Source organism: Amycolatopsis sp. NBC_00348 (assembly GCF_036114655.1).
GTDB lineage: Bacteria > Actinomycetota > Actinomycetes > Mycobacteriales > Pseudonocardiaceae > Amycolatopsis.
Genome location: NZ_CP107994.1, coordinates 5,621,439 through 5,736,781, shown reverse-complemented (window position 1 = coordinate 5,736,781; position 115,343 = coordinate 5,621,439). Strand labels below are relative to the sequence as shown.

Here is a 115,343-nt window from a genome sequence, read left to right as displayed (position 1 = left end):
GCTTCAGCGCTTGCCGCGTGCTGATCGACGTCATGCTGCCCAAGGCCTCCGCGGCGGTCGCGCGCAGCGCCGGCGTTCCGCGCTCGGCCCACTGCTTGAGCACTCTCGACACCACGTGCTCGAGCTCCGGGAGCTGTCCCGGCACGCGGAGCGCCGCGACCGCCGCCCGCCGCTCCTCCGCGTTGCCGGAACCGGCCCAGCGCAGGATCATCCGGTTGAAGACGTAGGTGAAGTCGTACTGGCTCAACGCCCCGACCGCGACGCCGACCCGGGCACGGACCTCGTGCTCGTCGTCCCCGCCTAGGTCGAACAGCCAGTCGAGGACGATGTCGAGGGCGTCGGTGTACTGCAGCCGCAACCAGTCCAGGACGCGAACGGGGAACCGGTCGTCCCGGAACCGGAGCTTCCGGACCTGGACCTGTCCGTGGTTCGTGTCCTGTGTGCTGTCGGCGAATTCCGCCCTCGCCGACTCGACGCGCTCGGAGAGCTGCGTGGCGAAGACTCGCCGGGCGCGATCCTCACGGCGTGGAGCTTCGAGCCGCCGGAACCGGTCCGCGAGCATCCTCGCGGCCGTGGCCACCGTCTGGACGGATTCGTCGTTGAAAACGGCCAGCGCGATCACGAACGCGCGCTGGTCGCTGTCCTGCAGCGCGTCGAACCACCGGGAGAAGTCGGCCGAACTGGCCTGGGAATACCGGTCGCGGACGTAGGCGAGGTCGAGGCGGTTGTTCGCGACGTCGATCAGCAGCCGACCCAACCGGGCCAGTTCCCGCGGCGGGAGCTCCTCCCCGAGCTGCTCGACGATCTCCCGGACGTCGGGCCTGGTCAACAGCTCGCGGTCGGCCGTCGTGGAGCCGGCCAGTTCCCACGCGAGGTAGCGTTCCAGCAGGGGTTTCGGCCGGATCCGGCCGAAGCCTGTCACCACGAAGTCGCCGATTTCGCTTTCGAGCAACCGGACGGACTCGTCGACGATGACCACCAGCATGCATCCCTGATCACGCATCGCCTGCTCGAGCTGCTCGGCGTGGAACGCCCGGAACTCCGCGGCCTGCCTGGGATCCAGCGACTCCAGGAGGTAGCCGCACGCGGGCTCGAGATCCTTGGCGGTCAGGTCTTTCAGCCTGCGGTCCGGATCGAGCTTGCGGACACCGGCCCGGCACGTCTCGTTCAGCAGCCGCAACGCGGTCGTCGTCCGACCGGTGCCCTTCTTGGCCTGGATGATGAGCACCTGCCGCTGTTCGAGGCGGTACCGCAATTCGGCGTAGCCTTCCGGCTCTACATAGGACTGCTCGATGCGTTCGAGCACCGGCCCGGGCACCTCCCCGCTGCGGAGCCGCAGGTCGACATCGAGGTAGCCGGTTGCTCCGTGGCGGTCGCCGACCTGACCTACCGAGGTTTCGCCCAGGAAGAAGTTCGCGGTGCCGAACGAACCGGCCAGACCGCCGGTGCCCCAGCCGAGCAGGGACCGCACAGCCGTGTCGACCTGGTCGCTGAACCGGCCCCACGATTCCGCGCTCTCGGGGTCGGCCGCCTTGCCCTGCGCGGCCCGAAGATCATCCTCGTCTTGTTCTTCCTTGCCGTCACCATCCTTTTCGGACTTCTCTTCGGACTTCTTGTCCCTTTCCGTGGAGCCATCTTTCGAAGGCTCTGCGGGCGTGGGCGTGGTGTCGGTGTCCCCGTCCGGTTCCGGTTCCTGATCCTCAGGCGGTTCATTCGCCATGACCGGTGCTTCCGTAGTAACGGTCCCCGGCCTGGCCGACGGTCGTCGTCCCGTGGAAGTCGTACTTGTTGCCGTGGTGGACGGAGGTGGGCGTGGGCGGCACGGGGGAGGTCGACGGCGCGCGCGGCGTGGGCTCCGGTCCGGGCAGCCTCGGGTAGCCGGGCACTCGCACGTACAAAGCCGCCCCGGTCGCGGTTTTCACCACGGTGTACAGCGACGGGTTGCTGCCGCCGCGGCCGTCGCGGATCACCTTGGTGTGGACCCGCTCCGTGGCGACGATCGCGCAGTCCGCGTTCGGCAGGCGGTCGAGGACGTCGGTCACGGCCGCGGACTGCGCGGCCTCGATCGCGGTGGTGACGTCGAGGGTGGTCAGGTGGCAGGCCGGCGGGATCTGCCCGTGGTGGACGGCGATCCGGATCGTGCCCGCACGGCGGCCACGCGCGGCCCGCTCGATCGCTCCGGCCAACGTCGTCACGACTTCGGCGGCCGGCAGTACGGCATCCGTGATCACCGCGACCACCCGCGAAGCGCCCGGGGAAAGCTGCTCCGGGGGCAGGGTCACGCGGCACTCGGCCAGCGCCTGCTCCAGCACCTCGCCGAGAACCGCCGGCGATCCGCCCGCCAGCACGACGATCGACGAGTCGACCGGCGTGGGGCCGGATTCGCTGCCGAGCTTGGCCGCCAAGACGGCGGCCAAAGCCGCCGGCGAAGTCACTCTGGCATCCACGTGCGCCGTGGTTGCGCGCAACCCCGGGATCGTCGTGTCGTCGAACCTGACCGGCAGGATGTAGTCGGCCTCGCTCCGGAATGCCCGATCCTGTGCCGAGCGTCGTTCGTGCCGAGTCCACATCCGGCGCGAGAAGGCCTCGGAGGCGAACAAGACGCAGTACCGCGATCGGTTGTTGTAGACGTCGTCGAGCAGCGTGTAGAGATCGGCGCCCAGCAGGTTGGCGGTCTCCTCGGAGTCGAGGAACAAGCGCAGACCCGATGCGGTGAGGTACTTGGCCACCTCCTCGACGTAGTCGCGCTCTTCGGCCGCGAACGACAGGCAGAAGTCGTACTCGTACGCGGAGCCGTCTGTCATGGCCTCTCCTGTTCCGGTGTGGCCGGTCATCGGTGCGTCACCTCGACGATCACGGTCCGGTTGCGTGCGGCGGCCGCCGGGATCAGCGACCCGTCGGGGTTGTGGTCGGGTACGTAGCCGTCGAAGTAGCTGCCGACGCCGACGGTGGCGACCTGCTCACGCCGGGCACCTCGCTCGACGAGGAGCCCGGCCACCGCGTTCGCCCGGGCGTCGGCCAGCGCGATCTGGCCCTCCCGGTCGCCGGTGCGGGCGGTCGTCCCGGTCAGCCGCACGCCGCGGCTGCTCCGGGCGGCGAGCCAGCGGGCGACCGGCGCGATCACCTCACCCGCCGCCGCGGCGTCGCGGAACTCCGCGCGGTCCGGCTGGAACCCGACCTTGCCGTCGTCGGGCAGGACGAGCTTGGCGGACTGGTCCAGGTCGAGGTTGTCGGGCAGCGGGACGGGGACCGCGCCGACCGGCGGCACTCCGGTCGGCGCCACTCCGTTGTGGGGCTCGGGCAACACGGCGACGCAGTCGGCCTTCCCGGCCTTGGCGATCGCCTTGTACAGCTCGGTCAGCTGGTTGTGCCGGGCCGTGTCGAGAGGCGCCTGCGGTGCCGCCGTGTCGCCGATCCCGGCGAGCAGAACGGTCTTGTGCCGCAGGTCCGGCACCGCGTCGCCGAGCGCGCCCGCGACCTCGCCGGGGTCGGCGTCGAGCAGACCCGGCTGGCGGAAGTCCAGCGGCGCCACGGTCTGCAGACCGGAGTCGACGAGCACGACCGTGCCCGCGCCGTCCCCGGTCGCGCGGGCGGCGACCGCGAGCGCGCCGAGCACGTCCGCTTCGGCGACCTTGGCCCGCACCGCCGACACCGCGGTGGCGAACGTGCGGACGAACCCGGCCCGGTCGTTGTCCAGGTTCGCTGTGTTGTTGGCGTCGGAAAAGAACGTGGCGGTCACGGTGGCCTCGGGACGTCCGTCGACGCTGACCACCGAGACCTTGGGACCCTCGGTGTGGTCCGGGACGGTGGCGACCGCGGCTTGGACGATCCGACCGACCTGTTCCGGCAGGACCGGCTGAGGGCTGCCTGCTCGGCCGCCGGCCGCGACGGCGAGCGGCCCCACGGCCTGGCACTGCCCGGTCTGCGCGGCCACGGGTGCCACGGCGTCCGAACCGGAGCCGCACGCGACGAGAGCAGACAGCACCACCGCCACGGAGAGCAGGATGCGGGGGAGACGAGATCTGAACACGGTTCCTCACAGCTTTCGGATGTCGGGCCGGGTGACGCCGGGTCCGAGGGCCGCCAGACCGTGGCGGTCCCCGGACCCGAACGACTCGGTAGCGGAGCTGGGATGCATCACGGCACCGGCCCGCAGGGCGTGGCCGAGCCCCAGCGCGTGTCCCAGCTGGTGGCGCAGGTGTGCGACGGTCGCGTAAGGGGTCAGCACGCAGAGACCGCGGTCGAGGTACGCGTCGCCGTGCGCCGCGCTGAGCGCGCAGCAATCTTCGCCGGCGGCCGCGGGACGGACGACGATGCTGCCCGAGGTCACGTCCACGGCCCGCGCCACAGGTGGGTGCGGGGCGGCCGGCTGCAGATCGATCCGGGTCAGCAGGCTCAGCTCGGCCACGACCTCGTCGAGATCGGCCGGCGGCGTCCACCCCGCCGACTCGGCCGGCCTGACCGTGACCGGGCGGCCCGAACGCCAGCGGACCGGGTGCCGGCCATGGCACCGGGTGAAGGTGAAGTCGACGCCGTGGGCCATGGGCGGCGGTCCGGCGGGCCACAGAGTCGGCGGGAGTGGCGCGGGGGGTGCCGGCTTGCCGGCTGTGCGCAGGGTGACGTCCGGATACCGGCCCAGTGGCCCGGTCGACGTCCGGCGGGATCGCATGCGTTCGCTCCGTTCAGTTCCAGGTCCAGTGCCGCCGGCAGGCCGGGCAGACGAATCCCGACATGCACTCCTGGCAGAGCCGGCCCGGGTCGTAGGAGCCCGAGCAGGCTTCGCACACGTCGAGCTCTTGACGGCAGTGCGGGCAGCGAGGTTTCGGCGCTTCCGCGGCTTCCCGGCCGATGAACCGCTGGTACCACCGGCTCATCCGGCCCGCCGGATTTCCGCGTCACCGTCGTCGTCCGGCTCCGCGGCCGGGCCGGACGACGGCAACGGCACCGGGCCGGTCTCCGTCACGCCGGTCTTCGCCGGATCCTGCATGTGCACGGCCATCAGGTGCCTCGCGTAGTTCGCGAGCTCGGCACCGAGTGCCTGGCGCTCCCGGATCGCGGCCGTCATCCGCTCGTCCTCCCGGTCGAACTCCCCGACGCACTGGTCGACGACCGAGTCCGCGCGGACCTTCAGCGCGGCAAGCCGGGCGACTTCAGTGCTTTGCTGCGCCGATCGGCGGGCGAAGCGACGGTGGGCGAAGTACACGGGGTTGTACAGGCGTTCGGCTTCGAAGGCGGTGCACAACCCGCTCACGAGGTAAAGGGCGAAGAAGAACCAAGCGGCGTAGTGACCACGCTCGACCTTGGCCGCGTCCGGTCCCGCTCCGGCGCCGAACCCGAGCGCGGACTCGGTCAGCTCGGCGCTGTGCCAGCGGACCACCAGAAGCACGATGCCCAGGGCCAGCCAGGCGATCGTGAGCACCACGATCGCCGGGACGACCCCGGCTCGGCCGTGGCGCAACCCGGCGAGCGCGATCCCTGCGGTGGCGGCGGCCATCAGCGCCAGCGCGGTCGCGCCCAGTGCCATCAGCCAGGAGAAGACCTCGGCCTCGTTGAGCAGCAGGTCGAGCGCGGCCTTGAACGCGGCGGTGTCGGTCATAGCGCCGACGAGGATGAGGAGCGCGGCCGCGACGAGACCGAGTGAACCGCGACCGGCGAGCAGTTCCGGGGCCGCCCAGCCGGTCGGCTTCTTTCCGTTGCCGAAGATCCGGTTCATCGTTCGTCCTCCTCGTCGTCGTCGCGAACGGCCGTCGGCCGTTCCTGGCCGGCGTCCTGCGGGGGGCGGCCGGCGAGCTCGACGCGGCACCGTTCGTACGCTTCGCTCAGGCGGTTCAGCTCTTCGCTCGCGTGGCCGGCCTGCAGTTCCAGCTCGCGCCGGTACTGCGTCGCCTGGCCGAGGTGCAGCGCCAGCACGGTCTGGTGGTCGAGGTATTCGGTGCGCACGGATTCGATCCAGGCGGCCACCCAGGACTCGATGACCAGATCGAGCGCTGCGCCGGTGCCTTCGTCGACCGCGTCGCCCAGCTGTTCCACCAGCTGGCGCACGCGCTGACGGCACGTGCCCCGGTCCGGGGCGGGCGGCATGTCGAACGGCACCGCGCGCCAGCGGTCGATCTCGGTCAGCTGCAGGAAGGGACCGGGCTTGCTGTCGGGGCCGGAGCGGTCGGGCATGACGTCCTGCCAGGTGGGCTGGGCCGGTTCGGATCTGGCGCGGCGGCGGCGAAACATGGTGAATCCTTCGCGGTGGTGGTGTTCGGGAACGTGAGGGGAATCAGCGCGGTGCCACGGGCTCGGGCGGTGCGGGCGCGATGGGGGCATCGGGCTCGTGGATCCAGCCCGGCAACCGGGGCCGGGCCAGTTCGAGCAGCGGGATGAGCGCGCCGCCGTCGGGGTGCCGCCGCACGAGGTGGCGTTCGTAGGTGCGGCACCGCCGCTGGGCGTGTTCGTGGTGCAGCTGGATCCGGGCCAGGGTCAGCCGCTTGCGGGCGACGATCGCGCCTTGCAGCCGGGCCAGCTCGACGTGCAGGGCGCGGGTTTGCTCCGCCGCGCGTTGTTCTGCCTGCACGAGCGGGTTCAGGCGCCGGTCGTGCTCCCGCTGCCGCCGGGTCCGGACCAGCTGGTCGTCCACTCCGGACTCGACGGCGTTGCGCCGGATCAGCTCGGCCTCCGCAGGCACCGCCGGCATCGCGGCCAGCTTGGTGCGGGCGTCGGCCGCCTCTTCCTCGGCACCGGCGATCTCGCCCTCGAGCTCTTCCCGGCGGCGGACGAGCGGCTGGATGTCTTCTTCCTGCCGGAGCAGCTCGCGTGCGGCGAACACGTTGAGGTGGTGCTGACGCACCCCGTGGTACGGCGTCGCGGCGAACTCGCTGTCCGCCGGCAGAGCGGGGAATCCCGACTTGCCGTCTTGGCGCCCGGCCCGGCGGTCGGCCAGCCGGGCCACGAGGCTGTACCGGAGCGCTCTCTTACGCAGCTTTTCGGACTCTCGTTCCGGGTTCTTCGGCATGACGCCTCCTGGCGGAAGGTGGCGCGGCGTGCGCCGGACATCTGGGGGGTGGTGACGTCGAGCCTGTCCCGACTCAGTGGAACGGCGGTGGATCGGGAATGGACCGCGCGAAGCGTCCACCGTGGATCGGGTTCGAGCGGGGTCAGCCCGCTCGGAACCAGCGGCGGACCAGGCTCCCCGTGATGGCGAGCAGGACGAAGAAGATCACCGCCCGGACGAGATCGCCGTGATCGTCCGCGGTGCCGTTGTAGGCTGCGGCTCCGTAAGCGAAGAAGACGATGTCGATGAGCGCGATCGCCAGCACCCACCGGCCGGCGTACGAGCGGGCTCGCGAGATCTGGTGGTAGATGTTCCGGTGATCGCTTCGGTCGAGGTAGTCCCCGTTGTGGATCGTCTGCTCACCCTGGGAGATGTAGTTCGTGCCACCCTCGGTGTGGTTGAACTGCCGGCCACGTGGATCGCGTCCGTGATCAGGTGGCGAGGTCATCGCCGACCACCTCCTGCTCCGTGGTTGTTGACCGTCTGCGTGCCCTGACTGATGTAGCTGGTCCCGCCGGACACCGATGTGTACTGGTTTTGCGGGCCGCTCGGCACCTGCAGGCCGGGACCTTCGGCTGCGGTCTCCTCTCCGGCGTCCGTGAGCTCGTCGATCAGTCCACGGAGGTCGGTGGCGAAGGTCTGGTCACGGAGCCGCCGGAAAGTCGACCGAGACAACGATCCGATGTCGGCGGGCAGCTCCACGAAGGACGGGAGCTGCACATCGTCGAGGAGCACCGGAACCACCGGGATGCCGCGCTCGAAGGCGGTACGCAGTTCGGACCTGACCCAGTCCTGTGGATCGGCCAGCCTTGGCCGGCCGTCGGCATCTTGAGCACCGAGCCAGTGAGGTCCGATGATCGCGAGCACGAGATCGGCTGCGGAAACCGCGTCTCGGATGGATTCCGGGTACAGTTCGCCCGGCAGAAGCGAGTCGCGGTCGCGGAAAACACGGTGCCGGCCGGTCTTCTTCGCGAATCCGATCGCGACCTCCCGTGCCACGTGCACGCTGTCCTCGGTGCGGTAGCTGATGAATATGCGGCGCATCGATCATTTCTCCCTTCTGCGCGCCCTGCCAGGCACAATTCGGCGCACAGTGGGGGCGCCTACAGGATTCGACGGCATTCGACAATCGAGTTCGAAGTGGAACTCGACGTTACTCCGGTGAATTCGACGCTCTAAGGATCGACGTCGAGCTCGTCCTCGTTACGGTGTTTTTGAAACGTTACTTCTGGTGAGAGATGACCGTCGTCAAGCGGTGTCCCGGCTTTTCGTACGACGGTGATCGATCATGCTCGTGCTTCCGTCCTCGAGCGGTGATCGGGTACGCGGACACCGCCTTCACCCGTTTGCGACGATGATGCGTGGCGCCGATGGACCGGGCATGGATCGGATGTGTACCGCTCGGCAGGGCATTGTGATTGACTCGGGAAGTGATCGACGACGGGCCGAAGCCCCCACCTCGTACCTGGTCGCGGCTGCGTTCCGCCAGTGTGTTCTCGTCGCCGTGGTTCGACGTCCGGCGGGACGCGGCCGTCCGCCCGGATGGTTCCGCCGGCCGGTACGACCACGTCGTGTCCAGCGGCTCCGTGACCACAGTGGCGCTGGCGGAAGACGGTCGTGTCGCCGTGACGCGGCAATGGATCTACACCCACGAGCAAACCCAGTGGCGGCTGCCCGCGGGCCGGATCGACACCGCCGACTCCGATCCCCGGGGCGCAGCAGCAAGGGAGCTGCGTGAAGAGACCGGGATCTCCGCGCTGCACTGGCGTCATCTCGGCACCGTCAACTGCGCGGATTCCTTCACCAACCATCGCGACCACGCGTTCCTGGCGACGAGGCTCGACCACGGCACCGCGCGCTTGGAACCCGGCGAAGCCGACCTGCGCGTACACCTGATCCCCTTCGAAGAGGCGTTGTCGCTGGTCATCGACGGTCGAATGCCCCACGCCGGCAGCTCGTTCGCCTTGCTCATGGTTCGCGCACTGGGCGTGCGCTGAGCCCGTTCACCGTTTCCGGAAACGCAGGAGACGTGCAACGTATTGTCGATTGACCGGTTTCGGATGAATCCTCGGAACAAGCGCAATCGCGCTTGGGAAAACAAATTCCGAGGAGTCGTCATGTCTGGTTCGCTGTCATTCCGCACCCTTGTCGAGTTCGCTGCTGCGGCCGTCACGCTGGTCGCCCTCGCCGTCCCGGGTTTCGGCGTCGTCACGTCGCTCGCAGACGGGGGGTCCACGTCGGGCCCGGTCGTGACGTCGCCGCCCTTGGCCGCTCCCAACGGGCACTCGTGGATCGACTGACCGGCCCGGACGGCAATCCGGTTCTTCCGGTGGGTTTCCGACAAGGGGCCGGATTGCCGTTCGGTGCGTTGCTTTCGCTCTGCGACGGTGCTGTACTGCCTGCAGGTGAACCTCGCGAAACGGGGAGGCGAGCGTGGTCGAGTCGTTCGGGGAAGCTTTGCGGAAACTGCGACAAGGCCGCGGTCTGTCACTCGATAAACTCGCTCGGAAGATCAGTTACAGCAAGAGCTACCTGAGCAAGATCGAAAATGGCATGAGTGCGCCGACGGCAGATATCGCGAAGCGCTGCGACAGTGCGCTCGAAACCGGCGGCGCACTCGTCACGATGATCGTCTCTGCGAAACCCGAAGTGCCGAAACCCCGGCCCGAAGCCGCAAACGGCGACGAGGGGGGTGACGACGAAGTGTGGGTGATGGTGATGGATACCGAAGGGACATCCGGCTTTCACCGTCTCCCGCGGCGGCAGGTCCTCGCCGGGCTCGGGATCGCGGTGGGGTATGCGCTGACGGGTGGCGCCTGGTCGGCGGCCGACCCCACGACGATCGCCGGCCTGCACAGCGCGTTCGACCAGTACCGCAAACTCGGCACGACGAGCCGTCCGGGCATCGTGCTGCCCCAGGTCGTCGCTCACGTGCACACGGTTCGCTCCCTCGCCGGGGGGGCGGTGGCGCCCGAAGTGCGCGACGAGTTGCTCGTCCACGCTTCGCGCGCCGCGGAATACGCGGGCTGGATGAGCCAGGAGGCCGGTGACGATCGGGCCGCGGCGTGGTGGACGGCGAAAGCAGTCGACTTCGCGGCCTCCGGCGGCGATCTCCACCTCGGTGTCTACGCACTTGTGCGACAGGCCGAACTGGCTTTGTACCAACAGGATTCCCTCGCCACGGTCGAGCTGGCCGTGCGCGCGCAGACCGATCCGTCAGTCGGGTCACGGATCCTCGGACTCGCGGCCCGTTGCGAAGCGCAGGGTCACGCGCTGGCCGGCGCCCCCGACGACTACTTGCGCGCACTGGAACGCGCGCGCGTGCTCCTGTCCGAAGGCACGCCGCTCCCGGCATCGCGACCGGTGTTCGGTTCCGCCAGCGTCGTCGACGAAGTCGCTTTGGCCGAAGGCTGGTCGCTCTACGACCTCGGCCGTCCCGCCGACGCCGCGGAAGTGCTCGATCGGGAGTTGCCCAGGATCGCCGCGGAGGCGCGGAGGGCTCGCGCCCGGTTCGGGGCGCGCCACGCACTGGCGCACGCGGGCAACGGCGAGATCGAGCACGCCTGCTCGCTCACTCGCGGGGTGCTCGAGGACGCGGCGCACGTCGACTCCGCCACCGTGCGGATCGACCTCCGCCAGCTTTCGCGAACACTGGCGCGGTGGCACAACCACCCGGCGGTTCGCGAACTGCTGCCCGAACTGGGCCGCGCGTTGCGGGTTGTCCGGGTTCCGCCCGCCTAGGCAATGCCGGAGCAAGTCTGTCTGCTCGAAGACCGAGAGTTTTGACTTGCCGGACACCGCCTAGCCCTCCATCCTGCACCTGCACCGATGCCGGGCGAGCTCGGCTCGCACGTCTTCCGCTTCCGTCCACCCCAGTCCGTCGAAGGCCTCGAGCGCGGCGTGCCAGTGCACGGCGGCGGAGACGTGTTCGCCGGTCTGGTGCAGTACTTGCGCGGCGCCGCGGTGTGCGTGGGCCTGTTTGCCCCGGTCGCCGGTTCCGCGGGCGAGGTCGAGCGCCGCGAGGTAGGTCGTCAGCGCCTGGCGGCGGTCCCCGCGCTCCAGCTGCGTCGCGGCCCGGTCCATGTACAGCTGGGCGCGCAAGCCGGGCTCGGCGACCGTATCGGCGACGGCGCGGGCAAGTTCGTGGTGTTGCACGGCGTCTTCGAGCCGCCGCTCGAGGCGGTGCACCACCCCGATGTTGTTGAGCGCGTAGGCCTCGCAGCTGCGGTCACCCACCTCCTTGGCGAGCGCTCGGGCTTCTTCGTGGTTCGCGAGCGCTTGGGCGTGGCGGCCCAGCCGACGCCGCACCACACCCAGGTTGTCCAACGTGTGGGCGAGGCCCTGGGTGTGGCTGAGCCGGCGCAGCAGGTCCGTGGCCGCGACCAGCCGCGCTTCGGCGAACTCGAGATCGCCCTGCAGCTCGTGGAGCTGTCCTACGTTGCTGAGGGCATAGGCCTGGCCTCGGAGGTCTTCGACGCGCTCGTACTTCGTCAGCGCCGACTCGTAGTGGGTGATCGCCGACGCGTTGTCGCCCCGATCCGAATCCACAGACGCGATGGCGCACAGCGCGCCGGCCTGGCCGAGGTCATCACCCAGCTCGGTCCACAGACGCAGCGCCTCAGTGGCCAGTTCGAGCGATTGCGAGGCCCTGCCCGCGGTCCGGTGCGCTCCGGCCAGCCGCAGCAGGACGTAGGCAAGTCCTGCCCGTCCCGCCTCGTCGGTTTCGAGCGCCTTCCGCGCGAGCTCGAGCGTCTCGGACCAATCCTCGATGAGACCACCTGCGTAGTAGTAGCGCCACAAGAGCACGGCCAGTTGCCAGGTGTGCTCGGGGAAGTCTTGCCGCGCCGCATACCTGATCACTGCGAGCAGGTTCAGCCGTTCCCCGGACAGCCAGGTCAGCGCCGCCTGGTTGTCGCCGAACTCCACCGCGGACGGGCACTCTCGCCGGACGGCCGGCTGACGGTCCTGGTCGAAGGGGTAGGCGGCACGTATCGCGTTCGACGTGGTGACGAGGTAGAAGTCGAGGAGCGGACCGAGTCGTTCCGTGTCCGAGTCCGCGTGCGTGTGAAGCCCACGTGCGTACTCCTTGAGCGGATCGAGGATCCGGTACCGCCCGTGCGCGGGTTCTTCCAGCAGGCTCGCCCGCAGCAGTCCCTCCAGCAGTTCCCGCGCCCGCGCAGGAGTCGTCCCCACCAGGGCGGCCGCGGCGGGCACGCTCAGATCGTGTCCAGGCAACCGCCCGAACAGCCGGAACAGTAGTTGTTCGAGCTCGTCCAGCTGCCCGTAGGAGACCGCGCAGGCGCCGGCGGCGCGCCCGGTCAGCCCGGGCGCGTCCCGCCACGGTCCCGACTCGTCGAGCAGCGCCGTCAGTTCGCTGAGGGACCAGGACCCGTGCAGCCGAAGCTGCGCGGCCAGCATCTTGATGGGGAGCGGGACATAGCCGCACCGCACCACGAGGCTGTCGACGAGCGCCGACTCACCTCGGACCCGATCGGCGCCGACGAGGCCGTGAAACAGCTCGATGGCCGCTTCGGGCTGCAGCGGTCCCAGCTGGATCTCGTCCGCGATGTCGAGACCTCCGGTTCGCCGGCTGGTGACCAGTGCGGCACAGCCGGGCTCGATCGGAAGGAGCTGCTGTGTCTGCTCTTCGCCCGCCGCGTTGTCCAGCACGACAAGGGTGCGTGTGCCCGCCAGCGCAGCCTGGTAACTGGCGATGCGCTGACTGACCGTCGGCGGGTGCTGTTCCGGCGGGACCCCGAGCGCCGTCAGCAGGCCGGCCAGCGCGTCCTCGGTGGTCACCGGGGCCACCTCCGGGGTGAAGCCGTCGAGCTGCACCAGCACCTGCCCGTCGGGGAAGCGCTCGCGCAGGAGGTAGGCCGCTTGGACGGCGAGCGCGGTCTTGCCGATGCCCGGCATCCCGCTGATCCACAAGGTCGCCGATCGGTGCGCGGCGGCTGCGACGAGCAGCCGCGACTCGATCTTCGCCAGTTCGCGGCCTCGGCCCCCGAAGCGGGGCGGCCGGCTGGGCAGCAAGACGCGTCGCCCGCTCAGCTGAGCGAATTTCGCCAACCGCCGCAGCTCGACCGGGACGTCCATACCGTAGTCGTTGAGCGCCGCCCTGGTGTCGTGGTAGACGTTCACCGCCTGTACGCGGTCGCCGTTGGCCACCAACGCCCGCATCAGCAGCCCCGCGAGCCGGTGCCGCGTCGGCTCGGCACTCACCAACGACTGCAGCCGATCGCGGACCCACCGGTGGTTTCCTTCGCCGAGCTCGAGCTCGGCCAGGTCGCCCAGGACGTCGATGTACGCCTCTTCCGGTGAGAACAGACTGGTCGAGCCGACGCGGTCGTGGTCGAGGTCCTCCAGGTACCGGCCGCGCCACAGTTCGGCGGCCTCGCGCAGCAGCGTGAGCCGCCGGGCACGGTCGGCGCAGTCGTGTGCCCGGTCACGCAACGCGAGAAACCGCTCGAGGTCGATCCGCTCGGGCACGATCCGCAGCACGTAGCCCGTCGCGACGCGGTCGATCACCGGCCGGTCGGCCTGCTCACCCCGCTCGAGGATCTTGCGCAAGCGAGCGATGTAGCCGGGGACCAGGTTGGTCTTCGGCTTCTCCACCCCGTTCCAGACGATGTCGGTGAGCCGTTCGGCCGATATCGCGCGGTTCGCGTGCAGCACGAGGACGGCAAGGATGTACCGCTGCTGTAAGTCACCGAGTTCGACCGGTTGACCGCTCGTTCGCAGTTCGAACGGCCCCAACAGGCGTACTTCCATGCCGTCTCCTTCGACGCGGTGTCATGACACTCTCAGTGAAACCGATCGCTCGGGGGATGAGAACACGTTCGGTTTGTGGTCCATTTTTCGTCCACTTTCCGTCCTTTCGTGACCTGAAGCGGAACTCGAGGTCCACCCGCGGTCCACGCTTGGTCCAAGCCGAGATGTGAGACTGTCGGGGAGCGTCCGCAGGGACCCCCTCGAAGTGGGGCCTGCGGAGCGGCGGGCGAGTCCCGCGGTCGCGGTGAATCACCGGCCTTCCCCAGACGAGGAGAATCCGATGTCCGATCGAATCCTGCCCTTCTACGTGGTCTGTGACGAGTCCTATTCGATGGCCGATCACCTGGACCTGCTGAACGACAGCCTCGATGATGTGTACCGGGTCGTACGCACGGATCCGGCCCTGGCCGGCCGGACTCGGCTGGGGGTGATCGGCTTCTCCAGGGAAGCCCGTGTTGTCGCGCCGCTCTCCCGCAGGGCGGAAAGAATCGGCAAGCCGGAGCTGAGAGGTGGCGCGGAGACCAATTTCGGCGCCGTGTTCACCACGCTCCGCGAAACGATCGAACACGACGTCGAGCGGCTCCGGGCAGAATCCTGTTCGATCTACAGACCCGCCGTGTTCTTCCTGTCCGACGGACAGCCGACCGATCACGCGGACTGGCCCGCGGCCCACGCGAGACTCGTGGACCGGAGCTGGCCGGCCCGGCCGCGGATGATCGCCTTCGGCATCGGGGACGCCGACCGGGCGACGATGAGCCAGATCGGTACCTACCGCGCATACCTGAGCCGGACCGGCGTGACGCCACGCCGCGTGATCCGCGAGTTCGCGAAAACGCTGGCCAGCTCGCTGTTCCTGTCCGGCGCGGCCGGAGACGACCTGCACGTGCCGGCCCAAGTGTCCGGTTTCACCGCGCTGGAGCGATCTTCGGTCTGAGTCCGGAGCCGAACGATTCCACTCGGTCGCCGACGGCGACGGCGAGGGCGGCTGCCGGCGGCGGCACTGATCAACGCGGGTCGCGGCGCAGCTACCGCGATGACGCGTGCGGATGTGCCGCGCCGGCGGCGAGAGCTGCGGTAGGACGCCGGCAGAAGACGGTCGAGAAGCGACTTGGACCACAGCCGCAGGGATTGCCGTCGATCCGACCGCGAGCGAGCCCGAGGACTGTGATCTCGGTCGGACTTCTGTCGGCCGTCTGCCAGGCAGTTGCCGAGGACGATGCGCATGTGGTCTGCCCGGCGTGGTGACGATCCGAGCTGTCGTCACACCCCAGCGAAGATGATGGCTGACCGAGCGGATCTCGACGGAGAAGGAGCCCGGGGAATGACAGGTTCACGAAATCCGCGCTGACCCCAGTGATCGCAACAGCAGCGACATCCCGGCTGCCCAGTCAGCTGAAAGGTCGACGTGGTGGATCTGCTCGTCGAGCGTCCGGCCCGGGCCGACGGCCAGCTCAGGCAGGGCGCACGGCCCGAGGAGCACGGGGATCAACCACTGCCGTCCCTGTGGCATCAACCGTAGCTGCTCGACTGCGGTGATGAGCTCCTCATTCATGTACGAGACATCTTTGCCGGCATAAGCGGCGGAAAAGCACCCGATGAAATAGTCGCCGGCCCGGATCGCCTTCTTGATCTCGGACCGCCACACCTGACCGGCGAGCAGGTGCGTGCGGTCCATCCAGACGTCGAACCCGTGCTCGCCCAGCTCCGTCACCAGACGGTCGACCGTCGAGCTGTCCTCCCGCACGTAGGAAACGAAGATCCTCTTCCGGCTCGGCAATGGAGCTCCTTCCTCGTCTCGGGCGCCCGGATCGGGCGCCGGAACCTGAGCCGGCGCCCGCCGGGTGCCCGCTCGGCTCGTGGTGTTCAAGTAGTCCTGCGCATCCCGTTCTTGGAGGCGGAGCTGGACTCGGAGCCGGACGTCGGCGACGTCGAAGACGGCGACGCTGTCACCCCCGACGACTTCGTGTCCGGGAAGGTGGGCACATGCCTCGACGCAGTCGATCAGGATTCCCGTCTCCAGGCCCTCTGGCGTGTCGCCCAGTCCCGAAGCCCGGGCCGCCGCATCCTGCAGGAAGAATTCGTTCCAGAGCGCTGTGGCCAAGCCTGCTTTGACAGCGAACAGGTGGTCGTGGTGACGTAGGGCATCGGCTGTGAGGGTGGCCAGCCGTTCCCAGGTGCGTTCGCTGTTACCCCGGCGCCCGGCCAGCGCGGCCACCAGTTCGCGAGCCGGCGCGCAGGCATCTGCACCGCTTTCGGCCGCGATCAGCAGATCCAGCGATGGGACGCATTCCCGTCGGCCGTCGCTGAAGATCTCCGCGTGTTCGTCGAGGTTCGGTGGTTCTCCGGCCGTGTGAGCCAGGGTGGTCAGCTCCTTCGTCCGCCACGATCGGTGGGGCCGGTTCCGGTCGGTACCGACCCACCGCGCCACTGCTCGCGCGATCGGGTCGTGTGCGGCCTGCTCGCGCAGGTGCGTGTAGATGGCATCACCGGCGTCGGGATCGAGCTCGTAGCAGTTGAGCGTGTGCTGGACCAGTTCGCCGGCGAACAGGGGCGGCCGCACTCGTCCCGATGCCCATGCCTGCTCGATGCCCAGTGCGGCCTCCAGCCCGCGCTCCAGGTGGTCTCCCAGCATCTCGGGCCGGTCGGGAAGGGGCGCCGGGCGGACGGCACCGGCCAGCAAGGTGTCGGCGACTGTGGTGGGGACCGGCGAAACGATGGGTTCTTCGCACCATCGCGGGCTGGTGTGGCGGCGCTGGGCGCCCGGGGTCCGGAAGCGCACCGGCAACACCGGCTCGACCGCACCGTCCACTATGTCGATCACCACCGCGACATTGACCCCACCGCGGCGTTGTTGCTCGAGCCCGGTCGCACCCAGGGGTGCGGTAACCAGAGCACGGTTGCCGTCCGTCGACATCGACAGCTCCCGGACTGCCAGCGGAAGGCCGTTCGACGAGGCGATGTCCGACCGTTGCTCCATTGACCCGGTCGAAACGTCATAGTCGTGGATGACCAGCCGGCCGGTCATCGGCTCGACAGTGGTCACCGTCATCGCGTTCGCCCCGTTTCCCGGGTTCCACCCGGCGCCCACCGACCTGAAGGGGAGCGGGACCACGATCCCGTCGGCCAAGCCCACCAGGTAGTTGGCGCCTCCGATCCAGTCGCACAGGTGCAGCCACAGGCCGTCACTGCTGTAGGTCAATTCGACGTGGCTCAGGGGCCACGCCGGAGACAGGTCGACGACCCGGCGTCGTTGCCCCAGCGCGAGGTCGTACTCCCAGAGCACGTACTTCGCCGCGTCCGGCAGCGCGGAAAAGCGGCCGAGGCGCTCGTCGAGCACGCAGACCTTCCGGCCGTCCGGCCGCCACGCGACCGGTCCGGCCGAGCAACCGGGGATCTGCAGCCGGGACTCCGGCTGACCGAACTCCTGGATGTAGAGCTGACGGTGGAAGTGTGGTTCAGCCGGGTAGGGGGACCCGCCGAGGAAACTCAGATGGGGCGCGTGCGTGCGGACGAAGTCCGTGCCTGTCGGGAAACCCAGCGCTTCCGCTTGCGGCGATCGGCAGAATGCCCAGGCGCCGCCAGGCAGGTGGGGTGCGCCCATCCGGTCCGAGTAGCACGGATCGGTGACTGGCCGGCCGCCTTCGTCGACCACCACCGATGCCGCGGCGTGGCCTCGTTCCTCGGCGACGGCGAAGAACACCCGCAGGTCGCTGTGGGAGTCGTCGGAGTGGTCGACGACGATCGTCTCGCCGGTGACGACCGTGCTCATCTTCGTTCCTCCGGGATCTCGTGTTCGCCGAACAGTTCTTGTAGCGACGCGTTCCGCCAGAGGACCGTCCGGACGTCGACGTCCGGTGCGGCTGCGGCCAGGTCGGCCAGCGCTTCGAGGTAGAGCGACGGATCGACGCCCGCGTCCTGGCACGCAGTTGTGATCGTTCTCAGGCGGTGGGTGACTTCCCGGACCGAGGCGCCCACGTCGGCGTCAGGGGCGACTTTCCGTACGTTTCGCAAGGTCCGCACGTACAGGTCGAGCACGGCCCCGTCGCGGCGTCCAGGCGCGCGGTTCCGCATCTGTGAATTGACGTACGTGGTGTGAAGCAGGTCGACGGCTTTCTGGAAGAAGAACAGCGCGCTCGCAATGTCATCGTGTTCCAGAGCGAGCATTCCGCCGGCCGCGATCGACTCCGGTGAACCGTAGTGTGCTCCCACGTCGTCCGCGAACCGTTGCTCGCCTTCAGCCAGCCAGGTCGAGGACGGCTCGATTTCGAAGGTGGCGCGTGGAGCTCGGGAAACCCGGCCGGCGGCCGCACTGATCTGCGACAGGTGTTCTTCGGCCGCCGGTGCCAGGCCGAGGAATACGGGCTCGGGCTGTCGCTCGTACATGTCGTGCCAGAACGTCGAAAATCGGGCGATTCGAGTGACGGTCGCCTGATGTTGGTCACTCGCGTCGACGCACCACTTGGCGAGCCAAGCCCACAGCGAGCGGTGCCCCGGATAGGGCTGAGCGCCGCTGATGTCCAACAGGCCGTCGATGCCCAACCGGATGCCGCGAGGTTCGCGGCACACCAGGATCCCGTCCACGATCTCGTCGAGCACGTGCGACTCGTGGTAGTCGATCCGGGGCCGGCCGCTCAGCCAAGACATCGGTCACCGCGGGGGGAGACACGCATCGGAACCGCCTGTCCAGTCGTGGTCGAGTCGGAACCTCCCCTAGATCGCCCGGGTGGCACGTCATTGTTACGGCATTCGCCCGATCGGATGTCCTGACTGCTTCCGGGGTGAAGGTGCCGATCCATCACTGCGCTGCCCGCTCGCCTGGATCGACGGCTGGAGGCTCTGCCCCTCAGGACTCCGAGACGCGGACAAGCGCAGGTTTACCGGGTCCTCCGGCGGTGCGGTCTGCGCTTGCTTGGCGGTGTCTGCCCACGAACGTAAAGTCAAGGTCGACCAGAGCTCGCGGGCAATCCGCCACAATGGCCGATCACTGGAACTGACCAGGTCAGGTTGTAGCGAACACAGGCGTCAGGCACCGCTGATCCGTCCCGGTCACGGGCCGACGTGGAGATAGGGTGCCCACATGCTCGGTGTGCCGGGGTGGCGGTTCCGCAAGGCACATACGGCTGCGTGGAGCGCCTTCGCTGATCCTGCGGCGTCCAGCTCACCGTCTCGGGCGAGCGCGTCGTAGACGTCGCGGGCGACCCGGACGGTGGCCGTGTCCGCGACCGACCACAGTGTGCCTATCACGTGCCGATAGCCGGCGAACTGCATACCTGCGGCGAGGTTGATCGCCTCTTCGGGCAGCCTGCTGCCCCCGACGGCGGTCTCGCACGCACCGAGGAAGGCGAACTCGGCGTTGGCGGCGCTGGGAGCCCGGGTGAGGTCGGCCACGGTGAGCCGGTCGTCGAGGAGGACCAGTCCACCCTGGTAGGGCGCGTCGAGGTCCTGAGCGCCGTGGCAGCCGAAATGCACCCACGCGTGCCCGGCGAGCTGCGCCAGCACGGTCGCCCGGGTCGCGTACTCCGGTGGGATGGTGGTGTGCCGGGGAAACAGCCGTTCCAGCCGTGCCCTGGTCCGGTCCACCCCAGGTACCGTGCGTGCGCCTGGCGTGCGCGGTGTGGCGACCACCAGCAGGCTCCGGCGATCCGGCGCCGGATCAGTGGCTCCGATGGCACGGCACAGGGCCTGCACGGTCGGTGTGTAGGAGGAGACGACCAGGTCGAGCACCGAATCGGTCTCGTTGCCTGCTGCGTGTAGCGGCAGGAACGTCAGCAGCCCGCTCGGGCACCACCAGATCCGGTCGGGCCGGTCGAGCGCCGTGAGCACGGGTTCGGCGATCGTGTCCCACATCCAGCGCAGGGTCTCCGACATCGCGACCTGCAGGTCGGCGCGCCCGTCTCGGTCGCCCACCTCGCCCAGGGACCGCAGCAGGGACGCGTGCTTCTCGCCCCGGCGGGCCGTCTCACCGAGCGTCAGTTCGGGGAGTGGGACAACTTGGGGTTCATCGAGGCCGGGATGCAGCACGAGGGCGTCGCAGCGCCACGCGCTGACGTTGATCAGCACGACGGGACCGGCCTGCGCGGCGGTGCGCAGTTCCGCGAAAGTCGCCGCGGTGAGGAACGACTCGAACCCGGGAATCGTGCGGACGCGTCCCACCAGGTCATCCCACTCACTCGCCCGCGTGACACGCGCATCACTGGGAAACGGCTCAGTTCCGGCCTGGTCGTCCCGATCGAGGGCCGTGCCGACGTCTTCGAGCCTGCGAGCCAGTTCGGGAGCCACATCGGACAGCAACGACAAGTCGGTGCGGGTCTCCAGGAGCTGACTCCAGAGCACGCCGCGGCCGAGCTCGAACAGCTCGACCGCCGTGGCCGGTTCGCCCGCCGCGATGGCGGCGGCGACCGCCCTGCCGGTCAGGGTCTGCCAGTCGCCGAGCACGCGTTCCCGGGTGTTCTGGTCCACACCCCGCCACGCGCCGCGTGGTAGCAGTTCCACGGCGGCGGCGAGCCCGGGCAGTCCGGTCGCGGGGTCGCCGGAGACCGCGATCTCGTAGCGGCCCCAGCGATTGGCGGCCTCCAGGCGCAGGTGTGGAGGTGCGGCGGAGAGGGCGTGAGCATCGCGTGCTGTCGCGGCAGCGAGCCGGGCGTCCGCCGGATCGCCGGTCAGCTCGTAGCGGTCGAACCGGGCGATCGACAGGTTGACCAGCCGCTGCGCCTGATCGCCGGCCGCCGCACTGTCCTGAATGGATTCGCGGAGCAGGTCGATCGCCGTGTCCAGGTCACGCGGATCGCTGCTGAGCTGGTGCCTCAGGTGGTAGGCGGCGCCGAGGTTGCCGACAGCCGCGGCTCTGTCGGTGTGGCCGGGCGGGTACAGGTCGAGCGCCTGGTGCGTGCTGGCGATGGCCTGGAGCAGGTCGGCCGGGTCGGCGGTGCGCTGGTAACGGGTCTTCGACACCGAGGCGAGCCCCAGCAGCACCGCCTCGCGGTCCATGGGCTGGTCGCTCGCCGCGGCTGCCGAGATCTCGACGAGGGCCTCGTCCAGGTCGAGCGTGTCCTGGGTCACGCCGTAGCGCAGCAGCCGGTACCCGGCGAGGTGCGCGAGGTTCGTCGCGTACTCGGGGTGCCCCGTGGGCATTGCCCGGACCGCTTTCGCCGTCAGGTCGATCGCCTCGGTCACGTCCTCGAGTTGACCGTACTGGTCGAAGCGGTACGACAGCGCCATCGCCAGGGCCTGCTGGCTGCGCGCGAACTCGGGCGATCCGGCGGGAGAACCGGCGACCGCCGAGCGGAAGACGGCGACCACATCGTTGAGCAGGGCCAGGTCACCGTCCCTCATCCACTGAGAGAGCAGCGCGTTGCCGAGCGTGATCTGGGTGGAGGGCAGTACGACGAACAGGTCGTGCGGGAGCTGGACGGCGTGGCGGAGGGTGGTCACCGACTCGTCCAGATCCTGGTCCAGTTGCGTGACGAGGTAGCGGCTGAACAGGATTCCGCCCAGCATCGCGAGTGCGGCTGTGTGTCCCGGTCCACCGGGGTGGGTGGCAGCGAACGCGGTGCGCGCCGCGTGCACGGCGTCGTCGTGCTCCGCGCGGGACCGCCGCAACTGTGCCCGCTCCCGCATGGTGCTCGCCAGCACCACCAGTCTCTGGGAGTGGTGCGGCCTCCCCTGCGGGGTCACGGCCGACTCGGCGAACCTCGCGATGGCCTCGTCGAGATCGTTCTGGTGACTGCGGAAGCGGTACCGGTCGAGCAGGCCCATGCCGAGCATGTATTGGAACTCGGGCCGGTCGGGGTGTCCTTCTGCAACAGTGCCGAGCGCCCGCCGGAGGAGCTCGATGACACGTTCGACGGACTCTGGCATGATCCGAGCCGCGGTGTGGGCTGCGTTGACCAGCTCACCTCGGTCGGAGGCGGACCAGGAGCGCGGGAACAGCGGGTCGAGGTCGGGTGCCAGTACCGCGAGCTTGTTCTCCGGCACCAGGGAGGGGTCGTGGCCGGCCACCGCGGCGAGGATTGCCAGCCAGTACTGGTACCGCAGGTTGTCCCCCTCCGCGTCGAGCATCATCCCGCAACGCAGGTGCCAGTCGGCGACAGCACGCAGCACTCGCGGCGACGCAAGGTTGTCGGGCGACTCCAGCCGGGCGGCAGCGAGCAGTTCAGCCACCATGTCTTCGGCGTCGAACAAGCGGCGATCGCCCGTCGCCTGGTCCCACGCGGCGAGCACCCCCACCAACCGGGCGTGCAGGTCTCCCGCGCGGCTCACCGTTCTGTCAGCAGGTTGAGGGAGGTTTTCACCAGCGCCCGCGCCGACGCGGGGATCGAGACGGCGTCCCCGCTCGTACCGACCGACAGAACCGGTGCGGCCAGCTCCAGTCCACGGGTGAGCTGGTCCACGACGTTGGCCGACCCGGCGCGCAGAGCCTCGGCCAGCAGCGCGAGCTCGTGTTCGATCGACGCCCACTGCGCCGGGTCGAGCTCCCACTCCAGCAGATCGGTCAGCACGTCGGCAGCGTCCTCGTACACCTGGTCGGATCTGGCCGTGACGACCCGAGCCGCACCGCGCACATACGCCGGCCGGTCGGCCACGAGTTGGGCGGTCGCTGCGAAGTCCCTGGCGAGCAACGCCGTGACGGGCTCGACGTCGCCATCGGCCAGCGACGTCGCGAGCACAGTCAGCAGGCGGGCGCGGTCAGTGTCGCGGCCGGCCCACGCGTCCAGGAGTGCCAGGGGTGCCCGGGTGTCACCCGCGCCGGTGAGCAGCGGCACGACCGTGAGTTTGCCCCGCCCGAACGGGAGCTGGTCGCGGACACGGCTCGCCTCGGTCGCCAGGCTCGCCACCGAGCCGGGTTCACCCGCCAGCACGAGGGTGTCGGGGAGTTGCGCGAGGCAGATCCCCGTCGCGTCGTCCAGGCCCGAGCCCGCGTCGACCACGACGTGATCGTAGGCCGACCGCCAGGAGGTGGCGCAGTCTTCCAGATGCCAGCCAAGGCCGTGGTCGGCGTACAACTCGTCGAGATCGGCTGTGCGGCCCAACCGAACCACGTCGGGCGCACCTGCACCCGGCTCCGGGTAGCTCGCCGGCTCGCGCCCGCCCGCGGCCGCGTACTCCGGCAGGATTCCTCCGGGCCCGGACACGGCCTCGACCAACAGGGTCCGGTAGCCCCAGCGGTGCAGTTGTGCGGCGGCCCGAGCCGCGAAGACACGCAAGCCGAGCGCGGAGGAGTGGAACGCGGTGATCATTCACAGCTCCAGACGGGGGAGCGTCGGACGTTGTGGTACGAGGTCCTTGGGCCGGAACACCAGCCAGTTCGCCTGCCACGCGGGCACGTGGTCGAGCAGTTCAGCCAGCTCCTGGGCGACTTTCTGCACCTGCCGGTGCAGTTCCAAGAACTCCGGGGAGTCCTGGTAGGTCAATCGGCCGACGGTGACATGGTGCAGGTTGACCGCCTGCCGCAGCAGTGCCTGCTTGGGGAAGTGCCTGCCGTCGGCGAACACGACGGGGTAGATGAGCCCGCGGTCGTCGTGCCGGCTCGCCCGACCGGCGACTTGCTCCCTGGCCGACATGGTGGTCAGCTCCGCCAGGCACCACGGCGACTGGAAGTACGGTGGCGACCACACGGCGACAAGCAGCCGGCTGTGCCGCAGCGCCCGTTCCAGCCGCGCGGGCCAGTACGTCCCCGTCTCCTGCTCGACGTCGAGGAAGATGCGCGGTGGGGTGGCGAGTTCGTCGGCCAGGCAGTCGCGCAGCAGCGGGTGGAAATGATTGCGCACCCATTCGCCCGCCGATCCCGCTCCCGATCTGCGGTAACTGAGAAAAATGTCGTACTCGTAGTCCGGCACTGCCCGCCGCCCCTCCACGTGCGCTGCTCGACGCACGATAACCCATCCGGAGGGATGCCCGCTGGGCTGTCCGGGATTTGTCCGGAATCTGTCGCGACGCTGATGTCTCGGTCCATTGCCGCACGTCTTATTCCGATGCGGTGACGCTGCGATGGGCGGAGCGTTGCAACTGATGTCGAACGCAGCGAGCAGGCCGGTCATGCCGTGGCGGACATAATCGTGGGTCATCCGTCGGCGTGGTCGGCATCAGCGGCAGGATCTGCGCGATCCCGCCGATCGCCTGCGTCTGGGCTTCTTGTCCGCCGCCAAGGCCAACGTGTTCTCCGCCAAAGCCTTGTACAAACCGACGACGTCACGGACTTTGTCCACGAACTGAGGATCAGCCGACAATTCCAGGCCCGTGGTCGAGACCATCAACCCTGTTGTCCGATCGTGCCGCCTTCGGTGCACCGCAGCGCATCCGTGCCTACGCCTGCGCTGTTTCCGGCGCTGGCTCCAGGCCGGCATGACCTGCTGCTTCTCGTCGGACCACACCACCGCGACCTAGCTACCTGATCCGCCCCACGGTGAGGCAACCGGACGACATCCCGCCGACGGCCTGACCGGCTTCAATCTTCAGGTGTGCCGGCGAAGTGGTCCTGCACGACCAGGTGTCGGAACTGGGTTGCGGTACCGGAGAGCCGGAAGATCCCGGCACCGTAGGCCCAATCGGCGAACTTGTCCGGGCGCCGCGGCAGTTCGCCGCGGCGAGCCATCCCGCGCACCGCCAGGAAGTGCTGAAGGCAGAGCGGAAAAGTGCTCATGCCCACCATGAAGAACGAAAGCACCACAGAGGAACCTGTCACCAGGGCCTCGACCGGGGTCAGCACGCCAAGGATCAATGGCACAATGGCCACGACCGCCATTGTGACGAGTGAAGACGCCAGCACGTAGGTGGCCACTCCGAGCCTGCCTTGCCGCAACGGATCACTGGGCCTGCTCGTAATGTTGTGTGGGACGGTTAAGATGCCGAAGACCTGCAGCGTGACCCCGGGTACAATCCCGAGGGGTGAGAATATCGCTACGCCAGCCATCATGGATCCAATAAGTCCAACTGCAATATTGGCATGATGGGCGGCCATGATCTCTCTGCCGAGAGGCAGTAATCCGCACAGTGCGCCCAGTAGTGCTCCCGCTGTCACGCTACCGAAGAACACTCTTCTAAGTCCGCGGAAAAGGCGCGTTCGACCTTTTGGTGTACGAATGTACCGCAGGTTGACTTGCGGCGTCTCCCGGCCGGGAAATTTGGTCGGCGTATAGATCAAGAAGCAGGTCATCAAAACGAAAAGTCCCGCACCCGCAGCCAACGACAAGCTCGGGCGAGTGTCCGGCACCAGCCAAGAACCGATCAGCTGTGGGATGACGGCAGCACAGGCGGCCAAGAGTGCTGCCTGGCAACGGATGCGTAAGCCCGGCCGTCGTGGTGAGCCGGTGGTTCGCCACAGATCGCTCAGGTAGAAGTCCGTCGCCGATTCCCCCAGCTTCACCATGCGGCCCAGGTGTGCGGCGAGCGTCCGCAGCCAGCGGTCGACCTCCGGGGCGTCGTACCGAGTACCGTCCGGGCACACATGGTCCCTGGTGATCGCCGGAACCAATCTGCTGAACAGCTTGTTCTCCAGGGCCGCCCCATCGAGCCCGCACATCTTGGCCGGAAGGGTGGCGGGATTGCGGTAGACCGTGACGGCGAGGTAGAGCCGAAGCGGGGACGTGAGGCAGCGCGCGAGGTCGCCGTTCGGATCCTCGCGCAGCGCGGCCGCGACCGGCCGCCAGCGGGCCTGGATACCGTCTTCCGCGTCGGGGTCGGGAAAGCGGTGGGTAAGCCACGCGACGACTTCACCGGCTTCGAGCGGCTGCACCGTGACGGCTCTGACGTGCTGCAGTGCGTAGTCGGGATCGGTCTCGTCGCCTTCGATGATTTTGTTGTGCCGGGCCGTGCGGCACGTCAGGACCCCGCGCCACTTCACCCGCCCCAGCGTGACGTTGAGGGCGGACAGGACGCGTCGAGCCTTCAGCGGAGGGCCGTCATCAGGGTCGATTTCGTCCAGGCCGTCGAGCACCGGGATGATCCAGTCACCCTTGACCAACGCCTGAGCCGTGGCCGGCTTCACCCCGTAGACGTTTGTCAAGTGCTCCGCGATCCACGTGTCCAGCCGGGCCCGGATGTCGACCGGTGAGGTATCGGCATCGGGCACTGCGAACGCCGACAAGCTCAGCCGCAGCGGTACCGCCTGATCACGGCCGGTGGCGAGGGAGTCGGCCGCCAAGTCCAGCACCAGCTGGATGGCGAGGACCGTCTTGCCCGCGCCGGGTGCGCCCAGGATCAGGAGCCGCTCCGGGTCCAGGTCCTGGTAGTAGCGGCCGATCGTCGACAGTGACCCGGCGGTGGCGGTGGTGTTGTCCGGGCGCCATCGCACCAGCGACGGCAGGAAGCGCACGTCGGCCGGCTGCGGGTCGCCGGTGTCGCCGAGCAGCCGCTGCAACGTCCTGCTTTCGGTGGTGACGATCTCCTCCAGCAACGCGCGGGCTCGCAGCGCGAGCACCGAGCGGTCATCTGCCCGAGGGCGTGCCCGGAAGCCGTGCGCCTGCAACGCGAGGCCTGCGCCGACCGCGACGAGACCCGGCACCCGGACGTCGGGGGACGTGGCGAGCAGCAGTCCGGCAACGAACGTGACCAGCCCCGCGATCGCGGGCAGCCACGCCCGCCGCGGCCACGTCGGCACCGGAACGGTGACCGTGGCCCCGTGTTCTGGTGATGGGGGAACGCGAGCGCCCAGTGGCGGCGCCGGATGGACCGGCCGGCCGGTCAGCATCCGCAGAAGGTCGTCGACGCCGTCGCGGGTCAGCTCCGCAACGGCGACGCGCGAGGCGGAGTGGGGCTGCAAGAGGGCGGGGATCTCGCCGATGGGGTGGCCGGGCAGGAGTACCGGCAGCACGCTGACCAGGCCGTCGTCACCGTCGGCGTGGACGCGCTCCTTGATGAGCTTCCATTCGGTGCGGATCCCGCGGTAGACCTCTGCGGAGAGGTCGCCGTCGCTGAGGGCGCGGTAGGCGGGCGAGGCGATGACCAGGACGTAGTCGCTGCGCTGGACTTTTTTGGCCATCCAGTCGACCCAGTCTTGGCGGACGTGCGTGTCGTACTCGTCGATCCACGCGTCGACGCCGTTTTCCCGCAGCAACTCGCAGAGCCGCCGGACTTCACGGCAGTGGGCGGAGCTTTCCCGGGCGTAGGAGATGAACACCTTTGGCACCCGCGTGTTCTCCCCGATCATCCCAGACGTCTCTCGGACACGACTGCCCTGATCCCGGGCCCGACATTACTGGCCGTGACCGGACGGCACCAACTCACCAGGCCACCCGGACCTGTTTGTCCACGTTCTGGCAACTTTCGCGGTCGCGCGCCGGTCCTCAGCTCGTGGCGCCGATCAGGGAGCCCATCTTCGTGGCCTGCACTGCCGGGCACGAAGAGCGGCACAGGATCGTCGAGCTGCGCGTTCAATCAGTCGTTCGGTCGCGAAGCCTGATCGGGCACCCTCGACCTCGTAGACGGAGCAACGCAGGGTGCTTCGTCATCCCTCGACGTGCGGTCCCCGGGGTAGGGCGGGACCTTTACCTGGTCAGGTGGGGGTTACCCTGGTCAGCGATGACCGAGACACAGGCACCCAGGGCGTACCAGATCCGCACCTTCGGCTGCCAGATGAACGTCCACGACTCCGAGCGCCTCGCCGGGCAGCTCGAAGAGGCCGGCTACGTGCCCGTCGACACTGGGGCCAAGCCCGACCTCATCGTGTTCAACACCTGTGCCGTCCGGGAGAACGCGGACAACAAGCTCTACGGCACCCTCGGGCACCTGCGGCCCGACAAGACCGCCAACCCGGACCTGCAGATCGCCGTCGGCGGGTGCCTGGCGCAGAAGGACCGCGGGGAGATCGTCAAGCGGGCTCCCTGGGTGGACGTCGTGTTCGGGACGCACAACATCGGGTCGCTGCCGGTGCTGCTGGAGCGGGCGCGGCACAACGCCGAGGCCCAGGTCGAGATCCTCGAATCCCTCGAGACCTTCCCGTCGACGCTGCCCGCGCGCCGCGAATCGTCCTACGCGAGCTGGGTGTCCGTTTCGGTCGGCTGCAACAACACCTGCACCTTCTGCATCGTGCCCGCCCTGCGCGGCAAGGAACGCGACCGGCGGCCCGGCGAGATCCTCGCCGAGGTCGAGGCGCTCGTCGCCGAGGGCGTGCTCGAAGTCACGCTGCTCGGCCAGAACGTGAACTCCTACGGCGTCGAGTTCGGCGACCGGCTGGCGTTCGGGAAGCTGCTGCGCGCGACCGGCGCCATCGACGGCCTGGAGCGCGTCCGGTTCACCTCGCCGCACCCGGCCGCGTTCACCTCCGACGTCATCGACGCGATGGCCGAGACGCCGAACGTCTGCCACCAGCTGCACATGCCGCTGCAGTCCGGGTCCGACCGGGTGCTGCGCGAGATGAAGCGGTCCTACCGCTCCGCGCGCTACCTGAAGATCCTCGACGAGGTCCGCGCGGCGATGCCCGACGCGGCCATCACCACCGACATCATCGTCGGCTTCCCCGGCGAGACCGAGGAGGACTTCCAGGCGACCCTGGACGTCGTCGCGCAGGCCCGCTTCTCCAGCGCGTTCACCTTCCAGTACTCGAAGCGCCCCGGCACGCCGGCCGCGACGATGGCGGGCCAGCTGCCCAAGGAGGTCGTCCAGGAACGCTACGAGCGCCTGGTCGAGCTGCAGAACCGGATCTCCTGGGACGAGAACAAGAAGATCGTCGGCCGCCGCGTCGAGCTGCTCGTCGCCGACGGCGAAGGCCGCAAGGACGCCGAGACGCACCGGATGAGCGGCCGCGGCCGTGACGGCCGGCTGGTGCACTTCGCGCCGACCGGTTTGAACGTCGACCGCGGGGTGCGGCCCGGCGACATCGTCGAGACGGTCGTCACCTACGGCGCGCCGCACCACATGGTCGCCGACGGGGACCTGGTCTCGCACCGGCGGACGCGTGCGGGCGACAACGCCGAGGCGGGGCTGCGGCCCAAGACCAACGGCGTCACGCTGGGCCTGCCGGGCTTCGGTGCCCCGGCGGTCCGGCCCGAACCGGTGAGCGGGTGTGCGTTGTGACCGAATCCCAGAAGTCCGGCGAGCTGGACGAGCTGGCCGCCGAGATCGACGAGGTCGGGCAGCAGGCGTCCCGCACGGTCGAGCTCGGCCGGCGCGGGTTCACCATCGCGGTGTTCACGTTCGTGCTGCTCGGCTGCCTGCTGCTGCCCTGGGTCGGCGACCACGCCGGCTGGCAGGTGCTGGCCGGCGAGGGCGGCGGCATCCCGCAGCTGTTCGCCGCGACGTCGACCGCCGTCGGCGTCGTCGCGTCCGCGCTCGCGCTGGTGACGCGCCGGTGGTGGCTGGCCTGGGTCTGCGCCGCCGGCGGCTGGTTCGCCTCGGTCGACGGCCTCCTGGCCATCTGGTCCCAGCAGTCGTCCCACGCCCCCGGCGCCGCCGGTGGCGGACCCGGCGCCGGCCTGATCATCGCCTGGATCGCGATGATCTGCCTCGCCGTCCAGTGGATGCGCACGGCCTTCTCCCGCTCGTAGACACCCGAAAGCCGTGAAAGGCCTCCTTACCGGCCATAAGAGCCGGTAAGGAGGCCTTCACGGCACTTCCGGGGACGACTCAGCGGTCGGCGATGGCCGCCTCCGCGGCCTGCAGCCACTCGCGCCACTGCGCGGCCTGGTCGTCGGCCTTCTTGGCGCGACGCTCGTCGCCCGCCGCGCGCGCCTTCTCGGCCTGGCTCTCGAACTGCTCGACGCGCTCGCGGAACTGCGCGGCCCGGGCCTGCGCCTCCGGGTCCGTCCGGCGCCAGCGGGAGTCCTCGGCCGACTTCACCGAGTCCTGGACCGCCTTCAGCCGGCCGTCCAGCTCGCGGATGCGCTCGCGCGGGACCTTGCCGATCTCGTCCCACTGCTCCTGGATCTTGCGCAGCGCGTTCTTCGCCGCTTCGAGGTTCGAGCCGGCGTCGATCTTCTCGGCCTCGACCAGCAGCTCCTCCTTGCGGGACGCGTTCGTCGAGAACTCGGCGTCGCGCTCGGAGAACACCGTGGACCGGCGGGCGAAGAACTTGTCCTGCGCCGCGCGGAAGCGCTGCCACAGGGCCTCGTCGCTGTCCTTCGGGGCCCGGCCGGCGGCCTTCCACTCGGTCATCAGGTCCTTGTAGCGGCCCGCGGTGTCGCCCCAGTCGTCGGACTCGCTGATGGCCTCGGCCTCGGCGATGAGCTCTTCCTTGCGCGTCTTGGCCGACGCGCGCTGCTTGTCCAGCTCGGCGAAGTGGGAGCCACGACGCCGGTTGAAGCCCTCGCGGGCCTTGGAGAACCGCTTCCACAGCTCGTCGTCGGTCTTGCGGTCGACGCCCTTGACCGTCTTCCACTCGTCCAGGATCGTGCGCAGCCGGTCGCCGGCCGCCTTCCACTGGGTGGAGTCGGCGGCGATCTTCTCGGCTTCCTCCGCCAGCTCCTGCTTGCGGGTGACGGCCGCGGCGCGGGCTTCCTCACGCTCCTGCTTGGCGCTGGCCAGGGCCTTCTCCGCGTGCCCGATGACGTACTCCAGGCGCGCCCCCAGTGCGGCCAGGTCACCGACCAGGGCGGACTCGGCCAGCCCGTCGCGCAGCTGCGTGGCGCTCGACAGCGCGTGCTTCGGGTCGCCGGCGCCCGACACCAGGCGCGTCTCCAGCAGCTCGACCTCGGTCCGCACGTCGTCGAAGCGGCGGGCGAAGTGCACCAGGCCCTCGTCGGGGCTGCCCGCCTGCCAGACGCCGACGGCGCGTTCGCCCTCGGCGGTGGTGACGTAGACCGTGCCCTCTTCGTCGACCCGGCCCCAGGTGGACGGGGTGGGCTCGGCGGGCGGCACGGGCGGTGCGGCGTGCCCGGTGTGCAGCGCGTGCGGCACCGGGTGCGGGGCCGGGGTACCGGTGGAAGTGTTCTCCTGGGCCATCGCAGGCTCCTTATCGCCTGTACGCCCGCTGGCGCGGGCGCCCCGCCGGTGCGGCGGGGCCGGGTAATGCGGTCGTCACGGGCCGTGCTCGGATGCTACGGCCCCCACGCGGCATTCAAGCAGCTCAGCGCGCACCGTGGTACCGGATGAGCTACTCGAAGCTCGTGATCCTACTTCCGGTGGACGCTCCGTGTCGGGACGCCGGTATCGTCAGCCGCCGTGACCAGCCCCGCCGCCCCGCCCCCGATCCGCCCGGTCGCGGTGGTCGGGCCGACGGCCACCGGCAAGACGGCGCTGGCCGTGGAGCTGGCGCTGAAGCTCGGCGGGGAGGTCGTCAACGCCGACGCCCTGCAGCTCTACCGCGGCATGGACATCGGCACCGCGAAAGCCACTGAGCAGGAACGTCGTGGTGTTCCGCACCACCTGCTCGACGTGCTGGACGTGACCGAGACGGCGTCCGTCGCGGCCTACCAGCGCGACGCCCGCGCCGCGGTCGAACGGCTCCTGGCCGCGGGCCGGGTGCCGGTGCTGACCGGCGGGTCCGGGCTCTACGTCCAGGCGGTGCTCGACGACCTGCGCTTCCCGGGCACCGACCCGGCCGTGCGCGCGCGGCTCGACGCGGAGGCGGCCGAACTGGGCACGCCGACCCTCTACACCCGGTTGGGTGAACGCGATCCGGTCGCCGCGGCCGCGATCCTGCCGACCAACACCCGCCGGATCGTGCGCGCGCTGGAAGTCATCGAGATCACCGGGGAGCCGTTCTCCGCGAACCTGCCGAAGCCGGGGCCGGCCCGCTACGGCACGGTCGTGATCGGTGTCGACCGCGCGCCCGAGGAGCTCGACGAGCGCGTGAACGAGCGCGTTCGCCTGATGTTCGAGGCCGGCCTCGTCGACGAGGTCCGCGAGTTGCTGGCGCGCGGCCTGCGCGACGGGAAGACGGCGTCGCGCGCGCTCGGCTACCAGCAGGTGATCACCGAGCTGGACGGCGAGGGCGACTTCGCGGCCGCCGCCGCGGCGACGGCGCAGGCCACCCGGCGCTTCGTCCGGAAGCAACGTTCCTGGTTCCGGCGCGACCAGCGGATCCACTGGTTCGACGGCGCCGAAGCCGGGCTGGCCGCACGCGTCCTGGATACCCTGGCCCGGTAACCTTGCCCCATGGGCGGAATCGAGTTCCTCAAGGGGCACGGCACGCAGAACGACTTCGTGCTGCTCCCCGACGCGGCGGGCCGCCTCGAGCTGACCGAGGCCCGGATCGCCGCGCTGTGCGACCGCCACCGCGGCCTCGGGGCCGACGGCGTGCTCCGCATCGTCCGGGCCGACGCGCTCGAAATCGCCTCCGAGGGCGAGTGGTTCATGGACTACCGCAACGCGGACGGCTCGATCGCGGAGATGTGCGGCAACGGCGTGCGCGTCTTCGCCCGCTACCTCGTGGATGCCGGGCTCGTGACCGAGGGCGAGTTCGTCGTCGGCACCCGCGCGGGCGACCGCCCGGTGGTCGTGCACCCGGACCGCACGGTGACCGTCGGGATGGGCCCGGCGACGATCACCGGCACGTCGGTCACCGTGGTCGCGGGCCGGCCGTTCTCCGGCGTGGCCGTCGACGTCGGCAACCCGCACCTGGTCACGGTGCTCGACGACACCGACGTCCGGGACCTGGACCTGCGCGACCAGCCCGACTTCGACCACGACGTCTTCCCGAACGGCGTGAACCTCGAGTTCGTCAACCGCCTCGGCGAGGGCGCGCTGCGGATGCGCGTGCACGAGCGCGGGGTGGGGGAGACGCGCGCCTGCGGCACGGGCACGGTCGCCGCGGTGGCCGCGGCCTTCCACCTGGCGGGCACCGACACCGGAGCATCCACAGTGGACATCCCGGGCGGCCGGGTGGACGTGACGGTGTCCCGCGGCGCGTCGACGCTGTCGGGCCCGGCGGAGATCGTGGCCCGCGGCGAGATCGACGACGCCTGGTGGGCCGCCGCCGGTTCCTGACGGCGGCGATCTGCCGCGCCGGGAGGCGGAAACAGGCATCCGTAACAAACGCCCGGACGTGAACGACCTCGGGTCCGCAATCAGGACTTCGTCGTATTCGTGTGAGGGTAGGTGCCCGGGCAACGCTGTGGACCGCGGCATCCGGCCCAGGCGGCATCAACAAGCGCCGGCGGGGTATCCCGGTGGTGGCTCGCAACGCGCCTTCTCGCGAGTTGAGCCAAGAGGCGGATACGCGAACCAGTGGGCCGCCGCCGGTTCCTGACGGCGGCCCCCGGCGTCAGCCGACGGTCACTTCCAGCGCCAGCTCACCGTCGCGCGTCTTGACGTCGGCGATCGCGCCCGCCAGCCGGATGTCCGGCTCGATGCGCGCGAACCGCTCCAGCACCTCCGCCGGCCCGGTCACCGTCAGCGTTTCCACCGCGGTGCGCATCGAGACCTTCGCGTCCGTCTTCGCCCGGCGCACCGCCGCGATCACCTCGCCCGCCAGCGTCAGCAAGGCGGGGTCACCGTCGACAGCCGCAGCGACCGGCCACGGCGCCCGGTGCACCGAGCCCGGCTGCCACCACGACCAGACCTCTTCGGCCGCGAACGGCAGGAACGGCGCCAGCAGCCGCAGCACCGCCGACAACGTTGTGACCAGCGCCGCCTGGGCCGACGCAGCTCCCGCGGTGCCGCTGTCGCCGTACGCGCGGCCCTTCACCAGCTCGACGTAGTCGTCGCAGAACGTCCAGAAGAACGTCTCGGTCACCTGCAGCGCCCGCGCGTAGTCCAGCGCCTCCAACGCCGCCGTCGCCTGCTCGACGACGACAGCCAGCGAAGCCAGCAGGGCCCGGTCCAGCGGTTCGGTGACCGCCGCGGACGGGGACGGCACGCCGAGGCCGAGCACGAACCGGCTGGCGTTGAGCAGCTTCGTCGCCAGGCGCCGGCCGACCTTCATCTGGCCTTCGTCCACCGCCGTGTCGACGCCGGGGCGCGCGCTCGCCGCCCAGTAGCGCACCGCGTCCGAGCCGAACCGCTCCAGCAGGTCCACCGGTGTCGTGACGTTGCCCTTGGACTTCGACATCTTCTTGCGGTCCGGGTCGAGCACCCAGCCGGCGATCGACGCCGCCCGCCACGGCAGCACGCCGTGCTCCAGCTCCGCGCGCACCGCCGTCGAGAACAGCCAGGTGCGGATGATCTCGTGCGCCTGCGGCCGCAGGTCCATCGGGAAGACCCGCTCGAACAGGTCGTCGTCGAGGCTCCAGCGGCCGACGATCTGCGGGGTCAGCGACGACGTCGCCCACGTGTCCATCACGTCGGCCTCGGCGACGAAACCACCCGGCACGCCCCGCTGGTCCTCGGTGAAGCCGGGCGGGACGTCGCTGCTCGGGTCCACCGGCAACGCGCTCTCGTCGGGCAGGAGAGGCGCGTCGTAGTCGGGCTCACCACTCGCGTCGAGCCGGTACCACAACGGGATCGGCACGCCGAAGAACCGCTGGCGGCTGACCAGCCAGTCGCCGGCGAGGTTCGTCACCCACGACGAGTAGCGCACCTTCATGTGCTTCGGCACCCAGGTCAGTTCCTCGCCCCGGGCCAGCATCTTCTCGCGGAACGCCGGGTCGTTGCCGCCGTTGCGGAGGTACCACTGCCGGCTGGCGACGATCTCCAGCGGCTTGTCGCCCTTCTCGTAGAACTTCACCGAGTGCGTGATCGGCCGCGGTTCGCCGCGCAGGGCCCCGGCTTCGCGCAGCAGGCGGACCAGGATCTCGCGTCCCGTGTGGACGGTCTTGCCCACCAGCGGCGCATAGGCCTCCGCGGGCACGCCGTGCGGCGCGTCGGGCAGGAACCGGCCGTCACGGCCGAGCACCACGCGCGTCGCGAGGCGCAGTTCGCGCCACCACGTGACGTCCGTGGTGTCGCCGAAGGTGCACACCATCGCGATGCCGCGGCCCTTCTCCGGGTCGGCCAGGTGGTGCGCCACCACGGGCACCTCGACGCCGAACACCGGCGTCCGCACGGTGGTCCCGAAGAGCGGCTTGAAGCGTTCGTCGTCCGGGTGCGCCACCAGCGCGACGCACGCGGGCAGCAGCTCGGGCCGGGTCGTCGCGATGACGACGTCGGACCCGTCGGGCGCGGTGAACGCGAGGTCGTGGAACGCGCCGGGGCGTTCGCGGTCCTCCAGCTCGGCTTGGGCGACGGCGGTGCGGAACGTGACGTCCCACAGCGTCGGCGCTTCGGCCTGGTAGGCCTCGCCGCGGGCGAGGTTGCGCAGGAACGCGCGCTGCGAGATCAGCCGCGAGTCGTGCCCGATCGTCTGGTAGGTCATCGTCCAGTCGACGGACAGCCCGAGCTGCCGCCACAGCCCTTCGAAGACCTTTTCGTCGGTCACCGTCAGGGATTCGCACAGCTCGACGAAGTTCCGCCGCGAGATCGAGACGGTGTCTTTGCCGGGCTTCTTCGGCGCCTCGAAGTCCGGGTCGTAGGGCAGCGACGGGTCGCAGCGGACGCCGAAGTGGTTCTGCACCCGGCGTTCGGTCGGCAGGCCGTTGTCGTCCCAGCCCATCGGGTAGAAGACCTCGAACCCGCGCATCCGCTTGAACCGCGCGAGGACGTCGGTGTGGGTGTAGGAGAAGACGTGCCCGATGTGCAGCGACCCGCTGACCGTCGGCGGCGGGGTGTCGATCGAGTAGATCTCGTCACGGGTTTTGGTGCGGTCGAACCGGTAGGCGCCCGTGGACTCCCATACGGGTACCCACTTGGCCTCCAGACCGTCGACACCGACCTTGTCCGGAACCTGTGGGCGCTCGAGGGGAGTGTTCATGAAGCAACTCTAGGCGGGGCCGGAACCCGTTTTCGCCGTGGTCGGCAGATCGCGCATGTGCCGCAGCGGTGAGAAGACCACCCACAGCACCGCGGCCACTTCGCCGGCCACGCCCACCCACGTCGCGCCGCGCAGCCCGAGTCCCTCGCCGAGCGCGCCGCCCAGCAGCCCGCCCAGCGGGATCACGCCCCAGACGACGAACCGCACGCTCGCGTTCATCCGGCCGAGCAGCCGGTCCGGGCAGATCGCCTGCCGGTAGGACACCTGCGCGACGTTGTAGACGATGATCCCGAACCCACCGATCGCCGCGCCGAGCCCGGCGAGCCCGAGCCGCCAGTCCGGCCCGGCGAGGGGGAACACGAGGTTGGCCGGCATGGTGAACAGCGGGACCAGCCAGATCGCCCGCGCCTGGCCGATCCGCCGGGTCACCGCGCCCGAGCAGACCGCGCCGAGGATCCCGCCGGCGCCGCCGACCGCCAGGAGCACGCCGACCGCGGCCGGCGCCAGCCCGACGGTCCGCGTCAGGAACAGCACCTGCACGGCGCTGAACGCGCCGTGGAAGAAGTTCGCCGTCGCCGTGGTCGCGACCATCGCCCGCAACGGCTTGTCGGAGAACACGAACCGCAGCCCTTCGGCGATCTGCGGGAGCAGCCGGGTGTGGCCGCGGGGTTCCGGCTCGGGTTCGCTCGCGCGGATGCGCAGCAGGCACAGCGCCGACGTCAGGTAGCCGAAGCCGGTGATCAGCACGGTGTTCGCGGCGCTGACCAGCTGGACCAGCACGCCCGCGCCGCTCGGCCCGGCGATCTGCGCGACCGACTGGACGGCCTGCAGCTTGGCGTTGCCCTCCAGGAGGTGCTCCCGGCCGACGAGCGCAGGCAGGTACGACTGGTAGGCGATGTCGAAGAACAGCGTCGCGACGCCCACGAGCAGCACGACGACCAGCAGCTGCGCGAGCGTCAGCACCCCGGCCCACCAGGCGAGCGGCACGCTGAGCAGCAGGGCGAACCGCGTGAAGTCGGCCGTGAGCATGACCCGGCGGCGCCGCAGCTGGTCGACCCACACGCCGGCGGGCAGCCCGATCAGCAGGAACGCGAGTGTCTCGGCCGCGGTGAGCAGGCCCATCTCGAACGGCGTCGCGGCCAGCGTCACGGCCGCGAGCAGCGGGATGGCCGTGTTGCCGACGAACGTGCCGAACTGGCTGGCCGTGTCGCCGGCCCACAGCCGCCGGAAATCGGCGTGGAAGAAGAGTGACCCCCTGGACATGGGCCCGAGTGTGCCGTGAGTGATTGGAAAGTGTCAATCACTGCCGTTCTAGGCTGTGCGGGTGCAGCCTTCGAAACGACGTACCGCGACCGAAGCCGAGGCCGCCGCGCTGGCGTCCGGAATACGGCTGCGCATCATCCGGTTGACCTTCTCGGACGCCCTGACGAACAAGGAGCTCGCCGAACGGCTCGGCCGCGACCCGGCGACCACCCTGCACCACGTGCGCAAGCTCGTGGAAACCGGCTTCCTGGCGGCGCAGCCGCCACGGCGCGGCACCCGGGGCGCCAGGGAAATTCCCTACCTCTCCACCGGACTTTCGTGGACACTCGACTCATGCGGTGATCGGGGCGTTGAAGAGGCGGTGCTCGAGGCCTACCTGGCCGAGATCGCCGAAACCGGGTTCGAGGGCGTGCACCAGTCACGCCTGGTCGTCCAGGTGGCCCCCGACGAGCGCGAAGAGCTGGACAACCGGCTGAACGCCCTCCTCGAGGAGTTTCGCGCACGACCGCGCCGTCCCGGCGCGGAACGCACCGCGATCTACCTCGCCACCTATCCGAGCAGCTGAAGAGTTCGGTTCCCGCGTCGAAACGTGGGACCATGGAGGCACGATGACAGATCTGACACACACCGAAGACCACGAAGACCCGTACGACGCCGAGCTGTCCACGGGCGAGATGGAGCTCGAGGACCGGGCGTCACTGCGCCGGGTCGCGGGACTGTCCACCGAGCTCGACGACGTCACCGAAGTCGAGTACCGGCAACTGCGGCTCGAGCGGGTCGTGCTGGTCGGCGTGTGGACCGAGGGCACCGCCCTGCAGTCCGAGGCGTCGCTGGCCGAGCTGGCGCGCCTGGCCGAGACCGCGGGTTCGGAAGTCCTCGAAGGTCTCATCCAGCGGCGGACCAAGCCGGACCCGGCCACCTACATCGGCTCGGGCAAGGTGCGGGAAGTGCGCGACATCGTCGGGTCCACCGGCGCCGACACCGTGATCTGCGACGGCGAGCTCTCGCCGGGCCAGCTGCGGCAGCTCGAGGAGAAGGTCAAGGTCAAGGTCATCGACCGGACCGCGCTGATCCTCGACATCTTCGCCCAGCACGCCCGGTCCAAGGAGGGCAAGGCCCAGGTCGAGCTGGCCCAGCTGCAGTACCTGATCCCGCGGCTTCGCGGGTGGGGTGCGTCGCTGTCCCGGCAGGCCGGTGGCCGGGCCGGTGGCGCGAACGGCGGCGTGGGCCTGCGTGGTCCCGGTGAGACCAAGCTCGAGACCGACCGGCGGCGGATCAACAAGCGCGTGGCGAAGCTGCGCCGGGAGATCGCCGCCATGGACACCATCCGCGAGACCAAGCGCGGCCGCCGGGTGGCCAACGAGGTGCCCAGCGTGGCGATCGTCGGCTACACGAACGCCGGCAAGTCGAGCCTGCTCAACGCGCTGACCGGCGCCGGGGTGCTGGTGGAGGACTCGCTGTTCGCCACCCTCGACCCGACCACGCGGCGCACGCAGACCGCGGACGGGCGCACCTACACGCTGACCGACACCGTCGGGTTCGTGCGGCACCTGCCGCACCAGCTGGTGGACGCGTTCCGCTCGACGCTGGAAGAGGCCGCGGACGCGGACCTGCTGGTGCACGTGGTGGACGGGTCCGACCCGGCGCCCGAGGAGCAGGTCAGCGCCGTGCGCGAGGTGCTCGGCGAGATCACGCGCAAGCGCAAGGAGCCGCTCCCGCCGGAGCTGCTGGTGATCAACAAGACCGACGCGTCCGACGAGGTCACCCTCGCCCGGCTGCGGCACGCCCTGTCCGGCTCGGTGCAGGTCTCGGCGCGGACCGGGGCGGGCATCGAAGCGCTCGTCGACGTGATCGCCGAACGCCTGCCGCGGCCGGAGGTCACCGTCGAGGTGCTGGTGCCCTACGCGCACGGCGAGCTGGTCTCGCGGGCGCACTCGGACGGCGAAGTGCTGGAAGAGGAGCACGTCGAGGAGGGCACGCGCCTGCTGGTGCGGGTCCGCCCGGATTTCGCCGCGGCTTTGCGGGAGTACGAGACCAACTCGACCAGGGCCTGAGACGTCTACATTCCAGTGTGCGGTCGTGGTGATCGCACACTGGAATGTTTTCGGAGGTGGCTGGGTTGCGCGTGGCGGTCGCGGTTGCGGCGGGGTTCTTGGCTCTACTGAGCGGACCGGTGCCCGCGTCGGCGGCGGAGACGCCTCAGCCGCTGTGCACGGTGAAGGACTCGCGCCTCGGTGAGCTGTCCGGGCTCGTGTCCGACGGCGACCACCTCTACGCGATCAACGACGGCGGCACCAAGGTCCAGGTGTTCGTGCTCGGCCGGGACTGCAAGGTGCAGAAGGTCCTCACCGACAAGACGGACCCGTTCGACGTCGAGGACCTGGCCCGCACGCCCGACGGGCGGCTCTGGCTGTCCGACACCGGCGACAACCTGAAGGGCCGGCTGACCGTCGCGCTGCTCGAGCTGAGCCCGCAGGGCAAGCTCACGCTGCACCGGCTCACCTACCCCGACGGCCAGCACGACACCGAAGCGCTGATCATGGACAAGGCGGGGACGCCGTACCTGATCACCAAGGACGTCCTCGGCGACGCGAAGGTCTACCGGCCGTCCGGCCCGCTGGCGAGCCCCGGGCCCACGAACCTGGAGAAGGTCGGCTCGGTGAAGATCGAGACCACCGACACGCAGGGCGGCCCGGTCGGGTCCATCGGCTCGGTGCTGGTCACCGGCGGCGCGTCCACGGCCGACGGCACCGTCGTCGCGCTGCGCACCTACACCGACGCCTACCTCTACGCCGCACCCGACGGCGATGTCCTCGCCGCGCTGCAGCGCACCCCGGTCCGGATCCCGTTGCCGGGGGAGAAGCAGGGCGAGGCGATCGCGTTCGATCCCGACGGCACGCTGCTCTCGGGCAGCGAAGGGGTCGGCCAGCCCCTCCGCGCGGTGCGGGGCGCGGCCGCTCTGGCCGCGCAGTCCGGCGCACCGGCGGAGGGCAAAGCCTCGACCGGCACCGGCGCGACGCCCGGTTCGGCGGGGGACGGGGCCGGGCTCCCCATCCTGCCCGCCGCGGGGATCACGCTCGCGGTGGTCGGGATCGGCTGGTTCGGGTTCGGCAAGCTGCGCCGCCGAAGCCGCCGCTAGTTCTTACGGGCCGAGCCTCACGGGCTTGGCTCTCGCGGGCTTGGCTCCCCACGGCCAAGACCACTCGATCCGGTGAAACTCAACCCCAGCCTCGGCGGTGCGAAACCCTGGCCGACAGACCAGGGCGACCGAGGTGGGGTCCGGGGGCTCGCCCTCGGGCGGGGTCTGGGGGTTGCACCCCCGGAAGACACGGGCGGAAACGCTTGGCGAGCGCTCTCCGCGAGCAGACTCCGCCCGCGTTTCACGCCCCTCGTCACAACCGCCTGAGCACCGCGACGACCTTGCCGAGCACCGTGGCGTCGTCGCCGGGGATCGGCTCGTACGCCTCGTTGTGCGGCATGAGCCAGATGTGGCCGCCCTTGCGCTTGAACGTCTTGACCGTGGCCTCGCCGTCGATCATCGCGGCGACGATCTCGCCGTTGTCCGCGTCCGGCTGCTGCCGGACCACGACCCAGTCGCCGTCGGTGATGGCCGCGTCGATCATCGAGTCGCCGGTGACCTTGAGCAGGAACAGCTCACCCTCGCCGACGATCTCCCGCGGCAGCGGGAAGACGTCTTCGATGGACTGCTCGGCCAGCACCGGGCCACCGGCGGCGATCCGGCCGACCAGCGGCACGTACGCCGCCTTCGGCATGACCGGCTGCTGGTCCATCTCGATGCCCATGGGGTTGTCGTCGGTCGCGGAGAGCACGCCGACCGCGCGCGGCCGGTTCGCGTCCCGGCGCAGGTACCCCTTGCGCTGCAACGCCCGCAGCTGGTGCGAGACCGACGACGTCGACGTCAGGCCCACCGCTTCGCCGATCTCGCGGACGCTCGGCGGGTAGCCGAACCGGCTCACCCACGAGCGGATCACGTCGAGGACCTGCTGCTGGCGGACGGTGAGGGCGTCGTCCACGTCGTACACCTCGGGCATGGAGGCCACCTTTCCGGTGCCCCCGGGGGACCCACTGGTCCTGCCCGCCTTGTTCTCCTTCGCCACTGCGTCGCCTCCCAGACGTTCGCTGCACGTATGCGCGCCGGCCGCCGTCCGCTGGGTGCGGGCAGCCTCGCCGGCGGCATCTGCCCGGCAGATGCCCTGGTCACCGACGTTAGCCCCCGGGCACGACGATTTCAAACATCTGTTCGATCGACACGCCGTGTCCGCTCGATTTTGTCGGTGGTAGGTGGTAGACCTTCGCACTGACGTTCGATAGAACGTCTGTTCGACCTTGATCCACGAATCGCAGCCGGTTCCGGGATCAGGCGGACACCAGGGTTCAGAGGAGGTTCGGATGTCCATTCTGGCCGAACGCGGTCCGGCTCGCCCGGCGACCCCGGCTCCGGCGCAACCCCGTCCTGTGCGCGTGCTGCGCGGACGGCGCGGTGAGGTGCAGCGCCCGCCGACACGCGCGCGGGTCGTGGCGGGCCGTCGTCCCGCCGGCGCGCCCTGCGCGGCGCCGCGGCGGGTGCCGGTGCGGTGGCCGTGGCTCGTCGCGCTCGCCGGCGCGAGCTGCCTCGTGGTCACCGGATTGGGTCTTCTGGGCGGCGGTGGCGCGAGTGCCCCGGTGCCCGAGTCCACCGCCACGGTGTCGGTCGAGCAGGGCGACACGCTGTCCGCGCTGGCGGCCCGATTCGCGCCGGACAGCGACACTGGCGCGGTTGTCGCCCGGATCGAAGAGCTCAATCGCCTGGACCAGCCCGTTCTGGTGCCCGGGCTGGCGCTCACGGTCCCGGTCGCCGACCCGGCGGCTGTGCCCGCTCCCTGATTCGGCGCCGGGTTGCCGTGGCCGTCAACCACTCTCACCCGGGCGGGTTCCCGCCCGGTCGCGCCGCTTGCGCACGCACCTCCCGAGTCCTACTCTCTGCCGCTATATGTAGTAGTTACACCGCTGTAGTTGGTCCACAGGTTGGGGTAGACTGGACAGCAGTTGTCCACAGTTGACCGGCTCTTACCCACCGGATGTCCACAAGTCGATCACCAGGGTGCAGGGGTGCCCGGAGGTCGCAGCACGGCCGCGCGTGGCGGCCTGGACGTCGACCGGGGCGGCCGGCGCGGAGGGGAAGGTGATCGGCGGATGAGGTGCCCGTTCTGCCGGCATGCGGACTCTCGGGTCGTCGACTCCCGAGAGGTGGATGAAGGCCAGGCGATCCGCAGGCGGCGCTCGTGCGCGTCCTGCGGGAGGCGGTTCACGACGTCGGAGACGATGGTGCTCGCCGTCGTGAAGCGTTCCGGGGTCACCGAGCAGTTCAACCGGGACAAGGTGGTCAGCGGGGTCCGGCGCGCCTGCCAGGGCAGGCCGGTCGACGACGACGCGCTGCAGCAGCTCGCGCAGCGCGTGGAGGAGTCGATCCGCTCCGCCGGGCTGGCCGAGATCCCGAGTCACGAGGTCGGCCTGGCCATCCTGGGCCCGCTGCGTGAGCTCGACGGGGTCGCCTACCTCCGGTTCGCCAGCGTCTACCGCTCGTTCTCCTCGGTCGAGGACTTCGAGAAGGAGATCGCCGACCTGCGTGAGGCCATCGCGGATGCTGCTGCGCCGAAGGAGAGCGATCAGCGCGACGACGGCGATTGACCGTCCCGCTGCGGGAGTGAGGGTTCGACCATGACCGAGACCGTGGGGACCGGGGCCGGGGCGGCCACCGGCAAGAAGAGCAAGGCCGCCGGGCTGAGCGTGAAGCGCGTCTTCACCACCGAGGGCGAGCACCCGTACGACCAGGTCACCTGGGAACAACGGGACGTCGTCATGACCAACTGGCGCGACGGCTCGGTCAACTTCGAGCAGCGCGGCGTGGAGTTCCCCGAGTCCTGGTCGGTCAACGCCACGAACATCGTCACCAGCAAGTACTTCCGCGGCGCCGTCGGCAGCCCGCAGCGCGAGCGCAGCCTCAAGCAGCTCATCGACCGCGTCGTGCGCAGCTACGTCAAGGGTGCGCGCGACCACGGTTACTTCGCCACGCCGCGCGACCTCGAGATCTTCGAGCACGAGCTCACCTGGATGCTGCTGCACCAGGTCTTCAGCTTCAACTCCCCGGTCTGGTTCAACGTCGGCACGGCCTCGAAGCAGCAGGTCTCGGCGTGTTTCATCCTCGCCGTCGACGACACCATGGAGTCGATCCTCAACTGGTACCGCGAAGAGGGCCTGATCTTCAAGGGCGGCTCCGGCGCCGGGCTGAACCTCTCGCGCATCCGCTCCTCCAAGGAACTGCTCACCTCCGGCGGCACCGCCTCGGGTCCGGTCTCGTTCATGCGCGGCGCCGACGCCTCCGCGGGCACCATCAAGTCCGGCGGCGCCACCCGGCGCGCGGCGAAGATGGTCGTGCTCGACGTCGACCACCCGGACATCGAAGAGTTCATCCAGACCAAGGCGCGCGAAGAGGAGAAGATCAAGGTCCTGCGCGACGCCGGGTTCGACATGGACCTCTCCGGCGCGGACATCTCCTCGGTGCAGTACCAGAACGCGAACAACTCGGTCCGCGTGTCCGACGAGTTCATGCAGGCGGTCGAGAACAACACGGACTTCGCGCTGCGCGCCCGGCTCACCGGCGAGGAGATCGCCCGCACGGACGCGAAGAAGCTGTTCCGGACCGTGGCGCAGGCCGCGTGGGAGTGCGCCGACCCCGGCATCCAGTACGACGGCACGATCAACGACTGGCACACCTGCCCGGAGTCCGGCCGCATCACCGCGTCCAACCCGTGCAGCGAGTACATGCACCTCGACAACTCCAGCTGCAACCTGGCCTCGCTGAACCTGCTCAAGTTCGTCACGCCCGAGGGCACGTTCGACGCGCCGCTGTTCGCCCGCGCGGTGGAGTTCGTGATCACCGCGATGGACGTCTCGATCTGCTTCGCGGACTTCCCGACCGAGCCGATCGCCGACACCACGCGGAAGTTCCGCCAGCTCGGCATCGGCTACGCCAACCTCGGCGCGCTGCTGATGGCGCTGGGCCACGCGTACGACTCCGACGGCGGCCGCGCGCTCGCCGCCGCGATCACGTCGCTGATGACCGGCGTCTCCTACCGGCGCTCGGCGGAGCTGGCCCAGGCCGTCGGCGCGTACGAGGGGTACGCCCGCAACGCCGAGGCGCACCAGCGCGTCATGCGCAAGCACGCCGCGGCGAACGAGCTCGTCCGCACCTACCACGCGAACGACGGCGCGGTCCGCGCGCTGGCGACCGAGGAGTGGAAGCGCGGCATCGACATCGGCACCAAGCACGGCTGGCGCAACGCGCAGGCCTCGGTGCTCGCGCCCACCGGCACCATCGGCTTCATGATGGACTGCGACACCACCGGGATCGAGCCGGACTTCTCGCTGGTGAAGTTCAAGAAGCTCGTCGGCGGCGGCTCGATGCAGATCGTCAACCAGACCGTGCCGCGCGCGCTGGGGGCGCTCGGCTACCAGGCCGAGCAGGTCGAGGCGATCGTCGAGTTCGTGGCGCAGAACGGCCACGTCGTCGACGCGCCGGGGCTGCGGCCGGAGCACTACGAGGTGTTCGACTGCGCGGTCGGCGAGCGCTCGATCGCGCCGATCGGGCACGTCCGGATGATGGCCGCGGTGCAGCCGTTCCTGTCCGGCGCGATCTCGAAGACCGTCAACATGCCGGAGACGGCGACGGTCGAAGAGGTCGAGGAGATCTACTTCCAGGGCTGGAAGCTCGGCCTCAAGGCGCTGGCCATCTACCGCGACAACTGCAAGGTCGGCCAGCCGCTGTCGACGGCGAAGAAGGACAAGGTCGCGGCGGAGCCGGAGAAGGTCGTCGAGTACCGGCCGGTGCGCAAGCGCCTGCCGAAGAAGCGCCCGAGCCAGACGGTGTCGTTCACCGTCGGCGGCGCGGAGGGCTACCTGACGGCGGGTTCGTACCCGGACGACGGCCTCGGCGAGATCTTCGTCAAGCTCGGCAAGCAGGGTTCGACGCTGGCCGGCGTGATGGACGCGTTCTCGATGTCGATCTCGGTGGGCCTGCAGTACGGCATCCCACTGGAGTTCTACGTCTCGAAGTTCTGCAACCTGCGCTTCGAGCCGGCCGGCATGACCGACGACCCGGACATCCGGATCGCCACCAGCGTGCTGGACTACCTGTTCCGGAGGCTGGCGCTGGACTACCTGCCGGCCGACAAGCGGTCGCAGCTGGGCATCCTGTCCGCGGACGAGCGTTCGGCCGAGGTCGAAGCCGGCTACGGCGGCAACGTGGACCTCGGCGCCCTGCAGTCCACAGTGGACTCCTCGCCGGAGCCGCACACCGAGGAAAGCGCGCACCCGCACCGCGAAGCCCAGACCACGACGGAGCTGATGGAGCTCCGCCTCGGCAAGGCCGCGGACGCCCCGCTGTGCATGACGTGCGGAACGAAGATGCGCCCGGCAGGCTCGTGCTACGCCTGCGAAGGCTGCGGCGCGACCTCCGGTTGCAGCTGATCTGCCGTTTTCCCGTTGCGTGGCCCGGGACACTGGAGTCGTGATCGACGACTACGTGTTCGCGGGCCACGCCGCGGTCGCCGCCGGAGCGGACCGGCTGTCGGTGAGCGACTGCCTCGTCGACCTCGTCCCGGCCGAGCCGGGCGGGGACGACTGGTTCGGCGCCTTCGCGGCCGCGGCGGCCCGCGGTGAATCGGTGCTCACCGTCGGCGTCCCCGTGGAGCACGTCGAGCCCCTGCTGGCCGACCTGGCCGCGGCGGGCTGGGTGCGGGGGAGCGGCGGCCTGCCGGACCGCCTGTGCCACCGGCTCCCGGTGCCGAGCGGGCAGATCCTCGGCTTCGAGCCGATCGGGTTCGACGACGGAACCTGGCATTCCTGGGCCTGCCTGGGCGGCCTGGTCGACGACGTCCACGCGGCGACCGGCATCCGCCCGGCCGGCAACGGCCTGATCGAGGCGGAGACGGACGCCCGAGAAGCCGCCCGCTGGCTGACGGCGTCGGGGCTCGGGGACCCGAAGGTGTTCTTCTGGACCCCGGCCGTGGTGCTCGGAGTACGGGGCTAGGGCACGATCTCGGCGATGCCGAGCATGTTGCCCTCGCTGTCGCGGAACCACGCGGCCCGCTCGCCGCGGCCCTTGCTCGGGTAGTTGCCGTCGATGTCCATGATCCCGCCGACACAGCCGTCGTACTCCTCGAACACGACCCCCCGGCCGCGCAGGTCGGCGACCGCCGCGTCGACGTCGTCGACGTAGAAACCCAGCTGCGTGAACGAGCCGTCGGACCGCCCGGCCGAGGTGTAGAGGCAGAAGACGCCGGACTCGCTCTCGTACCGCAGGCCACCGGGCCGCTCCTCGGCCGGTTCGAGCCCGAGCTTCTCGGCGTACCACCGCCGCGCGCGGGCCAAGTCTTGCGTCGGGATGCGGGCTTCGAACCGCGGGGTGCTCGGCATCCTGCCGATGATAGGCCGAGCGTGACATCCACACCGGATCTCCACCGAAGCCGCCCACGGTGTCCACGAGTGTCCGGCATCATCGGCGCGATGACCTACGCACACTGGCTCCGGGACTTCGAAACCGAGGCCGAACGCCGGCGGCTGCGGGACGATCCGCCCTGGGGCCGGGGTGCGCAACTGCACCCCGACGTCGCGCGGAGCATTCAGCGGTTCCAGGTCGGCGAAGCCGGCGACGGGGCCAACCTCATCGCGAAAGCCGGGGGCGACGACTACGCGGCCGCGGTCAGGCTCTTCGTCGCCGAGGAGCAGAACCACGCGCGGATGCTCGAGGAACTGCTGCAGGCCGCTGGGGTGCCGACCATCGCCAGCCACTGGTCCGACGCCGTTTTTGTGCGACTGCGGCGGGCGCTCGGGCTGCGGCTGGAACTGATGGTGCTGCTCATCGCCGAGGTCGTCGCGCTGCGGTACTACCGCGCCCTGCGGGACGGCACCGCCGACCCGCTCGTCACGCGGGTCGCGAGCCTGATCCTCGCCGACGAGGAGCGGCACGTGCCCTTCCACTGCCACCGGCTCCGGATCGGCTTCGCGACGCTCGGCCGGCCGGCCCGCGCCCTGGTCTTCGGCGCCTGGCGGCTGCTCCTGCTGGGCGTGACGATCACCGTCGCCGCCGATCACGGGCGTGCGCTGCGCCGGCTCGGCGTCGGGCGGCTCGTCTTCGTCGCCGACGTGCTCGTCGCTTTCGAAGCCGCTCTCGCGCGGATTCGCGGTGAAGAACCGAAGCCGCGTCACGTCCCGAAGCGAGCCAGGCCGCGTGGGCTCTTTTAGAACGCCCGGGCCGCGAGGGCCTGCAGTGACGCCGTGATCCGCGCCGGCGGCACGCCCTGGCCGGTCTGGTGCAGGAACAGCTCCGGCGCCAGCGGCGCGAGGAGGACGTCGGCCAGGACGCCGGGGTCCGGCGCGCCCGCGGCGACCGCCAGGACGCGGACGTGCGTGTGCCAGAAGCCGTACGCGCCCGTCTTGAAGCGCGAATGGCCCACCTCCGTGCCCAGCACCAGGTGCGCGTGGCGGGTCAGCAGGTCCACCATCGCCGCGTAGAACGCCGCCAGCCGCTCGGCCGGGGGTGCGCCCGGGCCCAGCGGGGGAGCCCCGCGCAGCAGTGACTCCTGCAGCCGGCGTTCGTGCTCGTCCAGCAGGGCCACCGCGATCGCCGCGCGGTCCGGGTAACGGCGGTAGAGCGTGCCCCGGCCGACGCCGGCCGTGCGGGCGATGTCCTCCATCGTGACGTTCGCCGGGCCGTGGGCGGCGAACAGCTCCTCCGCGGCCGCCAGGACCTTCGCGCGGTTGCGGGCGGCGTCGGCGCGTTCGGGCATGGCACCAGCCTAGGGAATATCCGGACGAGGCGTCCAGTTAGCTTCAAGTGGACACCGCGTCCACTTGAGGAGGAACCGTGACCCACCTGCTGCACCTCGACTCCAGCGCCCGCCGCACGTCGTTCTCGCGTGAGCTGACCGCGCGCTACGCCGCGACCTGGGCCGGCACGCGCACCTACCGCGACCTGGCCGCCGACCCGGTGCCGGTGATCGGCGAGGCCTGGACCGAGATCTGCGACGCGCTCCTGACGGCGGGGATCACCGACCCCGCGCACTACGCCGACGTCGTCGAGACGCCGGACCAGAAGAGCGCCTGGGCGGTCGTCGAGCCGCTGCTGGCCGAGCTGCTCGAAGCCGACGTCGTCCTCATCGGCGCGCCGATGTACAACTTCTCGATCCCGGCCGCGCTCAAGACGTGGATCGACCAGGTGACGTTCCCGCGGATGTCGTTGCGGGGCAGGGCGTTCGTCGTCGCCGGGGCGCGCGGCGGGACGTACGCGCCGGGCACGCCGCGCGCGCCGTTCGACCACCACGAGGCCTACCTGCGGGACTTCATCGCCGGGCACTACGACGTCGACGACGTCCGCTTCGTGCACGCCGAACTGACCAACGCCCTGGTCGACCCGCACCTCGCCGCGCGCGAAGCCGACCGGGTGGCGTCCCGCGACCGGGCCCTCGAGAGCATCTGATGGGCTGGGTGACGCTGGTCTGCGCCGGGCTCGTCGAAATCGCCTGGTCGCAGAGCATCAAGCCGACGGAGAACTTCACGAAGCCGTGGCCGACGCTGCTGTGCTTCGTGCTCTGCGCGGCCGCGGTCTACCTGCTTTCGCGCGCGATGGACACCGTCCCGGTGGGCACCGCCTACGCGGTGTTCACCGGGATCGGCGCCGTCGGCGCGATCGTGCTCGGCGTCGTCGTGACCAAGGACCCGCTGAGCCTCGGCCGGGTGGCCGCGCTGGCCCTGATCGTCGGCGGCGTCGTGCTCGCCCGCGTTACTAATCCGACCTAAAGTAGGCCGGCTCCTGAGCGGCAGGCAACCGTTGCCTCGAAAGCCATCCGGCCGTGACTGTGGTCGGATTAGTAACCAACGGCTCAGTACTTCGTGAGCTGCTCCCACAGGAACTCGAAGACCAGCGCCCACTTGAACGCCAGCTGCTCGTTGTCCGCCGCGGCGCCGTGGCCGCCTTCGATGTTCTCGTGGTAGCGGACGTCGTGCCCCTGCTCACGCATCCGCGCCACCATCTTGCGGGCGTGGGCGGGGTGCACGCGGTCGTCGCGCGTGGACGTCACGAACAGCGACGGCGGATAGGACACTCCACTGTGGACGTTCTGGTACGGCGAGTACTTCGAGATGAACTCCCACTCCGCCGCCTCGTCCGGGTCGCCGTACTCGGCCATCCACGACGCGCCGGCCAGCAGCAGGTGGTAGCGGCGCATGTCCAGCAGCGGCACCTGGCTGACGATCGCGCCGAACCGCTCCGGGTAGCGCGTCAGCATGACGCCCATCAGCAGGCCGCCGTTGCTGCCGCCCTGGATGCCGAGCCGCTCCGGCGTCGTGATGCCGCGCTCGGCGAGGTCCGCGGCGACGGCGGCGAAGTCCTCGTACACCCGGTGCCGCTCGGCTTTGATCGCCTGCGTGTGCCAGCCCGGCCCGTACTCGCCGCCGCCGCGGATGTTCGCGACGACGTACGTGCCGCCGCGCGCGAGCCAGCCGCGGCCGATCATCCCGCTGTAGGACGGCGTCAGCGAGACCTCGAAGCCGCCGTAGCCGGTCAGCAGCGTCGGGCCGCCTTCGGCACCGGAGGGCCGGACGACGAAGTAGGGGATCTTCGTGCCGTCTTCGGACGTCGCGAAGTACTGCGCGACGCTCATCTCCGAAGCGTCGAAGAACGCCGGAGCCTGCTTCAGCACCTCGACTTCTTCGCCGACATGGCCGTAGCTCAGCGTCGACGGCTGGAGGAAACCGCTGGAGTTGATCAGGTACTCGTCGCTGACGTCGGGATCGGTGTCGAAGATGTCCGCGCTGCCGAACTCCGGGCCACCCGAAAGGGGCTCCTCCGCCCAGCCGTCCGGGCCCGGCGTGAGCGTGCGCAGCTCGGACCGGACGTCGCGCAGCAGGCCGAGCAGCAGGTGGTTGCGCGTCCAGGCCCAGTAGTCGAGCGAGGTGTGCGCGTCCGGCGTGAAGAGCGTCGTGAAGGTCCGCTCGCCGCCCATGAAGGCGTCGAACAGGATCGCGATCAGGGAGCCTGCCGGGTGCTCGGTGCCGCCGACGGTCCACGCCGTCCGCGGCCGGACCAGCAGCCATTCGCGGTGCAGGGACGCGCTCGCGTCGTCCGGGACGTCGATCTTGACCAGGCCGTCGGGCGTCCGCAGGAACAGCTCCGAGCGGTAGAAGTCGATGGCACGGCTGACGAAGTCGCGCTCGAAGCCCTCGGTCGGGTCGTGGGACGCGCCGATCGAGACGTCGTCGGCCTTGCCCTCGTAGACCGTCGTCGCGGCCTCGATCGGCGTGCCGCGCCGCCACTCCTTGCTCAGCCGCGGGTAGCCGGAGCTGGTCAGCGAGTCCGGGCCGAAGTCGGTGCCGACGTAGACGCGGTCCTCGTCGATCCAGCCGATGCGCGTCTTGGCCTCCGGCAGCGTGAAGCCGCCGTCGACGAACTCGTGCGCGTCGAGGTCGAACTCGCGCACGACCGTGGCGTCGGCGCCGCCGCGCGACAGCTCGACCAGGCCGCGGCGGTAACCCGGCCGCAGCACGGTCGCACCCTGCCAGACCCAGTTCTCGCCCTCGGCCTCGGCCAGCGCGTCGACGTCGAGCAGCAGCTCCCACTCCGGTTCGGCCCGCCGGTAGGACTCCAGCGTCGTCCGCCGCCACAGGCCGCGGGGGTGGCTCGCGTCCTGCCAGAAGTTGTAGAGGAGCTCACCGCGGCGGCGCACGTACGGGATCCGGTCGTCGGCGTCGAGCACCTCGCGCAGCTCGTCACGCAGCTCGGCGAACCGGGCGGCCTCGGTCAGCTCGGCCAGTGTTTCGCCGTTGCGGGCGCGCACCCAGTCCAGCGCTTCCTCGCCGGTCACGTCTTCCAGCCACAGGTGGGGATCCTCGACACTCATGCCGACAGTCTCGCCCGATCACGGGCCCGCTGGCCACCGGACGGCGTTTTCGATTCGTGATCCCGGCCTCTTCGGCGGTCGATATGCTGGGCGCACCGAGCAGGGGGAGAACGTGAACGAGGCCGAAAGGGCCGGTCCGCCCGGGCCGCCACCGCCGTCACCGGCACCGGCGGCGCGGCCTCCGGAACCGGCGTGGGCGCCGGAACCCAACCCCTGGGCGTCACCCGGCTGGGCGACCGCACCCCCCGTCCCGATCGCGCCGCCGCGCAGCCGGCTGTGGGGCGCCGTCGGCGGGGTCCTGGTGATCGTCCTCGCTTTCTCGCTGGTCGCCGCCACTTTCCCGCACCGCGTCGACGGCCACGCGCTCGTCGCCGAGGGTGTCGACACCGGCCGCGCGTACGGCGGCACGTCCGACGGCAAGCCGCCGAAGTCCGTGCCGGAGCTGTCCACCAACCCGCTGCTCGCCGCCGGCATCACACCCGGGCCGGCGCAATGCGCGCTGCCCGCCCTCGGCCGGGCCGCCGAGCAGCTCAAGGCGTACTACGACGCGCTGGCCGGCTGCCTCGAACAGTCGTGGCGCCCGGCACTGGCGAAGGCCAACGAGCCGACGCTGACCGCGAAGGTGTCGGTGGTGCTGCCCGAGCACAGCGCGTGCGGCGCGGCGCCGTCGGAGAACGAAGCCGTCGCGTACTACTGCGGCGGCGACACCACGATCTACGCCCCGACCGACTGGATGCTGTCGGACGCCGGGCTCAACAAGGCCCGCCACATCGCGACGATCGCCCACGAGTACGGCCACCACGTGCAGCGCGAGAGCGGCATCCTGTCCGCCGCGGCCGACAAGATGACCTCGCCGGACGAGGACAGCCCGGCCGACAAGGAGGTCGTCCGCCGGATCGAGCTGCAGGCGAACTGCTTCGGCTCGCTGTTCCTCGCCGCGGTCGCCGGCACGGGCTCGATCAGCCGGTCGCTGGCCAACGCCGCCGTCGCCGACTACGGCCGGGCCGACGACAGCGACACCCACGGCTCGCGCGCGCACCAGCTGTCTTGGGCGAAGGCCGGGTACGACGGCAAGACCACGAAGTCGTGCGACACGTGGGGCGCGCCGGTCACCGAGGTCAGCTGACGCGCCAGGCGGGGTCGCGGCCCAGCAGCGCCAGGAACCGGTCCAGGTCGCTGGTGTCCGCCGGGACGTTGACGCTGTGCGCGAACGAGCCGTTCTTCTCGCGGCCTTCGTCGGGGATGCGCTCGGCCATCCGCAACGCGGCCGACACGGCGTCGGCGTCCGGCTCGTAGGGGAGGCCGAGCGCGCGGGCGAGGTCCCAGCCGTGCGCGACGGTGTCGACCAGGTGCATCAGCGCGGCGATCGGTCCCGGGAACGTGCCGAAGGTGTTGACGGCGAGCTCGCGGGTCAGCACGGCGTCGTCGGCGACGGCGTCGAGGTAGTCGTCGACGGACGCCCGGTACGCGGCGTACGGGTCGTCGCCGAGGTCGCCGGCGTCCCAGTCCGGCGCCGAGCCGTCGCGGGCCGCCGTCGCGAAGGCGTGGTTCTCGCCGACCTGGTGGCGGAGCAGGTCGGCCAGCGTCCAGCCCGCGCACGGGGTCGGCCGGGCCAGGTCGGCGGGCGTGGCCGCGGCGACGATCTTGTCGAGGACGAGCAGGGTGCGGCGGTCGAGTTCGCGGAAGTCCATGGGCCCGACGCTAGGAGCGGAAGCGGACCACGGACAGTGCCAAAACCAGACCAACCTTCGTGGGCCGATCTAGGATCGGCCCGGTGGACGTCCACATCGACCTGACCGGGACCCGCGGCCACCGCGACGCGATCTACCGGCAGCTGCGCGCGGCGATCCTCGACGGCCGGATCCGGCCCGGCGAAGCCCTGCCGCCGACGCGGGAGCTGGCCCAGCGGCTCGCCGTCTCGCGCACGACGGTCAGCGCGGCCTACGACCGGCTCACCGCCGAAGGGTTCCTGGCCGGGCGGGTCGGCGCGGGCACGTTCGTCACGGCGTCCCCGGCGGCGCGCCCCGAGCCGTCCCACGTCTCCGGCGTGCGGCCGCTGCCGGAGTGGGACGCCGTGCCGTCGCCGCCCGCGCCGTTCGCCCCGGCGCCGGAGTTCGACTTCCGCCCGGGCGTCCCGGACCTGACGCGGTTCCCGTTCGACACCTGGCGCCGGCTCGTCACGCAGCGGCTGCGCGCCGGCCAAGCGGACCTGATGACCTACGGCGACCCGCAGGGCCACGCCGGGCTGCGCGCCGAGATCGCCCGGCACGCCGGGGTGTCGCGGGACGTGCGGGCGAGCGCCGAGCAGGTCGTCGTCACCGCGGGCGCGCAGCAGACGACGGATCTGGTCGCGCGGGTGCTGCTGCGGCCCGGCGACCTGGCGGCCGTCGAGGACCCCGGGTACCCGCCGCCGCGGCTGGTGCTCGAGTCGCGCGGCGTGCGCGTCGCGCCGGTGCCCGTGGACGAGTCCGGGATCGTCGTCGACGCCATCCCGGCCGGGACGCGGCTGGTCTACGTGACGCCGTCGCACCAGTACCCGCTGGGCCTGTCGATGTCACTGGACCGCCGGCTCGAGCTGCTCGACTGGGCCGAGCGCCACGACGCCGTGCTCGTCGAGGACGACTACGACACCGAGTTCCGCTACACCGGCCGGCCGCTGGAACCGTTGCACAGCTTGGATTCCCGTGGCCGGGTGGTGTACGTCGGCTCGTTCTCGAAGGTGCTTTCGCCGGCGCTGCGGCTCGGGTTCCTGATCGCGCCGCCGGCGCTGGTGCCCGCGCTCGTGAAGGCCCGGTACCTCACCGACTGGCACGCGCCGAACGTCGAGCAGGCCGCGCTGGCGGCGTTCATGGCCGAAGGCGGCTTCGCCCGGCACGTCCGCCGGATGCGCAAGGTCTACCGCGACCGGCACGAGCTGCTGTCGAGGCTGCTGGTCCGGGACTTCGCCGACGTCCTCACGCCGCTGCCGTCGACCGCGGGCCTGCACCTGAGCGCGGCCTCCGTCTTCGACACGCGCTCTTGGGTCCGGCGCGCCCGGCACCACGGCGTCCGGCTGTATTCGCTGGGCGACTTCGGTGTGGGCGAGCGGCGGCACGGGCTCGTGTTCGGTTACGGTGCGGTCGCGGCCGAGCGGATCGAGCCGGGACTGGCCCGGCTGCGCTCACTCGCCGATGGAGGAACGGCATGACCGACGACGTGATGGTGGCGATCGACGCCGGTCTGCGGCAGCACATGGGCGGCGACCGCGCGGGCGCGTACGCGACCTTCACGCAGTTGTGGGCGTCGGTCGGCCCGGACGGCGACCCGCTGCACCGCGTCGCGCTCGCCCACCACATGGCCGACGTCTGCGACGACCCGGCCGAGGAGCTCGAGTGGGACCTGCGCGCGCTGGCCGCGGCGGACTCGCTGACCGACTCGCGGGCGCAGGAGTACCACTCGTCGCTGGCCGTGCGCGGGTTCTACCCGTCGCTGCACCTCAACCTGGGTGAGGACTACCGCAAGCTGGGTGATCTGACGGCCGCCCGCGAGCAGCTGGACCTGGCGCGAACCCGCCTGGACGCCCTCTGCGACGACGACTACGCCGCCGGAATCCGCCTCGCACTGGACGGCCTGGCCGAACGTCTCGGCTGAATCGGTTCGAATACCACGGGTACGCCCCGTTTGCCGGACTTTCGCGCAGTGCTGCCGGGCCCTAACCTGTTGTGACCCAGTTCACCGACGGGAAGGATCGCCATGCGGATTGCGGATCTGCTGCGCAAGAAGGGGACGGCCGTGGCCACGGTCACTCCGGAAACCACGGTGACCACGCTGCTGGCCGGACTGGCGGACAAGAACGTCGGTGCGATGGTGGTCGTAGCACCGGACGGGTCGATCGCCGGCATCGTCTCCGAACGCGACGTCGTCCGCCGCCTCAACGACCACGGCCCCACCCTCCTGGACGGCCCGGTAGCCGACATCATGACGACGTTGGTCGCCAGCTGCGGCCCGGACGACTCGGTGGACCAGCTGTCGATCCTGATGACCGAGCGCCGCATCCGCCACGTCCCGGTCCTGGACAACGGCCGCCTGGCCGGAATCATCTCCATCGGCGACGTGGTGAAGAACCGGATGGAAGAGCTGGAGAAGAGCCAGGAACAGCTGGAGGCCTACATCTCCCAGGGCTGACGTGGACGGTGTGGCTCGTCCGGGATCGGACCAGCCACACCGTTTCATGATCAGATGGATCCCCTGAGAGTTCTCTCGGCGCTGTCGATCAAGTCCTTGTACGTGAGCACTTCGACGCGGCCGGTGTGCGCGTTCAACGTCCGGAGTGCATCGTTGATTTCGTTTTCGGAGACTTCGGGCTGCACGTTCGGGTGCCCGATGAGGACCGTCGCGCCGGCGCGACGGGTTTCGATGCCGAACTTGTCCCGGATATAGTTCCGGTCTTCGTCCAGCGCGACCAAGTAGTTGATCGCCTGGCCGACTGCGTCGTGCACCTCCGCGGTCGGCACCCATGCGTTGCGGTGGCGTTTGACGAGAGAACGCACCCTCATCGAACACTTCAACTCGACGACGTGGAGTGACCCGTCCGCCCTGATCAAAGGGATGTCGAGTTCCTTGCCCGCCGTCAGGCGGCGCTCGGCCGCAGCACCGAGGTAGCGGCCACCGAAGATCCAGATATTGTCCTTGAGCACGCGCTGCAGGTCGGCCTCGGACGCGGCGGAGTCTTCAGCCGTCTTCCTCAACTCGACGAGACCGGCGGCCTGTCGCTTCATCTCGGCGGCCCGAAGAAGCATCTGGGCGTGATCCTCGTCCGCGAGTACGGCAAGGGCATCTGTGGACGTGACGATCGTCCGAGCGGCCTCGGCCGGGTCTTCGATGTCCATCCGGTTGCGAAAAACGCGTTCGAGCCAGAGCGCTGTCTCGGCTCGACCTCGGACGATCCGGTAGCGACCAGGCCGGTCGTCGGGTGCCTCGGCGAACTGGCCATCGGCGGTCAGGGAGGCTAGTTCGCCTAGGAGGTCAGTGGCGCTGATGTCCGGTTGCTTGTCGAGGATCTCGTGCCCTCGCTCTGCTAGGTACTGAGACGACGTCCCGAGGATGCTCCTGATGTAGTGCAGGTTGATTCGTTGCGTTCGCCGTCTTGGAACAGGCGGAACCGTTCTTCGAACTCCGGCTTGAGAGCGCGGCCTTCGCAGTAGTCCACAGAGTCCTGCAGCAGCCGGACGACGTGCCACTCGTTGTCCTCCGAGGCCCGAAGACGCGCAACTTCCAGGTGATGGACCAGTTTCTGCCCACCTCGGCGATGGCCGCCTTTGCCGTTCCGCAGATAGCGCAGTGTCGCCGCGATGGCGGCTTTGACGTCTTCGCTCTCAGCTCGCTTTTCCGTCTGCTCGAGCTGTAGCTCGAGTGCCCAATCGGCCCGGACGTCCATGTGCTGCTACTCCCGCCAGCCCGACAGTTCCACGCCCTTCGCCACGTCCACCCGGTACGACAGCGTCACCACCTGCGTCGCCCCCGGCTCCACCGTCAGCTTCCACGTGAACTCGCCCAGCTCCGACCTCTCCACCGGCTCCGGCGACGTCTTGATGTCCCGGACCGTGATCGTGTCGTCCCGCGACACCGGGGCCTGGTCCAGCACCGTCACCTCCGCCGGGCGCGGACCGTGGTTGGCCACCGAAATCCGGTACTCCGCCTCGCGGCGCTTCTGGCCCGACAGCGTCGCCTTCGACGCCGTGCGGCGGGACAGCTCGCGCTCCACCCGGATCCGGTCGTCGACGCCCAGGGCCAGCTCCAGCTCCTCGCCCGGCGCCCAGGGTTCCAGCTGGGTCGTGCCGACGAACTCCGCGTCGTGGAACACCGATGCCCGGCCCGGGCGCAGCGCGTGCTCCGACGTGTTGACGACGACCGCCCGCAGGTACGCCTCCTGCGCCAGCACCGGCGCCGTGACGTAGCCCAGCGACGCCGTGAGGTCCAGCTGGGCCAGCGTCGTGCGGTGACCCTGTGCGCCCGAAGGGACCTCGACCGGGCGTGACGGGCGGTAGGTGACCGCGGTCGTGCCCTGCTCGACCGCCGCGAACTTCGGCGCCATCGCCGGTGCCGGGGCCGACGCCGCGAAGCGGGCCATCCGCGCGCCCTCCGGGACGCCGCCGCCCGAGCCGCCGTACGCCGCCGCGGGGGTCGGGGGCGGGGGGACGCGGCGGTCGAGGTACCACGGCTGCAGTTCCGGCACGACCACCGAGACCGCCGGCCGCGCGGTCGACAGCGCCAGCTCGCACTCCGGCCAGTCCTCGCCCGTGTACTGGCTGACCAAGCCGTACGACGTCACGGTGACCTCGGCGCCGCGGACGCGGATGTCGTAGCCCGGTTCCCAGCTGGCGCCGGGGACCACATAGGACAGTTCCAGGTCCGCCGAGCCCGCCGGGTCCGAGATCTCCAGCTCCACGACCACCGACGTACTGTCCTGTTCGGACTGGACGCTGTGCTCGCCGATCCGGCGGTCGAGCGCGGCGAGGTCGTCGCGCAGCTTCGTGACCCGGTCGGACAGCTGCCGCCGTGACTTCAACGCCGCGGCGAGCCGCTCGCTCAGCGCGTCGGTCACTTCGCCGACGCGGGACGGCTCGGCCGTGCCGGCGGCCAACGCCTTCGCGAAGCTTCCGCCGCTGCGCTTCGCGAGCGACGTCAGCAGATCCACCTTCATCGCTTCGGCCGCTTCGTCGTCGATGACGCCGTCGAGCGTGGCCTGGTCCGCGCGCCGCTGCTCGGTCAGGGCCCGCAGCGCGGCGTCGGCCGGCGAAGCGTGCCGCTCGGTGCGGACGTCGACGCCGGTGATCAGCGCCGGCCCGGTGCCGGTGACGCGGACCGAGCCCGGGTCGAGTGACAGCGGCAGCCCGGCGAACGTCAGGCGCGAGCCGCCGTCGAGGGGCGCCTTGCCCCGGCGGGTGATCCGGGCCTGCTGCGGGTAGACGGTCACGGCGGCGATCGGTGCTTCGACGGTCGGCATGCCTCCGACGTTAGTCTCTTGACGCCGGATCGGGCCGGACGGAAGTGTGGTGAACCGTCCGCTTCGCCCGGCTTGGGGGGTTAAGTGAAAGCCGCAATCCTGGTCGCCGCCGTGCTCGCGCTGCCGTTGACCGCGGTCGCCGCCGAGGCCGCCGAACCGCCCGCCCCGGTGTTCACCGGCGGCCAGGCGCAGCCGGTGTTCGACCCGGCCGACGTGATCCGCGAGGACGTCTGGGTCACCGCGCCGGTCGACAGCGACCACGACGGCGCCGACGACCTCGTGCACGCCCAGGTGGTGCGCCCGCGCGCGACGCTGCAGGGTTTGAAGGTCCCGGTCGTCTACCAGGCCAGCCCGTACTACGCGGGCGGCAACGACGTCGCGAACCACGACGTCGACGTCGAGCTGTCCGCGCCCGGTTACGCCCGCGAAGCCGAGGGCCCGCGCGTCGCCGCGTACGGCGTCGGCCCGGCCGCCCCGATCACCTGGCGCTACCAGGACTACTTCACCGCGCGCGGCTTCGCCGTGGTGTACGGCGAATCGCTCGGCAGCGGCCTCTCGACCGGCTGCCCGACGACCGGCGACGTCAACGAGACGATCGGCGCCCGCTCGGTCGTCGACTGGCTCAACGGCCGCACGCCTGCCAAGGACGCCGCCGGCGTCGCGGCGAAGGCCGACTGGAGCACCGGCAAGACCGGCATGATGGGCGTGTCCTACAACGGGACGCTGCCCAACGCCGTCGCGAGCACCGGCGTCGAAGGACTCGAGACGATCGTGCCGATCGCCGCGATCTCCAGCTGGTACCAGTACTACCGCAACGACGGCGCGGTCGTCGCCGCCGGCGGTTACCAGGGCGAGGACGCCGACGTGCTCGCCGAGTACGTCTACACCCGCGCCGACCGGCAGGTCTGCCGTTCCGTCATCGACGGGCTGACCCGCGACCAGGACCGGGTGACCGGCGACTACACGCCGTTCTGGGACGTCCGCAACTACCGCAACGACGTCGCCAAGGTGCACGCGTCGGTGCTCGCGGTGCACGGCCTCAACGACTGGAACGTCAAGACCGACCAGGTCGCCGAGTGGTACGAAGCGCTGAAGGCGCACGGCGTCGAGCACAAGATCTGGCTGCACCAGTCCGGCCACGCCGACCCGTACTCGCTGCGCCGCGACGTCTGGCTCGCGACGCTCAACAAGTGGATGTCGCACTACCTCTACGGCGTCGACAACGGCATCCAGAACGAGCCGAAGGCGACGATCCAGCGCGAAGACCTGTCGTGGGCCGACGAAGCCGACTGGCCGGCGCCCGGGACGTCCGACGTGCGCGTCTACCCGTGGCCCGGCGGCCGGTCGAAGGGCACCATCGACACCCGCACCCCGGTGCCGGGCAAGGCGACCGTCGAAACCCTCGCCGACGACGCGAGCAAGACGATCGAGCAGCTGGCGGCCGCGACGTCGTCCGGAAACCGCCTGCTGTACGCGACTTCCGCGGCGAAGCAGCCGGTGCGCCTTTCCGGCACGGCGCGGGCCGACCTCGCGCTGTCGTTCGACCGGCCCGCGGCGAACGTCTCGGCGATCCTGCTGGACCGCGCCCCCGACGGCACGTCCCACGTGATCAGCCGCGGCTGGACCGACCCGCAGAACCGCACCGACCCGGCCGTCACCGAGCCGATCACGCCGGGGCAGGGCTACCGCGTCGGCGTCGAGCTGATGCCGAAGGACTACATCCTGGCCACCGGGCACCGGCTCGAGTTCCTGCTGGCCTCCAGCGACCACGACTACACGCTGCGGCCCAAGCCGGGCGCGGGCCTGGCGCTGGACCTGACGAAGACGACGGTGACACTCCCGGTCACGGGCGGCAAGCCGGCACTGCGAGCCGCGTTCGGCTGAAGCCGGGGGGATCAGTCCGCGATGCCCGCGCGGTAGGCGAACGCCACGGCCTGGGCGCGGTCGCGCAGCCCGGCCTTGGTGAACAGGTGGTTCACGTGGGTCTTCACGGTCGCTTCGCTCACCACGAGCGTCCGCGCGATCTCCGTGTTCGACAGGCCCGCCGCGATCAGCCGCAGCACCTCGATCTCGCGGGCGGTCAGCCCTTCGATCTCCTTCACCCGGGCGGGCGCGCTGCGCGTGGCCGCCTCGACCAGCCGGCGCTGCAGCTCACCGTCCACTGTGGACTGACCGTCGGCGGCCGAGCGCAGGGCGCGGGCGATCGCCTCGGCGTCGGCGTCCTTGGTGAGGAACCCGCGGGCCCCGGCGCGCAACGCGGCCAGCAGCGACTCGTCGTCGGCGTACGTCGTGAGCACGACGACCTCGGTGCCCGGGTGCTCGGCGCGGACGCGTTCGGTGGTCTCGACGCCGTCGCAGCGCGGCATCCGCAGGTCCACCAGCAGCACGTCCGGTTGGTGCTGCGCGACCAGGTCCAGCGCGGCGAGCCCGTCGGCGGCCGCGCCGACCACCTCGACGCCCGGCAGCAGCCCGAGCAGCGTCACCAGGCCTTCCCGCACCACCGCCTGGTCGTCGGCGAGCACGACGCGCAAGCTCACGCCGGCACCGTCAGGTGAATCCGCCATCCGTCCTCCCCCGGCCCGCTCTCGAACCGCCCGTCGAGCAGCGCGACCCGTTCACTCATCCCGCGCAAACCGTAACCTGCCGCCGGCGCGTCCGGCGGCCGCCTGCCCTGCCGGTCGGCGACGGTCAGCGCCACCTCGTCCCCGGTGTAGTCCAGGCGCACGTCGACGTCCGCCTTCGCCGCGTGCTTGCGCGTGTTGGCCAGGGCCTCCTGCACCGCGCGGACCAGCGCGGTGCCCACCGCCGGGTCCAGTTCGCGCGGTTCGCCGTCGATGCGCAGGTCCGCGCGGGCCCCGCTGTCGAGCCGGTACGCGGTGAGCAGGTCCGCGATGGTCCGCTCCACCGGGACGGCGTCCTCGCGCAGCGCGGCGACCGCCTTCCGGGCCTCGGCGAGGCCTTCGGACGCCAGTTTCTGGGCGCGTTCGATCTGCGCGACGGCGTCCGGGCTCGCGTTGTCGCGCACCAGCATCAGCCGCGCGCCCTGCAGGTTCAGCGAGAGCCCGGCCAGCGAGTGCGCCAGGACGTCGTGCAGCTCACGGGCGATGCGGGCGCGTTCGGCGAGCGCGGCGGCGCGCGCGTGCTCCTCGGTCGCCGTCTGCGCGCGGGCCAGGGCCAGTTCGGTCTGCTCGATCTTGGCGAGCCGGGTCCGCCGGTTCAGCCCGAGCAGGATGATCACGGCCACGATCGTGTAGGTCGGCAGGGCGCCGCGCCAGGCGTCGTGCACCGCGGCCCAGACCGTGATCGCACCGAGGTCGAACAGGAGGGACACCACGATCGGGACGACCGGCTGCCGGAGCACGATGAAGAACGTGGTGCTGAACATCGTGATCGAGGCGAAGCTGTTCGGCACGGTCACCCAGAGCGCGCCGGACGTGGCGACCACGGTGACCATCAGCGCCGCGGGCAGGAACGGGCGGCCGTCGGTGTAGAGCCAGAGCAGGGGTATCGACAGGGCCAGGGTGATCCCGATGAGGATCCACGAGAGCAGGTCCGCCTGCGGCATCGCGGCGAACATCGGCACCACGATGAACCCCCAGCGCAGCCAGTCCTGGACCTGGGGGATCCGGTGGAACCGGGCCCATCGGGTGGTCATCGTCGCTGTCCTCCGCGGGGTGCTTGTACGGAAAATGTACCGACGCGGGCTTCGCTGTGCGGTGTCAAGCTTCCCCCTGTCAGGAGGTTCACCCATGTCCAGGTTGCGACGGCTCGCCGTGCTCGCCGCCGCCGCGGCGCTGCCCGCGCTCGGCCTCACCCTCGCCGGCCAGGCGACAGCGTCGGCCGCGCCCAACTTCCAGGTGCCGTTCAAGTGCGGCACCACCGTGACCGCGGCGACGTTCAGCGGGCACAGCCCGGAGTACTCGGTCGACTTCCAGAAGTCGGGCATCACCGGGATGCCGGTGCTGGCGGCCGCGTCGGGCACCGTGACCCGGGTGGCGAACGAGGGCGACACCAGCTACGGCAAGTGGATCGAGCTCGACCACGGCGGCGGCTGGCGGACGCGCTACGCGCACCTGTCCGCCCAGGAGGTCTCGGTCGGGCAGTCGGTCGCCGGCGGCAAGGAGATCGGCAAGGCGGGCGCGACCGGCGGAGTCACCGGGCCGCACCTGCACTTCGAAGAGCGGCTCGACAGCGTCGTGCAGAAGGCCAAGCTGAACGGCGTCGCGGTGCCCTACTACGGGCACACGAACTTCACCAGCAAGAACAACTGCGGCGGCAACCCGTACTCCGCCGAAGAGGTCTGCGGTTCCGGCTTCTCCGTCGTCGACCAGCAGGCGCTCGCCGGCTCGTCGGGCACGACGTACCTGCTGTACAACTCCTCGACCAAGGCGAACTGCGTGACGACGCTGAAGGCGACGTCGCTCGGCACGGCCAGCCCGGTCTCGGCGTTCCTGGAGGTCCAGGGGGCGGCGCGGACCACCGACTCCGGCAGCTTCACCTACTACGCCGGGCCGGTGAAGAAGACCGCCGCGGCCACCTGCGTGAAGTGGGGCGGCTCGGTGGGCAGCAACACCTACACCAGCCCGTTCGAACACTGCGGCTGAGCGGCCCCGGTCGGTGGGGCCGGGCACTCTAGCCCGCCCCACCGACAGGAACCGCCACCCCGGCCGGCCCGGACCCCCGGTTGTCCACATCGGTCCCGCCCATCCACAGATTCGCCGCCACCGCCCCACCCGGCCCCGTCCTGCCCCACGGTGGAGGCATGACCACCTCCACTCCGACCGGCCGGCCGCCGGTCAGCCTCAGAGATCCCGCGCAGCTGCTGGCCGCGCTCCCGTACCTGCTCGGGTTCCGGCCCGGCGCCTCCGTCGTCCTGCTCGGGCACCGCCCACCGGACGGCCACCAGGTCGGCCTGGTGATGCGCGCCGACCTCCCGCCCGGTGCCGAGCGCGCCCGCCAGGCCCAGGCGCTCGCGCCGCTGTTCGCGGGCGCCCGGCACATCGGCGTGACACTGGCGATCATCGGCGGTGAGCGAAGACCCGGCGCCCCGCCGCCGCACGCGGGCTTCGTCGACGAGCTGGCGGACGCCTTCGCCGAGCACGGCCTCCCGGTGGTGCACGCGTTGTGGGCCGCCGACATCGTGGCGGGCGCCCCGTGGTCCTGCTACCCCGGCGAGGACTGCGTCGGCGAGCTCCCGGACCCGCGTTCGACGGTGGCGGCCGCGGCCGCCACCGAGAGCGGCACGGTGGTGTTCGACAGCCGCGAAGAAATGCTGGCGCTGCTCGCCCCACGATCGCCGGAGGCGGTGGCGCGTAGGTCCGAGGAACTGTCCCGGCTGTCCGAACTGCCGTGGCCCGAAGCGACCCGCGTCGCCGACGCGGCCGCGGAAGTCCGCGCGGCGTTCGACCGCCAGCGTCGCGGCGAAGGCCCACCCACGGACGCCGAAGCGGTCCGGCTGGCCTGCGCCCTGACCCTCGCCGACATCCGCGACGTCTGCCTGACGATGGCGGTCCCGCCCCGCGCCCCGGCGGCCCGCGAGGCCGAGCGCCTCTGGCTGACGCTGGTCCAGGAACTCCCAGCCCCCGAACGAGCCGAGGCGGCGGCCCTGCTGGGCTACACGGCCTTCATGCGCGGCGACGGAACCCTCGCGGGCATGGCCCTGGACAACGCCTTGGAGGCAGCCCCGGACCACGTGCTGGCCAACCTGCTGAGGAGGGTCCTGGACCACGGAACGCCCCCGGACGTCCTCCTGGGCCTGGCCATGGCCACGGACCCGGAAGACGCTACCGGCTTCGGCCTGGAACCACCGTTCTGACGCGACTCACCTTGAGTCACAGTGGATCCCGGCCGGTCACCGCGTCGCCGACTCAGGCCTTGGCGCGTCGCGACTGGGTGAACGTCCACGCGTCGCGGACGATGCCCGTCAGGTCGGTGCGCTCCGGCTTCCAGCCGAGGTCCTCGCGGGCGCGGTCGCTGGCCGCGACGAGCACCGACGGGTCGCCCGCGCGGCGCGGCGCCACCGCGGCCGGCACCGGGTGGCCGGTGACCTCGCGGCAGGCCTCGATCACCTCGAGCACGGAGAAACCGGTGCCGTTGCCCAAGTTGTAGATGCGGTGCTCACCCGCCGTCGCGTGCTTCAGCGCCAGCAGGTGGGCGTCCGCGAGGTCCACGACGTGGATGTAGTCGCGGACGGCGGTGTGGTCCGGCGTCGGGTAGTCGTCGCCGAAGATCTGGATGCGCTCACGGTCGCCCGTGGCGACCTGCAGAACGAGAGGGATGAGATGGGTTTCCGTGGCGTGGCGCTCGCCGAGGGCGCCGTACGCGCCGGCGACGTTGAAGTACCGCAGGCTCACCGCGGCCAGGCCGTGCGCGCCGGCGAAGGTGGTGATCGCGTGGTCGATGGCCAGTTTGGTGGCGCCGTAGGTGTTGGTCGGGCGGGTCGGCGCGGACTCCGCGATCGGCGACGACTCCGGCTCGCCGTAGGTCGCCGCGGTCGAGGAGAACACCAGGCGCGGCGTGCCGTGCTCGTGCATGGCCTCGAGCAGCCGCAACGACGTGACGACGTTGCCTTCCCAGTACTTCGTCGGATCGGTCATCGACTCGCCCACCAGCGACTTCGCCGCGAAGTGCAGCACGCCGTCGAAGCCCTCGCCAAGCAGGCTGCTCGCCACCTCGGCGGCGTCACCCTCGATGAACCGCGCGTCCGGGTGGACCGCGTCGGCGTGCCCGGTGGACAGGTCGTCGACGACGGTGACCTGGTGCCCGGCCTCGACGAGCCGGGCGGCGCAGACACTGCCGACGTACCCCGCTCCGCCCGTCACGACCAGTTTCAGGGCGTTGCTCTGCTCCGACACGTCCAAGCCTTCCTGCCGAGGGTGACTGTGCGCCACAGTCTTCCCCCACACCGACGTGCGGGCCCGGGCGGGGGTTGTCCCCGCACGGGCTCAGACCTCGTCGCGCCCGGCGCCGCGGGACGGGACCGCGGTGAACATCCGCGGCCGCCGGTAGCCGGCCTTCTCGAACGCCGTGTCCACACCCGCCTTGACCCCGGCCAGGTCGGCGTCGCGGACCAGCGCGATCGCCGAGCCGCCGAAGCCGCCGCCGGTCATCCGCGAGCCGAGCGCGCCGGCCGCGCGGGCCGAGTCGACCGCGAGGTCCAGCTCGGCCGTGGAGATCCGGTAGTCGTCGCGCATGCTGACGTGCGAGGCGTCCAGGTACGGGCCGATCTCGGCGATCTTGCCTTCGCGCAGCAGCGCGACGACGTCGAGCACCCGCTGGTTCTCGGTGACCACGTGCCGCACCAGCGGCGCCAGGTCCGCCGGGAGCCGGTCGAGCGCGTCGGCGAGGCCTTCGGCGGTGACGTCGCGCAGGGCCTTCACCCCGAGCAGCTCGGCCGCCCGTTCGGTGCCCCGCCGCCGCTCGCCGTAACCGCCTTCGGCGTGGGAGTGCTTGGTGCGGGTGTCCATGATCAGCACCTGCAGCCCGGCCTCGGCCAGCCCGAACGGCACCTGCTCCTGCTCGCCGGACCGCACGTCGAGGAACAGCACGTGGGACTCGGTGCAGCACAGCGACGCCGTCTGGTCGAGCAGGCCGGTCGGCGCGCCGACGAAGTCGTTCTCCGAGCGCTGCACCCACCGGGCCACCTCGGGCCGGGCCGGGACGCGCTCGTCGGTTCCGTCGAGCTCCAGGCCGGCCAGGCCCAGCAACGCCAGCGACACCGCGCACTCGAGCGCGTGGGAGGAGGACAGCCCGGCCCCCGACGGCACGTCGCCGGCGATGACCAGGTTCGCCCCGGCCGTGAAACCTTGGTCGCGCAGCACCCAGGCGACCCCCGCTGGGTACGCGGCCCACCCGTCGACCCTGCCGGGCTCCAGAGCGGCGATCGTGAGCTCGCCGGAACGCTGGAGCTGCCCGTCGTCACCGAGCGTGGCCACGGACACCACGCCGTCCTCCCGGGGCGACGCCGCCGCGGCCAGGCGGTGCGGCAACGCGAAGGGCAGCACGAAACCGTCGTTGTAGTCGGTGTGCTCGCCGATCAGGTTCACTCGGCCGGGCGCCGACCACACGCCGGCCGGCGTGGAGCCGTGCACCGTGTGGAACGCCGCCGCGGCCTCCGAGGCCGGGCTCACCTGGCCTGCGCCAGGACGGCGTGCAACGCGGACGTGGAGACCTGCGCGGTGTTGTCGCCGCCGGTGACCTCGATGGTGCTGCCGTTGGCCTTGCCGATGACGACCGTGCCGCCCGGCACGATCCCGACGGACTTGAGCTCGGTCATCAGCGACTCGTCCAGCTGGACGTGCTCGGCGATGCGCCGGATCTCGACCCGGCCGCCGCCGGTGCGGGCGAACTCGTCGAGCCGGACGAGGTCGGCCTCCGCGGGCGGCGCGGGATCGCCGTCGCCCAGCTTGTCCAGACCGGGGATCGGGTTGCCGTAGGGGGAGGTGGTCGGGTGGTCGAGGAGCTTGACGAGCTTGCGCTCGACGGCCTCGCTCATCACGTGTTCCCAGCGGCAGGCCTCGTTGTGCACGTGCTCCCACTCGAGCCCGATGACGTCGACGAGGAGGCGTTCGGCCAGGCGGTGCTTGCGCATGACGGCGATGGCCAGTTCCCGGCCGTGGTCGGTGAGCTGGAGGTGCCGGTCGTCCGCGACCACGACCAGTCCGTCGCGCTCCATCCGGGCGACGGTCTGGCTGACGGTCGGGCCGCTTTGCTGCAGTCGCTCCGCGATCCGGGCGCGCAGCGGGACGACACCCTCTTCTTCGAGCTCGTAGATCGTACGCAAGTACATCTCGGTGGTGTCGATGAGATCGTTCACGCTGTCCCCTTCGTCCGCGTTGCTCATCGTAGTCGTTGGCCCCGACAGCGGCGGCGGGCCTGGGGATAACAACTCACCGGCGGTGGAAATGTCCGGCCCGGGCGGATCCGGGCCGCGGACCGCTGCAAGATGGGGGTATGCGCTCGCTGATCAGCACCACCGACCTCGCCGCCGCACTGGCCGGCCCGGCCGGCGACCGGCCCGTCGTCCTCGACGTCCGCTGGCGGCTCGCCGGCCCGCCGGGGGCCGAGTCCTACCAGGACGGTCACCTGCCCGGCGCGGTCTTCACCGACCTCGACCGCGTGCTCGCGAGCGAGCCGGGCGAGGGCGGCCGGCACCCGCTGCCCGACCCCGCCGACCTGCAGCGCGACCTCCGCGCGGCCGGCGTGCGGGCGGACGGCCCGGTGGTGGTCTACGACGACGCCGACGGTTCGGTGGCGGCGCGGGCCTGGTGGCTGCTGCGCTGGGCGGGCCACGACGAGGTCGCGGTGCTCGACGGCGGTTACGCGGCGTGGACCGCGGCCGGGCACCCCGTCAGCACGGAGCCGGCGCACCCGGAACCGGGTGACGTCGAGGTCCGGCCGGGCGGCATGCCGGTCCTGGACGCCGACGAGGCGGCCGAGCTGGCCCGCGACGGCCTGCTGCTCGACGCCCGGGCCGCCGCGCGCTACAGCGGCGAGACGGAGCCGGTCGACCCGCGCGCGGGCCACATCCCGGGCGCGGTGAACGCCCCGTTCAGCGACCACACGACCGCCGACGGCCACTGGCGCACGCCGGAAGAGCTGGCCGACCGCTTCGCCGGCCTGGGCCTGCGCCCCGGCGAACCGGTCGCCGCGTACTGCGGCTCGGGGGTGACGGCGAGTTCGGTAGTGCTGGCCCTGGAGATCGCCGGCCACCCGGGCGCGGGCCTGTACGCGGGCTCGTGGTCCCACTGGTCCCGCAACCCGAACCGCCCCGCGGCAACAGGCGACCTCCCCGGCTGACCCCGATCCCCGCGACTCACCTCAAAAGCCGTGAAGGCCTCCTTACCGGCCATAAGAGCCGGTAAGGAGGCCTTCACGGCTTTACCTGCACACGTCGGCAGCGGCCCGGCCGAGCTCTCGCGGCTGCGTCCTCCGCGTGGTCGCGACCTGAAGCGGCCGGCCGGCCGAAGTGGGCTTTCGCGGCTGTGCCCTGCGCTGTCCGCGACCTGCGGTGGCCGGCGGGTCGCGCCGGACTCGTCCGCGTGTTCGGAATCTGTGGCAGCCGCAGGTCGAGCGGGGCTTTCGCGACCGCGACCGGCTCGTGTCCGCGATCTACGGCTCGGCCGGGCCGCCCCGGCCGGCCGGGGTTCGCGAGGCCGGGGCCAGCGGCGGCGGTGTTCGTGCGCCGGGGTTCGTGAGGCGGGGCCGGCGGCGGGAACCGGCCGCGCCAGGCGTGGCGGCGAGCCCGCGACCTGCACCGGCCCCCCAACCCCGCCGGGGGCCACAACGCCGTGGACCAGCGGGGGAGACGACCAGCTCGGCTCGTCAAGGCCGCAGACCGCTGCGATCGGCACTACAGTCGGGCGTATGGCGCCGGCTGTCGTGTGGGACTCCTCCCTGCTGGGTTATGACCTTGGTGGGGATCACCCGTTCAACCCCGTCCGGCTGGAGCTGACCGTCCGGCTGGCCACCGAACTGGGCGTGCTCGACGGGGTCGAGCTGCTCGTCCCGTCCGCCGCCGGGGACGAGGAGCTCCTGCGGGTGCACGCGCCCGAGTACCTGGCCGCTGTGCGGGAGGCTCCGCTCGTCGGGTGGGATGTCGGGCATGGGCTCGGGACCTCCGACAACCCCGTGTTCAGCGACATGCACGACGCCTCCGCACTGGTGGTCGGGTCGACGCTGCTGGCCGCGCGCAAGATCGCCGAGGGTGAGGCGACCCGGGCGGTCAACATCGCGGGTGGGCTGCACCACGCGATGCGGGACCAGGCGGCCGGGTTCTGCGTCTACAACGACTGCGCGGTCGCCATCTCGTGGCTGCTCGACCACGGCTTCGAGCGGATCGCCTACATCGACACCGACGTCCACCACGGCGACGGCGTCCAGGCCGCGTTCTACGACGACCCCCGCGTCCTGACGATCTCGATGCACCAGCACCCGTTCACGCTCTGGCCGGGCACCGGCTATTCGGCCGAGACGGGCCGGGGCAAGGCCGACGGCACCTCGGTCAACGTGCCGCTGCCGCCGCGTACCCGGGATCCCGGGTGGCTGCGGGCGTTCAACGCCGTCGTCCCTTCCCTGCTGGCCGACTTCGAGCCGCAGCTGCTGTTCACCCAGTGCGGCGTCGACTCCCACGAAGAGGATCCGCTCGCGGATCTCTCGCTGAGCGTCGACGGGCACCGCACGATCTACACCACCCTGCGCGACCTCGCCAACACCTACGCGGGCGGCAAGTGGATCGCCGTCGGTGGGGGCGGCTACCAGCTGATCCGGGTGGTCCCGCGGTCCTGGACGCACCTGATCGCCACCGTGCTCGACCGGGACGTCGACCCGGCGACGCCGCTGCCGCCCGGCTGGGTTTCCACCGTCACCAAGGCCGCGCCGAACGCCGAGCTGCCGCGGGCCATGACCGACGATCGCGACACGGGGTTCAAGCCGTGGGGCGACGGCGAGGACGACCCGGTCGACGTCGCCGTCCGGGACACGCGCCGCGCCGTCTTCCCCTTGCACGGCTTGGATCCCGACGACCCCAGGGACTGAGTGACCATGGCCGGACGGGATCCCTTCGACTACCCCCGTGACTGGGAGGCCGACGTCGTGCTGTCCGACGGCGGCACCGTCCACCTGCGCCCGGTGCTCCCGACCGACGCCGACGGGCTCGTCTCCTTCCACGGGAAGCTCTCCGAACGCACCCGCTACTTCCGCTACTTCGGCGCCTACCCGCGGATCCCGGAGAAGGACCTGAAGCGGTTCTCCACCGTCGACCACCACGACCGGGTCGCCTTCGCCGCGTTCCTCGGCGACGACATCGTCGCGGTCGGCCGCTACGAGCGGCTGGACAGCGGGCCGTCGGCCGAGGTGGCCTTCGTGGTCAGCGACGTGCACCAGGGCCGGGGCCTCGGCTCGATCCTGCTGGAACACCTCGCCGCGGCCGCGTCGGAGTGCGGGCTGCGCCGGTTCGTCGCCGAGGTGCTCGCCGAGAACGCCGCGATGGTCCGCGTCTTCCGCGACGCCGGTTACCAGGTCAGCCGCGAGATCGAGGAGGGCGTGCTGCACCTGGAGTTCGACATCGACCCGACCGAGGAGTCGCTGGCCGTCGCCCGCTCCCGGGAGCAGGCCGCCGAGGCGCGCAGCGTGCACAACCTGCTGCACCCGACATCCGTCGCGGTGATCGGCGCGTCCACCGACCCGGGCAAGGTCGGGCACGTCGCCTTCGTGAACCTCCTCGCCGCCGCGTTCACCGGCACCGTCTACCCGGTCAACCCGGAGCACCGCTCGGTGCGCGGCGTGCGGGCCTACCCGTCGGTGCTCGACATCCCGGATTCCGTCGACCTGGCGCTCGTCGCGGTGCCGGCCGAGGCCGTCGAGTCCGTGCTGGACGCCTGCCTGGCCAAGGGCGTGAAGACGCTGCTGATCGTGTCCGGCGGGTTCGGCGAGGCGGGCCCGCACGGCCTGCACGCCGAGCTGCGGCTGGTCGGCGAGGCCCGGGCGCACGGCATGCGCGTCGTCGGGCCGAACGCGCTCGGCGTGCTGAACACCGCGCCCGGCATCCGGCTCAACGCCACCCTCGCGCCGCGGCTGCCGGGCCGCGGCCGCACCGGCTTCTTCTGCCAGTCCGGCGCGCTGGGCACGGCGATCCTGGCCGACGCCGAGGCGCGCGGGCTCGGCCTGTCGACGTTCGTCTCGGCCGGCAACCGCGCCGACGTCTCCGGCAACGACCTGCTGCAGTACTGGGAGACCGACCCGGACACCGATCTCGTGCTGCTGTACCTGGAGTCCTTCGGCAACCCGCGCAAGTTCGCGCGGCTGGCGCGGCGGCTGGGCCGGACGAAGCCGATCGTCGCGGTGAAGTCGGGGCGGCACGCGGTCCGCTCGCAGCTGGCCGCGACGTCCACCGAGATCGACGAGATCAGCGTCCAGGCCCTGTTCGAGCAGGCCGGCGTCGTGCGGGTCGAGTCGCTGGCGCAGCTGTTCGACACCGCGCTCGTGTTCGCCCACCAGCCGCTGCCCGCCGGGCCGCGGATCGCCATCGTCGGCAACTCCAGCGCGATCGGGCTGCTCGCCGCCGACACCGCCCGCGCGCAGGGGCTGCGGCTGGCGTCGGACCCGGTGGACGTCGGCCCGCAGGCCGGTCCGGAGGAGTTCGCCGCGGCGGTGGGGGAGGCGCTGACCTCGCCGGACACCGACGCGCTGGTCGTCGTCTTCGCGCCGCCGGTGGCGATCCCCGGCACCGCGTACGCGCGCGCCCTGCGGGAGACCGTCGTCGAACTGGGGCAGCGCAAGCCGATCGTCTCGACGTTCCTCGCCGCCGAGGGCGTCCCGCACGAGCTCGCCGTGCTCTCCGAGGACGGCGTGGCCAGCCGCGGTTCCATCCCGTCGTACCCGAGCCCGGAACGCGCGGTCAACGCGCTGGCGAAGGTCGTCCGGTACGCGGCCTGGCGGCAGCGTCCACAAGGGACACTGGTCCGGCCGTCGGGGATCCACACCGAGCAGGCGCAGGTGATCGTGCGCGAGCTGCTGGCCGCGGAGGACGGCAAGGCGATCCTCCTGACGGACCCCGACGTCGTGCGGCTGCTGGGGTGTTACGGCATCGACGTCGTCCCGTTCCGCGTGGTGTCCACTGTGGACGACGCGGTCGCGGCGGCGGCCGGGCTGGGCTACCCGGTGACGCTCAAGGCGGTCGACGAGCGGCTGCGCGGCCGGCCCGACCTCGCCGGGGTGCGGCTCGACCTGGCGTCGGAGGACTCGGTGCGCACGGCCTACGCGGTGCTGCGCGAGATCTCCGGCGAAGACGACGTGTACGTGCAGCAGATGGCGCCGAAGGGCCTGTCGTGCGTGATCGGGCTGCAGGACGACCCGTCGTTCGGCTCGCTCGTGTCGTTCGGGCTGTCCGGCCTGGTCAGCACGCTGCTGGGGGACCGCGCCTACCGGGCGGTGCCGGTCACCGACGTCGACGCGGCCACGCTGCTGCGCGAGCCGCGGACGGCGCCGCTGCTCACCGGCTACCGCGGTGACGAGCCCGCCGACCTCGCCGCGCTGCAGGACATGGTGCTGCGCGTGGCGGCGCTCGCCGAGGACAACCCCGAGGTGCGGTCGCTGACGCTGGACCCGATCCTCGCCTCGCCCGACGGCGCGTTCGTCGCGAACGCCCGCCTGGTGCTGGGCCCGCCGCCGTCCCGGCCCGACACCGGCCCGCGGCGCCTGCGCGCCATCAACCCCCAGGACTGAGCATGCTCACCGAACTGCTGACCCGGCACGCCGCGGGCCTGCCCGGCGCAGTCGCCCTCGTCGCGCGGGGCGACCAGGTCGAGGTAGCGGCGGTCGGCTCGGCCGACGCCGGGGGCACCGTGCCGATGGCCCGGGACTCGCTGTTCCGCATCGCGTCGCTGACCAAGCCGCTCGTGGCCGCGGCGGTCATGCTGCTCGTCGACGGCGGCGAGCTCGCGCTGGACGACCCGATCGCGCGCTGGCTGCCGGAACTGGCGTCTCCGGTGGTCGTGCGCACACCCAGCGGGCCGGTCGACGACGTCGTGCCGGCGGCCCGGCCGATCACGGTCGAGGACCTGCTGAGCTTCCGCTGCGGGTACGGCCTCGCGGCCGACATGGGGCTGCCCGCGGTGGACCTGCTGCTCCAGGTGCTGGGCCACCCGGCCGAGGCGTCCCGCGCGCTGCCGCCGGACGAGTGGCTGGCGGCGCTGGGCCAGGTCCCGCTGCTGCGTCAGCCCGGCGAGGCGTGGCTGTACGACACCCCGTCGGACCTGCAGGGCGTGCTGATCGCGCGGGTGTCAGGCCGGTCGCTGCCGGAGTTCCTGGCGGAGCGGCTGTTCGGCCCGCTCGGCATGGCCGACACCGGGTTCTCGGTGCCGACACCGGCACTGGGCCGGTTCACCAGCGCCTACCGCCAGGGCGCGTCCGGGCTCGTGCTGGCCGACCCGCCGGAGGGCCGGTGGAGTGCCGAGCCGGTGTTCCCGTCCGGCGGGGGCGGCCTGGTTTCGACGGCCGACGACCTGCTCGCGTTCGCCCGCTGCCTGCTGGCCGGGGGTGCGGTGGCCGGGCGACGGCTGCTCGCGCCGGAGTCGGTGCGCCTGCTGACGAGCGACCACCTGACGGCTGCGCAGCGCGCGGCGGCCAGCTTGTTCCTGCAGGGCCAGGGCTGGGGGTACGGCGGCTCGGTCGACGTGGCGCCGACGCGGCCGTGGCACACCCCCGGCCGCTACGGCTGGATCGGCGGCGCGGGCACGGCGGCCCACCTGATCCCGGCGACGGGCACGGTCACGGTCCTGCTGACCCAGCTCCAGATGACCAATCCGCAACCGACGCCGTTGATGCAGGAGTTCTGGACCTACGCGGCGAAGTAGCAGTCCGTGAATGCCACATTCACGGACGCTATGTCCCTCGATGTGGCATTCACGGACTTCAGTATTACAGGGCCGCCAGTTCGTCGCCCAGGGTGAGCAGCTGCGGGGTCGCCGGGCCCAGCAGGAACTCCAGGCGCTTCGCCGCCACGAAGTACCGGTGCACCACGTGCTCGACGTCGATGCCGACGCCGCCGTGGACGTGGACCGTCGTGTGGGCCACCCGGTGGCCGGCCTCCGCGGCCCAGAACTTGGCCGTCGCCACCGCTTCCGTCGCCGGGAGGTCCGACGCGAGGCGCCACGCCGCCTGCAGTGACGTCAGCCGCACCGCCTCGACGTCCACGTACGCGTCCGCGAGTCGCTGGCGGACGGCCTGGAAGCCGCCGATCACGTGGTCGAACTGCTTGCGCTCGGCCGCGTAGGCCGCCGTCAGCTCCAGGGCCCGTTCGACGACGCCGAGCTGCTGCGCGCACACTCCGGCCGTGCCGCGCAGGCGCAGCCACTCGCCGATCGGACCGAGGGAAATCCCGGCCACCTCGGACAGTTCCAGCAATGCCGCGTCCGCGTGGTCGACCGCCTGCTGCGGTTGCACGGTGACCCCCGGGGCCGCCGCGTCGACCAGGAACACCTCGTCGGGCGCCGCCACCAGGAAACCGTGGGCGAACGCGCCGAACGGCACCGCGGACTGGGTGCCGGTCAGCCGGTCGCCGGTCACCCGGAAGCCGTACGGCGCGCCCGGGTCCGGCAGGGCCACCGTGAGCACGCGCTCGCCGCGCAGCACCGGCAGCACCCAGCGGTCCACCAGCTCCGGCGTGCCGAACTCCGCCAGCGCCGACGCCGCCATCGTGATCGACGTCAGGTAGGGGACCGCGGCCACCGCGCGGCCGATCTCGGTCAGCACCGCGCACTGCTCCAGCAGCCCGAACCCGCCGCCGCCGAGTGACGACGGCAGGGCCGCGTCGAGCACGCCCGCCTGGCCCAGCGCCGTCCACAGTGGAGTGTCGAAGCCGCCGGTGCCGTGCGGGTCGTGGGTGAGCTTGTCGGCCAGGATCCGCCGGGTCAGCGCGGCGAGGTCGGCCGACGCCTCCGAAGGGGTGAAGTCCATGAGACGCTCCTAGCGCGTGACGGGCAGGCCGAGGGCGGTCGCGGCGATCATGTCCCGCTGGATCTCGTTGGTGCCGCCGCCGAAGGTGAGGATCAGCGCCGAGCGGTGCTGCCGTTCGATCCGCCCGGCCAGCAGCGCGCCCGGCGAGCCGTCGCGGACGACGGCCGCCGCGCCGAGCACCTCCATCAGCAGCCGGTACGCCTCGATCGCGAACTCCGTGCCGTACACCTTGGTCGCCGACGCGTCGGCCGGCCCCAGCTCGCTCGCCGCGGCCGCCCAGGCGATCCGCCAGTTCCGCAGCTTCAGGTACTCCGCGCCGGCGTGCACCCGCGCGAGGTGCAACCGCACCCACTCCTGGTCGATGGCGCCGGTCTCCTTCGCCCACACCAGGACGTCGGACAGGGCCTTCCGGATCGGCGCCGACGACGTCAGCGCGACGCGCTCGTGGTTGAGCTGGTTGGTGATCAGCGGCCAGCCCGCGTTCTCCTCGGCCACGCGCGCCGACACCGGCACGCGCACGCCGTCGTAGTACGTCGCGCTGGTGCCCGCGCCCGCCACCGTGTGCACCTTGGTCCAGGAGAACCCGGGTGCCGTCGTCGGCACGATCAGGATCGACAGCCCCCGGTGCTTCTTCGCCTCCGGGTCGGTCCGGACGGCGAGCCAGACGTAGTCGGCGTGCTCGATCAGGCTCGTCCACATCTTCTGCCCGGTGACGACGTACTCGTCGCCGTCGCGCACCGCGCGCGTCCGCAGGGACGCGAGGTCGGTGCCGGCCTCCGGTTCGGAGTAGCCGATCGAGAAGTGCAGCTCGCCGGCGGCGATTTTCGGCAGGTAGAACGCCTTCTGCTCGTCGGTGCCGTAGCGCATGATGGTCGGCCCGACGGTGTTCACCGTCAGGAACGGGACCGGCACCCCGGCGACCGCCGCCTCGTCGGTGAAGATGAGCTGGTCGAGCATCGGCCGGCCCTGGCCGCCGTACTCCGGCGGCCAGCCGAGCGCGAGCCAGCCGTCCTTGCCCAGCTGCCGGACGATGTCCTTGTAGGCCAGGCCGTCGCCGTACTCGCCGCTGCCCGCGCGGAGGCCGTCACGACGCTCCGGCGTCATCAGCTCGGCGAAGTACTCCCGCAGCTCCGCGGCCAGTGCGCGCTGCTCCGGCGTGTAGTCGATCCGCACCCGTCACCTCGATCCGGCGTTATAGTAGAACCTGTTCTAGTTGTACCAGGACTGACGCGGCGGAGGAAGCATGGAGATCGGCGTCGATCGTTCGCTCTGCGAGGCGAACGCGGTGTGCTTGGGGTTCGCACCGGACATCTTCGACCTCGACGACGACGAAGAACTGGTCATCCAGCCCGGTCCGGTGCCCGGCGACCAGGCGGAACGGGTCTCCGGTGCGGTGCGGGGCTGCCCGAAGAACGCCCTGTTCATCGTCAGTTAGCGGTGTTTACTGAAAAGCTTGCCCAAAACGAGAACAGATTCTAGTGTAGGCCCGTCAACCAGGACTCGATGAGGAGGCCTCGCGTGAGCCTGACCGGCCGGACCGCGATCGTCACGGGTGCCGCCGCCGGGCTGGGACGGGCCGAAGCGCTCGCTCTGGCCGCGCGGGGCGCCACGGTCGTCGTCAACGACATCGGTGCGCCGAAGGACGTCGTCGAAGAGATCGAAGCCGCTGGTGGCAAAGCCGTCGCGGTCGCCGGTGACGTCGGCGAACGGGCCACGGCGGACGCGCTCGTAGCGGCCGCGCTCGACCTCGGCGGCCTCGACATCGTCGTGAACAACGCCGGCGTGCTGCGCGACAAGATGCTGTTCTCGATGTCCGACGACGACTGGGACACCGTGCTGCGCGTCCACCTGCGCGGGCACTTCCTGTTGTCCCGCAACGCCGCGAAGCACTGGCGCGACAAGTCCAAAGAGGACGGAAAGCCGGTGTACGGGCGGCTGGTGAACACCGCGTCCGAGGCCTTCCTGATCGGTTCGCCCGGCCAGCCCAACTACGCCGCGGCCAAGGCCGGCATCACCGCGCTCACCATGTCGGCCGCCCGCGGCCTGGCCAAGTACGGCGTCCGCGCCAACGTGATCTGCCCGCGGGCGCGGACGGCGATGACCGAGGGCGTGTTCGGCGCCGCCCCTGCCGAAGGCGCCGACCCGCTCTCGGTCGAGCACGTCGCCCCGTTCGTCGCCTACCTCGCCTCACCTGCCGCCGAGCACGTCAACGGCCAGGTGTTCGTCGTGCACGGCGGCTCGGTCGCGCTGGTCGAAGCGCCGCGGATCGAGCGGCGCTGGTCCCTCGACGAGCTGGAGACGACCGTCAGCGACCACTTCGCCGGCCGCGACCCCGGCCGGATGTTCGCCGCCACCGAAATCCTGGAGGAATCGTGAGGCTCGACGGGAAGATCGCCCTCATCACCGGTGCCGCGCGCGGGCAGGGCGAGGCCGCCGCACGCGCGTTCGTGGCCGAGGGCGCGAAGGTCGTGATCGCCGACATCCTGGACGACGAGGGCAAGCAGCTCGCCGCCGACCTCGGTGACGCCGCCGTCTACCAGCACCTCGACGTCGGCAGCGAAGACGACTGGGCGACAGCGATCGAACGCGCGTCCACGGAGTTCGGCGCGCTGAACGTGCTGGTCAACAACGCGGGCATCCTCCATTTCTCGGAACTGGGCAAGACGACGCTGGCCGATTACGAGCGCGTCATCCGGGTGAACCAGATCGGGGCGTTTCTCGGGATGCGCTCGGTCGTTGAACCCATGACCGCCGCCGGCGGTGGCTCCATCGTCAACGTGTCCTCTGTGGAGGGACTGGCCGGGATGCCGTACCTCATCGCCTACACCGCGAGCAAGTTCGCGATCCGCGGGATGACCAAGGTCGCGGCGATGGAACTCGGCAAGAAGCACATCCGGGTCAACTCGGTGCACCCCGGCGCGATCGACACGCAGATGGTTTCGACCGCGGCCGGCGGCCAGAAAGTCGACATGTCGTACGTCGGCAAGAAGGTGGCCCTCGGCCGGGTCGGGCAGCCCGAAGACATCGCGAAGCTGGTGCTGTTCCTGGCCAGCGAAGAAAGTTCGTACTGCACGGGTTCGGAGTTCGTGGCCGACGGCGGGGCGACGGCGTCCCACGCGCTCAATTTTTGAGTGAGCACAGTTAGCCGCGACGACGTTGGTTAACACCGCTAACGAAAAGCGGACACCGGGTATGGAGAACACTCGGGGGTGAGCGACTACTTCGGGGAGGTGTGGTGAGCGACAGCACTGGCACGCTCCCGGGAACCGCGGCGCTGACGCAGGTCGGCCGCCTCGCGACGCTCTCCTGGGAGGTCCTGCGCGCGATCTTCAAGCGCCCCTTCCAGGCCCGCGAGTGGATCCAGCAGTGCTGGTTCTTCGCCAGCGTCACCATCCTGCCGACCGCACTGGTGGCCATCCCGTTCGGCGCGGTGATCGCGCTGCAGCTCGGCTCGCTGACCGCGCAGATCGGTGCCCAGTCCTTCACCGGCGCGGCCAGCGCGCTGGCCATCGTGCAGCAGGCCAGCCCGCTGATCACGGCGTTGCTCGTGGCCGGCGCCGGCGGCAGCGCGGTGTGCGCGGACATCGGCGCGCGCAAGATCCGTGAAGAGATCGACGCCATGGAGGTGCTGGGCGTCAACCCGATCCAGCGCCTGATCGTGCCGCGGGTGCTGGCCGCCATGGTGGTTTCGGTGCTGCTCAACGGCTTGGTCAGCGTCGTCGGCGTGCTCGGCGGCTACTTCTTCAACGTCGTCCTGCAGGGCGGCACGCCAGGCGCGTACCTGGCCAGCTTCAACGCGCTCGCCCAGGTCCCGGACCTCTGGATCAGCGAGATCAAGGCGCTGCTGTACGGCTTCGTGGCCGGCGTCGTCGCGGCGTTCCGCGGGCTGAACCCGCCGCCCGGGCCGAAGGGTGTCGGCGACGCCGTCAACCAGGCCGTCGTCGTCACGTTCCTGCTGCTGTTCCTCATCAACGTCGTGCTCACCGCGATCTACCTGCGGATCGTCCCGCCGAAGGCCATGTGATGACGGCCGAGCCGATCGACCGCGCCGACCAGGACCGGACGCTGGAGTACCTCGCGCGTCCGGGCCAGAGCCTCGAAGGCCTGGGCCAGCTGCTGTCGTTCGCCGCGAAGGCGCTCGCCTGGTCGCCGCGCACGATCCGCCGCTACAGCCGGGAAACGCTGCGGCTGCTCACCGAAGTCTGCTTCGGCACCGGCGGCCTGGCGGTCATCGGCGGCACGCTCGGCGTGATGATCGGGATGACGTTGTTCACCGGCCTGATCGTCGGCCTCCAGGGCTACTCCGCGCTCAACCAGCTCGGCACGGCCGCGCTCACCGGGTTCATCTCCGCCTACTTCAACACCCGCGAGGTCGCGCCGCTCTCGGCCGGGCTCGCCCTGAGCGCGACGGTCGGCTGCGGCTTCACCGCCCAGCTCGGCGCGATGCGGATCTCCGAGGAGATCGACGCACTCGAGGTCATGGCCGTGCCGAGCATGCCGTACCTGGTGACGACCCGCGTCCTCGCCGGCGTCGCCGCGGTGATCCCGCTCTACGCGGTCGGCCTGCTGTCGAGTTACCTCGCGTCCCGGCAGATCACCATCTGGCTCTACGGCCAGTCCGCGGGCACCTACGACCACTACTTCACGCTCTTCCTGCCACCGGGCGACGTGCTCTGGTCGTTCGGCAAGGTGATCGTGTTCAGCGTGCTCGTGATCCTGTCCCACTGTTACTACGGCTACACCGCGAGCGGCGGCCCGGCCGGCGTCGGCGTGGCCGTGGGCCGCGCGGTGCGGACGTCGATCGTGCTGATCTCGGTCCTGGACTTCTTCCTGTCCCTCGCGATCTGGGGCGCCAACACCACGGTGAGGATCTCCGGATGAGGAAGGCACTCTGGCAGCGGCTCCGGTACCAGGTGCTGGGGCTCGCCTTCCTGCTCGTCGCCGCCTTGTTCATCGCCTTCACCCTGGCCGTCTACAACAAGGCGTTCACGGCGGTGACGCTGGTGAAGCTCGAGACGGACCACGTCGGCAGCCAGCTGCGCACGGGCGGCGACGTCAAGGTTCGCGGCGTCGTCGTCGGCGAAGTCCGGTCGGTGCTCGCGAAGGGCGATCACGCCGAGCTGGAGCTGGCTCTCGATCCGGACAAGACGTCGGTCATCCCGAAGAACGTCTCCGCGCGGCTGCTGCCGAAGACGTTGTTCGGCGAGCGGTACGTCGCCCTGCAGCTGCCGGAAAAGCCCGAGTCCGCGATCAAAGCTGGCGACGTCATCCCGCAGGACCGCAGCAGCAGCGCGATCGAGCTGCAGAAGGTCCTCGACGACGTGATGCCGCTGCTGCAGGCCGTCCAGCCGGAGAAGCTGTCGAGCACGCTCACCGCCGTGGCGACCGCGCTCGACGGCCGCGGCAAGCAGCTCGGCCAGACCCTCTCGCAGCTGTCGGACTACCTCGGCAAGCTCAACCCGTCGCTGCCCGACATCAAGGCCGACATCACCGGCCTCGCGAACGTCTCGGCCACCTACGACAAGGCCGCCCCGGACCTGCTGCAGGCGCTGTCGGACCTGACGACCACGAGCCGCACGATCGTCGAGAAGCGCACGCAGCTGAGCGACCTCTACGCGACCGTCACCGGAGCGGCCGTCGACCTCACGAACTTCCTGGTGGTCAACAAGGACAACCTGATCCGGCTCACCACCGCCGTCCAGCCGACGCTGGACGTCCTGGCGAAGTACGCGCCGGAGTACCCGTGCCTGTTCAACCAGCTGGCCGGTGAGGTCGGCCCGGCCGAGCTGGCGTTCGGCAAGGGGACCGCGCACCCCGAGGTCAGCCGCGTCACCATCGAGTTCAGCGCCAGCCGCGGCAAGTACCTGCCCGGCGTCGACGAGCCGAAGTACGACGACAAGCGCGGCCCCCGCTGCTACCCGCAGGTGCCGAAACCGGGGCACTGGCCGCAGTACCCGCCGGACGGCGCGATCGAGGACGGCTCCAGCAAGCCCGCGCCGCCGAAGTCGCCCGACGGCAGCCTGCCCGGCCCGGTCACGGCCGGCGGCGGTGCGGTCGGCGGGTCCGGCAGCATCGTCGGCTCGGCCGACGAGTCGGACCTGATCGCCCTGCTCGCGTCACCCGCGCTCGGCGCCACACCGGACCAGGTGCCCGGCTGGGCCGGCCTGCTGGTGGGCCCGCTCTACCGCGGAGCGGAGGTGGAGCTCAAGTGAGGAGTTTCGTCCCGTCGCTGGTGAAGCTGCTGGTGTTCGCCGTCGTCACGGTCCTGTTCACCGGCGTCCTCGCGGCCACCATCGCGAACACCAACTTCGGCGTCACCTCGGGGTACCTGGCGAAGTTCACCGACGCGTCCGGCCTCAAGGAGGGGGACGACGTCCGCATCGCCGGGGTGAAGGTCGGCCAGGTCGACACGATCGACGTCGCCGTCGGGGAGCGGAACCTCGCCGAGGTGCGGTTCGACGTCGAGCACACCTACCGGCTGCCGGAGTCGGTGACCGCGACCGTCAAGTACCGGAACCTGGTCGGCCAGCGCTACCTCGCGCTCGGCACCGACGTGCCGGGGGACAAGGCCCTGCCGGACGGCGGCACGATCCCGCCCGAGCGCACGAAGCCCGCGTTGAACCTCACGGTGCTGTTCAACGGGTTCAAGCCGCTGTTCAAGGCCCTGAGCCCCCACGACGTCAACCAGCTCTCGGCCGAGATCATCAGCGTCTTCCAGGGCGAGGGCGGCACGATCACCAGCCTGCTGCAGCACACCGCGTCGCTCACCACCGCGATCGCGAGCAAGGACCAGGTGATCGGCCAGGTGATCGCCAACCTCAACACCGTGCTCGGCACCGTCAACGCCCACGGCCCGCAGCTCGGCGACCTCATCGAGCAGACCCAGAAGCTGGTCAGCGGCCTGGCCGAGCAGCGCAAGCCGATCGGCGACGCCGTCACCGCGCTCGGCGACCTCGCCGTCTCGACCACCGGCCTGCTGGCCGACGCTCGCCCGGCGCTCAAGGACGACGTCGCGCAGCTCGGCACGCTGTCGCAGAACCTCGGCGACTCGGGCGAGCTGCTCAACCACCTCCTGGAGGTGCTGCCGGGTAACCTGCAGAAGTTCACCCGGACCCTGAGCTACGGCAGCTGGTTCAACTACTACCTGTGCGGGATCAACGGCACCATCGGCATTTCCTCGCTCGACATCACCCTGCCGATCATCCCGATCCCGGGTACTCAGCGCGCGGAGAGGTGTGGTCCGTGAAACGGCTGAAGGATCGCAACCAGGCCGCGGTCGGCGCGGTGACGCTCGTGCTGATCGTGCTCGTCACGGCCACGACGTACTTCTCCGACCAGCTCCCGTTCTTCGGCAACGGCACGACGTACTCGGCGTACTTCGGCGAGTCCGCCGGTCTGGCGTCGGACAACGAGGTCGAGATCGCCGGCGTCAAGGTCGGCACGGTGTCTTCCGTGACGCTCCAAGGCAAGCAGGTGCTCGTCCGGTTCCGCGTCAAGGGCGTCCGCGTCGGCGACGCGACGACGGCGTCCATCGAGATCAAGACGCTGCTGGGCGAGAAGTACCTCGCGCTCGACACCAAGGGCGACGGCACCCAGGAGCCGGACGCGACCATCCCGCAGGCCCGCACGCGCACGCCGTTCCAGCTGCAGGACGCGTTCGACCAGCTGTCCACCACGGTCGGCGACATCGACACGAAGCAGCTGGCCGACAGCTTCAACGCGTTGTCCGACAGCCTCAAGGACAGCCCGCAGTACCTGAAGGACACGCTGAACGGCTTGTCCTCCCTGGCCAAGACGGTGTCCTCGCGTGACGCCGACCTCCACACGCTGCTGGCCAACACCAGCAAGGTGTCGAAGACGCTGTCCGACCGCAACGCCCAGCTGCAACGCGTGATCAGCGACGGCAACCTGCTGCTCACCGAGCTGCAGAACCGCAAGACGGCGATCCACGCGCTGCTCACCGGCACCCAGCAGCTCTCGCAGCAGCTGTCCGGGCTGGTCGCGGACAACCGCACGCAGCTGAAGCCGACGCTGGACAAGCTCGGGAAGGTGACCGACATCCTGCAGCGCAACCAGGGCAACCTCGACAAGAGCCTGCAGCTGATGGCGCCGTTCGCCCGCGTCGGCGCGAACGCGACCGGCAACGGCCGCTGGTTCGAGGGCTACCTGTGCGGGCTGCTCCCACCGACGATCACCGTGGGCGGCCTGTCCATCAACCCCGAGGGCTGTACCCCGCCGATCGCGGCGCCGAACCAGGGGGTGGGTCGCCGATGACGATCCGGACGTACCGCGGCCGCAGCCTCGCGACGTGGGTGGCCTTCGCCTGCGTCGTCGCGCTGGTCCTCACCGCCGGGCTGTGGCTGGTGTTCCGCGAATCCTCCGGCACGAAGCTGTCGGCGTACTTCGGCAAGACCGTCGGGCTCTACGCGGGTTCGTCGGTGCGGGTGCTCGGCGTGCCGGTCGGGCGGGTCACCGACGTCACGCCGCAGGGTGACGCGGTGCGCGTCGACATGCAGGTCGACGAGGTGCAGCTGCCCGCCGACGTCGGCGCGGTCGTCGTCGCGCCGAGCCTGGTCAGCGACCGCTACGTCCAGCTCACCCCGGCCTACGACAGCGGCCCAGTGCTGGCCACCGGCACGGTGCTGCCGCGCGATCGGACCGCCACGCCGGTCGAGCTGGACGACCTGTACTCGAGCCTGGACAAGCTGTCGACGGCGCTCGGCCCGAACGGCGCGAACAAGGACGGCGCGCTGTCAGGCGTCCTGGACACCGCCGCGGACGCCCTGCGCGGCAACGGCGCTTCGCTGAACTCGACGGTCGGGCAGCTCGCCGACCTCGCCAAGACCCTCGACGGCTCGAAGGACGACCTGTTCTCGACCGTGCAGAACCTGAACTCCTTCACCGGCGCGCTGGCCCAGAGCGACCAGCAGCTCAACGAGTTCTACGGCCGCGTCGCCGACGTCAGCCGGTTCCTCGCCGACGACTCCTCCGACGTCGGCGCCGCGCTGCAGTCGCTCGGCGGCGCGCTCGGCGACGTCCAGCAGTTCGTCAACGACAACAAGACGGCACTGGAGTCCAATGTGGACAAACTGGCGTCGCTGTCGAAGGTCCTCGTCGACCAGCGGGCCTCACTGGCCGAGGTGCTCGACATCGCGCCGACCGGCGCCACCAACTTCATCAACTCCTACGACGCGGCGTCGGGCACCATCGCCGTGCGCGACAACCTCAACGAGCTGACCAACCCGCCGATCCTCACCGTGTGCCGGCTGATCAGCGCGGGCACGCCCAAGCCGATCCCGGACACGCTGGGCAGCATCTGCAAGCAGCTCGCGCCGATCCTCGACGGCGCACTGAAGCTCCCCACCATCCCGCAGGTGCTGAACTCCCTGCAGAACGGCGAACTGCCACCGCTGCCACTCCCGCTCGTCGACGTGATGCAGCAGCTTTCCGGCGGTGCCAAGTGAAGCGGCTCGCGGGCGTGCTCGCCGGGGTGCTCGTGCTGGCGGCCTGCAGCGACGGCGGGTTCAACGGCCTCTACGGCACGCCGCTGCCGGGCGGCGCCGACGTCGGCGACCACCCCTACCAGGTCACCGCGCTGTTCACCGACGTCCTGGACCTCGTACCGCAGTCGAGCGTCAAGGTCAACGACGTCGCGGTCGGCCGGGTCGACAAAGTCACTTTGACGCCGGACACGCGGTCCGCGCTCGTCTCGATGACCGTCAACGGCGACGTCGCGCTGCCCGCCAACTCGCACGCCGAGCTGAAGCAGTCTTCGCTTCTGGGCGAGAAGTTCGTCGAGCTGAGCGTGCCGGCCGCGGAGCCGGCCTCCGGGAAGCTGAGTGACGGCGCGCAGATCCCGCTCGGGCGCACCAACCGCAACCCCGAGGTCGAGGAGGTGCTCGGCGCGCTGTCCCTGCTGCTCAACGGCGGCGGCGTCGAGCAGATCCAGAAGATCAGCCACGAGCTGAACGACGCGCTGTCGGGCAACGAGCCGGAGATCCGCGCGCTGCTGTCGCGGGTGGACGAACTGGCGACGCAGCTCGACGGGCACAAGACCGAGATCCTGCGGGCGATCGACGGCCTCGGCAAGCTGTCGGCGACGCTCTCGGGCCAGACGCAGAACCTGTCGAACGCGCTCGACAACCTCGCGCCGGGCCTGAAGATCGTCACCGACCAGCGCGACCAGCTCGTCGGGATGCTGAACGCGCTCACCACGCTGTCCGGCGTCGCGACCGACACCGTGACGAAGAGCCGTGACCAGCTGGTCGCGAACCTCAGGACGCTGCAGCCGACGTTGACCAAGCTCGGCGAAGCCGGTCAGGACCTGCCGAACGCGCTGCAGATCCTGCTCACCTACCCGCTCCCGGACTACGCGGGCAACGTCGTCAAGGGCGACTACGCGAACGTCGACGCGACCGTGAACCTGGATCTCGACAAGCTGATCCAGAACTTCACGAACTCGTCGCAGCCGCCGATCGCGCTGCCGAACACCGTCGGCGGCGTGCCGTCCACCGGCACCGGCACCGCCGCACCGCCGCCGTTGCCCCTGCCCGACCTCGGGGCGGTGACCGGGCAGAGCGGCGGCACCGAGCTGCTGGGCGGCCTGCTGGGCCTGATCGGCGGTGGCAAGTGATCACGCGCAAGACCCGCATCCAGCTGATCGCGTTCGTCGTCATCGCGGTCGTTTCAGTCGTGTACGCGGGCGGCAAGTACGCCGGACTGGACCGGCTCTTCGGCAGCCGCGGGTACGTCGTCACCGCGCAGCTGACCGACTCCGGCGGCATCTTCGTCAACTCCGAGGTCGCCTACCGCGGCGTCACGGTCGGGCGGGTGACGTCGATGACGCTCACCGACCACGGCGTCGACGTCGCGCTCGACATCGACTCCGGCGGCCCGGACATCCCGGCCGACGCGCACGCGCAGGTCGCGAACCGCTCGGCGGTGGGGGAGCAGTTCGTCGACCTGCTCCCGCAGCACGACGGCGGCCCGTACCTGCAGGACGGCTCGGTGATCACGCCGGACAAGACGTCGCTGCCGCCGTCACCGGACACCGTGCTGACCCACCTCGACGACCTCGTCGCGAGCGTCCACCCGGACTCGCTGCGCACGGTCGTCGACGAGACGTACAACGCGTTCGCCGGGGCGGGTCCGCAGCTGCAGCAGCTGCTGGACAGCACGGGTTCGCTCACCGCGGAGGCCGCGCAGTACGTCCCGCAGACCCAAGGGCTGCTGGCGAACTCGCGGATCGTCCTGACCACGCAGGAACGGCAGGCCGCGAACATCACGGACTTCGCGAGCGGGCTGCGCACGATCGCGGGCCAGCTGAAGACGTCCGACCCGGACCTGCGCCGCGTGATCTCCGAGGCCCCGCAGCTGAGCCGGCAGATCAGCGACGTGCTCGCGGCGTCCGGCACCGACCTGGGCGTGCTGTTCGCGAACCTGCTGACCACCGCGCAGATCACGTCGTCGCGCAAGGACGCCGTCGAGGAGCTGCTGGTGGCGTACCCGATCATCTCGGCGTTCTCGCCGTCGACGTCCCCGGACGGCACGGGGCACCTCGGCGTGGTGTTCAACTTCTTCGATCCGGCTTCGTGCACGAAGGGCTACGAAGGCACGAAAGAGCGTCCGGCGAACGACACGTCCGAGGCGCCGGTGAACATGAACGCCTACTGCGCGGAGCCGCCGGGCAGCCCGACGGGGGTGCGCGGGTCGCAGAACGCGCCGTACGCGGGGAAGCCGCCGTCGATCCCGGCCGCGCCTTCGCAGACCGCGTCGGCGCCTTCGCAGGCCCAGCTGCCGGGGATGCTGAGCCTGCTGACCGGGCCGTCGGCGGGCGGGCTGGGCAAGCTGCTGGGCGTGTCGTGAAGATCTTGGCCGTCGTCGCCGTGCTGGTGGCCGCTTTCGCCGGCTGGTCGTGGTGGCACGCGGCGTCCGACGACTCGTTGGCGCGCGGTCGCGCGCGTGACGCCGTGCTGGCGGCGGCCGGGCCGGAACTGGTCACGCTGAACACGATCGACTACCGCAACGCGGGCGCGGACGTCGACCGCTGGATAGCCGCTACGGCGGGCCAGTACGGCAAGGACCTCACGGGCGACCGGCAGCTGCAGATCGACCGCGCGTCGACGGCGCGCACCGTGTCGACGGCGTCGCTGGTGGAGGCGGCGGTCACGGAGATCGACGTCTCGGCGGGCTCGGCGCGGTTGCTCGCGGTGCTGGATGTCCGGGTCTCGACGGGTGGTTCTCCTGCCGCTGCGCGCATGAGCCGTCTGACGGTGGACGTGACGCGGTCCGGCGCCGACTGGAAGATCGCGGGTGTCCAGGCGGCGGGCTCATGAACCGTTTCCTTGCGGCGGTGGTGGTCGTGGCGTTGGGCTGCGCGGTCTGGTTCGGCGTCGAGACGGCTTCGCTGTCGTCGTCCGACAACGCAGCTCTGGTCGACACTGCGGCGACTGCATCAGTTTCCGCTGATGTCAGCGAAGCGGTGAAGGCGGTTTTCTCTTACGACTACGCGAATCTGGCTCGCACCGAACGCGCGGCGTCGGAGTATCTGGTCGGTGATGCTGTTCGCCAGTACCAGGCTCAGTTCGCCTCGGCTCGTACTCGGGCTGCTGCCGGGAAGCTGATCCGTACTACTACGGTTCGGGCTGTCGGGGTTCGTTCGTTGGTCGGGGATGAGGCTTCGGTGCTGTTGTTTCTTGACCAGCAGACGGTTACCCAGGGTGGGGGTGCGCCGTCGTCTTCGGTGGCTCAGCTGTCTGTGACTGCTAAGCGTGTGGACGGTCGTTGGAAGTTGGCTACGCTGACTGCGCTTTAGGGCCACCGGGTTCCTCTCTTTCAAGATGCGGCTTCGCCGTGGCGTAGGAAATCGGCGCTTCTCATGGTTGCTTCTCGATGTGTTCGGCAGCGCCGATTCCCTACGCAGCGGTACCCCTGCCGTGATCATCCGTTCGTGTGATGAACATGTGTTCGCCTGGCGGTAATCTTGGTGTGTGGACGGTGAAGCGGTGTGGAGAGCGGATGCGGTGGCCTTGGCCGATCGCGTCAGCTCGCTGCTCGGTGTGGTGCGGTCTGCTGAGGCTGAGATTGGTTCGCTGCTGGTTGAAATCGAGTCTCGTGGTGTGATGGAGCTGTTTGGGTATCGTTCTGTTGCCCGGTTGTTCGAGCATCTTGCCGATGTTCCCAAGGCTGCTGCCGATCGTGTGGTGAAACGAGCTTCGGCTCTTAATGGCGGGCGTGCTCTTGATGGTGGTCCGGTGTCCGCTGTTGCTCCGGCCACTGGGGTTGTTGCTGCTGGCGGATCGTTGAGCAATCCGATGATCGACGCCGTCGTCGAGGTGCTGGCTCAGGTTCCGTCCGAGCATCGTGATGATGTCGAACAGAGCCTGCTTTCCTTTGCTTCCGAGGCTGGGCACAAGCAGGTTTCTGCTTTAGGGGCGCGGATTGTGGCCCACCTCGATCCTGATGGTGCCGAACCCGATGAGGCCGAACCGTCCTTGCCGACCCGGGAGCTTTCGCTACGGCGTAAGCGATCCGGGGTCTGGGAGCTGAACGGTCGCCTCGACGACGAGACCGGCACCCGGGCCAGTGCCTTGCTCGACTCGCTGGCCGAGCGTCGCTGCAGTGACGACGGCGCGGACTTCCGTTCCCCGCAGGAACGTTACGGCGACGCTTTCTCCGACGCCGTCGACCTCGCGCTGAACTCCCCGGACCTGCCGACGCAGGCCGGCGAACGAGCCCACGTGATGGTCGCGGTCTCGCTGGCGGACCTGAAGTCCGGGGTCGGCCAGGCCACCCTCGGCGACACCGGCACGATGACCGCGGCCGAAGCCCGGGTCCACGCCTGCGACGCCATGCTCATCCCGGCGGTCCTGGGCGAGAAGAGCGAACCCCTGAACCTGGGCCGCCTACGCCGCCTGATCTCCGCCGGACTGCGCCGAGCGCTGTTCCTACGCGACCGAGGCTGCGCCTTCCCCGGCTGCCACCGCCCGCCACGCCACTGCCAGGGCCACCACATCCGCCACTGGGCCGACGGCGGCCCCACAGACCTGACCAACCTGGTCCTGCTGTGCGCCCACCACCACCGGCTACTGCACCGTTCAGGCTGGGAAGTCCGCACCGCCACCGATGGCTTACCCGAGTTCCTGCCACCGGCGTTCCTGGACAAGCACCGAAGACCCAGACGCAACAACATCCACCAACCACTGCCATTCGCAGCCTGACCGACCAACAGGGAAAGGCCCGAAGCCATCGGCTCCGGGCCCAAACCCATGCCCGGTGTTCGGCCCGAGCCGAAGATCCCTCCTCGCCGGTGGCGAGCGGAACGGTTCGCTCGCCGAGCCCTATCAACGGGCCCCACCCCGGGACGCGATGCCAGACCGCTGTCGACGCGCAACACCAGGCTTCCTGAAGGCGCCGCCGTCAGGGCCCCGCAGCGGCCGAGTCGTCAGCGTTCGTGGATGGAGCTTTCTGGACGCCCAGCGTCCCGAATCCTCCATCGACACCCCGCAGCCACCTCAGACCCGCGGCGCTGATCTGCTCAGCGATCCGCCTGATCACGCGATCAGGCGTTCCGGGGCGCTTGAAGCACCACAGTGCACCACCTCGTCGACGGGGACGGCCGACCACTGGTGACGTTGACCGGTCCCGGGCAAGCCGCGGACGCATCGATGTTCCCGCACTTGATGCGGCACTTGGCAATCCGTCGAACCGAGCCCGCAGGCGCCCCGACAGTGTCCGCGGAGACAAGGCTTACTCGTCTCGGGCGATCCGCGGACATTTGCGTGCCCGCGGGCATCACTGCGGCGAGGCCTGAGCCAGCTGACCAGGCCGGGCACCGCAAACGCCGCGGTTCCTGCGGTGGGCGCCCACCCGCTACTGCGAACTCGCCATCGTCTACCGCTCCGCGGTCGCTCTCCATGCAGTAGTGACCTGGACCAAACACATTGCCAGACCCGCGGCACTAACCGTCCCAGACAGTCGCGCCCTGCCTCAGCACCTTGACCTCCGAGGGTGCCGACGTCGGCCACATCTCCACCACGTACCGGAAGTGCTCGCCGAACTCGTGCTCGTTCCACTCCGTCGCGGGCGGCCCGGCCGGGACGTACGACACCCGCGCCCGGTACAGCCCCGGCAGCACCGAAAAGAACCTTTCCTGCGACGGATAGTCCGCGGGCCCGGAAATCACGAGTTTCCCGCTCGGCACCGGAAGATCTGCTTCCACGACGTGCTCCGCCGCGACCAGTACCGGCGGCGGACCGGGCGTGAGCGTCACCGATGACTCCACCAGGTCCGAGCGGGCCGTCACTATCGCGAGGCCGGCCGGCTCCGCGGCCAGGCGGTTGTCCACCGCCTGCTCGGTCCAGCCGCTGCCGTTCAGCTTCGACCCGGAATCGCGGACCGAGAACTGGCGCTGGTCGGCGTGGACGACTAGGTGCACACCAACCACCCTAGCCAGGACCCGCCCCGAAATGGTATCGACGCCGGGTTTAGCGTTGACACCATGACCTCTGCTTCCGTCGACGTCGACACGGCCCGCGCCGACTACGCGGCCCTCGTCGACCGCGGCCTCTCGCTCGACATCACCCGTGGCAAGCCGGCTCCCGAGCAGCTCGACCTCGCGAACGCGCTGCTCGCCCTCCCCGGTGACGGCTCCTTCAAGGCCGAGGACGGCACCGACGTCCGCAACTACGGCGGACTCAAGGGCCTGCCGGAGCTCCGGCGCATCTTCGCCGGCGCCCTGCAGGTGCCGGCCGAGCAGCTGCTCGCCGCGGGCAACTCCAGCCTCGAGCTGATGCACGACGCCGTCGTGCACGCCCTGCTCAGCAAGGTCCCCGGCGCCGAGCGCCGCTGGGCCGACGAGCCGCGCGTCGCGTTCCTCGCGCCCGTCCCGGGCTACGACCGCCACTTCGCGCTCACCGAGCGGTTCGGCATCGAGCTCATCCCGGTCCCGATGACCGACGAGGGCCCGGACATGGACGTCGTCGAGCGGCTCGTCGCCGAGGACGCCGGGATCAAGGGCATCTGGTGCGTGCCGAAGTACAGCAACCCGACCGGCGTCACGTTCAGTGACGACGTCGTGCGCCGGCTGGCCACGATGACCACCGCGGCGCCGGACTTCCGGATCTTCTGGGACAACGCCTACGCCGTGCACCACCTGACCGACGACGAGCCGGCCCTCGCCGACATCCTCGCGCTGAGCGCCGAGGCCGGCCACGCCGACCGCCCGTTCGTCTTCGGCTCGACCTCGAAGATCACCTACGCCGGTGGCGGCGTCGGCTTCTTCGGCGCGTCCGAGGCCAACCTCGCCTGGTGGACCGGCCTGATCGGCAAGCGCACCATCGGCTCCGACAAGGTCAACCAGCTCCGCCACGCGCTGTTCCTCAAGGACGAGGACGGCGTCCGCGCGCACATGCGCAAGCACGCCGAGGTCATCGGCCCGAAGTTCGAGGCCGTCGACCGCATCCTCACCGAGGAGCTCGGCGACTCCGGCCTGGTCTCCTGGACCAAGCCGACCGGGGGCTACTTCGTGTCGCTGACCGTGCCCGAGGGCACCGCGAAGGAGGTCGTGCGGCTGGCCAAGGAGGCCGGGGTCGCGCTGACCCCCGCCGGCGCGACGCACCCGCACGGCGACGACCCGGCCGACGCCGTCATCCGCGTCGCGCCGACGTTCCCGAAGCTCGCCGACGTCGAAGAGGCTGTCCGCGCGCTGGCCGTCTGCGTCCGGCTCGCCGCGGCGCAGCGCTCCTGACCAGGGCAAACAAAACCGGCAAGAACTTTTTTCCGTTTTGACCGAGCCGGGGGCCGTCCGGGTACGTATGACCGGTGGGTGAGGTGGACGAACTCGTCACGAGAGGACGTCCCCCGGTGTTCGGAAAACGCTACACACAGCAGCTGATCGAGCGCAGCGCGGAGAACGCGACCGACCGCCGCCGCTTTCTGAAGGCTGCGGGAGCGGCGGGGCTCGGCGTCGCGGGCGCCGGCGCGCTCGGTACCGCGCTGTCCTTGGGCCTCGGCTCGGCCGGCGCGACTTCGCAGTACCCGGAGCAGGGCGACGCCGCGAAGGAGGCGGCCAGCGACGCCGCGGTGCTGAACTTCGCGCTCAACCTGGAGTACCTGGAAGCGAACCTCTACTCGTTCGCGGTCTACGGCTACGGGCTGAACGACAAGTACATCAACGGCGTCGGCAACCTCGGCAAGGTCTCCGGCGGGCACGCGGTGCAGTTCAAGAGCGAGCACACCAAGCAGATCGCGCAGGAGATCGCCGGCGACGAGGTCGCCCACGTCACGTTCCTGCGCAAGGCGCTCGACAAGGCCGCCGTCGCGCAGCCGGAGATCGACTTCCAGAACAGCTTCACCGCGGCCATGCAGGCCGCCGGGATCATCAACCAGTACCAGACGTTCGACCCGTTCGCGAGCGAGAACAACTTCCTGCTCGCGGCCTACCTCTTCGAGGACGTCGGCGTCTCGGCGTACAAGGGCGCGGCCCCGCTGGTGAACAACAAGACGTTCCTCGACGCGGCGGCCGGCATCCTCGCGGTCGAGGCGTACCACGCGGGCATCGTGCGCTCGCAGCTGTTCGAACGCGGCCTCGGCGACGTCACCAACAAGATCTCCGACGCCCGTGACAGCCTCGACGGCAAGTCGGACGACGACGAGGGCGTGCTCAAGGACGGCAAGGCCAACCTCGTCCCCGCCGACGCCAACGGCATCGCGTTCGGCCGCTCCGCCGACCGCGTGCTCAACATCGCCTACCTCAACCCGGACAAGGTGTCCTCGGGCGGCTTCTTCCCGCGCGGCCTCAACGGCGACATCGCCACCAGCGGTGCCAAGGAGTGAGCGCCGCGTGCCGCCGTCACGGTAACGTCGTGCACGGCGGCATGCGGAGTTCACGGCGGAGTTTCTCGGGGGGCGCGGGGTGCGGGTACTGGTCGCGGGTGGCGGGATTTCCGGCACGGTCACGGCGATGGCGCTGAAGCTGGCGGGACACGACCCGGTCGTGTTCGAGGCCCACGCTTCGGGCGGGGAAGACATCGGCGCGTTCCTGACGCTCATGCACAACGGCATGGACGCCCTGCGGGCGATCGGCGCCGACGGCCCGGTGATCGACGCGTCCTTCGCCGCGTTCGGGGTCGAGCTCGTCGTCCCGACCGGGGAAACCGTGGGACGGCGGGAGTTCGACACCGAGGGCCTGGACGGCCCGCGCACGCTCACCCGCGCGACGCTGTACCGCGTCCTGCAGGACGAAGCGGCGCGCCGGGGGATCGCGATCGAGCGCGGTCGGCGGCTGACCGGCGCCAAAACCGTCCCAGGCGGCGTCACGGCGGAGTTCGCCGACGGCGTCACCGAAACGGGTGACGTCCTGGTCGGCGCCGACGGCCTGCGTTCGGTGGTGCGGCGCCTGATCGACCCGGCCGCCGACGAGCCGCGGTACACCGGGCTGACCGTCGTCTACGGCTACACGCGCGCCGAAGGCCTGCCCGCGGCGCCGGGGATCTACCGGATGGTCCGCGGCAGCAAGGCGGCCTTCGGCTTCACGACCGACCCGGACGGCGCGACGTTCTGGTTCGCCCGCATCCCGGACGAGGAGCGGCCCCGCGCCGAGATCGCGGCGGTCACCCCGGCCGGCTGGCGCGCGTTCGCGCACGCGGCGTTCGCCGGGGAACCGTTGCCCTGCGCGGACATCATCGCGGCCACGGGCGACGAGGTCTTCGGCGGTCACTCCCACGACGTCCCCGAGACGCGGCTGTGGTCGACGCCGGAGATGGTGCTGGCAGGCGACGCGGCCCACGCGGCGTCCCCGGCCGCGGGCCAGGGCGCGTCGATGGCCCTGGAGGACAGCGTCGTGCTGGCGAAGTGCCTGCGTGACCTGCCGGACCCGGTCTCGGCGTTCGCCGCGTACGAAGGGTTGCGGCGCGAGCGCGTGGAGAAGCTGGTGGCGGCGAGCGCGGGTCAGGACGTCGGTGAAGAGCGGGATTGGCTGTACTCGCACCACATCGACTGGGACGCGAAGATCACCGGCTGACGCGGTCCGCGACCGTCGCGCTGAGCAACGCCAGCTTGTCCGCCTCGGTGCCGGGCGTGGCGTGGTAGGCGACCAGCATGACCCCGTCGGTCCCGCTGACCAGGAGTTTCTCGCGGTTCAGGGTGATCTCGCCGACCTGCGGGTGGTGGAAGGTGATCGCGGCCGCTCCGCGGGCGCGGACGTCGTGGCGGGCCCACAGGCGGCGGAAGAGCGGGCTGACCAGGGAGAGCTCGCCGACGAGCTCGACGAACCGGGCGTCGTCGGTGTCGGTGCCGGTCGCCTCGCGCAGGTGCGCGACCAGTACCTCGGCCGCCCGCTCCCAGCCGACGAACAGCGCTTGCTCGCCGGGGTCGAGCAGCATGTCGCGGAGCCGGTTGGCCCCGGGGACCAGGCAGGGTGACAGGGCTGTGGCCAGGGGATTGGCGGCCAGGACGTCCAGGTAGCGACCCTCGACGAAGGCGGGCACGGGCAGCATCGCCAGGAACGCGGCGGTGCTGGGCGGCACGGTCTCCCGGCGCCGCCGCCGGGGCCGGCGAGGCGCGTCCCCGGCGAGGCCGAGCAGGTACGCCGTCGAGTCGTCGTCCAGCCGGAACACCCGGGCCAGGGACCGCAGGACCTGGGCGGACGGGCTGCGGTCGCGGCCGCGTTCCAGCCGCAGGTAGTAGTCGGCGCTGATCCCGGCCAGCATCGCGACCTCCTCGCGTCGCAGCCCGGGCACCCGGCGCAGCCCCACCACGGGCACCCCCGCCTCTTCGGGGGTGACGAGCTCGCGGCGCGCCCGCAGGAACGCGCCCAGCTGGTTCCGGTCGTCGGCCATGGGCCCCACGATAAGCCGAGGTCACCCGATGTGGGGGGTCCTGTCATCCCCCTGGCTGAGCGGAGCACTGGCACGGCTGCTTCACCCGGCGGATCGTCGTGGTCGAGATCAAGATGGCGGCACACACTCCGATGGGAAAGAACACATGAGCACGCAGCGGGTTCTCGTCACCGGCGGCTCGGGCTTCATCGCCGGGCACTGCATCCTCCAGCTCTTGGAGCAGGGGTACCGGGTTCGCACCACGGTGCGGTCGCTCGCGAAGGAGCAGGCCGTCCGCGCGGTGCTGACCGACGCCGGCATGACGCACGGTGACGCGCTGAGCTTCGTGGCCGCCGACCTCACCGACGACCGCGGCTGGGCCGAGGCGGTCGACGGCTGCGACTTCGTCCTCCACGTCGCGTCGCCGGTTCAGCCGGGCAAGGTCGCGAACGACGACGACGTCATCGTCCCCGCCCGCAACGGCACCCTCCGCGTCCTGCGCGCCGCCCGGGACGGCGGGGTCCGGCGCGTGGTGCTCACCTCGGCGTTCCACGCGGTCGGCTTCGGGCACCCGCACCTCGATCGCGCCTTCACCGAGGACGACTGGTCCGTGCTCGACGGGCCCGGCGTGGACGCCTACGGCAAGAGCAAGATCCTCGCCGAGCGCGCCGCGTGGGACTTCGTCCGCGACGAGGGCGGCGCCCTGGAACTGACGACGGTCCTGCCCGTCGCCGTCATGGGCCCGGTCATGGGCCGGGAGGTGTCCGGCGCCAACCACATCGTGCAGCGGCTTCTCGCGGGAAAGATCCCCGGCTACCCGGACATGTACGTCCCGATCGTCGACGTCCGCGACGTGGCGAACGCGCACGTGCTGGCGATGACCGCCGACGGCGCCGCGGGGCAGCGGTTCCTGCTCGCCAGCAGTCCCTCGATGGCGATGAAGGAGATCGGCGCGCTGCTCAAGGAGAACTTCGGCGAGAGCGCGAAGAAGGTGCCGACCCGCACCATCCCGAACCTCGTCGTGCGGGCGGGTGCCGTGTTCTCGGCGGAGTTCCGGACCATCGCGGCCGAACTCGGCTTCGTCAAGAAGATCTCCCACGAGAAGGCCCGCTCGGTGCTGGGCTGGACGCCGCGGGAGTCGGCGGAGGCGGTCGTGGCCGCCGGCGAAAGCATGCTCCGCAAGTCACTGGTTTCCGCCTGACGCAAGGAAAAGGACCTAGGCGCCGCAGGAGCCGCGGACCACCAGCCTGGTCGGCAGCAGCACCGGTTCCGGGGCCGCGTCCGTCTCGATCATCTTCAGCAACGCCTCCGCGGCCGCCGTGCCGAAACCCGGTTTGTCCTGGGCCACCGTCGTCAGCGCCGGGTCCACAAGGGACGCGACCTCGATGTCGTCGAAGCCGACCACCGCCAGGTCGTCCGGGACGCGCAGGCCCGTCGCGCGGGCCGCGAGCAGGGCACCCACCGCCATCTCGTCGCTCGCCGCGAACACCGCCGTCGGGGGTTCCTTGCGGGCCAGCAGCCGTCGCATGCCGACAAAACCGCTTTCGCGGTAGTAGTCCCCGGACACGACGTAGTCGTCGCGCGCTTCGAGGCCCGCCGCGGCGAGGCCCTCCCGGTAGCCCCGGGTGCGCTCGGCCGCCGGGGCGTTGGCGCGCGGGCCGGTGAGCGTCGCGATCCGGCGGTGCCCGAGCCCGGCCAGGTGCCGGACGGCGTCCGCCGCGCCGCGGACGTTGTCGGACGTCACGTACGTCGCTTTGGGGCCGGAGATCGCGACGTCGAGCGCGACGCACGGCAGGCCGGATCGGGCGAACGCCGTGAACGCCTCCGCGTCCGAGCCGCTGTCGATCAGCACCAGCCCGGCGAGGTGGTGCCGGCGCGTCATCCGGACGTAGGCGACCGGGTCGGCCAGGGAGACGCCGGGGGTGCGGCTGCGCGCGTCGTCGCTCGTGGCGAGCATCAGCAGGTGGTACCCGTGCGAGCTGAGCGCGGACTTCAAGCCCAGCAACAGGTCCTGCAGGAACGGGTGGCGCCAGCCGGGCCGCCGGTGGTCGGTGTCCCAGACCAGCCCGATCATCGCCGACTGCTTGCGCGACAACGCGCGCGCCGACTCGTTGGGGGAGAAGTCCAGCTCGCGGGCGACCCGCTCGACGCGTTCGCGGGTCGGCCCGCTGACCGACGCCGGCTGGTTGAAGACCCGGGAAACGGTGGCGACGGAGACGCCGCAGAGCTCGGCGATTTCGCGGGCGGTGACCATGGCGGCTCCTTCGGCTGTAACCGGTTACATAACTAGCACATCGACCCCTGCTTCGAAAAATTCGCGACGCTGTTATCTCTTCGTTACTTGACGCACGAGCCTGGGAGCGCTCTCATAGAGGCCACATTCTCGCCCGGCCCCGGAGACACGTTCCCGGTGGCCGCGGTGTTTCCGCGCGCTTTCAGCAGAACAACGGAGATCTCATGCGCCCGAACACGAGAACCCGCATGGTCCTGGTGGCCGTGCTGGCCGCCGTCACCGCCCTGAGCGCCTGCAGCGGCGGCGACGGCGGGAGCGGCGGCGGCAAGGTCAAGCTCAGCCTCGGGCTCTTCGGCAACTTCGGTTACACCGACCTGATCAAGGAGTACCAGGCGGCGCACCCGAACATCGAGATCACCGAGCGCACCGCGGCCTACTCCGACCACCACAAGAACCTGGCCGCGCACCTGGCCACCGGGGGCGGCGCCGCGGACATCGAGGCCATCGACACCGGCTACGTCGCCCAGTTCAAGGCGACGCCGGACAAGTTCGTCGACCTCAACACCGTCGGCGGCGACAAGCTCAAGGACCGCTGGCTCGGCTGGAAGTGGTCGGCGTCGCTGGCCAAGGGCGGGCAGCAGATCGGTTACGGCACCGACGTCGGCGGCCTGGCCATCTGCTACCGCCGTGACCTGCTCCAGGCCGCCGGCCTGCCCGCCGACCGCGAGGCCGTCTCCGCGCTCTGGCCCACTTGGCAGGCGTTCTTCGACGCCGGCAAGCGCTTCCAGGCCAAGGCGCCGAACGGCGTCAAGTGGATGGACGGCGGCCCGACCGTGCTCAACGCGATCTTCGGCCAGGCCCCGACCGGCTACTACGACACCAGCGACCAGCTCGTCGTCGACAGCAACCCGGCGCTGCGGACCGGCTGGGACCAGGTCGTCGACGCCGTCAAGGCGAACCTGAGCGCCGGCCTGCTCTACAGCACGCCGACCTGGAACACCGGCTTCACCCAGGGCCAGTTCGCCACCGTCACGTGCCCGGCCTGGATGATGACCAAGATCAAGGACCAGGCGCCGGACACCGCCGGCAAGTGGGACGTCGCCAGCGTGCCCGGCGGCGGCGGCAACTGGGGCGGCTCGTACCTGACCGTGCCCAAGCAGGGCAAGCACACCGCCGAAGCCGCCGACCTCGCCGCCTGGCTGACCGCGCCCGAGCAGCAGGCGAAGGTGTTCACCAGCCAGGGCCTGCTGCCCTCGACGCCGTCGCTCTACACCGACCCGAAGATCACTTCCTACACGAACCCGTTCTTCAACAACGCGCCCGTCGGCAAGCTCTTCACCGACGCGGCGAAGAACCTGAACCCGCAGTACCAGGGCCCGAAGGCCGGCGACGTGCAGACCGAGTTCGGCAACGCGATGCAGCGCGTCGAGCAGGGCAAGCAGGACGGCGCGGCGGCGTGGCAGCAGCTGGTCGGTGACGTCTCGAAGCTCAAGTGACGGCTTCCGTGCCGAAGCTGAGCTTCGCCGACCGGCGGGCGCACTGGGACGTCAAGCTCTCGCCGTTCGGTTTCATCAGCCCGTACTTCCTGATCTTCGGTGTCTTCGGGTTGTTCCCGTTGCTGTACACGGCTTTCGTGTCGCTGCAGAAGCGGAACCTGCTCGACGCCGAAGGCGCGAAGTTCATCGGGCTGGAGAACTACCGGCAGCTGCTGTTCCACGACCCGTACTTCTGGAACGCGATGGGGAACACGGTCAGCCTGTGGCTGCTGACCACGATCCCGCAGATCCTGTTCGCGCTCGGCATCGCGCACCTGCTCAACCGCAGGCTGCGCGGCCGGACGCTGTTCCGGACCGGCATGATCCTGCCGAACATCACCTCGGTGGCGGCGGTCACGATCATCTTCGCGCAGCTGTTCGGCCGGGACTTCGGGCTGGTGAACTGGGTGCTGAGCTGGTTCGGCGCCGGGCACGTCGACTGGCAGGCGGGCACGGCCAGCTCGCACGCGGCGATCGCGTCGATGGTCGTCTGGCGCTGGACCGGTTACCACGCGCTGATCTTCCTGGCGTCGATGCAGGCGATCCCGTCGAGCCTGTACGAGGCCGCGACGCTCGACGGCGCGAAGGGGCACCAGCAGTTCCTGCGGATCACCGTGCCGCTGCTGCGGCCGCAGATCATCTTCTCCACGGTGATCGCGACGACCGGGAACATGCGGCTGCTCGCCGAGCCGCTGTTGTTCAACCCGGGCACCGCGGCCGCGACCGGCGGGTCCGACCGGCAGTTCCAGACCGCCGCGCTCTACCTCTACGAACAGGGTTTCAGCAAGTACGACTTCGGCTACAGCTCCGCGGTGGCGCTGCTGCTGGCGATCGCCACGATGCTCGTGGCGGGCGTGGCGTACCTGGTGACCCGGCGCATCCAGACCGATTGAGGAGCGGACATGTCCACCGTGCTGACCTCGACCTCGGCACCCGCCGAGGCCCGGCCACCGAGCCGGACGCGGCGGTTCACCCAGCGCGTCACCAGCCCGTGGACCTACGCCGCGCTGGTCGCGATCCTGGCCGGCTCGGCGTTCCCGGTCTACTGGTCGTTCGTCGTCTCGTCGCAGACGCCGGACGCGGTGGGCAGCGTGCCGCCGGTGCTGGTGCCGGGCGGGCACCTGTTCGAGAACATCGCCCGGGTCTTCGACGAGACGAACTTCGGGCTGGCGCTGGCGAACTCGGTGATCGTCTCGGGCACCATCACGCTCTCGGTGGTGCTGTTCTCGACGCTCGCCGGGTTCGCCTTCGCCAAGATGCGCTTCCGCGGCCGCACCCTGCTGCTGCTCCTGGTGGTCGCCACCCAGGCGATCCCGACCGAGCTGGGTGTCGTGCCGCTCTACATCATGATGGCCGACTTCGGCTGGGCCGGGCAGCTGCAGGCGGTCATCGTGCCGGGCCTGGTCACCGCGTTCGGCGTGTTCTTCATGCGCCAGTACTTCGAGCGGGCGCTGCCGCTGGAGCTGCTGGAGGCCGGCCGGATGGACGGCTGCGGCTCGCTGCGGCTGTTCTGGCACGTCGCGCTGCCCACGGCCCGCCCGGCTGCGGCGGTGCTCGGCCTGTTCACGTTCATGCAGGCGTGGAACGACTTCTTCTGGCCGCTGGTGGTGCTGGTGCCGGAGAACCCGACCGTCCAAACGGCACTGTCCACTCTGGCCAGTGGCTACACCACCGACTACACGCTCGTGCTCACCGCCGCGACCCTCGGCACCATCCCCGTCCTTCTCGTGTTCCTGCTGTTCGGCCGCCAGATCGTCGGCGGCATCATGCAGGGCGCCCTCAAGGGCTGAGCCTCCCGGGAGAGATCCGTGACTTCCAGTTTCCCGCCCGGCTTCCGCTGGGGTGTGGCCACATCGGCGTTCCAGATCGAGGGCGCCACCACCGAAGACGGCCGCGGACCGTCCATTTGGGACACCTTCGCCGCCGTGCCGGGCGCCATCGCCGGCGGTGACACCGGCGAGCCCGCGGCCGAGCACTACGAACGCTGGGAGCAGGATCTCGAGCTGCTCGGCGAGCTCGGCGTCGACTCCTACCGGTTCTCCGTGTCGTGGCCGCGGGTGCAGCCCGAGGGCCGCGGCCGCGTCGAATGGCGCGGCTTGCACTTCTACCGGCGGCTGGTGGAAGGGCTACGCGACCACGGGATCGAGCCGTTCCTGACGCTCTACCACTGGGACCTGCCCCAAGCCCTGGAGGACGAGGGCGGCTGGCGGGCGCGGGACACGGCCCACCGGTTCGCCGACTACGCCGCCCTGGTCCACGAGGAGCTCGGCGACCTCGTCGACCACTGGACGACGCTGAACGAGCCGTACCCGTGCGCGGTCGCGGGTTACGGCGAGGGCCGGCACGCGCCCGGGGCGAAGGAGGGCCACGGCGCGCTGGCCGCCGCCCACCACCTGCTGCTCGGCCACGGCCTGGCGGTGCAGGCGATGCGGGCGCAGGCCGCGCACACGCACCGGTTCGGCGTCGTGCTCAACCAGTCCCCGGCGGTGCCGGTCACGGACTCGGCGGCCGACGCCGCGGCCGCGGCGCGGCAGGACACGGTGCTGCGCCGGCAGTTCACCGAGCCGTTGTTCGGCGGCCGCTACGCGCCGGGCCTGAAGGCGATGTTCGGGGCGGCGTCGGACTTCTCGTTCCGCCACGACGGCGACCTGGCGACGATCGGGCAGCCCCTGGACTACCTGGGCGTCAACTACTACTACCGGCAGCACGTCGCCGACGCGCCCCCGCGCGAGCCGGACCCGGCGCGGCGGACCCTCGCCGACATCGGCGTCGACACGACCCGCCTGCCGGACGTCCCGCGCACCGGCATGGGCTGGCCGGTCGAGCCGGAGGGCCTCACCGAAGCCCTGGTCGCGCTGCACAACGGCTACCCGGACCTGCCGCCGGTGTACGTCACCGAGAACGGCTGCGTCTACCCGGACCGCAGCGACTTCGCCGACTACGAGCGCATCAGCTTCCTGAGCGACCACCTGGCGGCGGCCCAGGAGGCCCTCGACGCCGGCGTCGACCTGCGCGGCTACTTCGCCTGGTCGCTGCTGGACAACTTCGAGTGGGCCCACGGCTACAAGCACCGCTTCGGCCTGGTGCACGTCGATTACACGACGCAGCGCCGCACGCCGAGGGCGAGCTACCGCTGGTACCGCGACCACATCGCGGCCCAGCACACCCCGTAATGCCGTGAAGGCCTCCTTACCGGCCATAAGAGCCGGTAAGGAGGCCTTCACGGCATTCGGCTACTTCTTGTACAGAGCCTCGATGTCGGTCGCGTAGTTCTTGGTCACCACGTTGCGCTTCAGCTTCAGGCTCGGCGTGATCTCGCCGCCCTGCTCGGTGAAGTCGTTGGCCAGCACGGCGAACTTCTTGATCGCCTCGGCCTTCGAGACCGTCTTGTTGGCCTCGTCGACCGCCGTCTGGATCTCCGCGAGGAGGTCCGCGTCGGTGGCCAGGTCCGCGACCGACGCGCCGGCGGGCTTGCCGTGCTGGGACTTCCAGGACGGGAAGTACTCCTCGTCCACCGTCACCAGCGCCGCGATGAACGGGCGCTGGTCGCCGACCACCATCGCCTGGCTCACCAGCGGGGCCGCCTTGATGGTGTCCTCGAGGCCGGACGGGGCGACGTTCTTGCCGCCCGCCGTCACGATGATCTCCTTCTTGCGGCCGGTGATCTTGAGGAAGCCGTCGACGTCCAGCTCGCCGAGGTCGCCGGTGTGGAACCAGCCGTCGGTGAGCGACTCGGCCGTCGCCTGCGGGTTGTTGTAGTACGCCCGGAAGACGACGTCGCCCTTGAGCATGACCTCGCCGTCGTCGGCGATGCGGACCGACGTGCCGTTGACCGGCTTGCCGACCGTGCCGACGCGGAACGCCGACTGGGTGTTGACGTTCGCCGCCGCCGACGTCTCGGTCAGGCCGTAACCCTCGAAGACCGGGACGCCGATGCCGCGGAAGAAGTGCGCCAGCCGCCCGCCGAGCGGGGCCCCGCCCGACACCGCCGCCACGCAGCGGCCACCGAGGGCTGCGCGCAGCTTGCCGTAGACGAGCTTGTCGAACACCAGGTGCTTGGCCTTCAGGCCGAGCCCGGCGCCGCCCTTGTCCTGCGCCTCGCTGTAGGCGACCGCGACGGCTTCGGCGGCGTCGAAGATCTTGCCCTTGCCGTCGCCGTGGGCCTTCTGCTTCGCCGAGTTGTAGACCTTCTCGAACACGCGCGGCACGGCGACGACGAACGTCGGCCGGAAGGTGCCCAGGTCGGGGACCAGGTTCTTGACGTCCGGGGTGTGCCCGAGGGTGACCCGGGCGGACAGCGCCGTCACGGCGATCGCGCGGGCCAGCACGTGCGCCAGCGGCAGGAAGACCAGCAGCGAGTTGCCCTGCTCCATCAGCTGCGGGAACGCCTCGATGTCGGCCCGGATCTCCGCGAGGAGGTTGCGGTGGGTCAGCTCGACGCCCTTGGGGCGGCCGGTGGTGCCCGAGGTGTAGACGATCGTGGCGAGCTCGTCGGCGACGACCTCGCGGCGGCGCTCGTGCAGCTCGTCGTCGGACAGCGTCGCGCCGAGCGCGGACAGCTCCTCGACGGCGGGGGAGTCGCCCTCGATCTGCCAGGTGTGGTCCAGGACCGTCAGCCGGTCGCGGACCTCGTCGACCGCACCGGCGTGCGCGTTCGTCTCGACGAACACTCCCTTCGCGGCCGAGTCGGAGAGGATCCAGAACACCTGTTCGGGGGACGAGGTGTCGTAGATCGGGACCGTCACCGCGCCGGCCGCCCAGATCGCGAAGTCGATCAGCGTCCACTCGTAGCGCGTCTTCGACATGATCGCGACGCGGTCGCCGCGGCCGATCCCGGCCTGGGCCATGCCCTTGGCGACGGCCAGTACCTCGCCGGCGAACTCCTTCGCGGTGACGTCCAGCCAGCTGCCGTCGACCTGGCGACGGAAGCTGACCACGTCGGAGAACCGCTCCGCGTTCGCCCAGACGACATCGGCCATGTTCTCGTCGTCGGCCACCGGCTTGCCGGCGGGAGCGCTGTATTCGCGCACGTGGGACCTCCGTGTTCAACGCGTGCTGCGGCAGATGACACCGCTGTTACCCGCCAGTCAACTTAGCGTGAGGAGCACCTTAAGACCATGCTGATCGCCGTCGCACGGCGAGGGCGTGACATTCTTCGCTCCGTGAACCAGGCGCCACCCGCTCTCGACGTCGTCGACGAGACGTTCCTCGTCGTCCCGCCCGCCACCGTGGCCGCGGTCTTCGCCGATCCGAGGTCCTGGACGCGCTACTGGCCGGACCTGGTGCTCGAGGTCTACACCGACCGGGGGGACAAGGGCCTGCGCTGGACCGTGCGTGGAGCGCTCGTCGGTACCATGGAGGTCTGGCTCGAGCCGGTGCTCGACGGCACCCTGCTGCACTACTTCCTGCGGGCGACCCCCGCCGACGCGGCCGGGACGCCCCGGGCGCTGGCGCCGCGCGACCTGCGCCGGGAGTTCGACCGGCGGGCCCGTGCGGCGAAGGCGATCGCCCTCGGGCTCAAGGAGATCCTGGAGGACGGGCGCGAGCCCGGAGTTCCTCCGCGCGGTGACGAGTAAGGGGATCAGGGGTGCGGGTACACGTCGTCTCGGACGTGCACGGCAACGCGGACGCGCTGAAGCGGGCCGGGGACGGGGCCGACGCGCTGGTCGTGCTCGGTGACCTGCTCGACTTCGTCGACTACCGCGAGCACGAGAAGGGCATCATGGGCGCCCTCTTCGGCGCCGAGAAGGTCGGCGAGTTCGCCCGGCTGCGCCGCGAGGGCACCCGTGACGAAACCGTTGCCTACTCCCGGACGCTCTGGGCGAGCCTCGACGACCCGGGCGCGGCCGTCGACGAGGCCATCCGCGAGCAGTACGCGACGTTGTTCGCCGCGATGACCGCGCCGACCTACGCCACCCCCGGCAACGTCGACACCCCGGCGCTGTGGCCCGAGTTCGCGGGCGAGGGCATCCGGGTGCTGGACGGCGAGGTGGCCGAGATCGGCGGCCTGCGGTTCGGGTTCGTCGGCGGCGCGCTGCTGCCCGACGGCGTCGTCCCGCGCCGCCGCAAGGGCGCCGCCTGGCGCCCCTACCTGCGGGATCGCGCGGACTACGAGGCCGGCGTCGCCGCGCTCACCGAGGTCGACGTGCTCTGCACGCACGCCCCGCCGGCGCTGCCCGAGCTGACCTACGACGTCGTCGCGCGCCGCAGCGAGCTCGGCTCGGCGGCCCTGCTGGACCTCATCCGGGAACAGCGGCCGCGCTGGTCGGTGTTCGGGCACGTGCACCAGCCCCTGGCCGCCCGCGCCCGGGTCGGCCTGACCGAGTGCCGTAACGTGGGTCACTTCAAGGAGACCGGGCAGCCCTACGTGCTGCGCTGGTGACCGGCCGCGGCGGCTACGCTTCGTCCATGGCCGAGCAGTCCACACAGTCCATCGAGGTCGACGCCGAGCCCAGCCGGGTGATGGCCGTGATCGCCGACTTCCCCGCCTACCCGGAATGGGCCAAGGCCGTCCGGCAGACCGAGGTCCTGGACACCGACGCCGGAGGCCGGGCCAAGCAGGTCAAGCTGACCCTCGACGCGGGCCCGATCAAGGACGTCTACACCCTTTCCTACGAGTGGGACGGCGACGGCCTCGGCGTCAGCTGGCACCTGGTCAAGGGCCAGATGCAGAAGGCGCAGAACGGCCGGTACGCGCTCGAGGACCTCGGCGGCCGCACCCGCGTGACGTACACGCTTTCGGTGGAACTGGCGCTGCCGATGATCGGGTTGCTCCGCCGCAAGGCCGAGAAGATGGTCATGGACACCGCGCTCAAGGAGCTCAAGAAGCGGGCCGAGGGGTAACCACGTGCGGATCCTGCTGTTCACCGGCAAGGGGGGTGTCGGGAAGACCACGCTGGCCGCGGCCACCGGCGCCGCGCTGGCCGGCCGCGGCAGGAAGACCCTCGTCGCGTCCACGGACCCGGCGCACTCGCTCGGCGACGCCTTCGGCCACACCCTCGGCGCCGAACCGTCCGAAGTGGACGCACTCCTCTCCGCCGTCCAGATCGACTCGCGGACGCTGGTCGACACGACCTGGCACCAGCTGCGCGCCGAGCTGCAGACGACGTTGTCCGGTGCCGGGTTCGACACCCTCGACGCCGAAGAGCTGACCGTGCTCCCGGGCGTCGACGAGCTGCTCGCGCTGAGCGAGGTCCGGCGGCTGGCCGAGCACGGCCCGTGGGACACCATCGTCGTCGACTGCGGCCCGACGGCCGAGACGCTGCGGCTGCTGGCGCTGCCCGAAGCCGTTTCCGGCTACCTGAGCAAGGTGTTCGGCCGCCGCGGCCGGGTCACCGACGCCGTGCGCCGCCTCGGCACGCACCTCGAAGGCCTGCGCGCGCTGCTCACCGAGCCGTCGGTGACCACTGTCCGGCTCGTCCTGACGCCCGAGCGGGTCGTCGTCGCCGAAGCGCGGCGCACGCTCAGCTCGCTCGCCCTGCGCGGCATCGCCGTCGACGGCCTGATCGCCAACCGGCTGATGCCCGCGCCCGGGATCTGGCGCGGCGGCGCCGCGTCGTGGCTGCGCACCCGCCGCACCCAGCAGGACACCGTGCTGGCCGAGCTGACCGCGGCCGGCTTCACGCGGGTTGCCCGCGTCGAGCACCGGGCCGTCGAACCGGTCGGGCTGCCCGCGCTGCTGGGGATCGCCGACGAGCTCTACGGCGACCGCGACCCGCTGGCCGGCGACGGCACCCCGGTCACCCCATTGCTGCGGGTCCGGCCCGCGCCCGGGGGCTACACACTGCGCGTCGCGATCCCGCTGGGGCGGGACGCCGAAGTGGACCTCGCTCGCGTCGACGACGACCTGGCGATCACCGTGGACGGCTTCCGCAGGCTCATCGCCCTGCCGGAGTCGCTGCGGCCGTGCCGGATCACCGGCGCGGAATCCGACGCCGACGGCCTGCTCGTGAGCCTGGCCGGGAACCGGGGCCGCGGGTGAGCGAAGAAGAGGTCTCCGACGGGTTGCGCCTGGCCGAAGAGCTCCGGCTGCTCGTCGAGATGGTCGTCGAGAAGGCCGCGCCGTGGCTCGAAGGCGTGGTCGCGGCCGGGCACGGCGACCCTGACCAGGCGAAACCCGAGGCCTCGGCGTGCGGGTGGTGTCCGCTGTGTGCGATCGTCGCCGTGGTGCGGGGTGAGCGTCCCGAATTCGTGGCGCGCTTGCTGGAACAGCTGGCCCAGCTCGTGGCGTTGCTCCGAGCGGTGCTCGCGGATCGCTGGGAGCCGGATGAGGGCGTCCACATGCCCGGGTTCCGGCCCGCACCGCGACCACCGGCGGATGCGACGGCGTCGGCGAGGGTGCAGCACATCACCGTCCGCAGACGGGACGAGTGGCGGCCGGATCGGGAGAGCTGAGTGCGGACGATAGGGGTGGACGTCGGCGGGACGAGCATCCGGGCCGGTGTGGTGGACGAGCGTGGCTCGCTGCTCGACACGGCCCGGGTCTCGACGCCGACGGAGGAAGGCGCCCTCGAGGACGCCATCGCGGGCGTGATCGAGGACCTGCGCAACCGGCACGAGGTGTCGGCGGTCGGCCTGGCCGTCGCGGGCTTCGTCGCGCGTGACCGCCGGTCGGTGATGTTCGCGCCGCACCTGGCGTGGCGCGGCGCGCCGGTCGCCGACCGGATCGAGAAGCGCGTCGGCCTGCCGGTGCTGCTGGAGCACGACGTCAACTCGGCGATCGTGGGCGAGCACCGGTTCGGCGCGGCGCGCGGCGCGCAGATCGCCGCGCTGGTGGCGCTCGGCACCGGGATCGGCGCCGGCCTGCTGCTGGACGGCAAGCTCTACCGCGGCGCGTACGGCGTCGCCCCGGAGCTGGGCCACCTGACGGTGGTCCGCGGCGGCCGGGCGTGCCCGTGCGGCAAGTACGGCTGCTGGGAGCGGTACTGCAGCGGAACGGCCCTCGCCGCGACGGCGGTGGAGCTGCTGGCGCGGCACCCGGGCCGCTCCACGGTGCTGGCCCCGCAGGTCGCGGGCGACCCGGGCTCGGTCACGGGCCGCAGAGTCGCGGGCGCGGCCCGCGACGGCGACCCGATCGCCCAGCTGGCCATGGCGGAGCTGGCCAAGTGGCTGGGCGAGGGCCTGGCGCTGGTCGCGGACGTCTTCGACCCGGAGATCATCGTGATCGGCGGCGGAGTGTCGGAGTCGGCCCCGCTGTTCCTGGACGAGGCCCGCGAGCACTACGCGGGTGCGATCACCGGCGCGAGGCACCGCCCGCTGGCGCGGATCCGCACGGCTCACCTGGGCGACGACACGGCGATCGTCGGCGCGGCGGCGTTGGCGGTGGAGGCGGCCAAGACCCCGGTCTGACCGTGTCGCCCGGCCGGAGTGCAGTGTCCGTTCCGTGGACTCCGTCGGCGAGTGTGCCAAGGTGGATGTGGTGAGCCTGCCGTCCGCGAGTGTGTTCGTCCGGTGTTCCTGCGGGCGGCTGCACTGGGGGCGGTACGGGGCCGCCGGGTTGCTGCTCTTCGATCCGGCTCGCGGGGTTCTCCTGCAGCGCCGGGCCTGGTGGGTGCACAACGGCAGCACCTGGGCCTTGCCCGGCGGGGCGATCGAGGCGGGGGAGACCGCCGTCGGCGCCGCGGCGCGGGAAGCCTTCGAAGAGGCGGCGATCCCCGCCGACGCGTTCCGGGCGCTTTCCGCCTCCGTGGTGGACCATGGCGACTGGAGCTACACGACCGTTCTCGCGCTGGCCGGCGACATCGACGCCAAGGTCGCGAACCCCGAAAGTGCGGAGGTGCGCTGGGTGGACCCCGACGACGTCCCGGGTTTCCGGCTGCACCGCGACTTCGCTGCGGCCTGGCCGGCGTTGCGGCCGCGGGTCGGGCAGGAGCTGGTGCTGGTCGTCGACGCGGCCAACGTCGTCGGCTCGCGGCCGGACGGCTGGTGGCGCGATCGCCACGGTGCCACCGAGCGCCTGCGCGACCAGCTCACCCGGCTCGCCGAAACCGGCCTCGAAGACCCCGACGATCCCGCGCTGACCTGGTGGCCGCGGGTGATCCTGGTGGTCGAGGGCAAGGCCGGCGGGGTGCAGCCGGCGAAAGGCGTCGAGGTCGTGCCGGCCGACACCGACGGCGACACGAAGATCGTCGAGGTCGCCGGGCAGCACCGCGAGGCGAAGGTCCTCGTCGCGACGGCCGACCGCGAGCTGCGTGGCCGGGTCGAAGCGCTCGGCGCGTCCTCGATGGGCCCCGGCACGCTCCGGACCCAGCTGGACAAGCTCAATCCTTGAGGATCCCGTCGCGCATCTCCGCGACCAGCGACGCGACGACGGCCTTGAGGCTGCCCTTGTGCCGCGTCGCGACCGCCCGCTGCCGCTGGTAGCTCGGCCCGTACTCCAGGATCGTCTCGACGTCGCGCAGCTCGGCCTCGCAGCCCAGCCGCCGCGCCACCGGCTGCAGCCGGTCCAGCAGGTCGGTGACGTCGTCGGTGACCAGCCGCTCGCGCCCGGCCGCGTCCAGGATGACGATCGCGTCGGTGCCGTAGCGCGCCGCGCGCCACTTGTTCTCCTGGACGTGCCACGGCGGCAGCGACGGCAGGATCTCGCCGTCGTCGAGGCGCTCGCTGAAGTCGTCGACCAGGCACTGGGTCAGCGCCGCGATCGCGCCGACCTCCTCCAGCGTCGGCAGCCCGTCGCAGACCCGCATCTCGATCGTGCCCAGCTGGGGTGACGGCCGGATGTCCCAGCGGATCTCCGAGAAGCTGTCGATCACGCCGGTGGTGTACATGTCGTCGACGTAGCTCTCGAGCTCGGCCCACTTCCGGAACTGGAACGGCAGCCCGGCCGTCGGCAGCTGCTGGAAGATCAGCGCGCGGTTCGACGCGTACCCGGTGTCCTCGGCGCCCCAGTACGGCGACGACGCCGACAGCGCCTGCAGGTGCGGCGCGTAGTTGAGCAGCGCGTCGAGCACCGGCAGGACCTTCTCGCGGTGGTCGAGCCCGACGTGGATGTGGACGCCGTAGATCAGCATCTGCCGGCCCCACCACTGGGTGCGGTCGATCAGCTTGGCGTAACGCGCCTTGTCGGTGACCTTCTGCTGGTACCAGTTCGAGAACGGGTGCGTGCCGGCCGAGAACATCTCGACGCCGAGCGGGTCGGCGACGCCGTGCACGACGTCGAGCGACTCGTTGAGGTCCGCCTTGATCTCGCCGATCGTCTCGCAGACGCCGGTGATGATCTCGATGGTGTTGAGCAGCAGCTCCTGCTTGATCTTCGGGTGCTCGGCTTCGCCGTCCGGGCGCACGGCGTCGAGGATCCGCTCGGCGGTCGAGGACAGGTCGCCGCTGCGCCGGTCGACCAGGCCCAGCTCCCACTCCACGCCGACGGTGGAGCGCCGCGAAGGCGTGAATTCGATGGTCATCGACGTCCGGTCAGACCTGCGCGCCGGTGCTCGGGTCGGCGCCCGGTGGCGGCCCCTGCCGGACGCGGAGCAGCAGCAACGCGATCGACGTCGCCAGCGCGAGGATGCCCAGCGGCGTCGCCACCGTCGGGCCCACGCCGATCACGCCGGGCAGGATCAGCAGGAACAGCCCGGCCAGGAACAGGAGCAGGATGAGGAACGCGCCCATCTTCGGCCGCGGCAACGGCGGCGGGTCCGGCGGGACGAAGTGCTCGTCGTCCGCCGCCGGGTCGTCGGAGAACATCGTGCTGTCCCACGTGGTGCCCCCCGACCGCCAGCCGGTGTCCGGCGGGTCGGCCGCGGCGGGCGGCTTCGGCTCGGCGGGCCGGTCCGGGGCCTTGCGGGGCTCGCTCTCCTCGGCCACCCCGCGGCCCGCGGCACTGCCGGCGGCACCACCGGCGCTGTCGGCGTTGTCCGCGGTGTCGGCGGTGTCCAGCTCGGGCAGCCCGAACCCGCCGGCCCGCAGGTCGGCGACGATCTCGGCGAACGTCGCGTCGACGTCCTCCGGCCCGTCCTTCCCTCGGCTCATGCGGTCTCCTCCGCTTGCCCGGCGTGCGCCTTCGCGAACTCGACGCTGCGGGTGAAGATCAGTTCCGCGTCGTTGTCCTGGGTCGCCACGTGATAGCTGTTCTCCAGCACGACTTCGGTGACGTCGGCGCTCGAGATCCCGGCCAGCACCAGCCGCGAGTTCTCCGGCTCGACGACGTGGTCGACCGCCGAGTGCAGCAGCAGCACCGGCTGCGTCACCTTCGGCAGGTCGGCGCGCACGAGCGCCCACAGCTTCGCCAGGCTCGCCGCGGCCCGCACCGGCGTCCGCGGGTAGGCCAGCTCGGTCTCGCCCGGCTTCTTGATGTCGTTCGCGATCGCCGGCACCGAAGGCACGATCTTGCCCAGCACGGGCAGCAGCTTCGTGTCCCACTTCAGCCGCGTCACCGACGGGTTGACCAGGACGATCCCGGCGATCCGGTCGCCGAACTCCTCGGCCAGGCGCAGCGTGAGCGTCCCACCCATCGAGAGCCCGCCGACGAAGACCGTCTTACACGTCGACAGCAGCTCGAGGAGCGCTTCGCGGATCGCGCCGTACCAGTCCTGCCACGTCGTGCGGTTGAGGTCGGGCCAGCGGGTGCCGTGGCCCGGCAGCAGCGGGCAGCGCACGGTGAACCCGGCCTCGGCGAGGTGGTCCCCCCAGGCCCGCATGCTCGCGGGGGTACCGGTGAACCCGTGGCAGAGCAGGAACCCGGTCTCGGCCGAACCGGTGTGGCCGAACGGTTCCGCGCCGGCGAGCACGCCCATGCGATCGCCTTCCGTGTGAGCGGTGTAGACCGTCCATGCTCTCACGGGTCGAGGGCGTTGTGGGGGTCCGCCCGGACCCGTAATTCTCTGTGAGATCGATCGCTGCCCGGCGGGTATCCGGGTGGTCGCCGTTGTGCGGAGGCCACCCGGCTTCGTAGTCTGGTCGACGCGGGTGACAGGGGCTGAGCTGCGATGGAGGACTGAGGCACCGGTGCTGTACTGGCTCATGAAGTGGGTGTTCATCGGTCCGCTGCTCAAGACGCTGTGGCCGACCAAGGTCGTCGGGGCGGAGAACATCCCCGAGACCGGCGGCGCGATCCTCGCGGGCAACCACCTCGCGGTCGCCGACTCGTTCTTCATGCCGCTGCGGGTCAAGCGCAAGGTGACCTTCCCGGCCAAGTCCGAGTACTTCACCGAGCCGGGCTTCAAGGGCCTGCTCAAGAAGTGGTTCTTCACCGGCGTCGGCCAGTTCCCGATCGACCGCTCGGGCGGCAACGCGGCCCAGGCCGCGCTCGACACCGCGACCCGGCTGGTCAAGGCCGGTCACCTGCTCGGCATCTACCCCGAGGGCACCCGCTCCCCGGACGGCCGGCTGTACAAGGGCAAGACCGGCGTCGCCCGGATCGCCCTGGACTCCGGCGGCGTCGTCGTCCCGGTGGCGATGATCGGCACCGACAAGGTCAACCCCATCGGCTCGAAGATGTGGTGGCCGCGCCGCCTCGAGGTCCGCTTCGGCAAGCCGCTGGACTTCTCCCGCTACGAGGGGCTCGCGGGCGACCGCTTCATCGAGCGGTCGATCACCGACGAGATCATGTACGCGCTGATGGAGCTGTCCGGCCAGGAGTACGTCGACATCTACGCGGCGAAGGCCAAGGAACTGCTCGCCGCGGAGGCCGCCGGAGCCAAGCCGAAGGTGCCGGCGCAGCCCACCGCGCGGGACGCGACCCGGGTGCCCGACAGCAAGGTCGGCTAGCCCACTAGGGTTCACCGGTGCGTTTTTTCTACGACACCGAGTTCATCGAGGACGGCGTGACGATCGACCTGGTGTCGATCGGTGTCGTTGACGAGCGTGGCCGCGAGTTCTACGCGGTCTCCACGGACTTCGACCCGGCTCGTGCCGGGGCGTGGGTCCGCGACAACGTGCTGCCGAAGCTGCCCTCTCCCGCCGACCCGGCTTGGCGCAGCCGCGAGAAGATCCGCGCCGACCTGCTGGAGTTCTTCGGGAAGCCACCGGGCGGGATCGAGCTGTGGGCCTGGTTCGCCGCCTACGACCACGTCGCGCTCGCGCAGCTGTGGGGACCGATGCCCGCCCTGCCGCGACAGCTGCCGCGGTTCACCCGCGACCTGCGTCAGCGCTGGGAGGACGCCGGCAAGCCGAAGCTCCCGGCGGCCCCGACCGACCAGCACGACGCCCTCGCGGACGCCAAGCACAACCTGGCCCGCTGGGACGTCATCGAGTCCTACTTCCCCCGCCGCTGAGGATTGCTGGAAGGCCGTGAATGCCACATCGAGGGACATAGCGTCCCTGGATGTGGCATTCACGGACTGTCAGCGGCGCGCCCGGACCGCCTCGGCCAGCTCGTCCAGCAGGGGCGCGGTGTCGTCCCAGGCCATGCAGGCGTCCGTGATCGACTGGCCGTAGGTCAGCTGCTCGGGGTGGCCCAGGTCCAGCTCCTGGCGGCCGCCCGCGAGGAAGCTCTCCATCATCAGGCCGGCGATGCCGCGCTCGCCCGAACCGATCCGCGCCGCCAGCTCGCGGACCACCGACGCCTGGCGGATGTGGTCCTTGCCGCTGTTGCCGTGGCTCGCGTCGATGATCACGCGCTCCGGCAGGCCCGACTTCGCCAGCCGGGCCAGGGTGTCGGTGACCGTCTCCGCGTCGTAGTTGGGGCCGCCCGCGTGGCCGCGCAGGATCACGTGGCAGTCCGGGTTGCCCGACGTCGTGAGCAGCGCCGCCAGCCCGTCGGTGTTGATGCCGGGGAACACGTGGCTCGCCGCGGCCGCGCGGGTCGCGTCGACCGCGACCTGGACGTCGCCCTCGGTCGAGTTCTTGATGCCGACCGGCATCGACAGCGCGCTGCACAGCTGGCGGTGCACCTGGCTGGCCGCGGTCCGCGCGCCGATCGAGCCCCACGTGACGATGTCGGCGATGAACTGCGGCGTGATCGGGTCGAGGAACTCACAACCGACCGGCAGGCCCAGCTCGGAGACGTCGAGCAGCAGCCGGCGCGCCATCCGGAGGCCCTTGTTGACGGCGAAGGTGCCGTCGAGGTCCGGGTCGTTGATCAGGCCCTTCCAGCCCAGCGTGGTGCGCGGCTTCTCGAAGTACACGCGCATCACGACGTGCAGCTCACCGCGCAGCTCTTCGGCCTTCTCGGCGAGACGGCGGCCGTAGTCGAGGGCGGCTTCCGGGTCGTGCACCGAGCACGGGCCGACGACGACGAGCAGCCGGTCGTCCCGGCCTTCGAGGATGTCGACGGTTTCGGCGCGTCCGTGCTGCACGACCTTCGCGACGGCGGCGTCGACCGGATGATCCTCGCGCAGCATCGCGGGCGAGATGAGCGGACTGATCGACGTGGTGCGCGCGGCGTCGAGGTCACCGATGGCGGCCGGGCCTGCGGAGAGCGTCATGGCGGGGGTGTTCCTTCCTGATGGACACCGACCCGCGCGGGGGACCCTCGCCGAGCCGGTAGGAGAATCCGGCTCGGGGGTGGAGGTCAGCGCAGGTTCACGCCGCCGTGCCCACCCGGGGCCGGCTTCGTAAACCAGTAATAGCGCTGCACGTGACCAAGTTAGCACAACGACGGCGCGGACCGATTCGGCAGGTGGTACGGGCTGCACCGATCCAGACGAAGCCAGCTACGCTTGGCCCTGGCGAAATGTGACTGTCATCTCCAGCGAACACAAACGGAGGATTCTCATGCGTGTCGGTGTGCTGACCGGCGGCGGCGACTGCCCGGGTCTCAACGCGGTCATCCGCGCGGTGGTCCGCAAGGGCATCGAGGTGCACGGCTGGGACTTCGTGGGCTTCCGCAACGGCTGGAACGGCCCGCTGACGGGCGACAGCCGCCCGCTCGGCCTGAACGACGTCGAGGACATCCTGACCCGTGGCGGCACGATCCTGCGCTCGTCGCGGACCAACCCGTACAAGGTCGAGGGCGGCGTCGAGCAGATCAAGAAGGTCCTCGCCGAGCAGGGCGTCGACGCGCTGATCGCGATCGGCGGCGAGGACACCCTCGGCGTCGCGAAGCGCCTGACCGACGACGGCGTCGGCGTCGTGGGCGTGCCCAAGACGATCGACAACGACCTGGGCTCCACCGACTACACGTTCGGCTTCGACACCGCGGTCTCCATCGCGACCGAGGCGATCGACCGGCTGCACACCACCGCCGAGTCGCACCACCGGGCGCTGGTCGTCGAGGTCATGGGCCGGCACGCCGGCTGGATCGCGCTGCACTCCGGCCTGGCCGGCGGCGCGAGCGTGATCCTGGTGCCGGAGCGGGCTTTCGACGTCGACCAGGTCGTCTCCTGGGTCGAGCGCCGCTTCGAGAAGGAGTTCGCGCCGATCATCGTCGTGGCCGAGGGCGCGCTGCCCGAGGGCGGCGAGGAGAGCCTGCTCACCGGCGAGAAGGACGCCTTCGGGCACGTCCGCCTCGGCGGCATCGGCACCTGGCTGGCCGACGAGATCGCGAAGCGCACCGGCAAGGAGTCCCGCGCGGTCGTGCTGGGCCACGTCCAGCGCGGCGGCACGCCGACCGCGTACGACCGCGTGCTCGCGACCCGCTTCGGCCTGCACGCCGTCGACGCGGTGGCCGACGGCGACTTCGGTGTCATGGTCGCCCTGAAGGGCACCGACATCGTCCGCGTGAAGCTCTCGGAGGCGACCGCCGAGCTGAAGACGGTCCCGACCGAGCGCTACGAAGAGGCCGAAGTCTTCTTCGGCTGAGTCTGGACAGCTTGTTCGTCCGTGAAGGCCTCCTTACCGGCTCTTATGGCCGGGAAGGAGGCCTTCACGGCTTTCCGGATGCGGGCCCTGGATGCGGTGCCCCTAGATGCGGGCCAGGGTGTCCAGCACCGTGATCGCGCGGGCGATGTCGTCGGTCAGCGGGCGGTCGTCGGTGCTCTCGTCCAGGACTTCGGACGCGACGTCGAAGGCGTCGCGGACCGGGAGGTCGACCAGGTCGGCGTCGCGCATCCGCAGCGCGCGGACCGCCGCGACCAGCTCGCAGGCCAGTACCTGCTGGTACGACGTGCAAGCCGCCGTTGCCGCGCGGGCCGCCTGGGTCGAGAAGCTCGCGTGGTCCTCGATGCCGCGCGACACGACGGCCGTGCCGAGCGTCGCCGGCAGCGCCGCCTGACGCAGCTCCGTGAGCGCGTCGTGCGCCACGTACTCCAGGATCATCACGCCCGAGCTGCCCGCCGGGCCGGCCGCCAGGAACGGGCGCAGGCCGGTGAACTCCGGCTCGACGAGGTCGCCGAGGCGCGCCACCGACAGCTCCGCCACCTGGTGCACGGTCGCGCGGGCCTGGTCCAGGGCCGTCGAGACGTACGCCGTGTGGAAGTGCGCGTGGTGGTAGGCGTCGCCGTGCACCGTCGAGATCATCGGGTTCTCGGTGCTCGCGTTGATCTCGACGGCCAGCACGTCGCGCAGGTAGTGGATCGCGTCCAGCGCCGGGCCCTGGACCTGCGGGAACGCCCGCAGCCCGAACGGGTCCTGGATCCGGCGCCCCGGCTTCGGCGTCTGGTGCATGCCGAGCAGCCGCCGCATCTCCGCCGCGCAGGCGACCTGCCCGGCGTGCGGTCGCGCTTCGTGCACCGGCGTCGCGTACGCCTCGGGGTTGCCGTCGAGCGCGACGTAGGTCAGCGCGGCGATGGCGTGGCTGGCCCGGGTCAGGGTGTCC

104 protein-coding genes (2 of these 104 cut by a window edge) are annotated in these 115,343 nt (G+C 70.8%); 61 read left to right on the top strand and 43 right to left on the bottom strand.

Translation table 11 applies throughout. The annotated features are described in order from the left end of the window. The 9 genes from OHS58_RS24540 to OHS58_RS24500 form a co-directional block, all read right to left on the bottom strand. Positions 1-1,720 carry the 5' portion of a hypothetical protein gene (locus OHS58_RS24540; RefSeq protein ID WP_328644136.1) on the bottom strand. 527 nt of this gene lie to the left of the window's left edge, so the window shows 1,720 of its 2,247 coding nt (coding positions 1-1,720); it begins with the start codon at positions 1,718-1,720; its stop codon lies beyond the left edge, outside the window. Next, on the bottom strand, positions 1,710-2,804 hold the full coding sequence (locus OHS58_RS24535) for a TIR domain-containing protein (protein ID WP_328644135.1): 1,095 nt from the start codon (positions 2,802-2,804) through the stop codon (positions 1,710-1,712). The genes OHS58_RS24540 and OHS58_RS24535 overlap by 11 nt, the downstream gene beginning before the upstream one ends. A gap of 26 nt (positions 2,805-2,830) precedes the next feature. Further along, the gene (locus OHS58_RS24530; protein WP_328644134.1) at positions 2,831-3,994 is read right to left on the bottom strand and encodes an OmpA family protein; all 1,164 of its coding nucleotides are present in this window, start codon (positions 3,992-3,994) and stop codon (positions 2,831-2,833) included. A gap of 42 nt (positions 3,995-4,036) precedes the next feature. Then, positions 4,037-4,669 carry a hypothetical protein gene (locus OHS58_RS24525; RefSeq protein WP_328644133.1) on the bottom strand — a complete coding sequence of 211 codons (633 nt, stop codon included), beginning with the start codon at positions 4,667-4,669 and terminating at the stop codon, positions 4,037-4,039. A gap of 201 nt (positions 4,670-4,870) precedes the next feature. Further along, entirely contained in the window at positions 4,871-5,713 is an 843-nt protein-coding gene (locus OHS58_RS24520; RefSeq protein WP_328644132.1) for a hypothetical protein, read from the bottom strand. Then, positions 5,710-6,225, bottom strand: coding sequence for a hypothetical protein (locus OHS58_RS24515; protein WP_328644131.1), 516 nt, complete (start codon positions 6,223-6,225; stop codon positions 5,710-5,712). Before OHS58_RS24515 ends, OHS58_RS24520 begins: the two co-directional genes overlap by 4 nt. Positions 6,226-6,268: 43 nt before the next feature. Continuing rightward, entirely contained in the window at positions 6,269-7,000 is a 732-nt protein-coding gene (locus OHS58_RS24510; protein ID WP_328644130.1) for a hypothetical protein, read from the bottom strand. 142 nt (positions 7,001-7,142) lie between these two features. After that, positions 7,143-7,487, bottom strand: coding sequence for a hypothetical protein (locus tag OHS58_RS24505; protein ID WP_328644129.1), 345 nt, complete (start codon positions 7,485-7,487; stop codon positions 7,143-7,145). After that, positions 7,484-8,083: a toll/interleukin-1 receptor domain-containing protein gene (locus OHS58_RS24500; protein ID WP_328644128.1), complete on the bottom strand. Its 600-nt coding sequence runs from the start codon at positions 8,081-8,083 to the stop codon at positions 7,484-7,486. Before OHS58_RS24500 ends, OHS58_RS24505 begins: the two co-directional genes overlap by 4 nt. Positions 8,084-8,469: 386 nt before the next feature. On the opposite strand from OHS58_RS24500, the gene OHS58_RS24495 reads away from it, so the two are divergent. From OHS58_RS24495 to OHS58_RS24485, 3 genes are all read left to right on the top strand, one after another. Next, positions 8,470-9,036, top strand: coding sequence for an NUDIX hydrolase (locus tag OHS58_RS24495; protein WP_328644127.1), 567 nt, complete (start codon positions 8,470-8,472; stop codon positions 9,034-9,036). 120 nt (positions 9,037-9,156) lie between these two features. Further along, entirely contained in the window at positions 9,157-9,339 is a 183-nt protein-coding gene (locus OHS58_RS24490; protein WP_328644126.1) for a hypothetical protein, read from the top strand. A 133-nt stretch (positions 9,340-9,472) separates the two neighbouring features. Further along, a complete protein-coding gene (locus tag OHS58_RS24485; protein WP_328644125.1) occupies positions 9,473-10,780 on the top strand; it encodes a helix-turn-helix domain-containing protein in 1,308 nt (435 codons plus the stop codon). A gap of 60 nt (positions 10,781-10,840) precedes the next feature. Here OHS58_RS24485 and OHS58_RS24480 read toward each other — a convergent pair whose 3' ends face one another. Next, positions 10,841-13,810 (bottom strand): AfsR/SARP family transcriptional regulator, encoded by a 2,970-nt coding sequence (locus OHS58_RS24480; protein ID WP_328644124.1) that lies wholly within the window; start codon positions 13,808-13,810, stop codon positions 10,841-10,843. 280 nt (positions 13,811-14,090) lie between these two features. Between OHS58_RS24480 and OHS58_RS24475 the strand changes: the two genes are divergently transcribed. Further along, on the top strand, positions 14,091-14,744 hold the full coding sequence (locus OHS58_RS24475) for a vWA domain-containing protein (protein WP_247063103.1): 654 nt from the start codon (positions 14,091-14,093) through the stop codon (positions 14,742-14,744). 396 nt (positions 14,745-15,140) lie between these two features. On the opposite strand, the gene OHS58_RS24470 is transcribed toward OHS58_RS24475, so the two are convergent. The 6 genes from OHS58_RS24470 to OHS58_RS24445 form a co-directional block, all read right to left on the bottom strand. Then, on the bottom strand, positions 15,141-17,579 hold the full coding sequence (locus OHS58_RS24470) for a toll/interleukin-1 receptor domain-containing protein (protein ID WP_328644123.1): 2,439 nt from the start codon (positions 17,577-17,579) through the stop codon (positions 15,141-15,143). Then, positions 17,576-18,406: a hypothetical protein gene (locus tag OHS58_RS24465; protein ID WP_328644122.1), complete on the bottom strand. Its 831-nt coding sequence runs from the start codon at positions 18,404-18,406 to the stop codon at positions 17,576-17,578. The genes OHS58_RS24470 and OHS58_RS24465 overlap by 4 nt, the downstream gene beginning before the upstream one ends. A 450-nt stretch (positions 18,407-18,856) precedes the next feature. Beyond that, the gene (locus OHS58_RS24460; protein WP_328644121.1) at positions 18,857-22,036 is read right to left on the bottom strand and encodes a CHAT domain-containing protein; all 3,180 of its coding nucleotides are present in this window, start codon (positions 22,034-22,036) and stop codon (positions 18,857-18,859) included. A 29-nt stretch (positions 22,037-22,065) separates the two neighbouring features. Then, entirely contained in the window at positions 22,066-23,046 is a 981-nt protein-coding gene (locus OHS58_RS24455; RefSeq protein ID WP_328644120.1) for a CATRA system-associated protein, read from the bottom strand. Beyond that, complete coding sequence (locus tag OHS58_RS24450) at positions 23,047-23,646, bottom strand: TIR domain-containing protein (protein WP_328644119.1); 600 nt, start codon at positions 23,644-23,646, stop codon at positions 23,047-23,049. Positions 23,647-24,254: 608 nt separating this feature from the next. Next, positions 24,255-26,924: a TIR domain-containing protein gene (locus tag OHS58_RS24445; RefSeq protein ID WP_328644118.1), complete on the bottom strand. Its 2,670-nt coding sequence runs from the start codon at positions 26,922-26,924 to the stop codon at positions 24,255-24,257. Between the two features lie 401 nt (positions 26,925-27,325). Between OHS58_RS24445 and miaB the strand changes: the two genes are divergently transcribed. Further along, positions 27,326-28,819 carry a tRNA (N6-isopentenyl adenosine(37)-C2)-methylthiotransferase MiaB gene (miaB, locus tag OHS58_RS24440; RefSeq protein ID WP_328644117.1) on the top strand — a complete coding sequence of 498 codons (1,494 nt, stop codon included), beginning with the start codon at positions 27,326-27,328 and terminating at the stop codon, positions 28,817-28,819. After that, a complete protein-coding gene (locus tag OHS58_RS24435) occupies positions 28,816-29,289 on the top strand; it encodes an Rv2732c family membrane protein (RefSeq protein WP_326954966.1) in 474 nt (157 codons plus the stop codon). The genes miaB and OHS58_RS24435 overlap by 4 nt, the downstream gene beginning before the upstream one ends. A gap of 79 nt (positions 29,290-29,368) precedes the next feature. Here the strand turns inward: OHS58_RS24435 and OHS58_RS24430 are convergent, their stop codons facing one another. After that, positions 29,369-30,682, bottom strand: a complete 1,314-nt coding sequence (locus OHS58_RS24430) for a DUF349 domain-containing protein (protein ID WP_326947493.1) — start codon at positions 30,680-30,682, stop codon at positions 29,369-29,371. A gap of 246 nt (positions 30,683-30,928) precedes the next feature. Here OHS58_RS24430 and miaA point away from each other — a divergent pair, with 246 nt between their 5' ends. Together miaA and dapF are read left to right on the top strand one after the other, a co-directional pair. After that, positions 30,929-31,828, top strand: a complete 900-nt coding sequence (gene miaA, locus OHS58_RS24425; RefSeq protein ID WP_326951460.1) for a tRNA (adenosine(37)-N6)-dimethylallyltransferase MiaA — start codon at positions 30,929-30,931, stop codon at positions 31,826-31,828. A 9-nt stretch (positions 31,829-31,837) separates the two neighbouring features. Continuing rightward, positions 31,838-32,668: a diaminopimelate epimerase gene (dapF, locus tag OHS58_RS24420; protein ID WP_328644116.1), complete on the top strand. Its 831-nt coding sequence runs from the start codon at positions 31,838-31,840 to the stop codon at positions 32,666-32,668. 277 nt (positions 32,669-32,945) lie between these two features. Here dapF and valS read toward each other — a convergent pair whose 3' ends face one another. Then, positions 32,946-35,468 (bottom strand): valine--tRNA ligase, encoded by a 2,523-nt coding sequence (gene valS, locus OHS58_RS24415; RefSeq protein ID WP_328644115.1) that lies wholly within the window; start codon positions 35,466-35,468, stop codon positions 32,946-32,948. Positions 35,469-35,477: 9 nt separating this feature from the next. Then, positions 35,478-36,731: an MFS transporter gene (locus tag OHS58_RS24410; RefSeq protein ID WP_328644114.1), complete on the bottom strand. Its 1,254-nt coding sequence runs from the start codon at positions 36,729-36,731 to the stop codon at positions 35,478-35,480. 61 nt (positions 36,732-36,792) lie between these two features. On the opposite strand from OHS58_RS24410, the gene OHS58_RS24405 reads away from it, so the two are divergent. The 3 genes from OHS58_RS24405 to OHS58_RS24395 all read left to right on the top strand — a co-directional run bounded on the left by OHS58_RS24405 (position 36,793) and on the right by OHS58_RS24395 (position 39,870). Further along, complete coding sequence (locus tag OHS58_RS24405) at positions 36,793-37,296, top strand: ArsR/SmtB family transcription factor (protein ID WP_328644113.1); 504 nt, start codon at positions 36,793-36,795, stop codon at positions 37,294-37,296. 43 nt (positions 37,297-37,339) lie between these two features. Beyond that, entirely contained in the window at positions 37,340-38,785 is a 1,446-nt protein-coding gene (gene hflX, locus OHS58_RS24400) for a GTPase HflX (protein WP_326947500.1), read from the top strand. A gap of 65 nt (positions 38,786-38,850) precedes the next feature. Continuing rightward, entirely contained in the window at positions 38,851-39,870 is a 1,020-nt protein-coding gene (locus OHS58_RS24395) for a hypothetical protein (protein WP_442875466.1), read from the top strand. A 253-nt stretch (positions 39,871-40,123) separates the two neighbouring features. Here OHS58_RS24395 and lexA read toward each other — a convergent pair whose 3' ends face one another. Beyond that, positions 40,124-40,783: a transcriptional repressor LexA gene (gene lexA, locus OHS58_RS24390; protein ID WP_247063137.1), complete on the bottom strand. Its 660-nt coding sequence runs from the start codon at positions 40,781-40,783 to the stop codon at positions 40,124-40,126. A 358-nt stretch (positions 40,784-41,141) separates the two neighbouring features. Between lexA and OHS58_RS24385 the strand changes: the two genes are divergently transcribed. From OHS58_RS24385 to OHS58_RS24370, 4 genes are all read left to right on the top strand, one after another. Continuing rightward, entirely contained in the window at positions 41,142-41,615 is a 474-nt protein-coding gene (locus tag OHS58_RS24385; RefSeq protein ID WP_247063138.1) for a LysM peptidoglycan-binding domain-containing protein, read from the top strand. 309 nt (positions 41,616-41,924) lie between these two features. Next, positions 41,925-42,419, top strand: coding sequence for a transcriptional regulator NrdR (nrdR, locus tag OHS58_RS24380; protein ID WP_247063145.1), 495 nt, complete (start codon positions 41,925-41,927; stop codon positions 42,417-42,419). Positions 42,420-42,449: 30 nt separating this feature from the next. Beyond that, positions 42,450-45,257, top strand: a complete 2,808-nt coding sequence (locus OHS58_RS24375; RefSeq protein ID WP_328644112.1) for a vitamin B12-dependent ribonucleotide reductase — start codon at positions 42,450-42,452, stop codon at positions 45,255-45,257. Between the two features lie 40 nt (positions 45,258-45,297). Further along, complete coding sequence (locus tag OHS58_RS24370) at positions 45,298-45,819, top strand: hypothetical protein (RefSeq protein WP_328644111.1); 522 nt, start codon at positions 45,298-45,300, stop codon at positions 45,817-45,819. Here OHS58_RS24370 and OHS58_RS24365 read toward each other — a convergent pair. After that, a complete protein-coding gene (locus OHS58_RS24365; RefSeq protein ID WP_328644110.1) occupies positions 45,816-46,205 on the bottom strand; it encodes a VOC family protein in 390 nt (129 codons plus the stop codon). The two genes, OHS58_RS24370 and OHS58_RS24365, sit on opposite strands and share 4 nt — an antisense overlap. 90 nt (positions 46,206-46,295) lie before the next feature. Here OHS58_RS24365 and OHS58_RS24360 point away from each other — a divergent pair, with 90 nt between their 5' ends. Beyond that, positions 46,296-47,033 carry a ferritin-like domain-containing protein gene (locus OHS58_RS24360; protein WP_328644109.1) on the top strand — a complete coding sequence of 246 codons (738 nt, stop codon included), beginning with the start codon at positions 46,296-46,298 and terminating at the stop codon, positions 47,031-47,033. Here the strand turns inward: OHS58_RS24360 and OHS58_RS24355 are convergent. Further along, positions 47,030-47,578: a TetR/AcrR family transcriptional regulator gene (locus tag OHS58_RS24355; RefSeq protein ID WP_328644108.1), complete on the bottom strand. Its 549-nt coding sequence runs from the start codon at positions 47,576-47,578 to the stop codon at positions 47,030-47,032. The two genes, OHS58_RS24360 and OHS58_RS24355, sit on opposite strands and share 4 nt — an antisense overlap. A gap of 77 nt (positions 47,579-47,655) precedes the next feature. Between OHS58_RS24355 and OHS58_RS24350 the strand changes: the two genes are divergently transcribed. Both OHS58_RS24350 and OHS58_RS24345 read left to right on the top strand, forming a co-directional pair. Further along, complete coding sequence (locus OHS58_RS24350; protein WP_328644107.1) at positions 47,656-48,267, top strand: FMN-dependent NADH-azoreductase; 612 nt, start codon at positions 47,656-47,658, stop codon at positions 48,265-48,267. Then, positions 48,267-48,587 carry a DMT family transporter gene (locus OHS58_RS24345; protein ID WP_328644106.1) on the top strand — a complete coding sequence of 107 codons (321 nt, stop codon included), beginning with the start codon at positions 48,267-48,269 and terminating at the stop codon, positions 48,585-48,587. Before OHS58_RS24350 ends, OHS58_RS24345 begins: the two co-directional genes overlap by 1 nt. An 83-nt stretch (positions 48,588-48,670) precedes the next feature. On the opposite strand, the gene OHS58_RS24340 is transcribed toward OHS58_RS24345, so the two are convergent. Beyond that, positions 48,671-50,686, bottom strand: coding sequence for a prolyl oligopeptidase family serine peptidase (locus OHS58_RS24340; RefSeq protein WP_328644105.1), 2,016 nt, complete (start codon positions 50,684-50,686; stop codon positions 48,671-48,673). Between the two features lie 112 nt (positions 50,687-50,798). On the opposite strand from OHS58_RS24340, the gene OHS58_RS24335 reads away from it, so the two are divergent. Then, positions 50,799-51,812: a neutral zinc metallopeptidase gene (locus OHS58_RS24335; RefSeq protein WP_326954950.1), complete on the top strand. Its 1,014-nt coding sequence runs from the start codon at positions 50,799-50,801 to the stop codon at positions 51,810-51,812. Here the strand turns inward: OHS58_RS24335 and OHS58_RS24330 are convergent. Beyond that, entirely contained in the window at positions 51,805-52,377 is a 573-nt protein-coding gene (locus OHS58_RS24330; RefSeq protein ID WP_328644104.1) for a TIGR03086 family metal-binding protein, read from the bottom strand. The genes OHS58_RS24335 and OHS58_RS24330 overlap by 8 nt on opposite strands. Before the next feature lie 83 nt (positions 52,378-52,460). On the opposite strand from OHS58_RS24330, the gene pdxR reads away from it, so the two are divergent. The 3 genes from pdxR to OHS58_RS24315 all read left to right on the top strand — a co-directional run bounded on the left by pdxR (position 52,461) and on the right by OHS58_RS24315 (position 54,850). Continuing rightward, complete coding sequence (pdxR, locus tag OHS58_RS24325; RefSeq protein WP_328644103.1) at positions 52,461-53,873, top strand: MocR-like pyridoxine biosynthesis transcription factor PdxR; 1,413 nt, start codon at positions 52,461-52,463, stop codon at positions 53,871-53,873. After that, positions 53,870-54,316, top strand: coding sequence for a hypothetical protein (locus OHS58_RS24320; protein WP_326947513.1), 447 nt, complete (start codon positions 53,870-53,872; stop codon positions 54,314-54,316). Before pdxR ends, OHS58_RS24320 begins: the two co-directional genes overlap by 4 nt. Positions 54,317-54,418: 102 nt before the next feature. Further along, complete coding sequence (locus OHS58_RS24315; RefSeq protein WP_247063162.1) at positions 54,419-54,850, top strand: CBS domain-containing protein; 432 nt, start codon at positions 54,419-54,421, stop codon at positions 54,848-54,850. Between the two features lie 50 nt (positions 54,851-54,900). Here the strand turns inward: OHS58_RS24315 and OHS58_RS24310 are convergent, their stop codons facing one another. From OHS58_RS24310 to OHS58_RS24300, 3 genes are all read right to left on the bottom strand, one after another. Continuing rightward, positions 54,901-55,554 (bottom strand): Shedu anti-phage system protein SduA domain-containing protein, encoded by a 654-nt coding sequence (locus OHS58_RS24310; RefSeq protein ID WP_328644102.1) that lies wholly within the window; start codon positions 55,552-55,554, stop codon positions 54,901-54,903. Positions 55,555-55,742: 188 nt separating this feature from the next. Then, the gene (locus OHS58_RS24305; protein ID WP_328644101.1) at positions 55,743-56,102 is read right to left on the bottom strand and encodes a hypothetical protein; all 360 of its coding nucleotides are present in this window, start codon (positions 56,100-56,102) and stop codon (positions 55,743-55,745) included. Positions 56,103-56,108: 6 nt separating this feature from the next. Beyond that, positions 56,109-57,671 carry a DUF4139 domain-containing protein gene (locus tag OHS58_RS24300; protein WP_328644100.1) on the bottom strand — a complete coding sequence of 521 codons (1,563 nt, stop codon included), beginning with the start codon at positions 57,669-57,671 and terminating at the stop codon, positions 56,109-56,111. 84 nt (positions 57,672-57,755) lie between these two features. Between OHS58_RS24300 and OHS58_RS24295 the strand changes: the two genes are divergently transcribed. Further along, positions 57,756-59,555 carry a Xaa-Pro dipeptidyl-peptidase gene (locus OHS58_RS24295; protein ID WP_328644099.1) on the top strand — a complete coding sequence of 600 codons (1,800 nt, stop codon included), beginning with the start codon at positions 57,756-57,758 and terminating at the stop codon, positions 59,553-59,555. A gap of 11 nt (positions 59,556-59,566) precedes the next feature. Here OHS58_RS24295 and OHS58_RS24290 read toward each other — a convergent pair whose 3' ends face one another. Together OHS58_RS24290 and OHS58_RS24285 are read right to left on the bottom strand one after the other, a co-directional pair. Continuing rightward, positions 59,567-60,208: a response regulator transcription factor gene (locus OHS58_RS24290; RefSeq protein ID WP_328644098.1), complete on the bottom strand. Its 642-nt coding sequence runs from the start codon at positions 60,206-60,208 to the stop codon at positions 59,567-59,569. Beyond that, positions 60,205-61,326, bottom strand: coding sequence for a sensor histidine kinase (locus OHS58_RS24285; protein WP_328644097.1), 1,122 nt, complete (start codon positions 61,324-61,326; stop codon positions 60,205-60,207). The genes OHS58_RS24290 and OHS58_RS24285 overlap by 4 nt, the downstream gene beginning before the upstream one ends. A 94-nt stretch (positions 61,327-61,420) precedes the next feature. Here OHS58_RS24285 and OHS58_RS24280 point away from each other — a divergent pair, with 94 nt between their 5' ends. Both OHS58_RS24280 and OHS58_RS24275 read left to right on the top strand, forming a co-directional pair. Further along, on the top strand, positions 61,421-62,275 hold the full coding sequence (locus tag OHS58_RS24280) for a M23 family metallopeptidase (protein ID WP_326954941.1): 855 nt from the start codon (positions 61,421-61,423) through the stop codon (positions 62,273-62,275). Between the two features lie 158 nt (positions 62,276-62,433). Continuing rightward, a complete protein-coding gene (locus OHS58_RS24275) occupies positions 62,434-63,486 on the top strand; it encodes a DUF4192 domain-containing protein (protein WP_328644096.1) in 1,053 nt (350 codons plus the stop codon). A 52-nt stretch (positions 63,487-63,538) separates the two neighbouring features. On the opposite strand, the gene galE is transcribed toward OHS58_RS24275, so the two are convergent. The 3 genes from galE to OHS58_RS24260 form a co-directional block, all read right to left on the bottom strand. Further along, a complete protein-coding gene (galE, locus tag OHS58_RS24270) occupies positions 63,539-64,525 on the bottom strand; it encodes a UDP-glucose 4-epimerase GalE (RefSeq protein ID WP_328644095.1) in 987 nt (328 codons plus the stop codon). A gap of 90 nt (positions 64,526-64,615) precedes the next feature. Next, positions 64,616-65,800, bottom strand: a complete 1,185-nt coding sequence (galK, locus tag OHS58_RS24265; RefSeq protein WP_328644094.1) for a galactokinase — start codon at positions 65,798-65,800, stop codon at positions 64,616-64,618. Then, entirely contained in the window at positions 65,797-66,513 is a 717-nt protein-coding gene (locus OHS58_RS24260) for a metal-dependent transcriptional regulator (protein ID WP_305879379.1), read from the bottom strand. Before OHS58_RS24260 ends, galK begins: the two co-directional genes overlap by 4 nt. Before the next feature lie 110 nt (positions 66,514-66,623). Between OHS58_RS24260 and OHS58_RS24255 the strand changes: the two genes are divergently transcribed. From OHS58_RS24255 to OHS58_RS24240, 4 genes are all read left to right on the top strand, one after another. Further along, positions 66,624-67,469 carry a sulfurtransferase gene (locus OHS58_RS24255; protein ID WP_328644093.1) on the top strand — a complete coding sequence of 282 codons (846 nt, stop codon included), beginning with the start codon at positions 66,624-66,626 and terminating at the stop codon, positions 67,467-67,469. Between the two features lie 567 nt (positions 67,470-68,036). Then, positions 68,037-69,206: an acetoin utilization protein AcuC gene (locus OHS58_RS24250; protein ID WP_326947526.1), complete on the top strand. Its 1,170-nt coding sequence runs from the start codon at positions 68,037-68,039 to the stop codon at positions 69,204-69,206. Positions 69,207-69,212: 6 nt separating this feature from the next. Further along, the gene (locus OHS58_RS24245) at positions 69,213-71,894 is read left to right on the top strand and encodes a bifunctional acetate--CoA ligase family protein/GNAT family N-acetyltransferase (protein ID WP_328644092.1); all 2,682 of its coding nucleotides are present in this window, start codon (positions 69,213-69,215) and stop codon (positions 71,892-71,894) included. Continuing rightward, positions 71,891-73,024, top strand: coding sequence for a serine hydrolase domain-containing protein (locus OHS58_RS24240; RefSeq protein ID WP_328649855.1), 1,134 nt, complete (start codon positions 71,891-71,893; stop codon positions 73,022-73,024). The genes OHS58_RS24245 and OHS58_RS24240 overlap by 4 nt, the downstream gene beginning before the upstream one ends. 64 nt (positions 73,025-73,088) lie before the next feature. Here OHS58_RS24240 and OHS58_RS24235 read toward each other — a convergent pair whose 3' ends face one another. Both OHS58_RS24235 and OHS58_RS24230 read right to left on the bottom strand, forming a co-directional pair. Further along, positions 73,089-74,126: an acyl-CoA dehydrogenase family protein gene (locus OHS58_RS24235; RefSeq protein WP_328644091.1), complete on the bottom strand. Its 1,038-nt coding sequence runs from the start codon at positions 74,124-74,126 to the stop codon at positions 73,089-73,091. A 9-nt stretch (positions 74,127-74,135) separates the two neighbouring features. Beyond that, positions 74,136-75,299 carry an acyl-CoA dehydrogenase family protein gene (locus tag OHS58_RS24230; RefSeq protein WP_328644090.1) on the bottom strand — a complete coding sequence of 388 codons (1,164 nt, stop codon included), beginning with the start codon at positions 75,297-75,299 and terminating at the stop codon, positions 74,136-74,138. Between the two features lie 70 nt (positions 75,300-75,369). Here OHS58_RS24230 and OHS58_RS24225 point away from each other — a divergent pair, with 70 nt between their 5' ends. The 14 genes from OHS58_RS24225 to OHS58_RS24160 all read left to right on the top strand — a co-directional run bounded on the left by OHS58_RS24225 (position 75,370) and on the right by OHS58_RS24160 (position 88,345). Next, positions 75,370-75,561 carry a ferredoxin gene (locus OHS58_RS24225; protein ID WP_247063185.1) on the top strand — a complete coding sequence of 64 codons (192 nt, stop codon included), beginning with the start codon at positions 75,370-75,372 and terminating at the stop codon, positions 75,559-75,561. Positions 75,562-75,644: 83 nt separating this feature from the next. Further along, a complete protein-coding gene (locus OHS58_RS24220; RefSeq protein ID WP_326947531.1) occupies positions 75,645-76,502 on the top strand; it encodes a 3-oxoacyl-ACP reductase in 858 nt (285 codons plus the stop codon). Next, positions 76,496-77,257, top strand: coding sequence for a glucose 1-dehydrogenase (locus OHS58_RS24215; RefSeq protein WP_326951463.1), 762 nt, complete (start codon positions 76,496-76,498; stop codon positions 77,255-77,257). Before OHS58_RS24220 ends, OHS58_RS24215 begins: the two co-directional genes overlap by 7 nt. Before the next feature lie 104 nt (positions 77,258-77,361). Beyond that, positions 77,362-78,150 carry an MlaE family ABC transporter permease gene (locus OHS58_RS24210; RefSeq protein WP_328644089.1) on the top strand — a complete coding sequence of 263 codons (789 nt, stop codon included), beginning with the start codon at positions 77,362-77,364 and terminating at the stop codon, positions 78,148-78,150. Further along, positions 78,150-79,007, top strand: coding sequence for an MlaE family ABC transporter permease (locus OHS58_RS24205; protein WP_247063191.1), 858 nt, complete (start codon positions 78,150-78,152; stop codon positions 79,005-79,007). The genes OHS58_RS24210 and OHS58_RS24205 overlap by 1 nt, the downstream gene beginning before the upstream one ends. Continuing rightward, positions 79,004-80,338 carry an MCE family protein gene (locus OHS58_RS24200; protein WP_328644088.1) on the top strand — a complete coding sequence of 445 codons (1,335 nt, stop codon included), beginning with the start codon at positions 79,004-79,006 and terminating at the stop codon, positions 80,336-80,338. The genes OHS58_RS24205 and OHS58_RS24200 overlap by 4 nt, the downstream gene beginning before the upstream one ends. Further along, positions 80,335-81,372, top strand: coding sequence for an MlaD family protein (locus OHS58_RS24195; protein ID WP_328644087.1), 1,038 nt, complete (start codon positions 80,335-80,337; stop codon positions 81,370-81,372). The genes OHS58_RS24200 and OHS58_RS24195 overlap by 4 nt, the downstream gene beginning before the upstream one ends. Beyond that, the gene (locus OHS58_RS24190; RefSeq protein WP_328644086.1) at positions 81,369-82,400 is read left to right on the top strand and encodes an MlaD family protein; all 1,032 of its coding nucleotides are present in this window, start codon (positions 81,369-81,371) and stop codon (positions 82,398-82,400) included. Before OHS58_RS24195 ends, OHS58_RS24190 begins: the two co-directional genes overlap by 4 nt. Next, complete coding sequence (locus tag OHS58_RS24185) at positions 82,397-83,590, top strand: MCE family protein (protein ID WP_326954929.1); 1,194 nt, start codon at positions 82,397-82,399, stop codon at positions 83,588-83,590. The genes OHS58_RS24190 and OHS58_RS24185 overlap by 4 nt, the downstream gene beginning before the upstream one ends. After that, the gene (locus tag OHS58_RS24180) at positions 83,587-84,759 is read left to right on the top strand and encodes an MCE family protein (protein WP_328644085.1); all 1,173 of its coding nucleotides are present in this window, start codon (positions 83,587-83,589) and stop codon (positions 84,757-84,759) included. Before OHS58_RS24185 ends, OHS58_RS24180 begins: the two co-directional genes overlap by 4 nt. After that, on the top strand, positions 84,756-85,991 hold the full coding sequence (locus tag OHS58_RS24175) for an MCE family protein (protein WP_247063200.1): 1,236 nt from the start codon (positions 84,756-84,758) through the stop codon (positions 85,989-85,991). The genes OHS58_RS24180 and OHS58_RS24175 overlap by 4 nt, the downstream gene beginning before the upstream one ends. After that, on the top strand, positions 85,988-86,461 hold the full coding sequence (locus tag OHS58_RS24170; RefSeq protein WP_326947538.1) for a hypothetical protein: 474 nt from the start codon (positions 85,988-85,990) through the stop codon (positions 86,459-86,461). Before OHS58_RS24175 ends, OHS58_RS24170 begins: the two co-directional genes overlap by 4 nt. Next, positions 86,458-86,940, top strand: coding sequence for a hypothetical protein (locus OHS58_RS24165; RefSeq protein WP_328644084.1), 483 nt, complete (start codon positions 86,458-86,460; stop codon positions 86,938-86,940). Before OHS58_RS24170 ends, OHS58_RS24165 begins: the two co-directional genes overlap by 4 nt. A gap of 175 nt (positions 86,941-87,115) precedes the next feature. Next, a complete protein-coding gene (locus OHS58_RS24160; RefSeq protein ID WP_328644083.1) occupies positions 87,116-88,345 on the top strand; it encodes an HNH endonuclease signature motif containing protein in 1,230 nt (409 codons plus the stop codon). A gap of 740 nt (positions 88,346-89,085) precedes the next feature. Here OHS58_RS24160 and OHS58_RS24155 read toward each other — a convergent pair. After that, positions 89,086-89,562 carry a hypothetical protein gene (locus OHS58_RS24155; protein WP_328644082.1) on the bottom strand — a complete coding sequence of 159 codons (477 nt, stop codon included), beginning with the start codon at positions 89,560-89,562 and terminating at the stop codon, positions 89,086-89,088. A gap of 63 nt (positions 89,563-89,625) precedes the next feature. Between OHS58_RS24155 and OHS58_RS24150 the strand changes: the two genes are divergently transcribed. From OHS58_RS24150 to OHS58_RS24140, 3 genes are all read left to right on the top strand, one after another. Next, positions 89,626-90,873 (top strand): aminotransferase class I/II-fold pyridoxal phosphate-dependent enzyme, encoded by a 1,248-nt coding sequence (locus OHS58_RS24150; protein WP_326947542.1) that lies wholly within the window; start codon positions 89,626-89,628, stop codon positions 90,871-90,873. Positions 90,874-90,989: 116 nt separating this feature from the next. After that, positions 90,990-91,961: a ferritin-like domain-containing protein gene (locus OHS58_RS24145; RefSeq protein ID WP_328649854.1), complete on the top strand. Its 972-nt coding sequence runs from the start codon at positions 90,990-90,992 to the stop codon at positions 91,959-91,961. Between the two features lie 79 nt (positions 91,962-92,040). Beyond that, positions 92,041-93,147: an FAD-dependent oxidoreductase gene (locus tag OHS58_RS24140; RefSeq protein WP_328644081.1), complete on the top strand. Its 1,107-nt coding sequence runs from the start codon at positions 92,041-92,043 to the stop codon at positions 93,145-93,147. Here OHS58_RS24140 and OHS58_RS24135 read toward each other — a convergent pair. After that, positions 93,137-93,964, bottom strand: a complete 828-nt coding sequence (locus tag OHS58_RS24135; RefSeq protein WP_328644080.1) for a helix-turn-helix domain-containing protein — start codon at positions 93,962-93,964, stop codon at positions 93,137-93,139. The two genes, OHS58_RS24140 and OHS58_RS24135, sit on opposite strands and share 11 nt — an antisense overlap. Positions 93,965-94,109: 145 nt before the next feature. Here OHS58_RS24135 and OHS58_RS24130 point away from each other — a divergent pair, with 145 nt between their 5' ends. After that, positions 94,110-95,144, top strand: a complete 1,035-nt coding sequence (locus OHS58_RS24130) for an SDR family oxidoreductase (RefSeq protein ID WP_328644079.1) — start codon at positions 94,110-94,112, stop codon at positions 95,142-95,144. 15 nt (positions 95,145-95,159) lie between these two features. On the opposite strand, the gene OHS58_RS24125 is transcribed toward OHS58_RS24130, so the two are convergent. After that, on the bottom strand, positions 95,160-96,197 hold the full coding sequence (locus OHS58_RS24125; RefSeq protein ID WP_328644078.1) for a LacI family DNA-binding transcriptional regulator: 1,038 nt from the start codon (positions 96,195-96,197) through the stop codon (positions 95,160-95,162). Between the two features lie 203 nt (positions 96,198-96,400). Between OHS58_RS24125 and OHS58_RS24120 the strand changes: the two genes are divergently transcribed. The 4 genes from OHS58_RS24120 to OHS58_RS24105 are packed head-to-tail and all read left to right on the top strand — an operon-like array spanning position 96,401 to position 100,884. Continuing rightward, positions 96,401-97,672 (top strand): ABC transporter substrate-binding protein, encoded by a 1,272-nt coding sequence (locus tag OHS58_RS24120; RefSeq protein WP_326947547.1) that lies wholly within the window; start codon positions 96,401-96,403, stop codon positions 97,670-97,672. Then, positions 97,669-98,604 (top strand): carbohydrate ABC transporter permease, encoded by a 936-nt coding sequence (locus tag OHS58_RS24115; protein WP_328644077.1) that lies wholly within the window; start codon positions 97,669-97,671, stop codon positions 98,602-98,604. The genes OHS58_RS24120 and OHS58_RS24115 overlap by 4 nt, the downstream gene beginning before the upstream one ends. Positions 98,605-98,613: 9 nt before the next feature. Beyond that, entirely contained in the window at positions 98,614-99,501 is an 888-nt protein-coding gene (locus OHS58_RS24110) for a carbohydrate ABC transporter permease (protein WP_326947549.1), read from the top strand. Positions 99,502-99,519: 18 nt separating this feature from the next. Next, entirely contained in the window at positions 99,520-100,884 is a 1,365-nt protein-coding gene (locus OHS58_RS24105) for a GH1 family beta-glucosidase (RefSeq protein ID WP_328644076.1), read from the top strand. A 60-nt stretch (positions 100,885-100,944) separates the two neighbouring features. On the opposite strand, the gene OHS58_RS24100 is transcribed toward OHS58_RS24105, so the two are convergent. After that, on the bottom strand, positions 100,945-102,741 hold the full coding sequence (locus OHS58_RS24100; protein WP_328644075.1) for an AMP-dependent synthetase/ligase: 1,797 nt from the start codon (positions 102,739-102,741) through the stop codon (positions 100,945-100,947). A gap of 132 nt (positions 102,742-102,873) precedes the next feature. On the opposite strand from OHS58_RS24100, the gene OHS58_RS24095 reads away from it, so the two are divergent. From OHS58_RS24095 to OHS58_RS24065, 7 genes are all read left to right on the top strand, one after another. After that, positions 102,874-103,287, top strand: a complete 414-nt coding sequence (locus tag OHS58_RS24095; RefSeq protein WP_371827641.1) for a polyketide cyclase / dehydrase and lipid transport — start codon at positions 102,874-102,876, stop codon at positions 103,285-103,287. A gap of 11 nt (positions 103,288-103,298) precedes the next feature. Next, on the top strand, positions 103,299-104,093 hold the full coding sequence (locus OHS58_RS24090) for a metallophosphoesterase family protein (protein ID WP_326947552.1): 795 nt from the start codon (positions 103,299-103,301) through the stop codon (positions 104,091-104,093). A 26-nt stretch (positions 104,094-104,119) separates the two neighbouring features. Continuing rightward, complete coding sequence (locus OHS58_RS24085; RefSeq protein WP_326947553.1) at positions 104,120-104,554, top strand: SRPBCC family protein; 435 nt, start codon at positions 104,120-104,122, stop codon at positions 104,552-104,554. A gap of 4 nt (positions 104,555-104,558) precedes the next feature. Beyond that, a complete protein-coding gene (locus OHS58_RS24080) occupies positions 104,559-105,692 on the top strand; it encodes an ArsA family ATPase (RefSeq protein WP_328644074.1) in 1,134 nt (377 codons plus the stop codon). Between the two features lie 59 nt (positions 105,693-105,751). Continuing rightward, entirely contained in the window at positions 105,752-106,105 is a 354-nt protein-coding gene (locus OHS58_RS24075; RefSeq protein WP_410620427.1) for a hypothetical protein, read from the top strand. A 15-nt stretch (positions 106,106-106,120) separates the two neighbouring features. Next, positions 106,121-107,059: an ROK family protein gene (locus OHS58_RS24070; RefSeq protein ID WP_326951464.1), complete on the top strand. Its 939-nt coding sequence runs from the start codon at positions 106,121-106,123 to the stop codon at positions 107,057-107,059. Positions 107,060-107,129: 70 nt separating this feature from the next. Beyond that, complete coding sequence (locus OHS58_RS24065; RefSeq protein ID WP_328644072.1) at positions 107,130-107,981, top strand: NUDIX hydrolase; 852 nt, start codon at positions 107,130-107,132, stop codon at positions 107,979-107,981. On the opposite strand, the gene OHS58_RS24060 is transcribed toward OHS58_RS24065, so the two are convergent. From OHS58_RS24060 to OHS58_RS24050, 3 genes are read right to left on the bottom strand one after another with little or no spacing between them, the layout of a single operon-like run. After that, positions 107,971-109,110, bottom strand: coding sequence for a glutamate--cysteine ligase (locus OHS58_RS24060; RefSeq protein ID WP_328644071.1), 1,140 nt, complete (start codon positions 109,108-109,110; stop codon positions 107,971-107,973). The genes OHS58_RS24065 and OHS58_RS24060 overlap by 11 nt on opposite strands. Positions 109,111-109,120: 10 nt before the next feature. Then, positions 109,121-109,678 (bottom strand): hypothetical protein, encoded by a 558-nt coding sequence (locus OHS58_RS24055; RefSeq protein WP_326947558.1) that lies wholly within the window; start codon positions 109,676-109,678, stop codon positions 109,121-109,123. After that, positions 109,675-110,442, bottom strand: coding sequence for an alpha/beta hydrolase (locus tag OHS58_RS24050; RefSeq protein WP_326954914.1), 768 nt, complete (start codon positions 110,440-110,442; stop codon positions 109,675-109,677). Before OHS58_RS24050 ends, OHS58_RS24055 begins: the two co-directional genes overlap by 4 nt. Positions 110,443-110,653: 211 nt before the next feature. Between OHS58_RS24050 and OHS58_RS24045 the strand changes: the two genes are divergently transcribed. Then, on the top strand, positions 110,654-111,415 hold the full coding sequence (locus tag OHS58_RS24045; RefSeq protein ID WP_247063237.1) for a lysophospholipid acyltransferase family protein: 762 nt from the start codon (positions 110,654-110,656) through the stop codon (positions 111,413-111,415). 17 nt (positions 111,416-111,432) lie between these two features. Then, positions 111,433-111,921 (top strand): polyadenylate-specific 3'-exoribonuclease AS, encoded by a 489-nt coding sequence (locus OHS58_RS24040; RefSeq protein ID WP_247063239.1) that lies wholly within the window; start codon positions 111,433-111,435, stop codon positions 111,919-111,921. A 69-nt stretch (positions 111,922-111,990) separates the two neighbouring features. Here the strand turns inward: OHS58_RS24040 and OHS58_RS24035 are convergent, their stop codons facing one another. Continuing rightward, complete coding sequence (locus OHS58_RS24035) at positions 111,991-113,073, bottom strand: 3-deoxy-7-phosphoheptulonate synthase (protein WP_328644070.1); 1,083 nt, start codon at positions 113,071-113,073, stop codon at positions 111,991-111,993. Between the two features lie 289 nt (positions 113,074-113,362). Here OHS58_RS24035 and OHS58_RS24030 point away from each other — a divergent pair, with 289 nt between their 5' ends. Further along, the gene (locus OHS58_RS24030; protein WP_326947560.1) at positions 113,363-114,388 is read left to right on the top strand and encodes a 6-phosphofructokinase; all 1,026 of its coding nucleotides are present in this window, start codon (positions 113,363-113,365) and stop codon (positions 114,386-114,388) included. A gap of 102 nt (positions 114,389-114,490) precedes the next feature. Here OHS58_RS24030 and OHS58_RS24025 read toward each other — a convergent pair whose 3' ends face one another. Beyond that, positions 114,491-115,343, bottom strand: partial view of an aromatic amino acid ammonia-lyase gene (locus tag OHS58_RS24025; RefSeq protein WP_328644069.1) — the 3' portion only. The gene runs 584 nt beyond the window's last position; only the last 853 of its 1,437 coding nucleotides appear in the window; the start codon falls outside the window, past its right edge; its stop codon occupies positions 114,491-114,493.

Coding starts and splice junctions, on each gene's coding strand:
- OHS58_RS24235 (WP_328644091.1), bottom strand. CDS start 74,126: ATGGACTTCACCCCTTCGGAGGCGTCGGCCGACCTCGCCGCGCTGACC.
- OHS58_RS24490 (WP_328644126.1), top strand. CDS start 9,157: ATGTCTGGTTCGCTGTCATTCCGCACCCTTGTCGAGTTCGCTGCTGCG.
- OHS58_RS24260 (WP_305879379.1), bottom strand. CDS start 66,513: ATGAGCAACGCGGACGAAGGGGACAGCGTGAACGATCTCATCGACACC.
- OHS58_RS24315 (WP_247063162.1), top strand. CDS start 54,419: ATGCGGATTGCGGATCTGCTGCGCAAGAAGGGGACGGCCGTGGCCACG.
- OHS58_RS24470 (WP_328644123.1), bottom strand. CDS start 17,579: ATGAGCACGGTCGTCACCGGCGAGACGATCGTCGTCGACCACTCCGAC.
- OHS58_RS24245 (WP_328644092.1), top strand. CDS start 69,213: ATGGCCGGACGGGATCCCTTCGACTACCCCCGTGACTGGGAGGCCGAC.
- OHS58_RS24085 (WP_326947553.1), top strand. CDS start 104,120: ATGGCCGAGCAGTCCACACAGTCCATCGAGGTCGACGCCGAGCCCAGC.
- OHS58_RS24200 (WP_328644088.1), top strand. CDS start 79,004: ATGAGGAAGGCACTCTGGCAGCGGCTCCGGTACCAGGTGCTGGGGCTC.
- OHS58_RS24500 (WP_328644128.1), bottom strand. CDS start 8,083: ATGCGCCGCATATTCATCAGCTACCGCACCGAGGACAGCGTGCACGTG.
- OHS58_RS24510 (WP_328644130.1), bottom strand. CDS start 7,000: ATGCCGAAGAACCCGGAACGAGAGTCCGAAAAGCTGCGTAAGAGAGCG.
- OHS58_RS24475 (WP_247063103.1), top strand. CDS start 14,091: ATGTCCGATCGAATCCTGCCCTTCTACGTGGTCTGTGACGAGTCCTAT.
- OHS58_RS24300 (WP_328644100.1), bottom strand. CDS start 57,671: ATGCCGACCGTCGAAGCACCGATCGCCGCCGTGACCGTCTACCCGCAG.
- miaB (WP_328644117.1), top strand. CDS start 27,326: ATGACCGAGACACAGGCACCCAGGGCGTACCAGATCCGCACCTTCGGC.
- OHS58_RS24280 (WP_326954941.1), top strand. CDS start 61,421: ATGTCCAGGTTGCGACGGCTCGCCGTGCTCGCCGCCGCCGCGGCGCTG.
- OHS58_RS24480 (WP_328644124.1), bottom strand. CDS start 13,810: ATGGAAGTACGCCTGTTGGGGCCGTTCGAACTGCGAACGAGCGGTCAA.
- nrdR (WP_247063145.1), top strand. CDS start 41,925: ATGAGGTGCCCGTTCTGCCGGCATGCGGACTCTCGGGTCGTCGACTCC.
- OHS58_RS24525 (WP_328644133.1), bottom strand. CDS start 4,669: ATGCGATCCCGCCGGACGTCGACCGGGCCACTGGGCCGGTATCCGGAC.
- valS (WP_328644115.1), bottom strand. CDS start 35,468: ATGAACACTCCCCTCGAGCGCCCACAGGTTCCGGACAAGGTCGGTGTC.
- hflX (WP_326947500.1), top strand. CDS start 37,340: ATGACAGATCTGACACACACCGAAGACCACGAAGACCCGTACGACGCC.
- OHS58_RS24110 (WP_326947549.1), top strand. CDS start 98,614: ATGTCCACCGTGCTGACCTCGACCTCGGCACCCGCCGAGGCCCGGCCA.
- OHS58_RS24035 (WP_328644070.1), bottom strand. CDS start 113,073: ATGACGCTCTCCGCAGGCCCGGCCGCCATCGGTGACCTCGACGCCGCG.
- OHS58_RS24365 (WP_328644110.1), bottom strand. CDS start 46,205: ATGCCGAGCACCCCGCGGTTCGAAGCCCGCATCCCGACGCAAGACTTG.
- OHS58_RS24165 (WP_328644084.1), top strand. CDS start 86,458: ATGAACCGTTTCCTTGCGGCGGTGGTGGTCGTGGCGTTGGGCTGCGCG.
- lexA (WP_247063137.1), bottom strand. CDS start 40,783: ATGCCCGAGGTGTACGACGTGGACGACGCCCTCACCGTCCGCCAGCAG.
- OHS58_RS24275 (WP_328644096.1), top strand. CDS start 62,434: ATGACCACCTCCACTCCGACCGGCCGGCCGCCGGTCAGCCTCAGAGAT.
- OHS58_RS24535 (WP_328644135.1), bottom strand. CDS start 2,804: ATGACAGACGGCTCCGCGTACGAGTACGACTTCTGCCTGTCGTTCGCG.
- OHS58_RS24120 (WP_326947547.1), top strand. CDS start 96,401: ATGCGCCCGAACACGAGAACCCGCATGGTCCTGGTGGCCGTGCTGGCC.
- OHS58_RS24340 (WP_328644105.1), bottom strand. CDS start 50,686: ATGAGTGTCGAGGATCCCCACCTGTGGCTGGAAGACGTGACCGGCGAG.
- OHS58_RS24345 (WP_328644106.1), top strand. CDS start 48,267: ATGGGCTGGGTGACGCTGGTCTGCGCCGGGCTCGTCGAAATCGCCTGG.
- OHS58_RS24185 (WP_326954929.1), top strand. CDS start 82,397: ATGACGATCCGGACGTACCGCGGCCGCAGCCTCGCGACGTGGGTGGCC.
- OHS58_RS24520 (WP_328644132.1), bottom strand. CDS start 5,713: ATGAACCGGATCTTCGGCAACGGAAAGAAGCCGACCGGCTGGGCGGCC.
- OHS58_RS24375 (WP_328644112.1), top strand. CDS start 42,450: ATGACCGAGACCGTGGGGACCGGGGCCGGGGCGGCCACCGGCAAGAAG.
- OHS58_RS24130 (WP_328644079.1), top strand. CDS start 94,110: ATGAGCACGCAGCGGGTTCTCGTCACCGGCGGCTCGGGCTTCATCGCC.
- OHS58_RS24360 (WP_328644109.1), top strand. CDS start 46,296: ATGACCTACGCACACTGGCTCCGGGACTTCGAAACCGAGGCCGAACGC.
- OHS58_RS24430 (WP_326947493.1), bottom strand. CDS start 30,682: ATGGCCCAGGAGAACACTTCCACCGGTACCCCGGCCCCGCACCCGGTG.
- OHS58_RS24355 (WP_328644108.1), bottom strand. CDS start 47,578: ATGCCCGAACGCGCCGACGCCGCCCGCAACCGCGCGAAGGTCCTGGCG.
- OHS58_RS24135 (WP_328644080.1), bottom strand. CDS start 93,964: ATGGCCGACGACCGGAACCAGCTGGGCGCGTTCCTGCGGGCGCGCCGC.
- OHS58_RS24225 (WP_247063185.1), top strand. CDS start 75,370: ATGGAGATCGGCGTCGATCGTTCGCTCTGCGAGGCGAACGCGGTGTGC.
- OHS58_RS24385 (WP_247063138.1), top strand. CDS start 41,142: ATGTCCATTCTGGCCGAACGCGGTCCGGCTCGCCCGGCGACCCCGGCT.
- OHS58_RS24330 (WP_328644104.1), bottom strand. CDS start 52,377: ATGGACTTCCGCGAACTCGACCGCCGCACCCTGCTCGTCCTCGACAAG.
- OHS58_RS24285 (WP_328644097.1), bottom strand. CDS start 61,326: ATGACCACCCGATGGGCCCGGTTCCACCGGATCCCCCAGGTCCAGGAC.
- OHS58_RS24455 (WP_328644120.1), bottom strand. CDS start 23,046: ATGATCACCGCGTTCCACTCCTCCGCGCTCGGCTTGCGTGTCTTCGCG.
- OHS58_RS24205 (WP_247063191.1), top strand. CDS start 78,150: ATGACGGCCGAGCCGATCGACCGCGCCGACCAGGACCGGACGCTGGAG.
- OHS58_RS24255 (WP_328644093.1), top strand. CDS start 66,624: ATGCGCTCGCTGATCAGCACCACCGACCTCGCCGCCGCACTGGCCGGC.
- OHS58_RS24515 (WP_328644131.1), bottom strand. CDS start 6,225: ATGTTTCGCCGCCGCCGCGCCAGATCCGAACCGGCCCAGCCCACCTGG.
- OHS58_RS24320 (WP_326947513.1), top strand. CDS start 53,870: ATGACCGACGACGTGATGGTGGCGATCGACGCCGGTCTGCGGCAGCAC.
- OHS58_RS24310 (WP_328644102.1), bottom strand. CDS start 55,554: ATGGACATCGAAGACCCGGCCGAGGCCGCTCGGACGATCGTCACGTCC.
- dapF (WP_328644116.1), top strand. CDS start 31,838: ATGGGCGGAATCGAGTTCCTCAAGGGGCACGGCACGCAGAACGACTTC.
- OHS58_RS24060 (WP_328644071.1), bottom strand. CDS start 109,110: ATGACCATCGAATTCACGCCTTCGCGGCGCTCCACCGTCGGCGTGGAG.
- OHS58_RS24030 (WP_326947560.1), top strand. CDS start 113,363: ATGCGTGTCGGTGTGCTGACCGGCGGCGGCGACTGCCCGGGTCTCAAC.
- OHS58_RS24125 (WP_328644078.1), bottom strand. CDS start 96,197: ATGGTCACCGCCCGCGAAATCGCCGAGCTCTGCGGCGTCTCCGTCGCC.
- OHS58_RS24055 (WP_326947558.1), bottom strand. CDS start 109,678: ATGAGCCGAGGGAAGGACGGGCCGGAGGACGTCGACGCGACGTTCGCC.
- OHS58_RS24075 (WP_410620427.1), top strand. CDS start 105,752: ATGGTCGTCGAGAAGGCCGCGCCGTGGCTCGAAGGCGTGGTCGCGGCC.
- OHS58_RS24505 (WP_328644129.1), bottom strand. CDS start 7,487: ATGACCTCGCCACCTGATCACGGACGCGATCCACGTGGCCGGCAGTTC.
- OHS58_RS24150 (WP_326947542.1), top strand. CDS start 89,626: ATGACCTCTGCTTCCGTCGACGTCGACACGGCCCGCGCCGACTACGCG.
- OHS58_RS24250 (WP_326947526.1), top strand. CDS start 68,037: ATGGCGCCGGCTGTCGTGTGGGACTCCTCCCTGCTGGGTTATGACCTT.
- OHS58_RS24050 (WP_326954914.1), bottom strand. CDS start 110,442: ATGGGCGTGCTCGCCGGCGCGGAACCGTTCGGCCACACCGGTTCGGCC.
- OHS58_RS24305 (WP_328644101.1), bottom strand. CDS start 56,102: ATGGACGTCCGGGCCGATTGGGCACTCGAGCTACAGCTCGAGCAGACG.
- OHS58_RS24410 (WP_328644114.1), bottom strand. CDS start 36,731: ATGTCCAGGGGGTCACTCTTCTTCCACGCCGATTTCCGGCGGCTGTGG.